The 113,684-nt window shown below is 68.3% G+C and carries 104 protein-coding genes and 3 tRNA genes (2 of these 107 only partly in view); 68 read left to right on the top strand and 39 right to left on the bottom strand.

All coding sequences use genetic code 11. The features are described from left to right. The 3 genes in view from LQZ87_RS01635 to LQZ87_RS01625 are tightly spaced (each overlapping or abutting the next) and all read right to left on the bottom strand, a layout consistent with a single transcriptional unit that may run on beyond the window. Positions 1-104, bottom strand: the beginning of a protein-coding gene (locus tag LQZ87_RS01635) for a heme ABC transporter ATP-binding protein (RefSeq protein WP_230101696.1). It extends 676 nt beyond the left edge of the window; the window shows 104 of its 780 coding nt (coding positions 1-104); its start codon is at positions 102-104; its stop codon lies off the left edge, out of view. After that, on the bottom strand, positions 95-1,168 hold the full coding sequence (locus tag LQZ87_RS01630) for an iron ABC transporter permease (RefSeq protein ID WP_230101695.1): 1,074 nt from the start codon (positions 1,166-1,168) through the stop codon (positions 95-97). Before LQZ87_RS01630 ends, LQZ87_RS01635 begins: the two co-directional genes overlap by 10 nt. Then, on the bottom strand, positions 1,165-2,289 hold the full coding sequence (locus LQZ87_RS01625) for an ABC transporter substrate-binding protein (RefSeq protein WP_230101694.1): 1,125 nt from the start codon (positions 2,287-2,289) through the stop codon (positions 1,165-1,167). The genes LQZ87_RS01630 and LQZ87_RS01625 overlap by 4 nt, the downstream gene beginning before the upstream one ends. 168 nt (positions 2,290-2,457) lie before the next feature. On the opposite strand from LQZ87_RS01625, the gene LQZ87_RS01620 reads away from it, so the two are divergent. The 3 genes from LQZ87_RS01620 to LQZ87_RS01610 are packed head-to-tail and all read left to right on the top strand — an operon-like array spanning position 2,458 to position 6,628. Next, a complete protein-coding gene (locus LQZ87_RS01620) occupies positions 2,458-5,460 on the top strand; it encodes an HtaA domain-containing protein (RefSeq protein ID WP_230101693.1) in 3,003 nt (1,000 codons plus the stop codon). Between the two features lie 3 nt (positions 5,461-5,463). Then, complete coding sequence (locus LQZ87_RS01615; protein WP_230101692.1) at positions 5,464-6,285, top strand: siderophore-interacting protein; 822 nt, start codon at positions 5,464-5,466, stop codon at positions 6,283-6,285. A gap of 28 nt (positions 6,286-6,313) precedes the next feature. Beyond that, the gene (locus LQZ87_RS01610; RefSeq protein ID WP_230101691.1) at positions 6,314-6,628 is read left to right on the top strand and encodes a potassium transporter Trk; all 315 of its coding nucleotides are present in this window, start codon (positions 6,314-6,316) and stop codon (positions 6,626-6,628) included. 87 nt (positions 6,629-6,715) lie between these two features. Here LQZ87_RS01610 and LQZ87_RS01605 read toward each other — a convergent pair whose 3' ends face one another. Then, positions 6,716-7,321 carry a zinc-binding alcohol dehydrogenase gene (locus tag LQZ87_RS01605; RefSeq protein ID WP_230101690.1) on the bottom strand — a complete coding sequence of 202 codons (606 nt, stop codon included), beginning with the start codon at positions 7,319-7,321 and terminating at the stop codon, positions 6,716-6,718. A 96-nt stretch (positions 7,322-7,417) separates the two neighbouring features. Between LQZ87_RS01605 and purM the strand changes: the two genes are divergently transcribed. Genes purM through LQZ87_RS01590 form a run of 3 tightly spaced genes read left to right on the top strand, consistent with a single transcriptional unit; the run spans position 7,418 to position 11,353 of the window. Then, positions 7,418-8,542, top strand: a complete 1,125-nt coding sequence (gene purM, locus LQZ87_RS01600) for a phosphoribosylformylglycinamidine cyclo-ligase (protein ID WP_230101689.1) — start codon at positions 7,418-7,420, stop codon at positions 8,540-8,542. A gap of 22 nt (positions 8,543-8,564) precedes the next feature. Next, positions 8,565-10,037 carry an amidophosphoribosyltransferase gene (gene purF / locus LQZ87_RS01595; protein WP_230101688.1) on the top strand — a complete coding sequence of 491 codons (1,473 nt, stop codon included), beginning with the start codon at positions 8,565-8,567 and terminating at the stop codon, positions 10,035-10,037. Next, on the top strand, positions 10,034-11,353 hold the full coding sequence (locus LQZ87_RS01590) for an MFS transporter (protein ID WP_230101687.1): 1,320 nt from the start codon (positions 10,034-10,036) through the stop codon (positions 11,351-11,353). Before purF ends, LQZ87_RS01590 begins: the two co-directional genes overlap by 4 nt. A 67-nt stretch (positions 11,354-11,420) precedes the next feature. Here LQZ87_RS01590 and LQZ87_RS01585 read toward each other — a convergent pair whose 3' ends face one another. After that, positions 11,421-11,609: a DUF3073 domain-containing protein gene (locus LQZ87_RS01585; RefSeq protein WP_230101686.1), complete on the bottom strand. Its 189-nt coding sequence runs from the start codon at positions 11,607-11,609 to the stop codon at positions 11,421-11,423. A 151-nt stretch (positions 11,610-11,760) separates the two neighbouring features. Here LQZ87_RS01585 and LQZ87_RS01580 point away from each other — a divergent pair, with 151 nt between their 5' ends. Then, entirely contained in the window at positions 11,761-12,303 is a 543-nt protein-coding gene (locus LQZ87_RS01580; RefSeq protein WP_230101685.1) for a universal stress protein, read from the top strand. 6 nt (positions 12,304-12,309) lie between these two features. Here the strand turns inward: LQZ87_RS01580 and LQZ87_RS01575 are convergent, their stop codons facing one another. Continuing rightward, positions 12,310-12,942, bottom strand: a complete 633-nt coding sequence (locus LQZ87_RS01575) for a PadR family transcriptional regulator (protein WP_230101684.1) — start codon at positions 12,940-12,942, stop codon at positions 12,310-12,312. Continuing rightward, entirely contained in the window at positions 12,939-13,778 is an 840-nt protein-coding gene (locus tag LQZ87_RS01570) for a DUF4097 family beta strand repeat-containing protein (protein WP_230101683.1), read from the bottom strand. The genes LQZ87_RS01575 and LQZ87_RS01570 overlap by 4 nt, the downstream gene beginning before the upstream one ends. 264 nt (positions 13,779-14,042) lie before the next feature. Here LQZ87_RS01570 and LQZ87_RS01565 point away from each other — a divergent pair, with 264 nt between their 5' ends. The 3 genes from LQZ87_RS01565 to LQZ87_RS01555 are packed head-to-tail and all read left to right on the top strand — an operon-like array spanning position 14,043 to position 16,064. Further along, the gene (locus LQZ87_RS01565; RefSeq protein WP_230101682.1) at positions 14,043-14,825 is read left to right on the top strand and encodes a MerR family transcriptional regulator; all 783 of its coding nucleotides are present in this window, start codon (positions 14,043-14,045) and stop codon (positions 14,823-14,825) included. Positions 14,826-14,873: 48 nt separating this feature from the next. Beyond that, positions 14,874-15,248: a hypothetical protein gene (locus LQZ87_RS01560; protein ID WP_230101681.1), complete on the top strand. Its 375-nt coding sequence runs from the start codon at positions 14,874-14,876 to the stop codon at positions 15,246-15,248. A 3-nt stretch (positions 15,249-15,251) separates the two neighbouring features. After that, positions 15,252-16,064: a nitroreductase family protein gene (locus LQZ87_RS01555; protein ID WP_230101680.1), complete on the top strand. Its 813-nt coding sequence runs from the start codon at positions 15,252-15,254 to the stop codon at positions 16,062-16,064. On the opposite strand, the gene LQZ87_RS01550 is transcribed toward LQZ87_RS01555, so the two are convergent. Beyond that, on the bottom strand, positions 16,058-17,587 hold the full coding sequence (locus LQZ87_RS01550; protein ID WP_230101679.1) for an FAD-dependent oxidoreductase: 1,530 nt from the start codon (positions 17,585-17,587) through the stop codon (positions 16,058-16,060). The genes LQZ87_RS01555 and LQZ87_RS01550 overlap by 7 nt on opposite strands. 30 nt (positions 17,588-17,617) lie before the next feature. Next, positions 17,618-18,625 carry a squalene cyclase gene (locus LQZ87_RS01545; RefSeq protein ID WP_230101678.1) on the bottom strand — a complete coding sequence of 336 codons (1,008 nt, stop codon included), beginning with the start codon at positions 18,623-18,625 and terminating at the stop codon, positions 17,618-17,620. A 62-nt stretch (positions 18,626-18,687) separates the two neighbouring features. Here LQZ87_RS01545 and LQZ87_RS01540 point away from each other — a divergent pair, with 62 nt between their 5' ends. The 4 genes from LQZ87_RS01540 (at position 18,688) to LQZ87_RS01525 (ending at position 23,275) form a co-directional block, all read left to right on the top strand. Then, positions 18,688-19,074, top strand: a complete 387-nt coding sequence (locus LQZ87_RS01540; RefSeq protein ID WP_230101677.1) for a CrcB family protein — start codon at positions 18,688-18,690, stop codon at positions 19,072-19,074. Then, the gene (locus tag LQZ87_RS01535; protein WP_230101676.1) at positions 19,071-19,430 is read left to right on the top strand and encodes a CrcB family protein; all 360 of its coding nucleotides are present in this window, start codon (positions 19,071-19,073) and stop codon (positions 19,428-19,430) included. The genes LQZ87_RS01540 and LQZ87_RS01535 overlap by 4 nt, the downstream gene beginning before the upstream one ends. A gap of 72 nt (positions 19,431-19,502) precedes the next feature. Beyond that, positions 19,503-20,096 carry a TetR family transcriptional regulator gene (locus tag LQZ87_RS01530; protein WP_230101675.1) on the top strand — a complete coding sequence of 198 codons (594 nt, stop codon included), beginning with the start codon at positions 19,503-19,505 and terminating at the stop codon, positions 20,094-20,096. Positions 20,097-20,098: 2 nt separating this feature from the next. Beyond that, positions 20,099-23,275 (top strand): efflux RND transporter permease subunit, encoded by a 3,177-nt coding sequence (locus tag LQZ87_RS01525; protein WP_230101674.1) that lies wholly within the window; start codon positions 20,099-20,101, stop codon positions 23,273-23,275. Positions 23,276-23,313: 38 nt separating this feature from the next. Here the strand turns inward: LQZ87_RS01525 and LQZ87_RS01520 are convergent, their stop codons facing one another. Next, positions 23,314-24,225 carry an aldose 1-epimerase family protein gene (locus LQZ87_RS01520; RefSeq protein ID WP_230101673.1) on the bottom strand — a complete coding sequence of 304 codons (912 nt, stop codon included), beginning with the start codon at positions 24,223-24,225 and terminating at the stop codon, positions 23,314-23,316. A 249-nt stretch (positions 24,226-24,474) separates the two neighbouring features. On the opposite strand from LQZ87_RS01520, the gene LQZ87_RS01515 reads away from it, so the two are divergent. Beyond that, positions 24,475-26,625, top strand: coding sequence for a DEAD/DEAH box helicase (locus tag LQZ87_RS01515; RefSeq protein ID WP_230101672.1), 2,151 nt, complete (start codon positions 24,475-24,477; stop codon positions 26,623-26,625). Between the two features lie 26 nt (positions 26,626-26,651). Here LQZ87_RS01515 and LQZ87_RS01510 read toward each other — a convergent pair whose 3' ends face one another. The 3 genes from LQZ87_RS01510 to LQZ87_RS01500 form a co-directional block, all read right to left on the bottom strand. After that, positions 26,652-27,191: a YaeQ family protein gene (locus tag LQZ87_RS01510; protein WP_230101671.1), complete on the bottom strand. Its 540-nt coding sequence runs from the start codon at positions 27,189-27,191 to the stop codon at positions 26,652-26,654. A 56-nt stretch (positions 27,192-27,247) separates the two neighbouring features. Further along, positions 27,248-27,694 (bottom strand): GNAT family N-acetyltransferase, encoded by a 447-nt coding sequence (locus LQZ87_RS01505; RefSeq protein ID WP_230101670.1) that lies wholly within the window; start codon positions 27,692-27,694, stop codon positions 27,248-27,250. A gap of 441 nt (positions 27,695-28,135) precedes the next feature. Next, positions 28,136-28,573 (bottom strand): Hsp20/alpha crystallin family protein, encoded by a 438-nt coding sequence (locus LQZ87_RS01500; protein ID WP_230101669.1) that lies wholly within the window; start codon positions 28,571-28,573, stop codon positions 28,136-28,138. Between the two features lie 153 nt (positions 28,574-28,726). On the opposite strand from LQZ87_RS01500, the gene LQZ87_RS01495 reads away from it, so the two are divergent. Then, positions 28,727-29,023 (top strand): MerR family transcriptional regulator, encoded by a 297-nt coding sequence (locus LQZ87_RS01495; protein ID WP_230101668.1) that lies wholly within the window; start codon positions 28,727-28,729, stop codon positions 29,021-29,023. Positions 29,024-29,027: 4 nt separating this feature from the next. On the opposite strand, the gene LQZ87_RS01490 is transcribed toward LQZ87_RS01495, so the two are convergent. Further along, positions 29,028-30,071 (bottom strand): Rv2578c family radical SAM protein, encoded by a 1,044-nt coding sequence (locus tag LQZ87_RS01490; protein ID WP_230101667.1) that lies wholly within the window; start codon positions 30,069-30,071, stop codon positions 29,028-29,030. Between the two features lie 82 nt (positions 30,072-30,153). On the opposite strand from LQZ87_RS01490, the gene LQZ87_RS01485 reads away from it, so the two are divergent. Continuing rightward, complete coding sequence (locus tag LQZ87_RS01485) at positions 30,154-31,080, top strand: M15 family metallopeptidase (RefSeq protein ID WP_230101666.1); 927 nt, start codon at positions 30,154-30,156, stop codon at positions 31,078-31,080. A 177-nt stretch (positions 31,081-31,257) separates the two neighbouring features. After that, positions 31,258-32,421 (top strand): acyl-CoA dehydrogenase family protein, encoded by a 1,164-nt coding sequence (locus LQZ87_RS01480; RefSeq protein WP_230101665.1) that lies wholly within the window; start codon positions 31,258-31,260, stop codon positions 32,419-32,421. 38 nt (positions 32,422-32,459) lie between these two features. Here the strand turns inward: LQZ87_RS01480 and LQZ87_RS01475 are convergent, their stop codons facing one another. Genes LQZ87_RS01475 through LQZ87_RS01455 form a run of 5 tightly spaced genes read right to left on the bottom strand, consistent with a single transcriptional unit; the run spans position 32,460 to position 37,018 of the window. Next, complete coding sequence (locus tag LQZ87_RS01475; RefSeq protein ID WP_230101664.1) at positions 32,460-33,011, bottom strand: ECF transporter S component; 552 nt, start codon at positions 33,009-33,011, stop codon at positions 32,460-32,462. Beyond that, entirely contained in the window at positions 33,008-33,883 is an 876-nt protein-coding gene (locus LQZ87_RS01470; RefSeq protein WP_230101663.1) for a siderophore-interacting protein, read from the bottom strand. Before LQZ87_RS01470 ends, LQZ87_RS01475 begins: the two co-directional genes overlap by 4 nt. A 44-nt stretch (positions 33,884-33,927) precedes the next feature. Then, positions 33,928-34,758: an energy-coupling factor transporter transmembrane component T gene (locus LQZ87_RS01465; protein WP_230101662.1), complete on the bottom strand. Its 831-nt coding sequence runs from the start codon at positions 34,756-34,758 to the stop codon at positions 33,928-33,930. Continuing rightward, positions 34,755-36,455, bottom strand: coding sequence for an energy-coupling factor transporter ATPase (locus LQZ87_RS01460; protein ID WP_230101661.1), 1,701 nt, complete (start codon positions 36,453-36,455; stop codon positions 34,755-34,757). Before LQZ87_RS01460 ends, LQZ87_RS01465 begins: the two co-directional genes overlap by 4 nt. 20 nt (positions 36,456-36,475) lie before the next feature. After that, positions 36,476-37,018 carry an ECF transporter S component gene (locus LQZ87_RS01455; RefSeq protein ID WP_230101660.1) on the bottom strand — a complete coding sequence of 181 codons (543 nt, stop codon included), beginning with the start codon at positions 37,016-37,018 and terminating at the stop codon, positions 36,476-36,478. A gap of 192 nt (positions 37,019-37,210) precedes the next feature. Here LQZ87_RS01455 and LQZ87_RS01450 point away from each other — a divergent pair, with 192 nt between their 5' ends. From LQZ87_RS01450 to LQZ87_RS01415, 8 genes are all read left to right on the top strand, one after another. Next, positions 37,211-39,505, top strand: coding sequence for a carbon starvation CstA family protein (locus LQZ87_RS01450; RefSeq protein WP_230101659.1), 2,295 nt, complete (start codon positions 37,211-37,213; stop codon positions 39,503-39,505). Between the two features lie 14 nt (positions 39,506-39,519). Then, positions 39,520-39,756 (top strand): YbdD/YjiX family protein, encoded by a 237-nt coding sequence (locus LQZ87_RS01445; protein ID WP_230101658.1) that lies wholly within the window; start codon positions 39,520-39,522, stop codon positions 39,754-39,756. Between the two features lie 38 nt (positions 39,757-39,794). Then, positions 39,795-40,976: a sensor histidine kinase gene (locus tag LQZ87_RS01440; protein WP_230101657.1), complete on the top strand. Its 1,182-nt coding sequence runs from the start codon at positions 39,795-39,797 to the stop codon at positions 40,974-40,976. A 20-nt stretch (positions 40,977-40,996) separates the two neighbouring features. Further along, positions 40,997-41,716: a LytTR family DNA-binding domain-containing protein gene (locus tag LQZ87_RS01435; RefSeq protein ID WP_230101656.1), complete on the top strand. Its 720-nt coding sequence runs from the start codon at positions 40,997-40,999 to the stop codon at positions 41,714-41,716. 68 nt (positions 41,717-41,784) lie between these two features. Beyond that, positions 41,785-42,135, top strand: a complete 351-nt coding sequence (locus LQZ87_RS01430; RefSeq protein ID WP_230101655.1) for a heavy metal transporter — start codon at positions 41,785-41,787, stop codon at positions 42,133-42,135. After that, a complete protein-coding gene (locus tag LQZ87_RS01425; protein WP_230101654.1) occupies positions 42,132-43,589 on the top strand; it encodes a cation acetate symporter in 1,458 nt (485 codons plus the stop codon). The genes LQZ87_RS01430 and LQZ87_RS01425 overlap by 4 nt, the downstream gene beginning before the upstream one ends. Before the next feature lie 33 nt (positions 43,590-43,622). Continuing rightward, entirely contained in the window at positions 43,623-43,982 is a 360-nt protein-coding gene (locus LQZ87_RS01420; protein WP_230101653.1) for a YciI family protein, read from the top strand. A gap of 231 nt (positions 43,983-44,213) precedes the next feature. Beyond that, positions 44,214-47,156, top strand: coding sequence for a S8 family peptidase (locus tag LQZ87_RS01415; RefSeq protein WP_230101652.1), 2,943 nt, complete (start codon positions 44,214-44,216; stop codon positions 47,154-47,156). A gap of 67 nt (positions 47,157-47,223) precedes the next feature. Here the strand turns inward: LQZ87_RS01415 and LQZ87_RS01410 are convergent, their stop codons facing one another. From LQZ87_RS01410 to LQZ87_RS01400, 3 genes are all read right to left on the bottom strand, one after another. Further along, on the bottom strand, positions 47,224-48,810 hold the full coding sequence (locus tag LQZ87_RS01410; protein ID WP_230101651.1) for an HNH endonuclease signature motif containing protein: 1,587 nt from the start codon (positions 48,808-48,810) through the stop codon (positions 47,224-47,226). A 194-nt stretch (positions 48,811-49,004) separates the two neighbouring features. Continuing rightward, on the bottom strand, positions 49,005-49,952 hold the full coding sequence (locus LQZ87_RS01405) for a pirin family protein (protein WP_230101650.1): 948 nt from the start codon (positions 49,950-49,952) through the stop codon (positions 49,005-49,007). Beyond that, complete coding sequence (locus tag LQZ87_RS01400; RefSeq protein ID WP_230101649.1) at positions 49,949-50,272, bottom strand: GNAT family N-acetyltransferase; 324 nt, start codon at positions 50,270-50,272, stop codon at positions 49,949-49,951. Before LQZ87_RS01400 ends, LQZ87_RS01405 begins: the two co-directional genes overlap by 4 nt. Positions 50,273-50,339: 67 nt before the next feature. On the opposite strand from LQZ87_RS01400, the gene recQ reads away from it, so the two are divergent. Continuing rightward, positions 50,340-52,367: a DNA helicase RecQ gene (gene recQ, locus LQZ87_RS01395; RefSeq protein ID WP_230101648.1), complete on the top strand. Its 2,028-nt coding sequence runs from the start codon at positions 50,340-50,342 to the stop codon at positions 52,365-52,367. A gap of 38 nt (positions 52,368-52,405) precedes the next feature. On the opposite strand, the gene LQZ87_RS01390 is transcribed toward recQ, so the two are convergent. Further along, positions 52,406-52,813: an OsmC family protein gene (locus tag LQZ87_RS01390; protein ID WP_230101647.1), complete on the bottom strand. Its 408-nt coding sequence runs from the start codon at positions 52,811-52,813 to the stop codon at positions 52,406-52,408. 286 nt (positions 52,814-53,099) lie between these two features. Between LQZ87_RS01390 and LQZ87_RS01385 the strand changes: the two genes are divergently transcribed. The 27 genes from LQZ87_RS01385 (at position 53,100) to LQZ87_RS01255 (ending at position 89,444) form a co-directional block, all read left to right on the top strand. Then, positions 53,100-55,154, top strand: a complete 2,055-nt coding sequence (locus LQZ87_RS01385; RefSeq protein ID WP_230101646.1) for an acyl-CoA dehydrogenase — start codon at positions 53,100-53,102, stop codon at positions 55,152-55,154. Positions 55,155-55,238: 84 nt separating this feature from the next. After that, complete coding sequence (locus LQZ87_RS01380) at positions 55,239-55,811, top strand: DNA-3-methyladenine glycosylase I (protein ID WP_230101645.1); 573 nt, start codon at positions 55,239-55,241, stop codon at positions 55,809-55,811. 118 nt (positions 55,812-55,929) lie between these two features. Then, positions 55,930-62,043 carry an Ig-like domain-containing protein gene (locus tag LQZ87_RS01375; RefSeq protein WP_230101644.1) on the top strand — a complete coding sequence of 2,038 codons (6,114 nt, stop codon included), beginning with the start codon at positions 55,930-55,932 and terminating at the stop codon, positions 62,041-62,043. 22 nt (positions 62,044-62,065) lie between these two features. After that, positions 62,066-63,037, top strand: coding sequence for a MoxR family ATPase (locus tag LQZ87_RS01370; protein ID WP_230101643.1), 972 nt, complete (start codon positions 62,066-62,068; stop codon positions 63,035-63,037). Further along, positions 63,037-64,296, top strand: coding sequence for a DUF58 domain-containing protein (locus tag LQZ87_RS01365; protein ID WP_230101642.1), 1,260 nt, complete (start codon positions 63,037-63,039; stop codon positions 64,294-64,296). The genes LQZ87_RS01370 and LQZ87_RS01365 overlap by 1 nt, the downstream gene beginning before the upstream one ends. Then, a complete protein-coding gene (locus tag LQZ87_RS01360; RefSeq protein WP_230101641.1) occupies positions 64,293-66,689 on the top strand; it encodes a transglutaminase-like domain-containing protein in 2,397 nt (798 codons plus the stop codon). Before LQZ87_RS01365 ends, LQZ87_RS01360 begins: the two co-directional genes overlap by 4 nt. Continuing rightward, on the top strand, positions 66,686-67,996 hold the full coding sequence (locus LQZ87_RS01355; RefSeq protein WP_230101640.1) for an RDD family protein: 1,311 nt from the start codon (positions 66,686-66,688) through the stop codon (positions 67,994-67,996). The genes LQZ87_RS01360 and LQZ87_RS01355 overlap by 4 nt, the downstream gene beginning before the upstream one ends. Then, on the top strand, positions 67,993-68,808 hold the full coding sequence (locus tag LQZ87_RS01350) for a protein phosphatase 2C domain-containing protein (protein WP_230101639.1): 816 nt from the start codon (positions 67,993-67,995) through the stop codon (positions 68,806-68,808). Before LQZ87_RS01355 ends, LQZ87_RS01350 begins: the two co-directional genes overlap by 4 nt. Next, positions 68,808-70,121 carry an FHA domain-containing protein gene (locus tag LQZ87_RS01345; protein WP_230101638.1) on the top strand — a complete coding sequence of 438 codons (1,314 nt, stop codon included), beginning with the start codon at positions 68,808-68,810 and terminating at the stop codon, positions 70,119-70,121. Before LQZ87_RS01350 ends, LQZ87_RS01345 begins: the two co-directional genes overlap by 1 nt. After that, positions 70,118-71,758, top strand: a complete 1,641-nt coding sequence (locus LQZ87_RS01340) for a serine/threonine-protein kinase (protein ID WP_230101637.1) — start codon at positions 70,118-70,120, stop codon at positions 71,756-71,758. The genes LQZ87_RS01345 and LQZ87_RS01340 overlap by 4 nt, the downstream gene beginning before the upstream one ends. A gap of 20 nt (positions 71,759-71,778) precedes the next feature. Then, positions 71,779-73,113 carry an RDD family protein gene (locus LQZ87_RS01335; protein WP_230101636.1) on the top strand — a complete coding sequence of 445 codons (1,335 nt, stop codon included), beginning with the start codon at positions 71,779-71,781 and terminating at the stop codon, positions 73,111-73,113. Between the two features lie 13 nt (positions 73,114-73,126). Continuing rightward, positions 73,127-77,689, top strand: coding sequence for an FtsK/SpoIIIE domain-containing protein (locus LQZ87_RS01330; protein WP_230101635.1), 4,563 nt, complete (start codon positions 73,127-73,129; stop codon positions 77,687-77,689). A gap of 79 nt (positions 77,690-77,768) precedes the next feature. Further along, the gene (locus LQZ87_RS01325) at positions 77,769-78,047 is read left to right on the top strand and encodes a WXG100 family type VII secretion target (RefSeq protein ID WP_250646152.1); all 279 of its coding nucleotides are present in this window, start codon (positions 77,769-77,771) and stop codon (positions 78,045-78,047) included. A 100-nt stretch (positions 78,048-78,147) separates the two neighbouring features. After that, a complete protein-coding gene (locus LQZ87_RS01320; RefSeq protein WP_230101634.1) occupies positions 78,148-78,372 on the top strand; it encodes a hypothetical protein in 225 nt (74 codons plus the stop codon). Positions 78,373-78,382: 10 nt separating this feature from the next. After that, complete coding sequence (locus LQZ87_RS01315; protein ID WP_230101633.1) at positions 78,383-80,059, top strand: hypothetical protein; 1,677 nt, start codon at positions 78,383-78,385, stop codon at positions 80,057-80,059. Between the two features lie 91 nt (positions 80,060-80,150). Continuing rightward, positions 80,151-80,852: a hypothetical protein gene (locus LQZ87_RS01310; RefSeq protein WP_230101632.1), complete on the top strand. Its 702-nt coding sequence runs from the start codon at positions 80,151-80,153 to the stop codon at positions 80,850-80,852. Further along, positions 80,852-81,532, top strand: a complete 681-nt coding sequence (locus LQZ87_RS01305; protein WP_230101631.1) for a hypothetical protein — start codon at positions 80,852-80,854, stop codon at positions 81,530-81,532. The genes LQZ87_RS01310 and LQZ87_RS01305 overlap by 1 nt, the downstream gene beginning before the upstream one ends. A 78-nt stretch (positions 81,533-81,610) precedes the next feature. After that, positions 81,611-82,489: a hypothetical protein gene (locus LQZ87_RS01300; protein WP_230101630.1), complete on the top strand. Its 879-nt coding sequence runs from the start codon at positions 81,611-81,613 to the stop codon at positions 82,487-82,489. A gap of 145 nt (positions 82,490-82,634) precedes the next feature. Continuing rightward, positions 82,635-83,336 (top strand): hypothetical protein, encoded by a 702-nt coding sequence (locus LQZ87_RS01295; RefSeq protein WP_230101925.1) that lies wholly within the window; start codon positions 82,635-82,637, stop codon positions 83,334-83,336. Positions 83,337-83,338: 2 nt separating this feature from the next. Beyond that, positions 83,339-83,971, top strand: a complete 633-nt coding sequence (locus tag LQZ87_RS01290) for a hypothetical protein (protein WP_230101629.1) — start codon at positions 83,339-83,341, stop codon at positions 83,969-83,971. A gap of 124 nt (positions 83,972-84,095) precedes the next feature. Beyond that, positions 84,096-84,767 carry a hypothetical protein gene (locus LQZ87_RS01285; RefSeq protein WP_230101924.1) on the top strand — a complete coding sequence of 224 codons (672 nt, stop codon included), beginning with the start codon at positions 84,096-84,098 and terminating at the stop codon, positions 84,765-84,767. Continuing rightward, complete coding sequence (locus LQZ87_RS01280; RefSeq protein ID WP_230101628.1) at positions 84,767-85,387, top strand: DNA/RNA non-specific endonuclease; 621 nt, start codon at positions 84,767-84,769, stop codon at positions 85,385-85,387. The genes LQZ87_RS01285 and LQZ87_RS01280 overlap by 1 nt, the downstream gene beginning before the upstream one ends. Before the next feature lie 20 nt (positions 85,388-85,407). Continuing rightward, positions 85,408-85,797 (top strand): hypothetical protein, encoded by a 390-nt coding sequence (locus LQZ87_RS01275; protein ID WP_230101627.1) that lies wholly within the window; start codon positions 85,408-85,410, stop codon positions 85,795-85,797. A gap of 157 nt (positions 85,798-85,954) precedes the next feature. Further along, positions 85,955-86,665 (top strand): hypothetical protein, encoded by a 711-nt coding sequence (locus LQZ87_RS01270; RefSeq protein ID WP_230101923.1) that lies wholly within the window; start codon positions 85,955-85,957, stop codon positions 86,663-86,665. Positions 86,666-86,778: 113 nt separating this feature from the next. After that, the gene (locus tag LQZ87_RS01265) at positions 86,779-87,072 is read left to right on the top strand and encodes a hypothetical protein (protein ID WP_230101626.1); all 294 of its coding nucleotides are present in this window, start codon (positions 86,779-86,781) and stop codon (positions 87,070-87,072) included. Next, entirely contained in the window at positions 87,069-88,733 is a 1,665-nt protein-coding gene (locus LQZ87_RS01260) for an alpha/beta hydrolase (RefSeq protein WP_230101625.1), read from the top strand. Before LQZ87_RS01265 ends, LQZ87_RS01260 begins: the two co-directional genes overlap by 4 nt. A 15-nt stretch (positions 88,734-88,748) precedes the next feature. After that, positions 88,749-89,444, top strand: coding sequence for a hypothetical protein (locus LQZ87_RS01255; RefSeq protein WP_230101624.1), 696 nt, complete (start codon positions 88,749-88,751; stop codon positions 89,442-89,444). A 6-nt stretch (positions 89,445-89,450) separates the two neighbouring features. Here the strand turns inward: LQZ87_RS01255 and LQZ87_RS01250 are convergent, their stop codons facing one another. Together LQZ87_RS01250 and LQZ87_RS01245 are read right to left on the bottom strand one after the other, a co-directional pair. After that, a complete protein-coding gene (locus tag LQZ87_RS01250) occupies positions 89,451-89,897 on the bottom strand; it encodes a dehydrogenase (protein ID WP_230101623.1) in 447 nt (148 codons plus the stop codon). Positions 89,898-89,938: 41 nt separating this feature from the next. Then, on the bottom strand, positions 89,939-90,928 hold the full coding sequence (locus LQZ87_RS01245; RefSeq protein WP_230101622.1) for a malate dehydrogenase: 990 nt from the start codon (positions 90,926-90,928) through the stop codon (positions 89,939-89,941). A 45-nt stretch (positions 90,929-90,973) separates the two neighbouring features. Between LQZ87_RS01245 and LQZ87_RS01240 the strand changes: the two genes are divergently transcribed. Both LQZ87_RS01240 and pip read left to right on the top strand, forming a co-directional pair. Continuing rightward, on the top strand, positions 90,974-91,843 hold the full coding sequence (locus tag LQZ87_RS01240; RefSeq protein WP_230101621.1) for a neutral zinc metallopeptidase: 870 nt from the start codon (positions 90,974-90,976) through the stop codon (positions 91,841-91,843). 117 nt (positions 91,844-91,960) lie between these two features. Further along, a complete protein-coding gene (gene pip, locus LQZ87_RS01235) occupies positions 91,961-92,926 on the top strand; it encodes a prolyl aminopeptidase (protein ID WP_230101620.1) in 966 nt (321 codons plus the stop codon). 2 nt (positions 92,927-92,928) lie between these two features. Here the strand turns inward: pip and LQZ87_RS01230 are convergent, their stop codons facing one another. From LQZ87_RS01230 to LQZ87_RS01220, 3 genes are read right to left on the bottom strand one after another with little or no spacing between them, the layout of a single operon-like run. Next, positions 92,929-94,686, bottom strand: coding sequence for an aldehyde dehydrogenase family protein (locus tag LQZ87_RS01230; protein WP_230101619.1), 1,758 nt, complete (start codon positions 94,684-94,686; stop codon positions 92,929-92,931). A 42-nt stretch (positions 94,687-94,728) separates the two neighbouring features. After that, positions 94,729-96,156: an MFS transporter gene (locus LQZ87_RS01225; protein WP_230101618.1), complete on the bottom strand. Its 1,428-nt coding sequence runs from the start codon at positions 96,154-96,156 to the stop codon at positions 94,729-94,731. 45 nt (positions 96,157-96,201) lie between these two features. Then, positions 96,202-96,465 carry a glutaredoxin family protein gene (locus LQZ87_RS01220; RefSeq protein WP_230101617.1) on the bottom strand — a complete coding sequence of 88 codons (264 nt, stop codon included), beginning with the start codon at positions 96,463-96,465 and terminating at the stop codon, positions 96,202-96,204. Positions 96,466-96,538: 73 nt separating this feature from the next. Between LQZ87_RS01220 and LQZ87_RS01215 the strand changes: the two genes are divergently transcribed. From LQZ87_RS01215 to LQZ87_RS01180, 8 genes are all read left to right on the top strand, one after another. Further along, a complete protein-coding gene (locus tag LQZ87_RS01215; RefSeq protein WP_230101616.1) occupies positions 96,539-96,940 on the top strand; it encodes an SIP domain-containing protein in 402 nt (133 codons plus the stop codon). A gap of 100 nt (positions 96,941-97,040) precedes the next feature. Then, on the top strand, positions 97,041-98,219 hold the full coding sequence (locus LQZ87_RS01210) for a glycosyltransferase (protein ID WP_230101922.1): 1,179 nt from the start codon (positions 97,041-97,043) through the stop codon (positions 98,217-98,219). Between the two features lie 126 nt (positions 98,220-98,345). Then, the gene (locus LQZ87_RS01205; RefSeq protein WP_230101615.1) at positions 98,346-99,344 is read left to right on the top strand and encodes an intradiol ring-cleavage dioxygenase; all 999 of its coding nucleotides are present in this window, start codon (positions 98,346-98,348) and stop codon (positions 99,342-99,344) included. A gap of 31 nt (positions 99,345-99,375) precedes the next feature. Next, on the top strand, positions 99,376-99,591 hold the full coding sequence (tatA, locus tag LQZ87_RS01200; protein WP_230101614.1) for a twin-arginine translocase TatA/TatE family subunit: 216 nt from the start codon (positions 99,376-99,378) through the stop codon (positions 99,589-99,591). Continuing rightward, positions 99,588-100,364 (top strand): twin-arginine translocase subunit TatC, encoded by a 777-nt coding sequence (gene tatC / locus LQZ87_RS01195; RefSeq protein WP_230101613.1) that lies wholly within the window; start codon positions 99,588-99,590, stop codon positions 100,362-100,364. Before tatA ends, tatC begins: the two co-directional genes overlap by 4 nt. Before the next feature lies 1 nt (position 100,365). Beyond that, positions 100,366-100,764, top strand: a complete 399-nt coding sequence (locus tag LQZ87_RS01190; protein WP_230101612.1) for a Sec-independent protein translocase TatB — start codon at positions 100,366-100,368, stop codon at positions 100,762-100,764. A gap of 212 nt (positions 100,765-100,976) precedes the next feature. Further along, the gene (locus LQZ87_RS01185; protein WP_230101611.1) at positions 100,977-101,246 is read left to right on the top strand and encodes a hypothetical protein; all 270 of its coding nucleotides are present in this window, start codon (positions 100,977-100,979) and stop codon (positions 101,244-101,246) included. Positions 101,247-101,370: 124 nt separating this feature from the next. Next, positions 101,371-102,483: an acyl-CoA desaturase gene (locus tag LQZ87_RS01180; RefSeq protein WP_230101921.1), complete on the top strand. Its 1,113-nt coding sequence runs from the start codon at positions 101,371-101,373 to the stop codon at positions 102,481-102,483. Between the two features lie 13 nt (positions 102,484-102,496). Here the strand turns inward: LQZ87_RS01180 and LQZ87_RS01175 are convergent, their stop codons facing one another. Next, the gene (locus LQZ87_RS01175) at positions 102,497-102,652 is read right to left on the bottom strand and encodes a hypothetical protein (RefSeq protein WP_230101610.1); all 156 of its coding nucleotides are present in this window, start codon (positions 102,650-102,652) and stop codon (positions 102,497-102,499) included. Here LQZ87_RS01175 and LQZ87_RS01170 point away from each other — a divergent pair. Beyond that, positions 102,651-104,060 (top strand): amidase, encoded by a 1,410-nt coding sequence (locus LQZ87_RS01170; protein ID WP_230101609.1) that lies wholly within the window; start codon positions 102,651-102,653, stop codon positions 104,058-104,060. The genes LQZ87_RS01175 and LQZ87_RS01170 overlap by 2 nt on opposite strands. Before the next feature lie 36 nt (positions 104,061-104,096). On the opposite strand, the gene LQZ87_RS01165 is transcribed toward LQZ87_RS01170, so the two are convergent. The 4 genes from LQZ87_RS01165 to LQZ87_RS01150 form a co-directional block, all read right to left on the bottom strand. Further along, positions 104,097-105,497, bottom strand: coding sequence for a threonine/serine exporter family protein (locus LQZ87_RS01165; RefSeq protein ID WP_230101608.1), 1,401 nt, complete (start codon positions 105,495-105,497; stop codon positions 104,097-104,099). Positions 105,498-105,556: 59 nt separating this feature from the next. Then, positions 105,557-105,973, bottom strand: a complete 417-nt coding sequence (locus LQZ87_RS01160; RefSeq protein WP_230101607.1) for a DUF1631 domain-containing protein — start codon at positions 105,971-105,973, stop codon at positions 105,557-105,559. 65 nt (positions 105,974-106,038) lie between these two features. After that, entirely contained in the window at positions 106,039-107,082 is a 1,044-nt protein-coding gene (locus tag LQZ87_RS01155; RefSeq protein ID WP_230101606.1) for a hypothetical protein, read from the bottom strand. A 98-nt stretch (positions 107,083-107,180) separates the two neighbouring features. Then, a complete protein-coding gene (locus tag LQZ87_RS01150; RefSeq protein ID WP_290368234.1) occupies positions 107,181-107,990 on the bottom strand; it encodes a class II glutamine amidotransferase in 810 nt (269 codons plus the stop codon). 128 nt (positions 107,991-108,118) lie between these two features. Between LQZ87_RS01150 and LQZ87_RS01145 the strand changes: the two genes are divergently transcribed. After that, entirely contained in the window at positions 108,119-109,303 is a 1,185-nt protein-coding gene (locus LQZ87_RS01145; protein ID WP_230101604.1) for a glutamate--cysteine ligase, read from the top strand. 78 nt (positions 109,304-109,381) lie between these two features. On the opposite strand, the gene LQZ87_RS01140 is transcribed toward LQZ87_RS01145, so the two are convergent. The 3 genes from LQZ87_RS01140 to LQZ87_RS01130 form a co-directional block, all read right to left on the bottom strand. Beyond that, a tRNA-Phe gene (locus tag LQZ87_RS01140) sits at positions 109,382-109,454 on the bottom strand. A gap of 72 nt (positions 109,455-109,526) precedes the next feature. Beyond that, positions 109,527-109,600: transfer RNA gene (locus tag LQZ87_RS01135), tRNA-Asp, on the bottom strand. A gap of 26 nt (positions 109,601-109,626) precedes the next feature. Beyond that, a tRNA-Glu gene (locus tag LQZ87_RS01130) sits at positions 109,627-109,699 on the bottom strand. Positions 109,700-109,909: 210 nt separating this feature from the next. Here LQZ87_RS01130 and LQZ87_RS01125 point away from each other — a divergent pair. Further along, positions 109,910-111,295, top strand: coding sequence for a M23 family metallopeptidase (locus LQZ87_RS01125; protein WP_230101603.1), 1,386 nt, complete (start codon positions 109,910-109,912; stop codon positions 111,293-111,295). Between the two features lie 78 nt (positions 111,296-111,373). On the opposite strand, the gene LQZ87_RS01120 is transcribed toward LQZ87_RS01125, so the two are convergent. Genes LQZ87_RS01120 through LQZ87_RS01110 form a run of 3 tightly spaced genes read right to left on the bottom strand, consistent with a single transcriptional unit; the run spans position 111,374 to position 113,530 of the window. Next, positions 111,374-111,865 (bottom strand): inorganic diphosphatase, encoded by a 492-nt coding sequence (locus LQZ87_RS01120; RefSeq protein WP_230101602.1) that lies wholly within the window; start codon positions 111,863-111,865, stop codon positions 111,374-111,376. Positions 111,866-111,907: 42 nt separating this feature from the next. Continuing rightward, the gene (locus LQZ87_RS01115; protein WP_230101601.1) at positions 111,908-112,540 is read right to left on the bottom strand and encodes a TMEM175 family protein; all 633 of its coding nucleotides are present in this window, start codon (positions 112,538-112,540) and stop codon (positions 111,908-111,910) included. Between the two features lie 9 nt (positions 112,541-112,549). After that, positions 112,550-113,530, bottom strand: coding sequence for a LysR family transcriptional regulator (locus tag LQZ87_RS01110; protein ID WP_230101600.1), 981 nt, complete (start codon positions 113,528-113,530; stop codon positions 112,550-112,552). 153 nt (positions 113,531-113,683) lie between these two features. Here LQZ87_RS01110 and LQZ87_RS01105 point away from each other — a divergent pair, with 153 nt between their 5' ends. Beyond that, position 113,684: a 1-nt sliver of an MFS transporter gene (locus tag LQZ87_RS01105; protein ID WP_230101599.1), read on the top strand. The gene runs 1,370 nt beyond the window's last position; just 1 of its 1,371 coding nucleotides falls inside the window; only part of the start codon is in view: it crosses the right edge, with 1 base visible at position 113,684; its stop codon lies beyond the right edge, outside the window.

Below are 113,684 nucleotides of genomic sequence, written 5' to 3'. Positions count from 1 at the left end.
ACCTCGCCGGCCCGCACCTCGATCGCCGCGTCCTCGAGGATCGGCTTCGCACCTGAGACGGGGCGGACCGTGATTCCGGATGCCGTCAGCACGCTCACGCCCATCCTCCTGATCGGCGTCGCGTTCGCACGAGCAGCCAGAGGAAGAACGGTCCGCCCACGAGCGAGGTGATCATGCCGATCGGCATGTCGGCCAGCGGCACCACGGTGCGCGCGACGAGATCGGCGAGCGCGATCAGCAGCGCGCCACCCGCCGTCGACGCGATGATCAGAGGCAGGTGCGCCGGGCCGATCAGCATGCGCATGAGGTGCGGGATGACGAGACCGACGAAGCCGATGATCCCCGCGAACGCGACGGCCGCGCACACGAGCACGGCGACCGTGACGATCACGATGATCCGCAGCAGTTCGACGTTGAGGCCGAGATGGCGGGCGGTGCGCTCGCCGAGGGCGAAGAGATCGAGGCGGTGAGCGACGAGCAGCGCCACCACGATCCCCACAGCGGTGAGCGGAGCGACGATCGCGATGTTCGGCCAGAGCGCGCCGTTCAGCGAACCGAGCTGCCAGAAGACGATCTGCTCGCGCGTCGACGTCGTGCCCAGGAACGTCAGGAAAGCCATGCCCGCCCCGCCGATCGCGTTGATCGCGATACCCGTGAGCAGCAGCGTCACGACTTCGGTCCGCCCGCCTGATCGGCTGATGAAGTACACCGCGAACACCGCCACGAGGCCGCCGATGAACGCCATGGCCGGCGTCGTCCACATCCCGAACGTCGCGAGCCCGAACGTGAGGCTGGCCGCGGCGCCGAGCGCTGCGCCCGACGAGACGCCCACGACGCTGGCATCCGCGAGCGGGTTGCCGAAGATCGCCTGCATCAGCACGCCCGAGACCGCAAGCGCCGCCCCCACGAGCACGCCGAGAACGAGACGGGGGAGCCGGATGCTGAGGATCACCCCGCTCGCTGAGGCATCATCCGGCGCCCACCCGGACGGGACGCCGATCTCGCGCAGCAGGATGCCGACGATCTCGGTCGGCGACAGCGAGTACTGGCCGCTCCCGAGCGACACCAGGCAGGTGATCACGAGGGCGATCACGAGAATCGTCGTGACCACGGCGAAGCGCAGCCCGCGATGCCGGGTCGGCGTCGCGGTGACGACCTCGCCCGTCATTCGGCGGTCTCGCCGGTCGCGCCAGAGGCCGGGGCGTACAGGGCGCGTGCGATCGCCCGGACGATCTCGGGCGACCGCGGCCCGAAGCTGAGGATCTCGGCATCCGCCATGTCGATCACCCACCGGTTCACGCCGGCCGGCGTCTGGGCGACGGCAGGGACTCGCTCGATGAGCCCGTCGATGCCGCCGACCGATTCCAACCCGTCGGTCATCATCACCAGTACGTCGGGCTGCGCGGCGACGAGTGCCTCGGCGGTCACCGGCTTGGTGCCCTCCCAGCCGATCTCGCCGGCGACGTCGATGCCGCCGACGGATTCGATGAGCGCGTCCGCTCCGGAGTCCTTGCCGAAGATGTAGTACACGTTGGCACTGCCGCGGACGTACAGGAAGAGCATGCGAGCACGGTCGGCCGGATCGGGCGGGATGACGGGCGCGATCTCGGAGAGGGCGGCGTCGAGATCCCCCTCGACCTGCGCGCTCAGGGCCTCGCCCCGCGATGGGATGCCGAGGGCTGAGGCGACCTCGGTGATGAGCTGATCGGTGGTCTCCAACCTCAGCTCGTCGGACACGATGACGATCGGGATGCCGGCGTCGCGCAGCTGCTGACGCACCTCCTTGGGCCCGATCGTCGTGTCGGTGAGGATGACGGTCGGCGCGAGCTCGAGGATCGCTTCGGGGTTCAGCGAGTGGCCGGTCTTGGTCACGACGGGCAGATCCTCCGTGCCGTCGAACGTCGTCGACGAGTCGCGCCCGACCACGTTGTCGCCCATCCCGAGCGCGAACACCGTCGACGCGATCGTGCCGGAGATGTCGATCGCGAGGATGCGATCGACATCCGTCACCTCGACCTCGCGACCCTCCGCGTCGGTCACGGTGACAGGGAGCTTCGGCGCGGTCGTGTCGGCGACCGGGGCGATCGCATGGTTCGGCAGGCAGGCGGTGGAGCCGCCGGTCGCTGCGCGCACGTCATCGACGAGCGGCAGATCGGACAGCTGCTGTGCGGCCGCGGGGCAGGAACCGGATGCCGCCTGCTCGGGGTTCGCGGTCGCAGCCGGGGCCGTGCAGCCGGTGAGAGCGGCGACGAGGACGGCCGCGATGAGCAGAGGGAGACGCGAGCGCATTAGGAAAGCCTGTCCTAACCTTTGACGTGGAGACGATGATCAGTCTATGGTCAGAAACGTAGGTTAGCTAAGCCTAACCACATTCACCCGCAGCAGCATCCGGCCCCTGAAGAGGGGTCCCTCGTCGCGCCCGGCATCGACAGCGCGACCGCACGCCTGGAGGCATCCGTGAATCACCCTGAGTCCCCCGCGACGAGCAGTCGCACACGAACGGCGCTGGCGGGCCTGCTCGCCGTGCTCATGACACTGTTCGGCACGTTGACCGCTCCGGCGGCCTTCGCCGCTGACGGCGCGACGGTCGCTCCGCAGGTCACGGCGGCATCCGAATCAGGTGTGACGTTCGCGGTAGCGGGGTCCGGACTCCCCGAAGGCGTGACCGGCGCGTACGCCGCCCTCATCGTGCAGGGCGAGGACGAGGCGCTCAACAGCATGCAGTACGTGGCGTTCGCCCTGCCGTTCCCGGCGGTGAGCGCCGGATCGACGACCTTCACGCTGACCGCTCCCGCCGCGAAGCTGGATCGTGCGCTGACCTACGAGGTCGTCATCTGGAAGCAGCACAGCGCGTTCACGCCGGAGAACCTCTACGGCCGCTCGGCCGTGCAGATCTCGGACGCGCAATGGGATGCCGTGTTCCCACCGGCACCAGAGCCAGAGCCGACGCCCGAGCCGACACCGGAACCGACACCGGAACCCACACCTGAGCCCGAGCCGGAGCCGGTCTTCGAGCCGGCCCTGCAGGTCTTCCTCGCCGATGGCGTGACCCCCGTCGGCGACGCCGAGCTGTACGCCGGGGACGAGATCGTCGTCCAGGGCACCGGCTACGACCCCGCCGCGAACGTGGGCGGCCGTGGCGTGCCGATCCCGAACACGCTGCCGCAGGGCACGTACGTCGTGTTCGGCGACTTCGCCGCGAACTGGCAGCCGTCGACCGGCGCAGCATCCAGCGCCCGCTCCGTCGCCTCGCAGCTGTGGGCGCTCGCCGAGGGCGTCCTCGACCAGGTCCCGTCCCAGTACCAGGGCGCGATCCGTGCCCAGTGGGTCAACATCGCTGACGACGGAACGTTCCGCGCGACGTTGACGCTGAAGAACGCTCCCGCAGCCCCGGAGGGCGGCTCGTACGGCGTGTACACGTACGGTGCCGGCGGCGTGGCGAACACCGCGCAGGAGCAGGGCATCCCGGTGAACTACTCGACCGAGCCGAAGCCCGATCCCGAACCCGAGACGACCCTGTCGAACTCGGCATCCGTCGACGGCACCGACCTCGTCGTGACCGCCTCGGGGCAGGGCTTCGTCGGCGTCCCCGGCGTCTACGCCGCGCTGATCGAGAAGGGTACAGAGGCCGAGGTGACCGCCGGCGGCGGGTTCCTCGCGATGCAGTACGTCCGCACCATCACCGGCGGCGCCTTCACGACCGAGCTCGTCGCCGCAGGCGAAACGCTCGACGCGTCGAAGACGTACGAGGTGCTCGTCTGGCAGCAGCACACGATGCCGAACATCGACACCATCCACGCACGCGGCGACGTCACGATCACCGCTGAGCAGTGGCAGAAGCTGAAGGGCGAGAAGCCGACGCCGCCAACCGAGCCCACTGGCCCGCCGAAGCCCCCGGTGACCCCGGCGAAGCCGGTCGCAGGTGGATCGCTGCGCTGGGCGATCTCGTCAGCGTTCGCGAACTACGTCACCGGCCCCATCGCGCAGGGTGAGATCTTCGTCTCGGGCGGGGCGACCCGTTCGGGCAGCCAGTTCCAGTTCGGGCAGGCTGCGGGTACCACCTACGACCGCACCACCGGTCGTGGAGCGGTCGGCTACAACGGCTCGGTTCGGTTCACCGGCCACCACGGCGTGCTGGACGTCACGGTCTCGAACCCGCGGGTCGAGATCACCTCGGCATCCGCGGCGACGCTCTACCTCACCCACGCCGGATCGCGGGTCGCTTTCGCCACGTTGAATCTCGCGGGAGGAGCGAAGACGTCGGCTGACGGCGCAGTCACCTATACCGCCGTACCGGCGATGCTCACCGCGGCGGGTCGTGACCAGGTGCTCAGCGGCTTCAGCACGGCACTGAACCCCGTCACCTTCACGATCGGAACCCCTGCCCCCGCGCCGAACGGGACGGTCGGCACGGTGGCGGCGGCATCCGTGAACCCGAAGGCCGAGATCCCTGCTGCGCCGCCCGCGACGACGGGCATCGACGCTGACGCCGACGCTCTCGATGCGCTGCAGTCCGGCGCGACGGCGACGGTCACAGCATCCGGATTCGCCTCGGGTGAGCAGGACATCCAGGTCGTCGTCTACTCGACGCCGGTGCTGCTCGGCACGGTCGAAGCGGACGCGAACGGCGTCGCCACGTGGACCGGATCGCTGCCGGCGACCCTCGAGGACGGCGAGCACACGCTGACGTTCCAGGGCTCCGTCGACCGTGGGCTCGCGTTCACCCTCGACCGTGCTGCGACCGCAGCGATCGGCGAATGCACGGTCGATGGCGCGACGCTGAACTGGGGATACAAGGAGAGCTTCCGCAACTACATCGAGGGCATCGCCCGCGGCGGATGGGATCTCACTGATGTGGCCTACGAGTTCCCCGAGTTCGTGTGGGCAGGTGGCACCGGTTCCTACGACGACGAATCCGGCGCGGGCCTCGTGGACTTCGGCGGCACGATCGCCTTCCACGGACACGACGGCGCTCTCGACACCCGGATGAGCGACGCGCGCATCGAGCTCGCCGGCGACACGGGGTACATCGTCTTCGACATCAGCGGCACCACCCAGGGCGGCGAGGCGGTGGACGCGCAGGGCGTGCGCTTCGTCGAGTTCTCGATGGCGGATGCCGCCACCGCAGACGGTGTGCTGACGCTGGACGCTGCGGCCACGACACTGACCGACGCCGGGGCCGCGGCCTTCGGAACCTATGCGGCAGGGGAGTCGTTCGACCCGGTGTCGTTCTCGATCCCGATCGGGGCGGACTGCGGTGCGGTGCCGGCGACCGACGAGGCGGAGGCCGAGGAGACCCCGGTCGTCACCGCGGCGATCGAGCCGATCTCGACGAGCGAGGGCTTCCCGGTCTGGGCGTGGATCGTCATCGGCCTGCTCGTAGTCGGCGCCGGAATCGGCACAGGGGTCGCCGTGCAGCGACGCCGTGCTGCGGCATCCGCGATCGTCAGCGAGGATTGAACCATGGCATCCACCCAGCGTCCACAGCGTCCGCAGATCGTGCTGGAGGTCATCGAGCGCATCCGGCTGACGCCGCACCTCGTGCGGATCGTCGCCGGCGGCCCCGGCATCGCGGGCGTCGAGGACAACGGCTTCACCGACGCCTACACGAAGATGCTGTTCGCGCCCGCCGAGGCGGGGATCACGCCTCCGTATGACATGGAGCAGTTGCGCCAACAGCTGCCGATCGACATGCTGCCGACGCGTCGCACCTACACGATCCGCCGCTTCGACCTCGAGGCGGGGCAGGTCTGGATCGACTTCGTCACGCACGGCGATGAGGGCGTCGCAGGCCCGTGGGCGGCGAACGCCGAACCCGGTGACCCTGTCGTGCTCGGTGGGATCGGTGGCGGATACGCCCCGGATGCCGCGGCCGACTGGCACCTGCTCGTCGGCGACGAGTCGGCGATCCCCGCCATCTCGTCCGCGCTCGAGGCGATGCCGAGCGATGCCACCGGCTTCGCTCTGCTCGAGGTGCAGAACGAGTCGGAGCAGCTCGAGCTGACGGCGCCGGCCGGCATCGAGGTCCGCTGGCTGCACCGCGGAGAGCGGGCTGCTGGCACCACCGACCTGCTGGTCGACGCGGTGCGCGGGCTGGAATGGTCAGGAGGCCGGGTGCAGGTCTTCGCGCACGGTGAGCGCGGGGCGATGAAGCGGCTCCGACCGCACCTGACCGATGACCGAGGGCTCGACCGCACACAGCTGTCGCTGTCGGCGTACTGGGCGCTCGGGCGCCGCGAGGACGCGTTCCAGGCGGAGAAGCGCGAGGCGATCGGCCAGATCTGAGGCGCGGCTCCTGTGGGAGAATGGAGGCATGTCCTCCCCCGAACCCCGTGAGACCGTCGAAGCGACCGTTCGGCGTGTGCCGCGCTACGGCGTGTTCATGGCGATCGGCGTCGTGCTCGGCATCATCGCCGCCGGCATCCTGACCATGGTGGGCAGCTACGAGCCGTCGACGACACTCGACGTCGTCTACCCGCCGGGCCAGGTCTTCGGGTTCGCGCTGCTGTGGACGGTGCCGATCGGCATCGCCCTCGGCGGAGTCGTCGCGATCGTGCTCGAGCGGATCGCTCGCCGCCACGACCGTGTCGTGCGCGTCGACCGCGAGACGGTCATCGAGCAGGACTGACTGCTGCGCTGCGCCATGCCGTATGCATTTCGTCGGTTCTGAGCGCGCGAGACCGACGAAAAGCATCCAGCATCGGGATCGGTCGCGCTAAGCCAGTTCGCCGATGATCGGCCGGATGGCCGAGTCGAAGGCCACGACGTCGCGTCGCATCCCGTCCGTGACGGCGACCGTGAGTGCGCCGATCCACCAGATACCGCGCTGCGAGAACGGCAGCACCTGCACGTTCAGCTCGAATGAGTGCGCTCGCCGCCCCACCTCGCGCTCGAACTCGGCGATCGCGCTCGCATACGCGCGGTAGGCGCCGCCGCCGGTGGCTGTCTTCATGGTGTCGAAGTATCGCTTGCGGGCCTTCTGTGCGTACAGCAGAGCGGCCGGCGCGAGCGGCGCTATCGCCGCGCGGAGCTCGTCGGCACCGGTGGCAGGCAGCGCCACCAGGGTGTCGAATCCCTCGACCAGCTCGAGCGGCACATCAGAGGGATGCGCGCGCGGTTCGACGGTCATGTCCCAGTACTCGCGCCACTGCGCTTCGAGCTCGGACGTCGCGTCGACGGCATCCGGAGCGCGCACCTGCAGATCGCGCAGCGCAGGGAGGTCGTCCGGCACGCGGATGCCGAGCATCTGCCGCAGCGCGAGCGCGATCAGCACCGGCACCCCGGCGTCTTCGCGGATCAACCACTGCGGCTTGTCGGCCATGGCCCCATCCTATGGAGGTCCATCCGTCGTCGGCGAGGCCCTCAGCCTGGACGCAATGCGAAAGTCGGGGCCTCCCGCGGCCGGTAGTCTGGTCTCGTGGCTGCCTCCTCCACCAATCCCTATTCCGAAGCCGGTGTCGACACCGCTGCCGGTGATCTCGCCGTCGAGCTGATGAAGTCGTCCGTGCGCGCGACGCACGGCCCCGAAGTGCTCGGGGGAGTCGGCGGCTTCGCCGGCCTCTTCGATGCGAGCGCGCTGCTCGGCTACACCAAGCCGCTGCTCGCGACCAGCACCGACGGCGTCGGCACGAAGGTCGCGATCGCGCAGGCCATCGACAAGCACGACACGATCGGGCAGGACCTGGTCGGCATGGTCGTCGACGACATCGTCGTGGTGGGTGCGAAGCCCCTCTTCATGACCGACTACATCGCGTGCGGCAAGGTCGTCCCCGAGCGCATCGCCGACATCGTCCGCGGCATCGCCGACGCGTGCACCGCGACCGGCACGGCGCTCGTCGGCGGCGAGACCGCGGAGCACCCCGGACTCCTCGGCCCCCGCGACTACGACGTCGCCGGCGCCGCGACGGGCGTCGTCGAGGCGGATGCCGTGCTCGGGGCAGACCGCGTCGAGGACGGCGACATCGTCCTCGCCCTGGCATCCAGCGGACTGCACTCCAACGGCTATTCGCTCGTGCGTCACATCATCACGAACGCCGGGATCGGCTACGGCGACAACGCCGCCGACTTCGGTCGGACGTGGGGCGAGGCCCTCCTCGAGCCCACCCGCCTGTACACGCTGCCGCTGCTGCGCCTGATCGACGCGCTCCCCGAGGGCAGCCTCCACTCGCTCAGCCACGTCACCGGCGGAGGCATCGCTGCGAACCTCGCCCGTGTGCTGCCGGTCGGCAGCTGGGCCGAAGTCGACCGCTCGACATGGTCACCGAGCCCGGTCTTCCGCGTGCTCAGCGACATCGCCGGCTCCACCCTGGAGTCGGCGGAGGGCACCTGGAACCTCGGCATCGGCTTCCTCGCCGTGATCGACGGAGCTCGCAAGGACGCCGCGATCGCAGCCCTCGCTGGCGAGGGCATCGACGCCTGGCAGGTCGCGACGGTCTCCACCGGCGCGCGACCGGCCGGAGACTTCGAAGAGGGCGCCAAGGGCGTCGACGGCGGTGCGGTCCGTCTGGTCGGCGCGTACTCGGACAGCGCCCGCAGTCACTGAAGAACGGATCAGACAACACCCCATGTGCGGAATCGTCGGAGCGGTCGCAGGCGGCCCGGTCAATCAGGACATCTACGACGCGCTGCTCCTCCTGCAGCACCGCGGTCAGGATGCCACGGGCATCGCGACAGCGGAGCCGAACGGCGTCATGCACACGGCCAAGGCCGAGGGGATGGTGCGCGAGGCGTTCCGCACTCGTGACATGCGCTCCCTGCTCGGCAACGTCGGCCTCGGTCACGTCCGCTACGCCACCAAGGGCACGGCATCCAGCGAGGAGGAGATGCAGCCGTTCTACGTGAACGCGCCCTACGGCATCGTCCTCATCCACAACGGCAACCTCACCAACACCCGTGAACTCACCGCCGATATGGCGCAGCGCGATCGCCGTCACCTCAACTCCTCCAGCGACACCGAGCTGCTGCTGAATGTGCTCGCCGGCGAGCTGCAGGCCACGACCTCCGATGTCGACCTCGACCCCGAGCGCATCTTCGAGGCCGTCAGCCGCACGCACGAGCGGATCGAGGGCGCCTACGCGGTGATCGCCGTGATCGCGGGCTACGGCCTGCTCGCGTTCCGCGACCCGTTCGGCATCCGTCCGCTGATCCTCGGACGTCGTGACGGCAAGGATGCCGACGGCGAGAAGCGCGACGAGTGGATCGTCGCGAGCGAGTCGCTGGTGCTCGAGAACGCCGACTACGAGGTCGTCCGCGAGGTCGCACCCGGCGAGGCGGTGTTCATCACAGAGCAGGGCGAGCTGTTCACGCAGCAGTGCGCCGCCGACCCGAGCCTGTTCCCGTGCGCGTTCGAGTACGTCTACCTCGCCCGCCCCGACTCGATCATGAACGGCATCGCCGTCTACGAGTCGCGACTGCGGATGGGGGAGCGCCTCGCCGACACGATCGCCAAGCACGTGCCGCGCGACAAGATCGACGTCGTCATGCCGATCCCGGACTCTGCGCGCCCGTCGGCCATGGAGGTCGCCCGCAAGCTCGGCATCGAGTACCGCGAGGGCTTCTACAAGAACCGCTACGTCGGACGCACCTTCATCATGCCGGGGCAGGCGGTGCGCAAGAAGAGCGTCCGCCAGAAGCTCAACGCGATGTCCAGCGAGTTCCGCGGCAAGAACGTGCTGCTGATCGACGATTCGATCGTGCGTGGAACGACGAGCAAGCAGATCATCCAGATGGCTCGGGATGCCGGCGCCCTCTCCGTCACCTTCGCATCAGCCGCTCCTCCCGTGCGGTACCCGCACGTCTACGGCATCAACATGCCCTCGAAGCACGAGCTCATCGCCCATGGGCGCACGATCCCGGAGATCGCCCAGGAGCTCGGCGTCGACCACCTCGTCTACCAGGAGGTCGAAGACCTCAAGGCGGCCATCATCGAGGGTTCGGATGTCACCGACCTCGACATGAGCTGCTTCGACGGGCGCTACGTAACCGGCACCGTCACCGAGGAATACCTCGAGTGGGTGGAGAGCTCCCAGTCTTCGTGACCGGGTCTGTGAACACCTCGAGCCCCCGGCCGCTGTGGCGAGGGCGAGCACTCGCGATTCTCGGGATCCTGCTGTGCGCGTTCTCGCTGCGCTCGGCGGTCGCTTCGCTCTCGCCCCTGCTCGACCATGTGTCGGCCGACTTCGCGCTGCCGACGGCGATCGTCGGACTCATCGGCACCGCCCCGCCGGTGTGCTTCGCGATCTTCGGCCTGTGCACGCCGCTGCTCGAGCGGCGGCTCGGCCTCGAGCGGGTCACGGTCATCGCTCTCGTCGTCATCGCGGCAGGACTCATCCTCCGCGGTCTCTCGGGAGGAGCGGTTCCGCTGCTGCTGACGTCTGCGCTGATCTTCGCCGGCGTCGGTATGGGCAACATCCTCCTTCCGCCGCTGGTGAAGAAGTACTTCCCCGACCGGCTCGGGATGATGATGACGCTCTACACGACCGCGATGGCGCTGTCGACGTTCCTTCCGCCGCTGGTGGCGGTTCCCGTCGCAGATGCCGCCGGATGGCGCGTCTCCCTCGGACTGTGGGGCGTGTTCGCGATCGCAGGCGCCGTGCCGTGGATCCTGATGCTCGTCACGGGGCGGACGGCCGGGATGCCGGGTCCCGTGTCCGCGGCATCCCGAACCGTCGCCCCGGAACGCGAGCAGGACCCAGCAGAACTCGCCACCGGACCGATCGCCGTCGCCCCGGCGAACACGCGCGCGTTCTCGCGGCTGCTACGGCTGCCGCTCGCCTGGGCCATCGCTGTGGTATTCGGGACCTCGTCGACCATGGCGTACGTGTCGTTCGCCTGGCTGCCTGCCATCGTGACGGATCTCGCCGGAGTGTCGCCGTCGGTCGCCGGCCTGCTGCTGTCGCTGTTCGCTCTCATGGGGCTTCCGGCGTCGCTGCTCGTCCCTGTGCTGGTGGTGCGATTCCAGGCCACCCGGTCGCTGTTCGCCGTGGCGGTCACGTGCGGACTCGTCGGCGCCGCGGGCCTTCTGTTCTTCTCCAACGAGGCCACCGTGTGGCTGTGGGTCGCGATCTTCGGCGTCGTCGGTGTGCTGTTCCCGCTGGCGCTGGTGCTCATCAGCATCCGCGCTCGGACTCCTGAGAGCGCCGTAGCGCTCAGCAGCTTCGTGCAGAGCACCGGCTACGTCTTCGCCGCGGTCTTCCCGCTTCTCATCGGTGTCCTGCATGAGAGCACCGGCACGTGGACGCTGCCCATCGTGACGATCGGAATCGTCCTCGTCGTCGCCATCCCGTTCGGACTCATCGCGGGGCGCCGGCGCACGATCGAGGACGAGTGGGAGGCCCGGTACGGACGCTGGTGATCAGCCGGATCGGCGGAGACGACAAAGACCCCGTTGCCGAGGCAACGGGGTCGAGCATGCCGAGAGGTCAGGCCTTCTCGAGCTCGTCTTCGTCTTCGTCCGCGTACTCGTCGGCCCACTTGTCGACGTAGGCGTTCTCGTCATCCGACGGGTGAGCCAGCTCGCGCTCGAGCGCGGAGTAGTTCACCGAAGGACTGTACGACTTGAGTTCGCGGGCGATTTTGGTGTGTTTCGCCTTCTGACGGCCACGGCCCATGCGCGAGACCCCCTAACGAGTTCAGCTGCCGGGCGATCGAGCGCCCGGGGCATTTCACGACACCGGCGTGCGGCCGGTAAGAGTAGCATTCAGAATAGCACGAGGGCCAGGTCCTCTGGCCTTCGCCGGCAGGTGAAGGGAACGATTCTCAATGACTGACGCAACCTCCTCCCCGTCCGACGAACTGGCCCAGAACGCCGCGCTTCAGAAGGCCGTCATCGTGGGGATGCAACCCGACCAGTCGTCCCACGTCCTCGACGAAGCCGCGCGGTACGCGAAGCTGCTGAGTGCGCCCCTGGTCATCGCTCACGTGGACGTCACGCGCTTCGTCACCTACGAGGATCCGGACGGTTATGTGCATTCGGCGCCGATCGACCTGAACATCGAGGCCGGCGCCGCCGAGTTCGAGGCAGTCCAGGCGGCCGCTGCCACGTCGTTGCGCGACAGCGGCCTCAACTGGACCGCCCGTCAGCTCGTCGGCGACCCCGCTCTGGCGATCAAGCAGCTGGCGAACAAGCTCGACGCTCAGCTCATCGTCGTCGGCACCCGCAAGCGGGGCCTCGGCGAGTCGATCCGCGAGTTCTTCACCGGATCGGTCGCCGCCCGCCTGGCGCACCGTCAGCACCGTTCCGTGCTCGTGGTGCCGCTGGAGGATGCCGTTCCCGACGACCAGGCCGAGATCTGGACCGAGTAGTCTCCCTCAGCGGTCGGAAGAGCTGAGCGCTCGGGTGACGGCCTTCGCCGCGGCATCCAGCGCGCCTTCGAGTTCGGTGACGACTTGCTCTGCGAGCGCTCCGCCACGGGCGACATGCGTCCGCAGATCGGTGCGCACCTGGGCGCGGAACGCGTTCACCGCGGCATCTGCCCGATGAAGGTGCTCACGGCTGGTGACCCGCTCGTCGTTCATCGGTCGTGCGGTCGACGGCCGCGCCTTGGCCGACGCGCGCTCGTCGTTCGCAGCAGCGGCGAGATCGGCCCGAAGGCTCTTCATCGCATCCTGCACGCTCTGGCGCACCTCGTTGGCGATCAGTCGCACGGAGTCGGCAAGACCCGACTCGATGCCCGCGAGGTCGCCCTCGCGGGCATCGAGTTCAGCGCGCCCGGCATCCGTGATCGCGTAGATGGTGGTGCGGCCGTCCACGGTCTTGGTGACCAGGCCCTCCTCCTCGAGCTTCGCGAGCCGAGGGTAGATCGTGCCGGCGCTCGGCGTGTAGGTGCCGCCGGTGCGATCGGTCAGAGCCTGGATGATGCCGTAGCCGTGCTGCGGCGCCTCGGCCAGTAGCGACAGCAGGTACAGACGCAGGTCGCCGTGCGAGAAGACGGCCGGGGTCATGAGTCCCACTCCTCGTCGTCTGCGACGGTGGTGAGCGCGCTGCGCAGCACCGTCGTGTCGCCCGATACCGAGTTCGAGCGGACGTCGACGAACGATCCGGCGAGCTCGCCGGTCGAACCGGTGAAGTTCGTCGGGCCGGAATTTCCGCGGTCGACGCCGTCGATCGTCACGCGCCCGCTCATGGAACGGACCACGTAGTTCGCCGGCAGCGTCTCCTCGAGACGGATCGTGCTGTTGCCGGAGACGGTGTTCAGGTTGATCGTGTTGACGGCGCCGGTGGCATCCACCCAGATGCTTCCGGAGACCGTGTCGACGGTCGCCTTGCGGACGGATCCGGTGAGCGCGACGTCGCCTGAGACGCTGTTCGCGTTCGCGGCGCCGGTCAGGCCGCGCACCTGCACGTCGCCGGAGACGGAGTTCAACGTCAGATCACCCGAGTGGGTGTCGACGATGATGTCGCCGGAGACGGTGTTGAGACGTGCGTCGTTCGCGAGGCCGGACACGAGTGCACCGGCGCTGACGACACCCAGGTTCAGGGCGATGCTGCGGGGGACGGCGACGCTGACCTCTGCGCGAGGCCCGCCGGAGCCGAAGTTGCGGAACACCTCAAGGAAGTTGTCCCAGCCCAGCTGCGGGTGGTCGATCTCGATCTGGGTGCCGTCGGATTCGATCCGGAGGTCTTTCACGGTCACGCCGCTCACTTCGATGCGGATGCCGGGTTCGTCGTGGGCGATGACGTCCACCTGTCCGCCGACCAGACCGACCTTGAGTCGGGTGGCCTGGGCGATGTCGATGACGCGTTCCTCGCCGGGGGCGATGAGCCACTTCTCGGTCATGGGGTTCTCCTTGGTCGTCACGGGGTTCGTGATCGCGATATATCGCGTTGAAGTAAGGTAACACGATATATCGCGAGTTTGTCAAGGGGGATCTGATTCCCGTGCGTCGATCGTGCGTGGGGCGGGCTTCAGCGCGTGAGATCGAGGACGCGTGCATTCGGTAGAGCTGCGATTGCGGCGCCCTCCAGGAGCAGCTTCGCCGAGCGTCTTGACCTTGACGTAGCGTCAACTTCTACGGTGGAGACATCGAGAACGGAGGAAGCCATGAGCGCACTTGACTGGTCGATCCAGGAGATCGCCCGACTGGCGGGAACCACGAGCAGGACACTGCGTCACTACGACGACATCGGACTGCTCGCCCCATCGCGCATCGCGCACAACGGCTACCGGCATTACGACCAGGCAGCCCTCGTCCGCCTCCAGCGGATCCTTCTGCTGCGTGAGCTCGGTCTCGGGCTGACGCAGATCGGAGAGGTGCTCTCCCGTGAGGGTGCACACGAAGCATCCGCTCTCGAGACGCACCTCGCGTACCTGCGCGAGGAGCAGAACCGGCTGACGCGGCAGATCGCGTCGGTCGAGACCACCATCAACGCATTGAAAGCAGGTGAATCTCTCATGGCAGAGAACATGTTCGACGGGTTCGACCACACCCAGTACAAGGAAGAGGTCGAGGAACGCTGGGGCAAGAAGGCGTACGCCGACAGCGACCGCTGGTGGCGGGGGATGACGGATGCCGAGCGCGCCGAGTGGCAGCAGCTCGTCTCCGACCTCGGCCGCGACTGGATCGCCGCCGCCGAGAGCGGTGTCGACCCGGGGTCCGATGAGGCGCAGGCGCTCGCCAAGCGGCACATTGACTGGCTGACGGGCGTGCCTGGCACCCCGGCATCCGTCCCCGGCGGCGACGTGAAGGCCTACGTCACCGGTCTCGGCGAGATGTACGTCGCCGACCCGCGCTTCGGCGCCAACTACGCCACGGCCGACGGCGGCACCCGCGGCGCGGAGTTCGTCCGCGCCGCGCTGCGCATCTACGCCGAGGCGAACCTCTGATCGCTCTTTGAACGCCCCGGCCCGGCGACCGGAGCGTATGGTCGTGACATGCGCGCGAGACCGGGAGTGGCGACAGCTGCACCGGTCTTCGCCGCCGCGGCGCTGATGTACACCGCGAACTGCGTGCTCGGGTCGGCTGTCGCGGCGAAGCTCATCGACACGAGCCGCTTTCGGTGGCTGCATCACGCGCTGTACATCGCCACCTGCACGGCCGCGGCCGCCGCACTCAGCGCGGCGTGGTGGGGCGAGCCGCGCCGCGTGAGCCGCTCCGCCGCGCTGGCTCTCGCACCTGCCGCTGTCCCCCTCACCGCAGTCGCCTTCGCGGGAACGCGCGGTCGTCGGCATCCGATCGTCGCGCTCAGTGCTGCCCCGTTCGTCATAGCGGGTCTCATTCGCGCGTACCGTCCCGATGACAGGAGCTGAACGATGGAACTACTCGATGCGATCCGCCGCCGAAAGACCACGAACGGCGCTTTCCTGCCCGACCCGGTCAGGGAGGAGGACCAGCGGATCCTGCTCGAGGCGGCCGGCCGTGCGCCGTCGCAGCTGAACAGTCAGCCCTGGCGTTTCGTGGTCATCGAGAGCCCCGAGACGATAGACGAGATCGCACGCATCTCGGGCGAGAGCATGACGGAGGCGATGTCGAACGGCACCTTCTTCGAGCGCTACAAGCCCTACTTCCGCTTCAGCCAGGCCGAGATGGACGACAAGCGCAGCGGGATGCTGTTCGACAAGCTGCCCGCGGCGCTCCGCCCCTTCACGGGGCAGGTGTTCACCAAGCGCGGGCAGAAGCTCATGAACGCGTTCGGCGTTCCTCCCACTCTCGGCGAGGAGAATCGCAAGCTCGTCGCCGGTTCGCCCCTGCTTCTCGGAGTGATGCTCGATCGCAGCGAGTACCGGCCGGGCGAGCTGTCGTCGTTCTACTCGGTGTTCAGCATGGGCGCTGCGATGGAGAACATCTGGCTCACCACCGTCGAGCTCGGCATGGGCATCCAATTCATCTCCTTCCCGATGGAGGTGCCAGGACGCTGGGACGAGATCGTCCGCCTGCTGCAGGTTCCGGACGAGCTGGAACTGATGGCGGTGTACCGGCTGGGGTATCTGCCGCCGGAGCAGCGCCGCCCCGCCATCGACTGGTCGAGCAGCCAGCGTCGGCTGGTGTCGCAGTACGTCTTCCGTGAGACGTGCGAGACGCCGCAGCAGGGCTGGGATGCTCCGCCCGCAGACGCCGGTCACTGACCGCCGTGACGCGGTCGGCTCTTCAGATCGCGTACAGCCGGTCCTTCGATGCGTGTGCCGTCCGGCGCGAAGCGCGAGGCGTGCAACGGGCAGTCCCAGGTGCATTCGGCGTCGTTCCAGTCCAGCACGCCGCCGAGGTGGGTGCACACCGCGTCGACCGCCCTGGTGACGCCGTCGACCGTGGAGACGCCCACCGGACGGCCTGACGTGTTCGCGACGACGCCGTGGCCCTCGGAGGGACGCGCGACCGGGACGGACGTCGATTCGGCATCCCTCCACCCTGATGCGAGCTCCGCGGCGACCTTGGCGCCTTCGATCGCGCCGCGCCCGAGATCGGCTGGCACGGTCAGGCGCGTGCCGATCGTCGTCATCCAGCGCGAGCGCTCATGGCGGGGCGTGCCGAGGATCTCGGCGGTGAGGCGCAGCGCTGCCGCCGGGGCGTTCGACAGTCCCCACTTCGCATAGCCGGTCGCGAATCGGATTCGCCCGAGGCTGCGGGGCATCGCTCCCACGAACGGGATCAGATTGTGCGACTCGTAGTCCTGCGCCGACCACCGGTGGGTCTCCTCCGCACCGGGGAAGAACCGCGTTGTCCATTCGATGAGATCCTCGACCGCTGCCTTCTCGCCGTCGGATCGACCGACAGGGTGGCCGTTGCCGCCCACGACGAGCTGGGCTGTTCCGGCGGGACCGTCGGAATCGGAGACCGGGCGGATCGACCGGGTCTGATCGTCGATCGAGATGAAGGTCGCCTCTGGAAGCCGGCCGGGAACGCGGAACGAGACGCAGTACGACCGCATTCCGCGGACCTTGGCGAAGTACAGACCGCGGTCGATCGTCGGAGTGCCGGTCGCGAGCACGACGTGGTCGGCGAACAGCGAACCCGCTGCCGTCTGAATCCGCGGGTGCGGCAGTGCGTGAGTGCCGATCACGCGAACGCCGGTGTGCAGCGTGCCTCCGGCTGCGAGCAGCTCGCCGACAAGCGCCTGCGCGACCCGGACGGGATCGATCGTCACCTGATCGTCCAGCGCGACGGCGCCCGCCGCCGGGAACGGCGATGTCGACAGGTCGCCCGCCGCCAGCATCCGCACGGGCAGCCCCGCCTCCCGAGCCGCATCATGGACGCGCTGCAGTGCATCCATTCCGTCGGTGCTCGCCGCATAGGAGTGGTCGGTCCGGCGCAGGTACGGGACGCCGGCCTCATCGGCGAACGACGTGAGCCACCGCATGCCGGCGCGATTGGCGTCCACGTACGCCCGGACGAGGGATGCGGGATGGTGACGGCGTATCCGAGACAGTCGATCCCCCTGGAGCACCGAGAGCTTGCCGGTGTTTCCGCCCGATGCGAGCTCGGCGATCGCCCCGGCCTCGACGACCGCGACGTCCCGGCCCTCGCGTGCGAGCATCACCGCGGTGGACAGGCCGGTGAGACCGGCGCCGACGACGATCACGTCATGGTGCGCGTCCGGTGCGAACGGTGTGCCCTGAGACGCGGAGGGGAGGGTTTTCCACAGCGGAGTCATGGCCCCAGTACACGGGGTCCCCGCTGCGACTCATACCGGCTTGACATCCGCGTTCTTCTGCGCCCCATCCCACCAGTCGAGCACCCGCGTGCCGATGAGGGTGAGCCAGCGCGACGGCTCGCCCTCCGCGACGTCGACATCGAACCACGTCCGTCCGGCGAGGGGAGTCGTCTGCAGCCAGGAGCCGGGAAGCGCAGTGCCGCCCTCCTGCCGCTTCGAGCGAACGAGTTCGACGGCATCCGCCAAGCGCTCGTCCGGCGCGGAACCCTCGAACACCGACGCCTCGCGGAAGTGGTCGAGCGCGGCCAGCGCGCTGTAGCGATGCCGATTCGGGTAGACGAATTCCGTCACGAAGTCACCGACGATCTCACCCGTGGATGCTCGTCGCATGAGCCCGCGCTCGAGCAGATACTCCTCGCCGCCGTGCCGCGCGTCTCTCATCGACAGGTCTCCTGTGATCCGTTCGTAGGCGAGGATGCCGCGCACCGCGTTCAGCGTCGAGTGGAACGACGACCGCACGGAGTCGCCCTCCTCCGCCTCGCAGTTCCACCCGCCGTCGGCGAGGCGGTGTTCGGGGAACCACGCCACCAGCCTCGACACGTCAGCTCCCAGCCACGCGCCTGAGGCGAGAGTGAACGCATTGATGCAGACGTCGACCTCGCCGCCCCAGAAGGGCATGTCGTCGTATTCCCAGTGACAGTTCGCCGCGAGCTTCTCGGCCGTGCCGGCGAGGGCCGCGGCATCCACACCCCATTCGCGCAGGTCCCTGAGCGACCAGCTCGTCGCGACCCACGGCTGGCCGGTGTCCTCACGTTCTGGGCTGTCGAAGAACCCGGCCGGGAAGTGCGCGCCGCCGGCCCACTGGCCGTCCGGGTCCTGCTTCGCGAGCAGCGCAGCGCCGAAACCCTCGGTCGCCACGCGCTCGCGCGTCGCCTGCCACACCTCCTCGGGGGCTCCGACCACGTCGCGTTCGACCTGCCATCGGATCGCGGGGTCGGAGTCGAGCAGCCATTCGAGTGTGCGCGCGTCGGTGACCATGCCCGGAACGATACGCCGCCGACTGCCGAAAGCGGAGGTGAGGCCCGGACTAGAGTTGCCGAGTGACCCTCCGCCGTCTGCTCCTCGTCATCGCGGGCGGGATGCTGGGCACCGCGGCCCGCCTCGGCATCGGGCTGCTGATTCCGAACGCGGGTCTGCTCCCGGTCGCCACGCTCGTCGCCAACGTCGCCGGAGCTCTGCTCATCGGCGTGCTCGCCGCGCGCCTTCCCTTCGACAGGCTCAGGGATCGAGGGGGCGACATCCGAGTGTTCCTCGGCACCGGCATCCTCGGCGGATTCACCACCTACAGCGCGTTCGCCGTCGGATCGGTTCAGCTGTGGACTGATGCCCCGCTCCTCGCCGTCCTCTACGTCGTGATGACTCTGGGAATCGGCCTGGCCGCAGCAGTGCTCGGCATGCGCTGGGGCAAGACGAAGCGCCGCGCATGACGCCGCTGATCTTCCTCCTGGCATCGATCGCCGGCGGCGTGGGCGCCGGCCTCCGCTACCTCGTCGACATCGGAGTCATGTCGCTGACCAGGGGCCGGTTCCCGTGGGGGATCGTCGTCGTGAACATCACGGGTGCCTTCGCGCTCGGAGTGGTGACGGCATCCATCCCCGACGCGGCGCTCGTGATCGGCGCCGGCCTCCTCGGCGGGTACACGACCTTCAGCACGGCGATGCTCGACGCCCTCGCGCTGTGGCGTGACGGCGAGAGGCCGGCCTCGATCGCGCACCTGTTCGGGACCTTCGCAGCATCCGTCGCCGCGGCACTCGCCGGGCTCGGCGTCGGCACGCTGGTCTGAGAGCGGCCGCACTCAGTCCGTCCACAGCAACCGTTCTGTACAAAAGTACATGTACAGACGTCCAGGAGGACCATGCCCGACTCGCCCCGTCGCAGACGCGACCCGGAGGCCCGCCGCAACGCCATCGTGCTCGCGGCCGCCGAGCTGATCGTCGAGGTCGGGGTCGACGCCATCACGCACCGCAAGGTCGCCGCACGCGCGGACGTCCCCCTCGGCGCCACGACCCAGTACTTCGCCACACTGGACGACCTCCGCGAGGCCGCGCTGCAACTTCTGGTCGCGCACGTCGAGGAGCAACTGCAGAGGATGCGCGATGCGCTCGCCGTCGACGGCTCGACACCCGCGGCGATCGCAGCCTTCCTGTCCGCGGCGATGGCGGACGCACCGGCGGTGCGCGCCGATCGCGCCGTCGTCACGGCCGCTGTGCACGACCCGAAGCTGCGCGAACTCGCCCGCACCCTGTCGCTCGAGCTCGTCGCGATCCTCGAGCCGGTCCACGGATCCGAGCGGGCCATGGCCGCGGCCGTCTTCCTCGACGGCGTACTGTGGCACTCGCAGATCAACGACGTTCCGCTGCCTCGTCACATCATCGAAACCGCACTCGCCGGCATCCTCGGCGACGACAGCCGCACCACTGATCGCACAACTGATCCGAGAGAGAACTAGCCGTGTCGAACCTCGCCGTCCTGAGCCTGCGCAACCGCGCGCTGATCGCGCTCATCACGATCGTCGCCGCCGTGTTCGGCGGTCTCGCGCTGACCAACCTCAAGCAGGAGCTCATCCCCTCGCTCGAGCTCCCATCGCTGGTCGTCATGACCACCTACCCCGGCGCCTCGCCCGAGGTCGTCGAGAACGACGTGTCCACGCCGATCGAGACGGCGATCCAGGGTGTGCCCGGTCTCGAGTCGACCAGTGCCACGAGCACGACGAACGCGTCGATCATCCAGGCCACGTTCACCTACGGTGAGAACCTCGCCACGGCAGAGCAGAAGATGCAGCAGGCGATCAACCGCATCTCCTCCCAGCTGCCTGAGGACGTCGAGCCGCAGGTGCTGTCGGTGTCGATCGACGATTTCCCGGTGATCCAGATCGCCGTGACCGGATTCGCCGACGCCGAGACAGCGCAGGCCGACCTCGAGAACGTCGCGATCCCCGCCCTCGAGGACGTGGACGGCGTCAACGCCGCCGAGATCGTCGGCGGGCTCGGTCAGCAGATCACCATCACCCCCGATCAGGCGAAGCTCGCCGCCGTCGGCGTCAGCAGCCAGGCGATCCGCGACGCGCTGCAGCAGAACGGCACCCTGTTCCCCGGCGGGGACATCACCGAGGACGGCCAGACCCTCACCGTCCAGACCGGCGCCAAGATCGCCTCGGTCGATGAGATCGCAGCCCTTCCGCTCGTCGGGACGCGTATTTCAGGCACGGATGTCGCAGGTGCGCCTGCGACGATCGCCGATGTTGCGACCGTCGAACTCGGCACAGAGCCCGTCAGCTCGATCTCGCGCGTCAACGGCGAGGACGCCCTGTCGATCTCGATCACCAAGCTGCCGGCCGCCAACACCGTCGAGGTCTCCGACGGCGTGATCTCCGCGATCGACGACCTCAAGGCGAGCTTCCCCGACGCGAAGTTCACGGTCGTCTTCGATCAGGCGCCGTTCATCGTCCAGTCGATCGACACACTGGCCACCGAGGGTCTGCTCGGACTCGTTTTCGCCGTCATCGTCATCCTCGTGTTCCTGCTGTCGATCCGTTCGACGATCGTCACCGCGATCTCGATCCCGACGAGCGTGCTCATCACATTCATCGGCCTGCAGGCGTTCGGATATTCGCTGAACGTGCTCACCCTCGGCGCACTGACGATCGCGATCGGCCGCGTGGTCGACGACTCGATCGTCGTGATCGAGAACATCAAGAGGCACTACGTCGGCGATGCCGACAAGGGCGATGCGATCCGGCTCGCGGTGCGCGAGGTGGCTGCGGCCATCACGGCATCCACCATCACGACCGTCGCCGTCTTCCTGCCGATCGTGTTCGTCGGCGACATGGTCGGCGAGCTGTTCCGGCCGTTCGCGATGACCGTCACGATCGCGATGGTCGCCTCGCTCCTGGTCGCGCTGACGATCGTGCCGGTGCTCGCCTACTGGTTCCTGCGGCCCGGCAAGGAGCTCAAGGACGAGAGCGGCGAGGTCATCGATCCAGAGCATCCGGATGCTCCGCCCACAGCCCTTCAGCGCGGATACCGTCCGATCCTCACCTGGACGCTCAAGCACTCCGGTCTCACCGTGATCATCGCCGTGGTCGTGCTCGGCGCTACGCTCGCCGCGGCCCCGCTGATGAAGATCAACTTCCTCAGCGACACCGGCCAGAACACCATGACCGTCACGCAGGACCTCGGCCCGACCGCGAGCCTGGCGGCCAAGGACGAGGCCGCAGCGGTCGTCGAGGACGCGCTCGAGGGCATCGACGGCATCGAGAACGTGCAGGTGTCGATCGGTTCGAGCGGCTCGGCGCTGCGCGATGCGTTCTCCGGCGGGGCCGGCGTGACGTACTCGATCATGACCTCGTCAGGCGCCGATCAGGAGAAGCTCCGCGCTGACGTCCTGGACGCCGTGGAAGACCTCGAGGGCGTCGGCGAGATCAGCGTCGCGGCCTCGGCCGGGTTCGGCTCCACCGACATCGAGGTCGACATCACCGCCCCGAACGGCGAGGCGCTCGCCGAGGCGACGGATGCCGTGATGGCAGAGCTCGACGGACGCGACGGCATCGGCCAGGTCACGGACAACCTCGCGGCATCCCTGCCGTACATCGCCGTCGTGGTCGATCGTGAAGCAGCAGCCGAGCGCGGTCTGTCGGAGGTCGCGGTGGGTTCGCTCGTCTCGAGCACGATGCGTCCGCAGCAGATCGGCAGCGTCGAGCTCGACGACACCGCGCTCACGGTCTACCTCGCGGCATCCGAGCCTCCGGCGACGATCGACGACCTCCGCACTCTGACGATCCCGACGGCGACCGGGCTCATCGAGTTGCAGGACGTCGCATCTGTCGATCAGGCCGAGGGGCCGACGTCGATCACCACGGAGCAGGGGCGCCGCACGGCCACCATCACGGTGCCGCCGTCGTCGGACAACCTCGCCACCGCGACGGCATCCGTGAACGCGGCTCTCGAGGCCGTGGATCTGCCGGACGGAGCCTCCGCCGAGGTCGGCGGTGTGGCCTCGCAGCAGGCCGACTCGTTCTCGCAGCTGGGGCTCGCGATGCTCGCGGCGATCCTGATCGTCTATGTCGTGATGGTCGCGACCTTCAAGTCGCTGCGCCAGCCGCTGCTGCTGCTCGTCTCGGTTCCGTTCGCGGCGACCGGTGCGATCCTGCTGCAGATCGTCACGGGTGTGCCGCTCGGTGTCGCATCCCTGATCGGCGTGCTCATGCTGATCGGCATCGTGGTCACGAACGCGATCGTGCTCGTCGACCTCGTGAACCAGTATCGCGAGAAGGGTCTGTCGACCGCTGAGGCCGTGATGGCCGGCGGCGAGAAGCGCCTGCGGCCGATCCTCATGACGGCGCTCGCGACGATCTTCGCGCTGACGCCGATGGCGCTCGGGATCACCGGTCACGGCGGATTCATCTCGCAGCCGCTCGCGATCGTCGTCATCGGCGGCCTGGTGTCCTCGACCGTGCTGACGCTGATCGTGCTGCCGACGCTCTACAACCTCGTCGAGGGTGCGCGTGAGCGTCGCAGGGCGCGGAAGGCGGGACCGGATGCCGGTACCGCAGAGTCCGGCGACGACCCGGCGCCGGAGGACCCCGAGCACCCGCTCACGCGTCGCGAGTTGCGCGAGCACCACGCGTAGCGGGAGGCGCCTTCGACTCGTCGCCTCCGGCTCCTCGCTCAGCCGAGCTCGATGCCCCATTCGAGCGTCCACGTCTCGCCAGGCGCGAGGCGCCGGACGCCGAGTCCGCTGTTGAACGCATCGGCCGGAGCCGTCATCGGCTCGATCGCGACGGCGAGCTCCTGCCCGGGGTAACCCGTGCTCGTGTACACCTGCACGTAGTCGAATCCTTCGCCCTGCCACAGCGTCAGACGGCGGCCGTCCGGCGCGGTGAGGGTGTGCCGCGCGCGGCCGTCGGCGTCGCGGGAGAGCTCGGTGAACCCGGTGTCGAGTGCGACGTCTCCGAGGCGCACACCCTCGCGCAGGGACTCCGGCGCGGGCGAGGTGCCGGTCGGCAGCATCCGCTCGTCGGTGTCGAATCGGGTCGCAGCCGGAACACGCAGCACGAGGTCGTGCGGATCGGCATCGCCGATCGTGACGAACGGGTGCGTCCCGAGTGCGACCGGCGCGCTCTCGCCGGAGCGGTTCGTGAGCGAGTGCGTGACGTGGATGCCGGCATCCGTCAGCGCGTAGTGCACCGTGGTCTCGACGAGGTACGGATAGCCGGTCTGCGGAACGACCGCTGCCGCGAGCGTGATCGCGTCGTCATCCTGTGCGGCGATCTCGTAGGCCGTGAACCGGAGCAGCCCGTGGCTGGCGTTGTTCAGCTTCGGCTCGGTGATCGCGAGCTGCCGCACGTCCGCGCCGTCCTGCCAGACGCCGTCGCGGACGCGGTTCGGCCATGGCGCGAGCACGATGCCGGACGCCATCGGCGTCGGCCGATCCGCGGGGTACGGCGGCACGAGATCGACGTCATCGATGGTGAGATGCCGCAGCGACGCGCCGACCTGCGCGATCTGCGCGGTCACGGTCCCGTGTCGCAGGTGAAGCTGGATGCCGGTGGGGGAGGTGACAGCACGATCGACGGACATGGGGCAATCGTATGACCAGGCGAGGGCAGGGGGATTCCCAGGAGCGGCCTGTAGACTCCTCATGTCGGCTTCGGGCACCCGCGATCTCGCGGGAAGTTCTGAATCAAGTGTGAGCCCAGGGGCCGATGGTTCATAAACCATCACATGAATGGCCCCGGCCGATGGATGCTCGGGTATGTCCGCCGTGCGCTGATCTCTGTGCGCCGCCTGCGGATGCTGTTCTCGTGTCAGAGACAGTCAGGAAACACCATGCCCAAGAATGGCAAGCCCAAGGGCGGTCGCCCGTCCCGCAACTTCGAGCCGCGCTTCGCGAAGAAGACGTCGTTCCACGACCGTCACGCTGGTGGCCGGCCGGCAGCAGGTCGTCCGGATCGCGACGCTCGCGACGGCCGCGACGCACGCACGGATGCCGGCGACCGCGGCTTCTCCTCCGACCGCAGCCGCACGTCCGATCGCGGTTTCGACCGCCGCCCCGGCAGCAAGAGCCCCAGCCACCGCGGCTACCGCCCTGCCGATTCCGAGAGCGGCGCTCCGAAGCGCCGCTGGTCGGATCAGGACCGCGCCGGGCGCGACGAGGCCCGCGGCATCCGCGGTCGCGCCGTGTCCGGACGCCGTGAGGCACCGCACCATCGCGACGAGCGGTCGCAGGATTCGCGTGGCTCCTACGGCGAGCGTCCGCGCTACAACAACGACCGTCCGGCGGGCGAGCGTCGCTACGACGACCGTCCCCGTCGCGACGAACGCGGCGGCGACCGTCCGCGTTTCCAGGGGGATCGCCCGCGCTTCAACAGCGAACGGAACGAGCGCCCTCGCTACAACGACGATCGTGGTGGCGACCGTCGTCCGTTCAACCGGGATGAGCGTCCGGCTCGCGACGACCGTCGTCCTTTCAACGATCGCAACGATCGTGGTGGCGACCGTCGTCCGTTCAACCGCGATGAGCGTCCGGCCCGTGACGACCGTCGTCCATTCACGAGCGACCGCGACGAGCGCCCGCGTCAGAACGGCGAGCGTCCTCGCTTCAACCGCGACGACCGTCCCCGTCGTGACGACCGCGGCTCGAACGACCGCCCCCGCCGCGACGACCGCGCGCAGCGCCCGAGCCGCGACGACTGGAACAAGCAGGCTCCTGCCAAGCGCTTCGAGCCGACCGAGGACGTCGTCCATGAGCGTCTGAAGGCGAACGTCGTCGCAGCGCCCGAGGTCGAAGGAACCACGTTCGCCGATCTCGGACTCGGTTCGAACATCGTCGAGACGCTGAAGAACATGGGCGCAGAGTCCCCGTTCCCGATCCAGGCCGCGACGATCCCGTCGATCCTCGAGGCGCGCGACGTGCTCGGCCGTGGACGCACCGGCTCCGGCAAGACCATCGCCTTCGGCGCCCCGCTCGTCGAGAGCATCCTGAAGGCGCAGGCGGGCAAGCGCCGCGAGTTCGGTCGCAACCCGCAGGCGATCATCCTGGCTCCGACGCGTGAGCTCGCGCTGCAGATCGACCGCACTGTGCAGCCGATCGCCCGCAGCGTCGGCCTGTTCACCACGCAGATCTACGGCGGCGTTCCGCAGGCCCGTCAGGTCGGTGCGCTGAAGAAGGGCGTCGACATCGTGATCGGCACCCCCGGCCGCATCGAGGACCTCATCAACCAGGGCAAGCTCGACCTGTCGGACTGCCGCATCGCCGTCCTCGACGAGGCCGACCACATGTGCGAGCTCGGATTCGTCGAGCCGGTGCAGCGCATCCTGCGCCACACCCGGGAGGGCAGCCAGAAGCTGCTGTTCTCGGCGACGCTCGACCGCGAGGTCGCAGCGCTCGTCGACGAGTTCCTCGTCGACCCGGCGGTGTACGAGGTCGCGGGTGAGGACCAGGACTCCAGCACCATCGACCACCGCGTGCTCGTGATCGACCACCGCGACAAGGCCGAGATCCTCACCTCGATGGTCGACCGCGATGGCAAGACGCTCGTCTTCGCGCGCACCCGCGCATTCGCCGAGATGCTCGCAGAGCAGTTCGAGGATGCCGGCATCCCGGCCGTCTCGCTGCACGGTGACCTGAATCAGGCCAAGCGCACACGCAACCTGCAGAAGATGACCTCGGGTCGAGTAAACGTGCTCGTGGCGACAGATGTCGCGGCACGCGGCATCCACGTCGACGACATCGATCTGGTGATCCAGGCCGATGCTCCGGACGAGTACAAGACATACATGCACCGCTCCGGCCGTACCGGTCGCGCGGGCCGCACCGGCCGCGTCGTCACGCTCATCACCCGTCAGCGCGAGCGTCGCATGAGCGAGCTGCTCAGCCGTGCGGAGATCGATGCACCGTTCGAGCAGGCGCGTCTCGGCGACGACATCCTCGAAGAGGTCGCAGGACGGATGCCGAGCTCGGCCGAGCTCACGGCCTGATCGCCGTCAGCACGCGCACCCCGCTCTCACACGGCGGAGTGCGCGTGCACGGCCGAGCTCAGCGTCGTGCCGTTGAGGTCGAGGTACAGCTGCCGCTCGGTGACGGTCAGGGTGACGGTGCTGCGCCGCTCGAGCAGGCGAACCGCGTCGTCGATGAAACCGGGGTCGAAGCTGAACACCTCGATGGCCTCGGCGTTGTGGATCCGCTTGCCGGCCCACGGGGCGATGACCTTCGCCGGATCGCGATGCGTGTAGACGGCGACGCGATCAGCGAGCCTGCTGCCGTGATGCAGCCGTTCGGCGTCGGGTGCTCCGACCTCGATCCACGCCGTGACCGCGCCGGTGAGGTCGCGGACGATCACCGCCGGCTCATCGGCCTGTGAGATGCCCTCGCCGAAGGCGATCCCCTCGGTGTACTCGAGGCAGTACGCGAGCAGACGCGTCACCATGTACGCGTCGGTCTCGGACGGATGCCGCGCCACGCGCAGCGTCAGGTCGTCGTAGACCCCGCGGTCCATGTCGGCCAGCTGCACCGCGAACGTGTAGATCGTCGAACCGATTGCCATGATCATCGAGCCTACGCGCCGCCGGGCTTCGACGCCCCGTCTTGTCATCGAGGAATCTAGACGCGAACCTGGGCGATGACTTCGCCGAATTCCGTCTCTCCGACCGGTTCAAATCCCATGTTGCGGAAGAAAGCGTCCGGGCCGGGCTCGCCGGCTTCGTACATGACGTTGACGTGGTCGAACCCGCGTTTGCGCGCTTCCTCTTTCAGTTTTTCCACAGCGAAGCGGCCGATCCCCCGGCGCTGTTCCTCGGCGTCGACGTTGATGCGCCAGAGTACGGAGCGGAAGTGCTCGTAGGGGGCGTCGGTTTCGAAGTTCGCGCTGAGAAAGCCGACGACTTGGTCGCCGTCGAGTACGACCCGCTGCCATGACGTGAGCGGGTTCACTACCGTGGCGGCGATGCCGTAGCTCACAGGGGAGAGAAACTCCTCTTGCCCGGGCTTCAGCGACATGTTGTTTACATCGACGATTGTCGAGGGGGAAAGCTCGACAAGTTGGAGCATCCTCCTCATCTCCTCTCTGCGTTGATCGGCGGACATTCAGCTCTCCGCGGGAGCGTGCCAGGCGCGGCCCGGAGCCCTCCGGTGGGGCTCCGGGCGCTTGATGAAGGTCATGACCGGTCCGGGGGTGATCGAACTCTCGATATGACCCTCGCAATCGCGAGTCGATCGAGGGAACGCCATCGGGGGTTCCTGTCGCGGACCCGGGAAACGTGATCGTATGGCGGGTCGGGGAGAGTTCCAAGGATGACGCGATCACCGAAGCCGGAGGCGGTCATGATCGCCGCGAACTGGGCCTGCACCCACTCTCGGTCCTGCAGCAGTAACTCGAGGGTGGCCTGTTGGGTAGCCGCGGTGGTATCGGCGGCCGTTGCGGTGGTGTCGGGGATCATGTATTCACCTCCCGTCGGGACTGGAGAGTGCGATTCGGAGAGTGCGCTCCGGTCACGCGTTGATGCTCTTGGCCTCCTTCCTCTGGATGGCGTCCCGGCTGTTGACGTTGATCTTGCGAGGCTTGGCCTGTTCCGCAATGGGGATCCGCAGCCGCAGCACGCCGGCGGTGTAGTCCGCGTCGACCTTCTCGGTATCCAGCGCATCCCCGAGCACCAGCTGGCGACTGAAGACGCCCCATGGGCGCTCCGCCGCCACGGTATTGGCTGCGTCGGGGATGTGGCTGAGTCGCTCCGCCGTGATCGTGAGGACATTGCGCTCCACATCGATATCCAGCTTCTCCGAATCGATACCGGGGAGGTCGAGCTCAACTACGAACTCATCTCCCTCGCGCCACGCGTCCAGGGGCATACCGGATGGCCGGGCGACCGTTCCGAACACCTGCTGTGTGAGCCGGTCGAGGTCACGGAATGGGTCATGTTGCAACAGCATTTCTGTATCTCCTCCATTTCACTGTGGTGTTGTGGACCACTCGATAATCTGTGTTGAGTGGTATAGGTTTTATACCTCCAGGCACACAGGTAATGCAAGCCGGAAGGACGAGATACTTTGGATGACGCATCGGAGACGTTGAGCGCGCGTGGCGTGTACGGCATCACCGTCGCCGCAGAGCTCGTCGGCGTCGGCGAACAAACCTTGCGACTGTATGAACGCAAAGGCCTGCTCGAGCCCAGCCGCACCCCCGGCGGAACCCGCCGTTACAGCGAAGATGACCTGTCCATCCTTCGACGAGTGATCGAGTTGCTCGACGCCGGCGTGAACCTCGTCGGCGCCCGCCACGTGCTCGCACTAGAGGCTGCCAATCGCCTTCTACGCGCCCAGCTGGACGAGGCCGAAGAGCGAGCCGACGACGATTCTCAACGCGCCGAGACAGTCGAATGACGGGTCAGAACAGCATCGGCTGCGCCGGCGGAGCGGTGGGCGTCAGTACAGCCGGTCTCGTCAACTGCCTCGTCGGGTAGGCGTCATCGGAGTGCCGTGCTTCGAGCCCATGGGCGCGGATCAGCGGCCGGATCCGCTTCGCCAGCCACTGCCGGTACGCCTTGGGAGCATCGGCGGCGGCGCCGGGGTAGAGCCCGCCATACGAGGACATCAGCTCGGGATGCTCGCGCTCCAGCCACTGCATGAACCAGGGCTTCACCCCGGCACGGAGGTGCAGAGCGCCGTAGATCACGTGGTCGGCGCCGGAGTCCTTGATCCGCCGGAGCGCGTGGTCGATGTGTTCGACCGAGTCGGTCAGATGCGGCAGGACCGGCATGAGGAACACGCTGACGCGGAATCCGGCACCAGCCAGCGCGCGAACGGTGTCCAGGCGCGCCTGGGTCGACGGGGTCCCCGGTTCGATGGAGTGCTGCAGCTCGTCGTCGTACATCGCGATCGACATCGAGATGTCGACGGGTACGGACCTGGCGGCTTCCACCAGCAGCGGGATGTCTCGCCGGATCAGCGTGCCCTTGGTGAGGATGGACATCGGGGTGCCGGACTCGGCCAGGGCGCGGATTATGTCCGGCATGAGCCGGTAGCGGCCCTCTGCCCGCTGATACGGGTCGGTGTTCGTCCCCAGTGCCACCGTCTCGTGGTTCCAGGAGCCCCGCCGCAGCTCGCGCTGCAGCACCTCCGCCACGTTCGTCTTCACGACGATCTGCGAGTCGAAGTCCGTGCCGCCGTCGAGGTCGAGGTACTGATGCGTTCCGCGGGCGAAGCAATAGGTGCAGGCATGAGAGCATCCGCGGTACGGGTTGATCGTCCAGCTGAACGGCATCCGCGATCCGCCAGGAACATGATTCAGCGCCGACTTCGCAAGCACTTCGTGGAAGGTCATGTCCGCGAACTCGGGTGTCGTCACGGAGCGCACGATGCCGGTGCGATTCTCGAGGCCGGGCAGCGCCGCGGCATCCGCATCGTCGATCGTCTGTCCCTGCCACCGCATACGGCCATTCGAACAAAACGGCGAGATAAAGTCAATCAGGTTTAAGAAATATGTTCGATTCGAGTTAAGCAAGAATGGAAGCATGAGCGACGCCCGGTACCCGCGGCACGCGTCGCGTCCACGCCGTGCGCTCTCGGTCGCCCTACCGATCGGGCTCGCGGTCACCGCGTTGGGTGCGATGTGGGCGCTGGCGGACGTGCCCGCGCCCGTCGACGCGTCCGTGCCTCCGGTTCCGGCTGCGGCCGCTCAGCTCCCCGGGGTGCACGTCGCGGCCGTGCCGGCTGCCGATCCGTGCGCTGAATCGGCGGTCGCCGACGCCATCGCGGCGGGGGACGATGAGGCGGTGATCGCCGCCTTCGGCGGAGGCGCGGCGTTCCGCGATGCTGTCGTCGTCGGCAACGCGCCCTGCATCTCTCTGATGGACCCTGCCCGCATCTGGGTCGTCGTGAACAAGACCCATGAGCTGAACCCCACTGACTACGTTCCCGTCGACCTGATCGAGTCGCCCATCCAGCAGACGACGTCGTCGCGCATGATCCACCAGGGTGCCGCAGCCGCTCTCGGCGACATGGCCGCAGACCTCGAGCGGTCGGGATCGGGCGTGCTCGGAATGAACAACGCCTACCGTTCGTACCTGCTGCAGGTCTCGAACTACACCGGTCTGGTGAGTGCAGAGGGGCAGCGCACGGCAGACCTGGGATCGGCGCGCCCTGGGTTCAGCGAGCATCAGACCGGCCTCGCGGTCGACGTCGTCGCGTGCAGCCGCGGCTGCGGTGAGATCGCGAACTTCGGCGGAACCCCGGAGAGCGACTGGGTCGCCGCCCATGCGTGGGAGTACGGGTTCGTCGTCCGCTACGAGGCCGGTGCGACTCCGACCACCGGGTATGAACCCGAACCGTGGCATCTGCGCTACATCGGTCCCGCGCTCGCCGAGACCTACCACGAGGGCGGGTACCGGACTCTCGAGGAGTTCTTCGGCCTGCCGGCCGCTCCCGACTACGCGCACTGACGCACGCCGTCGGGCGGCCGCATCCCGGGGGTGGATGCACGGATCTGTGGCATCCCACAAACGCGGAACCCAGTGTCACGCATCGTGGGATGCATTCTCACAATGCCCGGCCTCGGCATCCGCTCTCCGGCATAGACTCGGCGGAGCAAAGACGCCAGACACGTTCGGGAGGACGGCATGGAACGCGACATCTACGACGAGGACCACGAGGCATTCCGCGACCTGGTCAAGGACTTCGTCAAGCGGCACGTGAGCACCGAGAGCATCGAGAAGTGGGATGCCGCGGGCGAGATCGACCGCGAGACCATGCTCGCCGCCGGCGAGGCCGGTCTCATCGGACTCTCCGTCCCCGAAGAGTTCGGCGGCGCGGGCATGCTGCAGGACTACCGCTTCCGCACCATCGTGATGGAAGAGGTCATCGCCTCAGGAGCCGGTTCCCTGGCCGGGGCCTTCGGCATCCAGGACGACCTGGCTGTGCCCTACCTCGTGCACATGGGCACGCAGGAGCAGAAGGAGAAGTGGCTGCCTCGCATGGCCACCGGCGAGGTGCTCGGCGCGCTCGCCATGACCGACCCCGGTGCGGGCTCGGACCTCCGCGGCATCAAGACCAACGCGAAGAAGGTCGACGGCGGCTACATCGTGAACGGTGCCAAGACCTTCATCTCCTCCGGTACGACGGCCGACATCGTCGTCACGTTCGTGAAGACCGGTGAGGGCAACCGCCCCGATGCGTTCAGCCTGCTCATCCTCGAGAAGGGCATGGAAGGGTTCGACCAGGGCAAGAAGCTGCGCAAGATGGGCTTCCACGGCTGGGACACCGCTGAACTCAGCTTCACCGACGTGTTCGTCCCCGACGAGAACCTCATCAGCGGTAAGGAGGGCCAGGGCTTCATCCAGCTGATGATGAACCTGCCGCTGGAGCGCCTCTCGATCGGCGTCGCGGCAGCAGCGGCGGCACAGGCTGCGACCGACTGGACCATCACCTACACCAAGGACCGCGAGGCGTTCGGCGAGCGGATCGCGGATTTCCAGAACACGCGCTTCCAGCTCGCCGACATGGTCACCACGACCGAGGTCATGTGGGCTTACATCGACCGCGCGCTGCTGGCCTACAAGGACCAGAAGCTCACCGCAGAGGATGCCGCGAAGGTCAAGTACTGGGCGACCGAGCGCGAGTGGGAGGTGCTCGACACCGGCGTTCAGCTGCACGGCGGCTACGGCTACATCATGGAGTACCCGATCGCCCGCGCGTTCACCGACGCCCGAGTGCACCGCATCTACGGCGGCACCAACGAGATCATGCGCGATCTCGTCGGTCGCCAGATCGTCGGCAAGCGCTGATACGCCATCGCTGAGTGCTGCAACCTGAGGTGCAGCGCTCAGCGGCGTCCGACGCCTGCGGCGCGCAGCTTGTCGGCGATGAGGATGCCGAGCGCCGTCGCCCCAACGCAACTTGCGAAGGTCACCGCGAAGAAGAGGATCTGCGACCACAGCGGCTGCGATCCCATGTGGAAGAACTCCCAGGAGAACAGCGGGTAGACCACGCCGAGCACGGCCGCCCCGGCATAGTGCATCCAGGTCTTCCAGAAGCGCCACAGCACGATCATGAACGGCAACTCGGCCGGCAGCGCCCAGGACGCGTTGGTGATCACGCTGTAGAAGCCGTATCCGGAGAACGGCGCGATCACGAGCCCGGCGATCACGCCGACGAGCAGCCCGACCAGCGGCCGGCGGAGCAGCCGCAGTGCGATCACCGACGGCAGCACCCACAGCCCGGTGATCGCCACGGACAGCACCGGATTGCCCAGCGTCAGGAGCACGGTGGACAGCCAGTTCGCTGGGGCCAGCAGCAGACCTCCGGCGACGCCGAGTGCTGCGCAGGTCAGCAGCAGGGTCGTCGAGATCCGCGGCATGCGTCGTGCCTCGCTCATGCCAGCGGCTCCGCCGCCAGGTCGCGAGCGGCCTTCGAGGTCGGCGAGGCCGCGCCGATCTTCCAGTAGCCGCAGAAGCTGACGGTGTTCTTGTCGACACCGCGGTCGGTGACGAGCTGCTTGCGCACTCCGGACGCGAGAGCCTGCTCTCCTGCCGCATACGCATGGAACGGAGCATTCGGCAGCGCGGCATCGCGCAGCGCGGTCAGCGCGAGCGATCCGGGGTCGACGGCGTGCGGACGCACGATCCATTCCACGGAGATGCCCTCCGGATGCGCGAACTCGAGGATGTCGTCCTCGGACGGCGCCTCGATGATCGCCATGCCGGATGCGGCCTCCGGCAGCGACGCGCAGATCGAGGCGATCGCCGGCAGGGCGGTCTCGTCGCCGACGAGCACCACGCGGTCGACGCCGCGCTCGGGGTTGAACGTGAGTCCCTCGTCGATGATCAGCACGCGATCGCCTTGGCGGCACGTCTCCGCCCAGCGGGATGCCGGGCCGGCGGTGCCGTCGGCCGCAGAGCCGTGCAGCACGAAATCGACGTCGATCTCCGCGCCGTGGTCGCCCGTGGCCGGTCGGTACTCGCGAACGCTGTAGTTGCGCATCACCGGTCGCTCCCCGTCGGGTATCCGCAGGAACTTCAGATACCCGAAGAGCTTGTGCGCCTTCGCCGGAACGCGCTCGAGCCCGGCGTCGCCGGTGACGGGGATGAAGAGCCGGAACCACTGGTCGTAGCCCCTCGTCCGGAACTTCGAGATCTCGCCGCCGCCGAGGGTCACGCGCATCCAGTGCGGTGCGAGCCGCTCGGTGCGCAGCACTTCGAGCGGAAGGAGCTCGGTGGTCTCGGGCTTGACCATCTTGCTGAATGCCATCGGTCGCCTTTCAGATGTCGGGCTCGGGCTGCTCGGTGCGGGAGTCAGAGCTGCCAGGGGAACGTGAGCGCGAAGATCGTCGCGGATGCCGTGATGAACAGCACGATGAACACGACGTCGCGCGTGCGGAAGGGCACCAGGTGCCGCTCTGTCCTCGTCGGGTGGGCGCCGAAGGCGCGAGCATCCATCGCCAGCGCCACGCGCTCTGCGTGCCGGATCGCGCCGGCCAGCAGCGGGACGATGTATCCCCAACCGCGGGCGATGCGCGCGAACGGACCGCGGCCTCCGTGCTGACCGCGCACCCGGTGCGCGGCGCGGATCACGCTGAGCTCGTATCCGAACCGCGGCACGAAGCGATACGCCGCGAGTGCCGTGTACCCGATCCGGTACGGCACGCGGAGATGCTGGATGCCGGCGCGGACGAGGTCGGGTCCGGTCGTCGTGAGCCCGCCGATCAACGCGAGCGCGAGGATGGAAGCCAGCCGCAGCGCGGTCGCGAATCCGATCTGCACGGCTCCGCTGAACAGGGTCCAGCCGCCGATCTGCAGGAACGGCGCCGTGTCGTCGACGCCGGAGGCATCGACCCAGAGTGAGAAGCCGAAGCCGATCGCGATCACGCCGAGGGGAACGGCGAGGAACAGCAGCGCAGCCGTCCGCGCGGTGAGGCGGGCGCCGATCACGATCAGTGCGTAGGCGATCGCGGTGAACCACAGCGGCGTCGCGAGATCGCGCACGAAGATCAGCAGCACCATCGCCGGGAGGACGGCGCCGACCTTGGCGAGGGGATTGAGGTGATTCAGGAACCGCCTGGCCGGTGCCGGCGCCCCGGGGGCGTACGGGTCGACCGTGGCGGTGGGGGAGGTGATGGCGGTCATCGCGTGGTCTCGGTGAGGAGTCCGCGCAACTGCGGGTTCAGCGCCCGGTGCAGTGCCGGCAGCCGGAGGCCTGCGGTCTCGAAGAGCCGTTCGGTCGCGAACAGCTCGTCCGTCGGTCCTGCGGCGTGCACGCGGCCGTCGGCCAGAACGACCGTGTGGGTGGTGTGGTCGGCGACGAGCTGCAGATCGTGCGTGACGATGACGATCGTCGTGCCCTCCGATCTCAGGCCCTTCAGCAGCCGCAGCAGTTCGTCGGCGCGGGCACGATCCTGGCCGAAGGTCGGCTCGTCGAGTGCGAGGACGGCGGGACGCGTGATGAGCGCGGTGCCGACGGACAGCCGTCGCTTCTCTCCGCCGGAGAGCAGGAAGGGATGCACGTCCGCCTTGTGCTCGAGCCCGAACCGGCTCAGCATCTCGCCGACGCGGTCGGAGATCTCGGCATCCGAGGCGCCGCGGAGGCGCAGGCCGTGCGCGAGCTCGTCGAAGACGGTGTGCGCGATGAACTGGTGCTCGGGGTTCTGGAACACGAAGCCGACGCGGGCGGCGAGGTCGCGAGGGGAAGCGCGGCCGGGGTCGATGCCGTCGATCGTGATCCGGTTCCGCGGCGGAGGCACGACGCCGGCGAGGGCCTGGATGAGCGTGGTCTTGCCGGCGCCGTTCGCGCCCACGATCGCGGTGAGGGACCCTGCGGAGATGTCGAGGTCGATGCCGTGCAGCACCTCCGCGCGTCCGCGCTTCACGCTGAGGTTCCTCGACCGGACGATCATCGGTGACGATTTCGACCCGCCTTCGGCTCGCTCAATCCGTGTCGTCTCGCTGCGCTCGCTCAACGTCCCGAAGCCGTTCACCACCCCCGCCAACTCCTCCGGCGTCAGTGGGAGAGGTGTCTCGGCATCCAGGACGCCGCGTTCGCGCAGCATCCGTCCGGCGAGGGTCGCGGCCGGCAGCCACACGCCCATGGCGATGAGCTCCTCGGTGTGCTCGCGCAGGATCTCGGCGACGGGGCCGTCGAAGGCGAGCCGGCCCTGCTGGTCGAGCACGATCGCGCGGGTCGCGAAGCGCATCGCGGCATCCAGATTGTGCTCGACGAGGATGACGGCACGATCACCGGATGCCACGAGATCGGTCAGGGCGTCGTAGACGTCGTCGATGCCCTGCGGGTCGAGGTTCGCGGTGGGCTCGTCCAGAACGATCAGGGGGGACCCCATCGCGACGGCGCAGGCGATCGCCAGACGCTGGCGTCCGCCGCCGGACAGGCGATCGGGGTTCCAGGCGCGGCGCTCCCAGAGGCCGACCCGGCGCAGCGCCTGCTCCGATCGCGAGAGCACCTCGGCGACGGGAAGCAGCAGGTTCTCGAGGGCGAACGCCACCTCGTCGAGGAGCGTGCCGGTGACCAGCTGCGCGTCCGGATCCTGGAACACCATCGCCACGTCCGAGCTGAGTTCGGCCACCGGGGTGTCCACGGTGCTCCGTCCTCGGACCTCTACGGTGCCTGCGACGTCGGCGGGGACCGACTGCGGGATGAGCCCGTTCAGCGCGAGCGTCAACGTCGACTTGCCCGATCCGCTCGGTCCGAGCACGAGGACGACCTCGCCAGGCTGCACGTCGAAGCTCACGTCGCTGGGCGACGGGTGCGTTGCGCCTGCGTGTGTGAGCGAGAGGTCGCGCACGCGAAGCAGGGGCACGGATGGGAGCACGTACCCAGGTTAGCCGACCCTTACCTGGTTGCGACGCCCGCTCGTCGCAGCGATGCGCCGATGCGCGCGCCGATGAAGGTCCACGCGACGGGCCCGACGATGAACATCACGAGGTACAGCACTCTGGCCCAGGGCTCGAACCGGTCGAGATCGACGGCCAGTCCGATCGGCACGGCGAGGATGATTCCGACGATCACCGCCGAGATCATGAACCGACCGAGGCCCCAGTAGCGGTACCGGCCGATCGCGGTGATGCCCTCCTGGATGAGACCGATCAGCAGTGCAGTGCCGATGTAGCGCAGTACCCAGGCCGGAGCGAAGGCACTCGAGACCAGGGCTGCGAGCACGTGCGCGACCAGCGCGACACCGGGTACGCGCAGCAATGACTGGGCGACGATGCCGGGCAGGACATGCGAGCCGAGGATGAGCCCGTACAGCACCGGCACGGCCGCGGAGACCGGCACGCTGAGGTAGCCGGCGCCCGCCGAGACGAGGCCCGTGGCGACACCGACAGCGGCGCAGATGAGCAGCACGCGGGTCGTCAGGACACGGGTCTTGGGCACCTGATCAGCCTAGTCGCGCGGCGGGCGCACGGTCCCCTCCGAGACCGGGGAAAACCATGCTCGAGCAGCGCGATCGCACCGTTCGTCGCCCCGGCGGTGCCGCTCGTCGCATCCGTCGATCAGGCGACGGGTGCGCGCGGTCACGAGTTCCTAGCGTTGGGACACGCAATGACGCGCACACAAGGAGCATCCATGTCATCACCTTCGTCGCGCCGCTCGCAGTCCCGAGCAGGCGCTGTCATCGACGGCGAGCCCGTACTCGTCAGCGATCCGAATCTCCCACCCACATCTCTCACTCCGGAGCAGGACGCCAAGGCCGGCCGCTGGACCTGGCCGAAGATCGCGCTCTGGGCCGCGATCGCGCTCCTCGGAGCCGTGGCCTGGACGATGCTCGCCATCGTCCGCGGCGAGACGGTCAACGCGATCTGGTTCGTGTTCGCCGCGGTCTGCACGTACCTGATCGGCTACCGCTTCTACTCCAAGGTCATCGAGCGGTACCTCCTTCGACCGAACGACAAGCGCGCGACGCCGGCCGAGGTCAAGCAGGACGGCAAGGACTACGTCCCCACCGACCGCCGCGTGCTCTACGGCCACCACTTCGCCGCCATCGCCGGCGCCGGCCCGCTCGTCGGGCCAGTGCTCGCAGCGCAGATGGGCTACCTCCCCGGCACGATCTGGATCATCGTCGGCGTCGTGCTCGCCGGTGCCGTTCAGGACTACACCGTGCTGTTCTTCTCGATGCGCCGCGGTGGCCGCACCATCGGTCAGATGGCCCGCCAGGAACTCGGCAGGATCGGCGGCACGGCCGCGATCATCGCCGCGCTCCTCATCATGATCATCATCGTGGCGATCCTCGCCCTGGTCGTCGTCAATGCACTCGGCGAGAGCCCGTGGGGCGTCTTCTCGGTCGCGATGACCATCCCGATCGCGCTGTTCATGGGCGTCTACCTGCGCTTCCTCCGCCCCGGCAAGGTCACCGAGGTCTCGATCATCGGCTTCGTGCTGCTCATGGCCGCGATCGTCGGAGGCGGCTGGGTCGCCGGCACCGAGTGGGGTGCAGAGGTGTTCCACCTCGACCGCGGCGTGATCGCCTGGGGCATCATCATCTACGGCTTCATCGCCGCGATCCTCCCCGTCTGGCTGCTGCTCGCACCGCGCGACTACCTGTCGACGTTCATGAAGATCGGCGTGATCGTGATGCTCGCCGGCGCGATCGTCATCGTGCGCCCTGAGATCTCGGTTCCCGCGGTCACGATCTTCGGCGAGAACGGCATGGGGCCGGTGTTCTCCGGCTCGCTGTTCCCGTTCCTGTTCGTCACGATCGCCTGCGGGGCGCTCTCCGGATTCCACGCGCTGATCTCCTCCGGCACGACGCCGAAGCTCGTCGAGAAGGAGCGGCAGACGCGCTTCATCGGATACGGCGGAATGCTCATGGAGTCCTTCGTCGCGATCATGGCCCTCGTCGCCGCGATCTCGATCGACCAGGGGATCTACTTCGCGATGAACTCGCCGACGGCTCTGACCGGAGGAACGGTCGAGGGCGCGGTGGCGTTCGTGAACTCGCTGGGTCTGACCGGCGTGAACATCACTCCGGAGATGCTGACCGGCACTGCGGCGGATGTCGGAGAGCCGTCGATCGTGTCGCGCACCGGCGGTGCGCCGACGCTCGCGCTCGGCCTCGCGCACATCATGCAGCAGGCTCTCGGCGGTCAGGCGCTCATGGCGTTCTGGTACCACTTCGCGATCATGTTCGAGGCGCTGTTCATCCTCACCGCGGTGGATGCCGGAACCCGCGTCGCCCGCTTCATGCTGCAGGACACGATCGGCACCTGGTTCCCGAAGTTCCGTGACGTCTCGTGGCGCCCGGGTGTGTGGATCTGCACGGCGATCATGGTCGCCGGCTGGGGCTACATCCTGATCCTCGGAGTCACCGACCCGCTCGGCGGCATCAACACGTTCTTCCCGCTGTTCGGCATCGCCAACCAGCTGCTCGCCGCGATCGCGCTCGCCGTGGTCATGGCGATCGTCGCCAAGCGCGGCAAGAACTACCTGCGCTGGCTCTGGATCGTGGCGGCTCCGCTCGCGTTCACCGCCGTCATCACGATCACCGCCTCGATGTACAAGATCTTCTCGCCGGTGCCGGCTGTCGGCTACTGGGCGAACAACTTCAAGTACCAGGAGGCGCTGGCCACGGGAGACACGAGTCTCGGAGAGCCGGCGGTCGTCGAGGCGGTCATCCGCAACACCGCGGTGCAGGGCAGCCTGTCGATCATCTTCGTCGTCCTCGCGATCATCGTGATGATCGTCGCGGTCGTCGTGACGATCAAGGCGATCCGCAACGGCGGCGGCGAGAACACCGAGGACGAGCCGATCGCGTCGAACCGCTATGCGCCCTCGGGGTTCATCCCGACTCGCGCCGAACGCGAACTCGAGAAGGAATGGGAGCCGATCGTGGAAGAGGAGCGCCGGACGACGGCGCACCACTGAGCGGATCGCCTGTCATGACGAATCAGACGGATGCCGTGACCGACCCGCTCCGCGCGCTCGCCGCGTGGGTGGCCAGGGCCGGCCGCGGCATCCGCTGGTACATGCGCAACCTCATGGGCGACAGCGCCTATGAGACCTACCTCGCGCACCACCGGCGCCGGCATCCGGACGAGGAACCCATGACGGAGCGTCAGTTCTGGCGGGACCGCATGGACGAGCAGGACCGCAATCCTGGCGCGCGTTGCTGTTGAGAATACGTGCTGTTGAGGGTGTCTTCTAGGCTGACTGCATGACCGATCCCGTCGTGCTCGCCGCAGTCCTGGGCGTGCTCGGCGGGATCGCCGTCACAGTGCTGCTGCTCCTCGCGCGCAGGCTCGCGCGCGGTTCGGCAGACCTCGGGAGCGCGGCCGAGCACGCGTCCTACGAGGTCATGCACCACGCGAGCCTCGCCGCGCGAGATCTTCGGGGCGGGCTGAGCAGTCCCGACGTCGTCCGCGCCGCTCGGCACTTCCGGGCTCTGCTCGGCAGCGCGGCCGTCGCGATCGTCGGTGACGGAGACACCGTCGCGATCGACGGGGCGGCCGACGGGCTGGAGGCATCCGCCGTGCGCATCGCCGGGCTGATCCGCGAATCGGGGCGGCGGCAGGTCTTCCCGCACCCCGACGGCGAGGAGCTGGAGGCGGTCGGCGCTCCGATCGTCGTCGACGGCCAGGTCGCCGGGGTGGTCGTCGCGTTCGCCGCGCCGGTGCGCGCCGCGCTCGTCCGCGCTGCCGGCGAGGTCGCCGACTGGTGCGCTGCGCAGGTCGAGCTCGGAGAGCTGGATGCTTCGCGTACGGCCCTCGCCGAGGCCGAACTGCGGTCGTTGCGCGCGCAGATCTCGCCGCACTTCATCTACAACGCGCTCACGGCGATCGCGTCGTTCATCCACGCCGACCCCGAACGCGCGCGCGACCTCGTTCTCGAGTTCGCGGACTTCACCCGCTACTCCTTCCGCCGGCAGGGCGATTTCACGACGCTTGCGGAGGAGCTGCAGAGCATCCATGCGTATCTGACCCTCGAGCGCGCGCGGTTCGGCGACCGGCTCGAGGTGACTCTGCGGATCGCGCCGGAGACGCTTGCGACCGTCATCCCCTTCCTGTCCGTGCAGCCGCTGGTCGAGAACGCGGTGCGGCACGGTCTCGAGCCGGGGGAGCGCGGCGGAACGATCAGGATCGATTCGGCCGATGACGGCACGCACACCGAGATCACGATCGAGGACGACGGCGTCGGCATGGACCCTGAGATCCTGCGCACGCTGCTGACCTCGGCGGTCGACGGCGCGCACGTGGGGCTGCGCAACGTCGACACCCGGTTGCGTCAGCTGTACGGAAGCGATGGCGGACTGGTCGTGGAGACGAACACCGGCGCCGGTACCCTGGTGCGGATGCGGATCCCGAAGTCGCAGCCGTTGCACGATCCGCAACGGGGCTGACACATCTGAGGAAGGGTGCGATGATCGACGTCCTGGTGGCGGATGACGAGCAGCCGGCGCGCGACGAGCTCGCACACCTGCTGCGCCGTGACGCGCGCATCGGCGAGATCGTCCTGGCGGGCTCCGGCGCTCAGGCGCTGCGCGCGCTCACCGAGCGCGCCGTCGCGATCGCCTTCCTCGACATCCACATGCCGGGGCTCGGCGGCATGGAGCTCGCGCGTGCGCTGACGGGGCTCGCGGAGCCGCCGGCCGTCGTGTTCGTCACCGCAGACGACGCGCGTGCGGTCGACGCCTTCGAGCTGCGCGCAGCCGACTACCTGCTCAAACCCGTGCGCACCGACCGACTCCGCCGTGCCATCGACCGCGTCGTCGAGCTCGGCGGAGCGGCGACGGATACCGAGGACGAAGTGCTCTCGGTCACGGTCGGGTCGAGTGTGCGTTTCGTTCGGCGGAGCGAGGTGCAGTGGGTGCAGGCGCAGGGCGACTACTCGCGGCTGCACACGGGTGACGCGATCGGCCACCTGGTGCGAATCCCGATCTCGGAGCTCGAACTGCGGTGGGCGGATGCCGGGTTCGTGCGCGTGCACCGCTCGTACCTCGCCGCGGCGGCCGCCATCGGCGAGGCCAAGCTGTCCGGCAGCGAGCCGTCGGTCACGGTCGGCGCGGTCGTGCTGCCGGTGAGCCGCCGCCTGCTGCCCGCTGTTCGGGAGGCGCTCGTGCGCCGGGAGAGCGCACGGTGACCCAGCATCCGCCAGGGCAGAATCCACCCCGGCGCGTGCGCGTGACCGGGGCGCCGACGACCCGCTCCGTGACGCTTCGTCCGGGCCAGGGATCGAGCGGTGCGGGGGCGACCAGAGGCATCGCGCTGCCCGGCTCACCGGTCGATGACGCGGATGCCGTCTACGCGCGCGCCCTGCGTCGCAGTCAGCTCCGGCTCGCGCTCGGCACCGTCGCCGGATTCATCGTGATCGCCGCGACGCTGACCCTGGTGATCTCACTGATCCCCGAGATCGACCAGGTCGTGATCGCCGGGCTTCCACTGTCGTGGATCCTGCATGCGTTCGCGTTCTACCCGGTGATCGTGGGCTTCGCGCTGCTCTACGTGCGCGGGGCGGCCCGCAACGAGCGCCGGTACCGAGCCCTCGAGGAGCGCGGATGAACCCGGTCTTCGATCTGGTCGGCATCGCGCTCGTGATCGTCGCGACGCTTCTCATCGGCGTCTACGGACTGCGGGTCTCACGCACCACCGGCGACTTCTTCGTGGCCTCCCGCACCGTGCGTCCGGTGTGGAACGCGTCGGCGATCAGCGGCGAGTACCTGTCGGCCGGCACGTTCCTCGGTCTCTCCGGGCTCGTGCTGCTCGAGGGCGCTCGAGGGTTCTGGTTCCCGATCGGATACGCCGCGGGCTATCTGCTCGTGCTCGTGTTCGTGGCGGCGCCGCTCCGGCGCAGCGGCGCGTACACGATCCCCGACTTCATCGAGGCGCGACTGGAGTCGGTGCGTGCGCGGCGGATCACGAGTCTGGCGGTGCTCGTGATCGGCTGGCTGTACATCGTGCCGCAACTGCACGGCGCCGGCCTCACGCTGACCGTCGTCGCCGGGTTCCCGCCGTGGGTCGGCGAGGTCGCGATCGCCGTTCTCGTCGCCGGGTCGGTCGCCGCCGGAGGCATGCGGGCGATCACCTACGTGCAGGCGTTCCAGTACTGGCTGAAGCTGTTCGCGCTGCTCGTACCGCTCGTCTGCATCGTGTTCGCACTCACCGGCGGGCCGCACGACATCGACCCTGTGACGATCTTCCCCGCCGAGGCGGGGCCCGCCGGCTTCGGACTGTACGAAACGGTGTCGCTCATGCTCGCGCTGCTGCTCGGGACCATGGGGCTGCCGCACGTGCTCGTGCGGTTCTACACCAGCCCGACCGGCGTCTCCGCCCGGCAGACGACGGTGCTCGTGATCGTCATGGTGAGCGCCTTCTACGCGGTATCGAGCGGGATGGGCCTGGTCTCGCGCATCGTCGCACCTGACCTCGCCGATCCCGCTGTCGCCGACACTGCGGCGCTGGTGCTGCCGTCGCGCGTGTTCCCCGGGCTGTTCGGCGAACTGCTCACCGCGCTGGTCGTCTCCGGTGCGTTCGCCGCGTTCCTGGCCACGTCGGCCGGGCTCATCGTGTCGCTGGCAGGCGTCGTCAGTCAGGACGTCTTCTCCGGATCGGTGCGCTCGTTCCGCCTCTCCGCTGTGCTGTGCGCGGCGGTGCCGCTCGCTGTCGCGCTGCTCACGACGCCCGCCGGGCTCGGCTCGAGCGTCGGCATGGTGTTCGTGTTCGCGGCATCCATGCTCTCTCCCGTCGTCCTGCTCGGGGTGTGGTGGGCAGGACTCACGGCCCGAGGGGCGGTCGCCGGGATGGTGACCGGCGGGGTCGCCTGCACGCTGTCGTTGATCGTGTACGCGGCCGTCGACGGGGTGGGTCTCGCGGCTCCGTTCCTCGCCCAGCCGGCGGCGTGGACGATCCCGCTCGCGACCGCCACGACGATCGGCGTCTCGCTGCTCGACACCCGCGGCACGCCGACGCGCGTCGACCGCTATCTCGCCCGGCTGCACACTCCGGAGCGGGTATAGGCTCTGATCCCGATCGACCGAATGGATGCTCCGATGCCGCAGTATGCAGTCCTGATCTACTCCGACGACTCCGCCCACGCGCTGGACGCCACGGACGAGGATCTGGCCGAGCCCAACGGACACGGCGATGAGCTCTCCGCCGCCGGCGTGATGACCGCCGCTTGGGCTTTCACGCCTCGAGACCTGGCCCGCTCGATCAGGGCCGACGGGGTCGCGGAGGGGACGTTCGTCGACAGCGCGCAGGTCGTCGCGGGTGTCTACATCATCGAGGCGGAAGGCTGGGATGCCGCGCTCGCCATCGCCGGCATCAACCCGGCGATTCGCGGATCCGGTGGCGTCGAAGTGCGCCTGGTGCACAGCGGGGGTTTCGTCGATCCGTCCCGCACCAATTGATCGATCAGGAGCGGATCGACCGGCCATAGGTCGGATCTCCTCTGGCGGAACGGCCAATGGTGCCCCTGTGCGATCCGGCGTTAGGTTGAGCGACGGCGCGGCAACGAGGCCGTGCACGATCATCGGAGCAGATACATGGGTCGATCACCCCTCCGGTTGACAGTGGGCGTCACACTCGCCGCACTCGTCATCGGGACTTCGGCAACCGCAGGCTACGCAGGCGTCGAGGAGGTGACACATCCCGCACCCGTCGAGGGAACGCCCGGCCACTACATCGTCGTCATGAAGGCCGATCCGCTGGCGACCTACGAGGGCGACACGAAGGGCCTTCGGCGCACGAAGCCGAACCCGGGCAAGCCGCTCGATGCGCACTCCGCCGACTCGCAGAAGTACGTCGCGCACCTGGAGAACGAGCAGCGCAAGCTCGCTCAGGCCGAGGGCGTCACGCCGGATGTCACCTACCAGGTGACGCTCAACGGCTTCAGCGCCGACCTCAGCGGCGATCAGGTCGACGCGCTGCGATCGTCGAAGGACGTGCTCGGGGTGTTCCCCGACGAGATCCGGCACCCCGATGCGCAGTCCTCGACCGACTTCCTCGGGCTCGGCGACGACAAGCGCGGCAAGGGCGGCGTGTGGGAGGCAACCGGCGGCGTGAAGAAGGCCGGCGAGGGCGTCGTGGTCGGTGTGATCGACACCGGGATCGCCCCCGAGCATCCCTCGTTCGACGGCGACAAGCTGAAGAAAAAGCCGAAGAAGAGCAAGGGGGAACCGTACAGCGACGGCTCCTACGTCTACTTCGACAAGTCGGACGGAACGCAGTTCCGCAGCGCCATCGTCGGCGGTCAGGACTGGGACAAGCACGACTACACGACCAAGCTCGTGGGCGGGCAGTACTTCTCGACTGGGGCCGCGGCGGCCGGTTTCGACTTCCAGTACGACTACCTCTCGCCGCGTGACGGCGACGGCCACGGCTCGCATACCGCGAGCACCGCCGCCGGAGTCTTCGGAATCAAGGCGCAGGTCGAGGGCGTGAAGCTGGGGACGATCTCCGGGGTGGCCCCGGCCGCCAAGATCTCCGCGTACAAGGCCTGCTACGTCGGGCCCGACCCGCTCGTGACGACCGATGACATCTGCGCGCTGAGCGACCTGATCGCGGCGATCGACCAGTCCGTGGCCGACGGCGTCGACGTCATCAACTACTCGATCGGCGGAGGCGCAGCCACATCGGTTCTGCAGCCGGACGACATCGCGTTCCTGAACGCGGCGGCCGCGGGCGTTTTCGTGTCCGTCAGCGCCGGCAACGACGGTCCGGATGCCGTCACGGCCGACCACGCGTCGCCCTGGTACACGACGGTTGCGGCATCCACGATCCCGACGTGGGAGGGAACCGTCAGCTTCGACGGGTTCGCGCAGGCCGGAGCATCCGTCTCGGTTCCGTTCGGCAAGACCGTCACCGGTCCGTCGATCTATGCGGGTGACGCGACGGCCGCAGGTGCAGTCGACGCGCGACTCTGCATGCCGGGAACGCTCGACCCCGCGAAAGTCTCGGGGCACATCGTGGTCTGCGACCGTGGCGTCAACGCGCGTGTGGAGAAGTCGCAGGTCGTGAAGGATGCCGGCGGTGCGGGCATGGTGCTGGTCAACGTGCCGGGCGAAGCCGATTCGCTCGACAACGACTTCCACGTCGTGCCGACCGTGCACCTGTCGTCCGCGTACCGCGAGGCCGTCCTCGCGTATGTGCAGGGTGGAGCAGATCGACCGATCACGCTCACCGGCGAGAACACGACTGATGAGACGACGCCGGTGCCGCAGATCGCGGGTTTCTCGAGCCGCGGTCCCATGCACGCCGACGGCAGCGACGTCATGAAGCCCGACATCGCTGCTCCTGGCGTGGCGATCCTCGCCGCGACCAACAACGCTCGCAAGGACAAGCCGACCTTCGGCATCCTGTCGGGCACGTCGATGGCGTCACCGCACATCGCCGGTCTCGGCGCGCTGTACCTCGGCGAGCGGCCGACCGCGTCGCCGGCTGAAGTGAAGTCCGCGATGATGACCACCGCGTACGACACCGTGAACGCGGACGGGTCGAAGAACACCGACCCGTTCGCGCAGGGTGCAGGTCAGGTCGATCCGACCAGGTTCTTCGAGCCGGGTCTGCTGTACCTCAACGGCGTGGCCGACTGGGCGGCGTTCCTCGAGGGCAAGGGGCTGGCGGAGTTCGACGGCGTCGAGCCGATCGACGGCAGCGATCTCAACCAGGCATCGATCTCCATCGGCACCCTGGCCAGCGCTCAGACGGTCACCCGTACGGTGACGTCCACTGCTGCAGGCACGTACACCGCGAGTGCTGATGTGCCTGGGGTGAACGTCACGGTCGAGCCGTCGACGCTGTCGTTCGGCGCAGCGGGTGAGACGGCCACGTACACGGTCACGTTCGACAACGCGTCGGCGCCGGTCGAGCAGTGGGCGACCGGCTCGCTCACCTGGACCGGTGAGGCCGGCGAGGTGCGCTCGCCGATCGCGGTCTTCCCGGTGACGGCGGATGCTCCGGCCGAGGTCGCAGGAACAGGCGTCGACGGTTCGACCACGGTCGAGGTCACTCCGGGTGTCGACGGCGAACTGCCGCTGAACCTGTCGGGTCTGACGCCGTTCACGCTGCTCACCGATCCGGACCACCCGGTGCCAGGTCACTCCGGCGATGAGAACTCGGGCGATGCGAACAAGGACGTCGCGTGGATCGTGGACGTGCCGGAGGGCACGACGCTGTCGCGCTTCGATCTCGATTCGTCTGACGACGAGGGCAGCGACCTCGACCTGACCGTCTACCGCGTGGTCGCACCGGATGATCTGCGGTACTACGAGATGTGGCAGTCGGCGACCGCATCCGCTGACGAGCAGGTCACTGTTCCGACCCCGGCGCAGGGCACGTATCTCGTCGTCGCGAACGTGTACTCGACGAGTGCGCCGATGACGTGGGACATGACCTACGCCAACGTCGGTTCGTCCAGTGAGGGCGCGTTCACGGCGACCCCGAACCCGCTGGCTGCGGTTCAGGGTCAACAGACGAGTTATGACCTCAGCTGGTCGGGTCTCACCGCGGGTACGCGCTACCTCGGTGTCGTGCAGTACGGCGACTCCGACGTGCGGACGATCGTCTCGGTGGACGCGGAGTAGCTGTCACGGGGGCGCCTCGTGCTTCGGCGCGGGGCGCCCTCTCAGTGTCTTCAGGCGAACGGTGCAGTCAGACGAACATCACGCGCAGCGGAGGCTCGTCGGTGTAGGTGCGTCCGAGTGGGCTGGTCCAGAGGATGACGCCGTCATCGAGCTGTTTCGCGGACCATCGATCACGATCATCCACATCGGGATGCTTGAGCGGATGGTGGCTGGTGCAGAACAGGGCGAGGTTGTCCAGTGCTGTCGGTCCGCCTTTGGCGTGGTCGTGGTTGTGGTCGTTCTGGCAGCGGTGCACGGGCGCGCGGCATCCGGGGAAGCGACAGTGCTGATCCCTGGCGCGCAGATATCGTTTCATCCCCGCCGTCGGGACGTAGTTGTCCGTCTCCACCACCATGCCGCGGGGGTCGACGAAGACGCGGTCCCAACTGGTGGCGTGGCCGGCGAGGATCCGGGCGGCGTCTGTGGTCATGGGGCCGTGGCCGTCGAGGAGCGCGAGGCTGTCGTCGCTTGCGTCCTCCCTGCTGCTGAGGGCTGAGGCGGGGATCGTGACTTGCACGGTTGCCTTGATCGCTTCGAGCGACGTCTCCGTGACGCTGGAGGGGGTTGTGGTGAGAAGGATGTCGGCGAGGAGGTCGGCGCGCAGCTGATCGAGGGTGCGGGTGTCGTGTTCGAGCGGGCCGTACCCGTCGTGCGTCGGCGTGGACTCGTAGAAAGCTGTGATGTCGTCGTCATCGCCGGTCGGGCAGGACTGGTCGAAGCGGTCGATGTAGGCGTCGTCGATGTGGGTCGGCGGAATGGACGCGGCGACGGTGGCGGCCGCGTCACCGCTGTCCTCCCACGGCGGGGTCTCGTCGAACTCGCGTTCCAACCTGCGCAGGAGCTCGTCTTCGAGGGCGTCAGACGGGGGAGGGCCGGAGGGTTCCTGCTGCGCGAGCGCGGTCTCGCGTTCGGCGCGGATCTTCTCGAGTGTGGAGCGTCGGGGGCGGCGCTGGCCCTTCGGGCGTGACTGGATGACCTCGTTGCCCATTGTCGTGAGCCGGTCGTGGATCGCGTAGGCGAGGACTTCGGGGAGGATCGCGATGAGCACCGCCATCCCTTCGCCGTCGGGCTTGACGGTCACGGCGCGGTCGCCTCTGGCCCGCCGGTGCTGCTCGACGGTGCCCTCGGGGAAGACGGCTGCGGCGACCTCGCGCGCTGCAGCCCGGGTGCGGGCCGGGGTCTCCCGCTCGGCGAACGGGACGACCCGATCCTCGTACTCCGCCCGGATGCGGTCGGCGTCGGCATCCCCGGACACTTTCGGAGCTGCGGCCACGATGACATCGGCGTGACGCTTGCTGATCGTTCCGGCGCGGAGGGCCTCGAACGTCGCGGGGAGTGTACGCGCCAGCATCCACGCTGCGGTGATGTGGGCGGCGAACGTCGACGGGGAGAGATGCCCGGCCGCGGCGTATTCGGCGCACATCGACCGGAACGCCATCTCGTCACCGGCCAACCGGTCCTGCGCGAGCAGATCCAGGCGTCGCGCCAGCAGTTCTACGCGCTCCGCTTCCAGCGCTCCGATCCGGGCGCCGACGCCGACCCACTCGTCGAGCAGCTCGCCCTGAAGCACGAGGGAATCCTCGATTGCTTGAGTAGTCGGGCTGAGCGTTGCCATGTACTCAGTTTAGAACATACGTACGAGATTGACAAGAGGAAAATGTGATCGTTTCGGCGCGAAAAGGCCTGGTCTCCGTGCAATCTGCCCTCGGTCGGATGTCGCGCTGGGCTTGTGTGAGTTGAACGCCGACGCGTTGCCGCAGCGAGATGCAGCGTGGACATTCCGTTGAGTCAGAAGAACGAGCGACCTCGTCAGATATGCCGCCGCCGCGGCTTCAGGGTCACGTGGGGCAACTCGGGCGCTGGGATGCGCTCGTCGCCGTGATTCACGACGCGGCCGAATCGTGCGGCCGAAGCATCCGGCGTCTCCCAGTCCGAGCGCGCCTGCGCGATCTCATCATGCGTGCGGGCGGCGAAGTTCCACCACATCACTAGGTCCTCCTCGAACGGCTCCCCGCCGAGGACGAAGATCAGCGCGCCGGCCTCGCTCGACACCGTCACGGACGTGCGGGAGTCGCCGAGATAGAGCATGTCGTTGTGCGACAGCATCCGCTCGTCGTCTTCAGCGTCCACAGCGACCGCCACGTCGCCGTCGACCAGGACGACGGCGTGCTCCCACGCCGCATCGAGCGGCAGAGTGACCCGACTGCCGGCGGCGAGAGCGATCTCTGCGCCAACGATCGGCGTGTACACCGTCGCGGGCGAGCGCACGCCGGCGAACTCGCCGAGCACGACGGTCGCGGTGGCGTCCTCTCCCGAAGCCGCCGGCAGAGTCACCGCAGGCAGCGACGTATGCTGCTCGAACCCGGGCCCGCCGTGCCGCGCCGACTCGGGCAGCACCACCCAGAACTGCAGGGCATCCAGCGGCGCCGGACCGTCGCCCAGCGAGTACTCCGAATGCGAGATGCCGTCGCCGGCGGTCATCAGGTTCAGCTGGCCGCGCCTGAGCGTGACGTCGTTTTCCTCCGAGTCGCGGTGGCGCTGCTCGCCGACCAGCGGCCACGTGACCGTCTGCAGGCCGATGTGCGGATGCGGCTCGACGCGCATGCGCACCTCATCCGGCCCGAACCGGTCGAGGAAGCACCACGCACCGACGGTCGGGATGTCGCGGTTGGGAAGTGTGCGCAGCACGTTCATCGCCCGGACGCCGCCGAGGGGCACCTCGCGCGGTTCGAGCAGGATGCTGCGCCGGCCGATCATTCCGCCGCCGCGGTCGGGTCGTCCGGAAGCTGGGGCCAGCGGATCGTCGCGCCTTCGACCTCGTTGCGCTTCAGATAGCGGGCGATGTACGGGCAGTACGGGACGATCGTCGCACCGGAGCTGACGGCATCCGCCAGCGCCTGCGCGGCGAGGATCGGCGCCAGGCCCTTGCCCTGGAAAGCCGGATCGAGCTCGGTGTGCACGAACAGGATCTCGCCCGGACGCTCCTTGTACTCGGCGAACCCGGCGAGGACGTCGCCGATGTGGATCTCGTAACGAGAGTTGTCTGCGTTGCGGGTGACAGTGGGCTCGTCGGTCATGGCTGCTCCCTTGCTCTATCCCCACCCTAGATCCGCCTGTGTCGGCGCGGGTCGTTACGCTGGAGGGATGCCCCAGAACCCCGATGGCCGGTCACCCGGTGACCCGTACGAGGATCTGCCCTGGCCGGATGCTCCGTGGGACGACGCCCCACCACCCGAAGACATGGACTGGGAGCCGCAGGGCGCCGGCTACGAGCCGCCCCTCGACTGGGGCGACGGCCCGTCGACTCCGGTGACGGCTGCCGTGCCGGCATCCGCCCAGAAGGAAGCGACGCCGTCGCGCTACGCGACCGCCGCCGAGGCGCTGCACACGGTCTTCGGCTACGACGCGTTCCGCGGTGACCAGGCCGCGATCGTCGAGCAGGTGATCGGCGGCGGGGATGCCGTCGTCCTCATGCCGACCGGTGGCGGAAAGAGCATCACCTACCAAGTGCCGGCGCTCGTCAGAGAGGGCACGGGGCTCGTGATCAGCCCGCTCATCGCGCTGATGCACGACCAGGTCGACGCGCTGCGCGCCAACGGCGTGAACGCCGCGTACCTGAACTCGACGCAGGCGGCCTCCGAGCGCGCCGAAGTCGAGCGCGCGTATCTCGCCGGCGAACTCGACCTCATCTACGTCGCGCCGGAGCGGCTGTCTTCGCCGGCCACCACCCGCCTGCTGCAGCGCGGCATCCTCAGCGTCATCGCGATCGACGAGGCGCACTGCGTGTCGCAGTGGGGTCACGACTTCCGCCCCGATTACCTCGCGCTCGGCGACCTCGGCGAGCGGTTCCCCGGCGTGCCGCGCATGGCGTTGACCGCCACGGCGACCCGCGCCACGCACAAGGAGCTCACCGAGCGTCTGAACCTGGACGACGCCCAGCACTTCGTGGCGAGCTTCGACCGCCCCAACATCCAGTACCGGATCGTGCCGAAGGTCGATCCGCGCAAACAGCTGGTGTCCTTCATCCGCTCGATGCCCGAGGGCGCAGCCGGTATCGTCTACGCCCTCAGCCGCAAGTCCGTCGAGCAGACCGCGAGCTATCTCGCCGCTCAGGGCTTCGACGCGCTCCCGTATCACGCTGGCCTTCCCGCCGAGGTGCGAGCGACGAACCAGTCGCGGTTCCTTCGTGAGGACGGCGTCGTCATGGTCGCCACGATCGCGTTCGGCATGGGAATCGACAAGCCGGACGTCCGCTTCGTCGCCCACATCGACCTGCCGAAGTCCGTCGAGGGGTACTACCAGGAGACCGGTCGCGCCGGCCGTGACGGCGAGCCGTCAGTGGCGTGGATGGCGTACGGGCTCGGCGATGTCGTGCAGCAGCGCCGTCTGATCGATCAGAGCCCCGGCGATCGCACGTTCAAGATGCGGATGGGGCAGCATCTCGACGCCATGCTCGCCTTGTGCGAGACAGTCGAGTGCCGCCGCCAGAACCTGCTGAACTACTTCGGCCAGAATTCCGGCGCGTGCGGCAACTGCGACACCTGCCTCGAGAAGCCGGAGACGTTCGACGGCCTCGTCCCGGCGCAGAAGCTGCTCTCGACGATCGTCCGGCTCAAGCGCGAGCGCAACCAGGCCTTCGGCGCCGGGCACCTCATCGACATCCTGCGCGGCTCCTCGAATGACCGCATCCGCCAACAGAAGCACGACGGGCTCGCGACCTACGGCATCGGCGCCGACCTCTCCGATCAGGACTGGCGCAGCGTCGTGCGGCAGCTGCTCGCACGCGGCATCCTCGTCGCCCAGGGCGACTACGGCACCCTCGCTCCCGGTGAGGCGTCGGGCGGCGTGCTGAAGGGCGAGACCCCGGTGCCGCTGCGCAAGGACACCATGGGGCGGGTCAGCGGGGGCAGTCGCGCTCGTAAGACGTCGGCCGCATCGGATGCCGTGGCAGAAGGCGACCGCTCGCTGTTCGAGGCGCTGCGGGCGTGGCGAGCCGAGACAGCCCGCGAGATCGGCAAACCGGCGTACATCGTGTTCGGCGATGCGACCCTGCGGGCGCTCGCCGAGCTGCGCCCGGCATCCATGGGGGATCTCGACGGAATCACCGGCATCGGTGAGAAGAAGCGCGAGGCGTACGGCGACGCCGTCCTCTCGGTGGTCGCCGCGAACTGAGCTGTGGCGGGGACGCGGAGGTTTCGACCCGCGGGATGTCAACCCGAGTACGGCTCCGCGTGCACGGCGACGGTCGCGGCATCCTTCAGCAGCTTCGAGACGGGGCAGCGGGCGTGTGCCTGGGCGAGCACGTGCTCGGTCTCCGCGGCATCCGCCCCCTCCACCGACAAGTACGCGTCGACGTGGAACTCGTAGCCGGGCCCATCGGACGCATCGTGCAACTCGACCTCGACGCGCACGGCGGTGCGCTGCTTGCGCGTGACGAACACCCGCGCTGTGGCGTTCAGGCACGTCGCCCACGCGAGGGCGAGCAGCTGTTCCGGGTTGCTCGCCTCCGGATCGCGATCCGGGTTCAGCGGTGACGCCACCGCGACACTCATGCCGCCCGCGACGCTGCTGACGCCGACTCCGCCGTCACGGTTGCTCGCCTGTGTCCGGTATCTCATGCCCACCCCTCCACCGTACGCCGCGGTCTCGGCCCTCCGGGCCGCGGCCGGATCGATGGAAGAAGGAGTTCGCCGGCTCCGCGGCGTGAGCAGCCGCGAAACTCTTCTCCCATCGCGAAGTCCGCACCGCGCAAGCACGCCCCGAACGCCCGCAACCTGTCGGCTCGCGACAACCCACCTGTGCCGCGCCCGCAAGAACGGTTGGAGGGACCATACAGGCGCGTTGGATGCTGGTTGGAGGAGTCCTACGGTTGAAGCATCCTTACTTCTCTCTGAGAGGAACACCATGGTCGACGCCGCCGTCCGCACTTCGCAGAAGACCGAAGGCACCAGCCCGCGCATCGATGTGAAGCGCGTCGAAGACCTGCTGCTCGGAACCTGGGCCGACACGCGTCGGACGGCGCGAGAGATGATCAAGGACTCCGCGTTCTGGCGCGATGACTCCCTCGGCAAGGACGATCACCGAGAGCGCGTCCTCAGCCAGCTGCACCTGCTCGTGCAGAACAAGGCCGTGCACCGCGCGTTCCCGAAGCGGTTCGGCGGCGAGGAGAACAACGGCGCCAACATCTCCGGATTCGAAGAGCTCGTCGCCGCCGACCCGAGCCTGCAGATCAAGGCCGGTGTGCAGTGGGGTCTGTTCGGCTCTGCCGTGCTGCAGCTCGGCACGCAGGAGCATCACGACAAGTGGCTCCCCGGCATCATGGATCTGTCGATCACCGGCGCCTTCGCGATGACCGAGATCGGCCACGGCTCCGACGTCGCAGCCGTCGGCACCACCGCGACGTTCGACGCAGAGACCGACGAGTTCATCATCAACACCCCGTTCCGCGGCGCGACCAAGGAGTACCTCGGCAACGCCGCTCTGCACGGCATCGCAGCCACCGTCTTCGCGCAGCTGATCACCAACGGCGTGAACCACGGCGTGCACTGCTTCTACGTGCCGCTGCGCGGCGAGGACGGCAACGACCTCCCAGGCATCGGCCGTGAGGACGACGGGCTGAAGGGCGGACTCAACGGCATCGACAACGGCCGTCTCTCCTTCGATCACGTCCGCGTCCCCCGCACCAACCTGCTGAACAAGTACGGTGACGTCGACGAGAACGGCGTCTACACCAGCTCGATCGACAGCCCCGGTCGGCGGTTCTTCACGATGCTCGGCACTCTCGTCCAGGGGCGCGTGTCCCTCGACGGCGCGGCATCGTGGGGTTCCGCACTCGGCCTCTACATCGCGATCACCTACGCGACGCAGCGCCGCCAGTTCGACGGTGCCGACGGGCAGGAGGTCGTGCTCCTCGACTACGGCAAGCATCAGCGCCGACTTCTGCCGCGACTGGCGACCACCTACGCACAGATCTTCGCGCACGACGAATTCCTGCAGAAGTTCGACGGCGTCTTCTCCGGTCGCACGGACACCCCGGATGACCGCGAGGACCTCGAGACGCTCGCCGCGGCCCTCAAGCCGCTGTCGACCTGGCACGCGCTCGACACCCTGCAGGAGGCCCGAGAGGCCTGCGGCGGCGCCGGCTTCATGTTCGAGAACCGTCTGGTCGGGCTCCGCCAGGACCTCGACATCTACGTCACCTTCGAGGGCGACAACAACGTCCTGCTGCAGCTGGTCGGCAAGCGCCTGCTCACCGACTTCGCGAAGCAGTTCAAGGACAAGGATGCCGCGGCCCTCGCGAAGTACGCCGTCGGCCAGACCGCCGGAAAGGTGTTCCACGGTGCTGGCCTGCGCCGCTTCGGTCAGAACATCGCCGACTTCGGTTCGACCGCCCGTTCGGTCGAGAACGGTCTGCGTGCCGAGCAGCAGCACGAGCTGCTCGCCGACCGCGTGCAGCAGATGGTGGCCGACATCGCCGGCCGCCTGCGCCCGGCGGGCAAGGACAAGGTGCTGGGCGAGAAGCTCTTCAACGAGAACCAGGCAGACCTCATCGAGGCCGCGCGTGCTCACGGCGAGCTGCTGCAGTGGGAGGCGTTCACCGACGCTGTCAACAGCATCCCCGACGAGGACACCCGTCAGGTGCTCACCTGGCTCCGGGACCTGTTCGGCCTGCAGCTCATCGAGAAGCACCTCGCCTGGCACATCATCAACGGACGCCTCTCGACGCAGCGTGCGGCAGCGGTGTCCAGCTACATCGACCGGCTGTGCCTGCGTCTGCGCCCGCACGCGCTCGACCTGGTGAACGCGTTCGGATACGAGCCCGAGCACGTCCGCGCCCCCATCGCCAGCGGCATCGAGCAGCAGCGCCAGGACGAGGCCCGTGCCTACTACGCCGACCTCGAGGCATCCGGCGAGGCGCCCGTCTCGGAGAAGGCGCTCAAGAAGGCCGCCAAGAAGTAGTGAGACACCATGTGCGGCGCGAGACACCATGACTGAGGTGATGTCTCGCGCTCCAGGTGATTTCTCGGGACGTACGCTGGGGGAATGACCTCCCTCCTCACCGGCGCTGACGGACGTGCGCGCTGCGCGTGGGTCGGGGCGGATGCCGAATACCAGCGCTACCACGACGAGGAGTGGGGCGTCGCGCTGCACGGCGATCGCGCGCTGTTCGAGAAGATGGCGCTGGAGGGCTTCCAGGCCGGGCTCAGCTGGATCACGATCCTGCGCAAGCGCCCGCGGTTCCGCGAGGTCTTCGAGCGGTTCGAGCCCGAGAAGGTCGCGGTCTTCGACGACGACGATGTCGAACGCCTGATGCTGGATGCCGGCATCATCCGCAACCGTGCCAAGATCCTCGCCACGATCGGCAACGCCCGCCTCGTGACAGAGATGGCGGATGGCGAGCTCGACGAGCTGATGTGGTCGTTCGCGCCGACGGCATCCAGAGCGCGGCCCACCGCGTTCGCCGACGTGCCCGCCGTGACGGCGGAGTCGACGGCCATGAGCAAGGAGCTGCGTCGTCGCGGATTCCGATTCGTCGGGGCGACCACGATGTACGCGCTCATGCAGTCCGCCGGCATGATCGACGATCACATCGATGGATGCTGGCGCGCGGCCTGATCAGATGGGTAATTCTGCCCGTCGTACGGTTCAGAACTGGCGGTTAGGATGTACCGGTGCGCCCGGGTCGTGACAGATCCGTCATGCACCTACGAAGTACACCGGGGGGATACCGAGGATGAAGGCGCTGTCGTGGTTGCGCGCGAAACCGAAGACGGCTGCATCCATTGCGGCCGTGACGGCGGGGTTCCTCGCCATCGGCACCCTCGCATTCGCCTATGAGGGCAATCCGACCACCAAGGTCGACCTGAACGACGGCGGCGTCTGGATCACGAAGTCCTCATCCCTGATGGTCGGCCACTTCAACAACGAGTCGACGCTGCTCGACGGCGGGCTGCGCACGACGGGCGAGAGCTTCGACATCGTGCAGGACGAGTCGACCATCCTCGTCACCGATCGCTCGAACGCGACCCTCACTGCCGTCGACCCTGCGCGCGTACTGCTCGGTGACAGCACCACGATTCCCGGCGACGCCAAGGTCGCGCTCGGTGAGCAGACCACCGCGATCCTCGACACGCAATCCGGAAACCTGTTCGTCGTCCCGGTCAAGGGCATCTCCGGATTCGAGCTCGAGGGCGCAGAGCCGACCGTCGAGCTCGGCAAGAACTCCGATGTCACCGTCGGCCAGGACGGCACCGTGTACGCGGTCTCGGGCGAGAAGGGCGAGGTCGTCACGATCCCCGTCGACAACCAGGGCGAAGCGCTCGAACCGTCGACGTCGTCCCTGGGCGAGCTGGATGATTCGGTGGCGCCGAGCATCACGGCGGTGGGCGCGACGCCCGTCGTGCTCTCGCCAGCCGACAGCGCGGTCATGACCCCTGGGGGGTTCCGCACCGAGATCACCGAGGCCGACTCGGCCGTTCTGCAGTTCGCGTCAGCCGAGACGGATGCCGTGACCGTGGCGACCGCGTCGCAGTTCATCGAGGTTCCGCTCGACGGCAGCGAGCCGAAGTCGACGGATGCCGGCGGTCAGGGAACACCTGCCGCCCCCGTTTCGCTGCTCGGCTGCACGTACGGCGCCTGGGCCGGCTCGGGCCAGTTCCTGCGCGACTGCCCCGGCGACGGGGACGACGTGCACGAGAAGATCCCTGGCATCGACGCCTCGGCGTCCCTGACGTTCCGCGTCAACCGCGATGTCATCATCCTCAACGACACCGTCGGCGGCGCCGCCTGGCTCACCGATGAGAGCCTGCAGCAGGTCGACAACTGGGACGACCTCACCCCTCCGGAGGGCGAGACCGAAGACGAAGAGGACACCACGGAGGAGACGGTCGAGACCACTCTCCCGGTGCGCACGGACGTCAACACGCCCCCGGTCGCCGAAGACGACACCTACGGGGTGCGCCCGGGCCAGACGACGGCGCTGCCGGTCCTCGACAACGACAACGACGCGGACGGCGACGTCCTGGTCGCAGCCCTGGCTGGCAACCAGCCCTCGATCGGCGAGGTGCAGCCGATCTACGACGGTGGGTCGCTGCAGATCGCCGTCGGCGAGGACGCCTCTGGGTCGGCATCCTTCACCTATGAGGCCACCGACGGCCGCCCGAACGGCAAGGACACCGCAACCGTCTCGCTGACGGTGAAGGACTGGGACACCAACACGGCGCCCAAGCCGAAGCGCACCACGACGCTGGCGATCGAGACCGGTGGCACGATCTCGTACAACATCCTCCCGGATTGGATCGACCCCGAGGGCGACGACATCTACCTCCGTGAGGTCACCGCTGCCCCGGGCGACGAGGTCGAATTCACGACCGACGGCCAGATCACCTACCGCGCGACGGCCAGCCTGCAGGGTCGAAAGGAAGTGCAGGTCGTGGTGGCGGACGCCCTGGGCGAGGCCGCCGCTGGGACGCTCGTGCTCGACGTGCGTCCGGCGGGATCGACGCTGCCGAAGACCAACGCCGACCACGTCACGACCCGCGCCGGCGAGCAGGTCACGGTCTCGCCGCTCGCGAACGACTCGAGCTCCGGGCGCGAACCGCTGCGCCTGACCCGCGTCAACGGCGCCGAGTCGCCGAGCGCCACGATCGACCCCGACTACTCCAACGCGACGTTCACGTTCAGCGCCCCGACCCCCGGCACCTACTACGTGCTGTACGAGGTCGCGGCCGGCCCCAACGGCGTGCCGGGCATCGTGCGCGTCGACGTCGAGGATGCCACGGCCGAGGATCGTCCGCCGATCGCCGTCCGCGATGTCGCGCTGCTGCCCACGGGCGGCGAAGTGCTGCTGGGCGTGCTCAACAACGACACCGATCCGTCCGGTGGAATCCTCGTCATCCAGTCGGTCAGCGTCGAGCCGGGCAGCGGGATCTCGGTCTCGGTGCTGAACCACGAGTCCCTCCGCATCGGCGACCAGGGTGCGCTCGATGAGCAGGTGCGCATCAGCTATCGGATCTCGAACGGGTCGAAGACGGCTGAGGGCGAGGTGATCGTCATCCCGATCCCGGCGCCTGACAAGATCCTGCCGCCGATCGCGAATCCCGACAAAGCGGTCGTCCGCGTGAATGACGTCGTTACGATCCCCGTTCTGGCGAACGACTCCAGCCCGGTGGGCGACGCTCTGACTCTCGAGTCGGACCTGATCGAACCGCTCGTCGACCCCGAGGACGGCGAGATCTTCGTCTCGCAGGATGCCGTGCGCTTCAAGGCGGGCCCGGAGGCGAAGACCGTCTACGCGACGTACGAGGTCTCCGACACCCGCGGCAACAAGGTGGGCGGGTACATCACGATCCAGATCGTCCCGGAGCAGGACGAGAACGCCGCCCCGCGCCCGAAGGACATCACGACCCGCGTGCTCAGCGGGAACAAGATCAACATCGCCGTGCCACTGGACGGCATCGATGAGGACGGCGACTCCGTCGAGCTGATCGGTCCTGCCACGAGCCCCGTCAAGGGTCGGATCCTCGAGGTCGCCCAGAACTACTTCGTCTACGAGGCGTACGCCGACTCGTCAGGCGTCGACACGTTCTCGTACCGCGTGCGCGACCGCCTCGGCAAGGAGGGCACCGCGACGGTGCGCGTCGGCATCGCAGCGCCGGAGGACGTGAACCAGGCGCCGTATGCGGTGAAGGATGCCGTCGTCGTGAGGCCCGGTCGTGAGATCGCCGTGCCCGTCATGCTGAACGACTCCGATCCTGAGGGCGATGAGATCGCGCTCGTCAAGGACGACGGACTGGTCGTGCCGGATCTCGACGGGCTGGGTGCGCGTGTGTCGGGTGACCGTGTGCTCGTGCAGGCGCCGAACCGCCCGGTCGAGACATCGCTGCAGTACACGATCAGAGATGCACGCGGCGCCTCGGCACAGGCCGTGCTGCAGATCACGGTCGACGAGGACGTCCCGCTGCTGGCGCCCATCGCCCGCGACGACCGCGTGCTCCCCGCAGACCTCACGGACGGCGGACTCACCACCGACGTCGACATCCTGGCCAACGACGAGGATCCAGACGGAACGACCGATGGGCTCGACATCGCGGTCGCGAACGGTGGAACGCTGCTCGAAGACGGCAAGGTGCGGGTCACCGTCAGCGAGAAGATGCAACTCATCCGCTACACGCTCACCGACCGCGACGACCTGTCGACCTCGGCGTTCATCTTCGTTCCGGCGGTGAAGGACCTGCGCCCTGCACTCACCTCGACCAAGCCGGTCGAAGTGATCAGCGGCGAGACCAAGGAGCTCCCGCTCGACGAGTACGTCACGGTCGCCGGCGGCGGCACCGTGACCATCACCGAGCACGCCAAGGTCAGCGCATCGCACGCCGACGGCGCCGACCTGGTCAAGGACGGCAGCACCCTCGTCTACACGTCGGCCGCCGGATACTTCGGCGAGGACGGCATCTCGTTCGAGGTAACAGACGGCTCGGGACCGGACGACCCTGAGGGCCGGAAGTCCGTTCTGACGATCCCGATCACGGTGCTGCCACCAGACAACCAGCAGCCGACTTTCACTGGCGGTGAGGTGAACGTCGCGCCGGGTGAGGATGCGAGCACCCTCGACCTGGCTGCATTGACGACCGATCCGGATCCCGAGGATCAGGGTGAGCACTCCTACGACTTGATCGGCAGCGCCGACGGAGGCGTGAGTGCGCGCGTCGAAGGCTCCACGCTGTCCGTCGAAGCCGCGTCGAACGCGAAGAAAGGTACGTCGCAGACCCTCACGATTCGGGTCTCGGACGGCGAGACCGACCCGATCGAGGGCACGGTCGTCGTCAACGTGACCGCGTCGACGCGTGAGCTCGCCACCGCGAACACTGACACGATCGACCAGGCCGATCAGGGCGAGACCATCATGGTTCCGGTGCTGGCGAACGACTTCAACCCGTTCCCCGACACCCCGCTGGATGTCCTCACGGTCAACACCGAGACGGGTGTGGGCACAGCCGAAGTCGTGGGCGATCAGGTGCAGGTGACGCCGGGTGCGAAGTTCGTGGGAACCCTCGTGCTCCGTTACACGATCGAGGATGCCACGGAGGACTCCGACCGCCACGTCGATGGCCGTATCGTCCTGACCGTGCAGGGCGTGCCAGAGGCGCCGGGGCGACCGCAGGTCACGAGTGTTCAGGACCGCACAGTCGTGGTGTCGTTCTCGGCGCCGTCCAACAACGGCGCCGAGATCACCCGGTACACGGTCTCGAGCACGTCGGGCAGCGCTTACAGCAAGGAGTGCGCATCGACCACGTGCACGCTCGACGGACTGACCAACAACGTGGAGTACACGTTCCAGGTGGTCGCGACCAACCGCGTCGGCGACTCCGAGCCGTCCGGGGCCTCGGAAGTCGCTCGTCCTGACGCGCGCCCCGACACTCCTGTCGCGCCGACGCTGGTCTTCGGCGACAAGAGCCTCGCTGTCGCATGGACGACTCCGACGACGCCCGGTTCGCCCGTGGAGTCGTACAACCTGCAGATCTCGCCGGCGCCGCCGTCGGGTGTCACCGAGAAGACTGGTGTGACCGGCAACTCGCTCACCTGGGAGGGCCTCGAGAACGGCACCTCGTACCAGGTGCGGGTGCAGGCCGTGAACCGTGCCCCGGAGCCGTCGACCTACAGCGGCTGGTCTCTGGCCGAGATCCCGGCGGGTCCGCCCATGCAGCCCGGCGCGCCGACGACCGCCGAGCTCGCCCCGGTGGGGGACCAGGCCCAGATGCAGGTGAACTGGGTTGCTCCGGACAACAACGGCGCACCGATCTCGGGCTATCAGTTGCAGGTTCTCGAGGGTGGAACGACGGTACGGACCGTCTCGGTACCGGCAGGGCAGACGAGTCAGGCCGTGGTCGTGCCGACCTCTGAGTCCGGGTACTCGTACATCGTGCGCGCACAGAACAAGGCCGACTGGGGTCAGTGGAGCCCGGCGTCCGCCGAGCGCCGCGGCGCGATCCGCCCTGATGCCCCGAACACTCCGAAGATCGCCGTGGGCGACCGCCAGCTCACGATCACCTCGTCGTACGAGCTGTCGGCCGAGCAGCGCAACGGTGCCAAAGCATCCGAACTGACCTACCAGTACAGCCTGAACAGCGGCGGCTGGCAGAACCTCACCAGCACTACGATCGGTGGACTGAACAACGGCACACCGTACACGCTGCAGTTGCGCGCTCTGTCGAACACCGGCACCGGCAGCTACACCGGCGCCGAGTCCGCCAGGTCGAACTCGGTGACCCCGTACGGCGTCCCGCCGCAGCCGAGCGCCGGTGCGCGGAACAACGGCTCGAACGTCACCGTTTCGTGGGGCAACAACGGCAACAACGGCAAGGCACTCACCGACACGCAGATCAGGGTCAGCGGCCCAGGGGCTTCGGGCAACTGGGAGGGCGTCAGCAACACCGGTTCGCGAACCGTCGGCGCCCCGTACTCGCAGAAGTTCACGATCGACGTGCGGGTGAGCAACGACAACGGGAAGAATTGGTCGTCGGTCGCGAGCGACAGCGCGACGACCGATAAGAAGCCCGAGCCCACGGCTAAGACTGTCAAGGGGACGCCCGGCAGCTGGCCTCCCGGCTGGGGCGGGTCCGGCGCCTGCAACACGTCATCGTGCGCCTATGTGGCGCTGCAGGTCACGAACTTCCCTGCGGGCAACTACCGGTTGTTCTGCAACGACGGCGGCGAGTTCGGCGGAAGCAGCAAATACGTCCCGGCCAACGGCAAGGTCGAGCTCTCGTGCTTCTACGGAAGCCCTGGGCACTCGATTCGAGTCCGCATCGAGGGCTGGGGCTACGCAGACGCGATGACCTGGTACTAGCGAGAGAAAGAAACAGCACACAATGACAATGACTCCTGAGCAGGCGACCTGGTTCCAGGGCACCTTCACGCGCCTCGTCGAGAACATCGACAAGGCCGTGCAGGGAAAGCACGAGGTCGTCAGCCTGGTTCTGGCATCCATGCTCGCCGAAGGCCATGTCCTTCTCGAGGACGCGCCAGGCACTGGCAAGACCAGCCTCGCGAAGGCGCTCGCGGCCACTGTGCAGGGCACCAGTTCGCGCATCCAGTTCACGCCCGACCTGCTGCCCTCCGACGTCACCGGTGTGACGATCTACGACCAGCAGGCGCACAAGTTCGAGTTCCACAAGGGCCCGATCTTCGCCTCGATCGTGCTCGCCGATGAGATCAACCGCGCGTCTCCCAAGACGCAGTCGGCGCTGCTCGAGGTCATGGAAGAGTCACGCGTGACCATCGACGGTGTCACGCATGAGGCCGGCCGCCCGTTCCTCGTGATCGCGACGCAGAACCCCGTCGAGCAGGCGGGTACGTACAAGCTCCCGGAGGCGCAGCTCGACCGCTTCCTCATCAAGACGTCGATCGGCTACCCCGACCTGGCGATCACCGAGAGCATCCTGGCCGGAGCATCCGACCGCAACCCGTCGGCGCACCTGACGCCGATCATCACGACCGGAGCCGTCGCCGACATGGCAGACCTCGCGGCGACCACGCACGTCGAGCCCGCCGTGCTGCGCTACGTCGCAGAACTGGCCGAGGCGACCCGCGATGACAGCGGCGTCCGGCTCGGGGTCTCGGTGCGTGGAGCCATCGCAATGGTCCGTCTCGCCAAGGTGTGGGCTGCCTCCCGCGGACGCCACTACGTGCTGCCGGACGACATCAAGGCGCTCATCGCTCCCGCATGGCAGCACCGCCTGATGCTGGACCCGGAGGCCGAGTTCTCGGGAACCACCGCTGACGCGGTGATCACCCGCGTGCTCGAGCGGGTTGCTGCACCCCAGGCCCGAACGGCGGCTTGATGACCGCAGAGACGCTGCCGGCGACGTCGCAGAGCGCCCGTGACGCCGGTTGGCGTGACATCGTGGCGCTCATCGGCGTGCGCATCGGAAGCCGTCTCCGCAAGGTCGCCGCCGTCATCCGCCCCCTCGCCTGGGTGCTCATCGCACTCGCCGTGGTGTTCTGGATCGCAGGCCTCACCCTCGGCTGGCGCGAGCTCACGGTCACGGCCGTGATCGTGACGATCACCCTGTTGGTGTGCGCGGTGTTCCTGGTCGGACGCACCGAGTACGACGTGAACCTCGACCTCGCCCGCACCCGGGTCGTCGTCGGCGAACGCGCGGTCGGCGCACTGACCCTCGCCAATCCCGGCGGTCGGGCGATCCTCCCATCGCGGGTCGTGCTGCCCGTCGGCGCAGGCCGCGGAGAGTTCGGCATCCAGCGACTCGCGCCCGGAGAGAAGGCCGAGGAGCTCTTCGCGATCCCCACGCAGCGGCGCGGTGTCGTCAAGGTCGGGCCGGTCAGCGTCGTCCGCGGCGACCCACTCGGTCTGTTCGAGCGCGCGCACCGCCGTGACGACCCCGTCGATCTGTTCGTCCACCCGCAGACCGTGCTCTTCGACGGTCAGTCCCTCGGCTTCCTGCGCGACCTCGAAGGTCTGCCGGCTGCAGACCTGTCTCGTGACGACGTCTCATTCCACGCGCTCAACGAGTACCAGCCGGGCGATGACCTGCGCCACGTGCACTGGCGATCCACTGCCCGCACCGGCGTGATGATGGTTCGTCAGTACGAAGAGACCCGTCGCTCGCACTTCGTCATCGGCCTCTCTCGATCGACCGGCGACTACGCCAATGACACCGACTTCGAGTTGGGCATCTCGGTGGCCGGGTCCATCGGACTCCGCGCACTGCGCGACTCGCAGCGCGTCGAGGTGCGGGTGCAGGGGCGCGAGCTGCGCTCGGGCACGGGGAAGCAGCTGCTCGACTCGCTCGCCGCGGTCGAGGGCAGCAAGCCGCGCGACGGCGGCATCGCCGAGCTCAGCGGCGTGATCGCGGCGACGATGCCGCTCGCCAGTGTCGTGGTGCTCGTGTGCGGCTCGAAGGTGTCGGGCGAGAACCTCCGGGTGGCCTGCGCACGCCTGCCGTTCGGAGCGCGAGTCATCGCGATCGTCGCCGACACCTCTGTCGAGGTCCCGGCTCTCCGCCGCATCGGCGATGCCGATGTCGTCAGCGTCGGCACCCTGCAGCAGATCCCCCTCGCACTTCAGAAGGTCCTCGCATGAGCGCGCCCGCCCTCTCGTCGGTCGCAGCGCTTCCTCTGCGTCGCTGGGGACTCGACGTAGCAGCCGTCATCGTCCTGCTCGTCGCCTCAGCAATCGGGTTCTGGCCCACGTTCGCCGGGGGCAGCTTCCTCGGAGCGGCGATCGGAGGCGCCCTCATCGGCATCGCGATCGCGGTCGTCGCGGCCTGGCGTCGCTGGGGGATCCTCATCATCGCCGGGCTCACCGTGGCGGCCTACTTCGTCTTCGGCGGCGCGCTTGCTCTGCCGCACACCGCGATCGGCGGCTTCATCCCTTCGCTGGAGACGCTGCAGCAGCTTGCAGTCGGCGTGGTCACGTCGTGGAAGCAGATGCTGACGACCGTCGCTCCGGTCTCCGGCTCAGATGGGCACTTCCTCGTGCCGTTCCTGCTCCTCCTCGTGGCGTCGGTGGTGACGGCATCCCTCGCCCTCCGCCTCACCCAGCCCGCATGGGCCCTGCTTCCCGCAGGTGCGCTGCTCGCCGCTGTGATCGCGCTCGGCACGCCGGAGACGGCCATGCCCCTCGTCCAGGGTGCGGTGTTCGCCCTCGCGAGCATCGCCTGGCTCGCGGTGCGGCAGATCTGGGCGCCGCAGAACGCGGCCGTGTCGGTCAGTGAGATCGACCCGTCGCGCGCCAACCACATGCGGATGCGACGCCTGCTCGCCGGCGGCGCCGTGCTCGCGGTGGCCGCAGGCGCAGGAATCGCGACCAGCGCGTTCACCGCACCCACCGAGGTGCGTCACGTCCTGCGCGACACGATCATCCCGCCGTTCAACGTGCGCGACTACCCGAGCGCCCTGCAGTCGTTCCGCGGCCACGTCCGCGACAACAAGGAGGCGACGCTGTTCACGGTCCGCGGGCTCCCCGAGGGGGCTCGCGTCCGGATCGCAGCCATGGACGAGTTCGACGGCCAGGTGATCAACGTCGTCGACGGGGGCTCTGGTACCTCCAGCGCGTTCTCACCGATCCGCTCCAACATGTCGCCGAATGCGGAAGGGCTGCCGGTGACGCTGGAGTTCGACATCGGCGACTACAGCGACGTGTGGGTTCCGCAGGCCGGCCTCGTCTCGGAGTTCCGGTTCGCTGGAGGCGACGCCGAGGCGCTTCGACGGGGAACGTACTACAGCAGCGGGTCATCGACCGCGGTCGCGACGACGGGGCTGCGCAAGGGCGACAGCTACGCGGTGCAGACCACCATCCCCGCCGAGGTGACGGACGAGCAGCTCGCCGACGCCGATTTCGGCGCCGTGCGCATGCCGAAGAACGACAACGTTCCCGAAGAGCTGTCGACCCTCGCCGGTGAGATCACCGCGGAAGCCGAGACGCCGGTCGAGCAGACGCAGGCGATCGCCGACTACCTGTCCGAGGAAGGCTTCTTCAGCCACGGGCTCGAGGGCGAGGTCATCTCGCGTGCCGGCCACACCTCGGAGCGCATCTCCACGCTCATCGGCGGCGATCAGATGATCGGCGACGACGAGCAGTACGCCGTCGCGATGACGCTGCTCGCCGGAGAGCTGGGGATCCCCGCACGCGTGGTCATGGGGTTCTATCCCGACGAGAAGGATGCCGGCGCGGCGTCGTTCGCGGCGACGGGCGACGCCCTCCACGCGTGGGTCGAGGTGAACTTCGACGGGTTCGGGTGGGTTCCGTTCGACCCGACGCCGCCAGAGGACCAGGTTCCCAACGACCAGAACACCAAGCCCCGCGCCGATCCGAAGCCGCAGGTGCTGCAGCCGCCGCCCCCGCCCCAGGAGCCGGTCGATCTGCCGCCGACGCTGCCAGACGATCGCGAAGCAGAGGACGAGTCGCTGAACATCGCGGCGATCATCGGTGCGATCCTGGCCATCGGCGGAATCTCGCTCGCGATCATCGCGCTGATCGCCTCGCCGTTCATCGTCATCGGCGCGTGGAAGGCATCGCGTCGCCGCTCGCGGCGGATGGCCGACCACACGGCCGACCGGATCGCCGGCGGCTGGGACGAGCTCACCGACCGCGCGGTCGACTACGGCGCGCGGCTGACGCCCGGCGCGACCCGCGGCGAGGAAGCGGTGCTCGTCTCAGACTCGCTCGCGGTTCCGACCGTGACGGCGATCGCCGACCGGGCCGACGCCGAGGTGTTCGGCCCGCACGACCCGAGTCAGGAAGACGTCGACGCCTTCTGGAAGGAGGTCGACGAGATCGTGGTCGGCCTCGGCTCCGAGGCCGGATTCTGGAAGCGGATGAAGGCGCGGCTCAGCCTGCGCTCGCTGCTGGGAGGATCCGCGATCCAGTCCGGTTTCCAGGGGCTGAAGGATGCCGCGACCGCGCGCGTTCGCCGAGAACCTGGCACGATCGACACAGGCACGACAGAAGCACCCGAGAGCGAGACATCATGACGCAACCGTCGTTCGGCACCGTCGCCCCGACCTCACGACGAGCGGTGGCCTACATCATCGATGCCGCGATCGCGGCCGGAATCGGCATCGTCCTGTCGATCCTGCTCGTGGTTTTCGCGGTCATGGCCGGTCCGGAGGGGATGCTGGGCGTCATCGGCATCGGAGCCCCCGTGGTGTCGCTGATCCTCATCGGCTGGTTCGTGTTCTACACGTTCATGCAGTCCCGCGACGGTTCGATCGGCATGCGCACTCAGCGACTCCGCCTCGTGCGCGAGGACGACGGTGCACCCCTCGGGTTCGGCAAGGCGCTGCTGCGCAACATCATCTTCGGGCTCGCCGCCGGCATCGTCGTCGGATACTTCACTCCGCTCTTCGACGGATCGGGGCGGTTCCAGGGGTGGCACGACAAGGTCGCACGCTCGCTGATGATGGATGCCGGCGCTCGCGCCAGTGCAGCGCCGCCGACCATGGCATTGCACGTCCCGCCGCGCCCGTCGATGCCGAACGGCGCCCGGCAGGCGACCAGCGCTGCTCCGTCGATGCCCAACGGCGCCCCGCCGATCCCGGGCCTGGCCACACCGACGATGCCGCAGTCGTTCACTCCTCCTTCGCTGTCGACGCCGACCGGCCCCGCTGCGCCCTCTGCTCCTGTCGCTCCGGCGATGCCCGCTGCTCCCGCGTTCCCTTCGCCGTCCACCCCTGCGCTCGATGAGACCGTGCGGGGTCCGGAACCGGCTCGCTCCGCGCAGCCGATCGCCCACCCCACGGCTCCCGCCGCCGACTCCCTGATCGCCTTCGTGCCGGGGATCACCCAGGACGGTCCGCCTGAGCGGAACACGCCTGCGCCGCCGGCCCCGGCGGCTCCCGCGGCTCCCGCGGCTCCCGCCGTGACGACTCCGTCCGACGACGCCCCGAACGGAGCTGCTCTGAACGGCGGCTCCGGCGACGTCGGCGACATCGAGGACACCCGCATCAGCATCCCCGGGCACCGCCTGGTGTTCACCTGGGATGACGGCACCCGCGTGACGGTCTCGCGCCGCACACTCTTCGGGCGCAACCCGGCGCCGGAGGAAGGTGCCGCGGTCGTCTCCGTCCGCGACGAGACGCTGTCGCTGTCGAAGACGCACTTCGAGGCGGCGGCCGAACCGTCCGGCGGGTGGATCATGGACCGTCATTCAACCAACGGCACGGCGATCGTCCGCGACGGCCACCGCATCGTGTGCGCGCCGGGTGAGCAGGTGCGCATCCGCCTGGGCGACGCCGTCGAGATCGGCGACCGCATCGTCACCATCGGGGGCTACGCATGACCGCGCCGCTGATCGTGACGGCCGGCTGCTCGACGCACGCCGGGCTCCGTCGCACTCTGAACGAGGACGCGCTGCTCGCCAGCGCTCCGGTGTTCGTCGTCGCCGACGGCATGGGAGGCCACGAGGCGGGCGAGCGGGCGAGCGCCGCCGTCGTCGCCGAGTTCTCCCGCTATATCGGCAGGCAGAGCCTCGAGTTGGACGACGTGCTCGACGCGCTCGCCCGTTCGCGCGAGGCCGTCGATGCGCTCTCGGTGTCGGCAATGGGCCGCGCAGGAACGACCCTCAGCGGGCTCGTGCTCGCCGAGGTCGACGGCATGGGCTATTGGCTCAGCTTCAACATCGGCGACTCGCGCACGTACCGCCTGTCGGGTACTGAGCTCGAGCAGATCAGCGTCGACCACTCGGTCGTGCAGGAGCTCATCGAGTCGGGCGAGCTCAGCATCGCCGAAGCCGCGTCGGATCATCGTCGCAACATCATCACGAGGGCGATCGGCGCCGGCAGCACCGGCGATGCGGACTTCTGGATGTTCCCCGCCGAACTCGGCGATCGGATGCTGATCTGCTCCGACGGCCTCTCGTCAGAGGTCCCGGATTCGTTGATCCGCGAGATCCTGACGACGGAGTCAGACCCGCAGACCGCCGCCGCAGCACTGGTCAGCGAGGCCGTCGCCGCCGGGGGCAGGGACAACATCACCGTCGTGGTGGTGGATGCCGTCTCCGTGGCATCCCGCCCCGGCGTGCAGATGCGCGCCGACGACGACATCGATGAGAACACCCGGCCGCGTGCGGCCGCGGCAGGAGGGATGAGCTGATGCAGACCACATACCGCCCAGGTCAGTGGAACGTGCTGGTGACCCCCGGTGCTCTGATCGCGCTGTCTCCGGATGCTCCGGCCGAACTGCTCACGCGACTCTGGGAGCGCGAGCGCACCGCCGGCGACCTCGCCGCGGTCATCGACGTGCTCACCGAGCACGCGTCCGGTTCGTTCGCGGACATGCTGGGTTTCGCGGCGGTGGTCCTCGAAGGGGCTGACGCGCGCATCGCCGTTCGCGGCGCAGCGATGGTCGAGGTGACAGGATCCGAGGGGCGCGAGAGCTTCAGCGGCGCGAACGTCACTACCTGGAGCGAGCGCTTCGTCGCCGGTGCGAGCCGTATCGAGATCACGACGGATGGCGACGAGGATGCCGTGAGCCTGCCGGTCTCAGCCGGCATCGTACGTGCCTCCCACGCCGCCGCCGACATCGAACCGGCGGACGTCACGATTCCGGATGCGGCTGCCGCGGTGGTCCATGACGCCGACGAATCCGAGCGGATCGAGGACGCGCCCGTCGAGGAAGTTCCTGTTGAGGAAGTGCCGGTCGCGGACGTGCCGGTCGAGGAGGCGCCCGTCGAAGAGCCGGTCTCCGAAGAGCCGGTGATCGACGAGCAGGCCGCAGACGAGCCCGTCGCCGACGAGCCGAGCACCGACGAGCCGAGCACCGACGAGCCGGTCACCGAGCAGATCGAGACACCGGCCGAGGCGGTGGCGGACGAGGTCGACGGCAACACGCTGATGCCGAACGATGAGACGTTCGCGAGCGACGCGGACGAGTTCGATCAGCTGTTCGGCGCGACGATCGCGTCGCCGAACGCGGTCACTCCGCCGGTGCCGCCCGCTCCGGCTCCACTCGACGGCGACCACGACGGAGCGACGATCTCGGTCGCCGAGGCACGTGCGCTCCGGCAGAGCGCGCCGACCGCTGCACCCGATGCTCCCACGGCCGTTCTGCCCGTCGTCTCCAGCGGCTCGGGTCGCGTCCGCGTCTCCACCGGTCAGGTCGTGGCACTCGACCGCACTGTGATCATCGGGCGCCGCCCGCGGTCCACGCGGGCCAGCGGAGCCGACCTGCCCCACTTGATCGCGGTCGAGAGCCCGCAGCAGGACATCTCGCGCAGCCACCTAGAGATCCGCCCCGAGGGCGACACGGTCGTCGTCATCGACCTGCACACCACGAACGGCTCGACGCTGCTGCGCCCCGGTGCAGACCCGTTGCGCCTGCACCCCGGTGAGCCGACGCTCGTGCTCTCGAGCGATGTCGTCGACCTGGGCGACGGCGTGACGGTCGTGTTCGAGGATCTGCCGTGAGCAGACCCCCCTCACCTCCTCCCGAGCTCCCCGGTTTCACCTTCGTGGAGCCGCTGGGCACGGGTGGATTCGCCGATGTGTTCCTGTACGAGCAGCAGATGCCCCGGCGCCGCGTCGCCGTGAAGGTGCTGCTCGCCGACCGGATCTCGAGCGGCGCGGCGAAGGAATTCGCCGACGAGGCGAACGTGATGGCGATGCTGTCGACGCATCCGGCCATCGTCACGATCTACCAGGCGGGCATGGCCGGCGACGGCAGACCATACCTCGTGATGGAGTACTGCCCCCGTCCGAACCTGCAGATCCGTGCCCGCAAGGAGCCGTTCTCGGTCGCCGAGGCGCTGCGCGTCGGCATCCAGGTCGCCGGTGCCGTCGAGACCGCGCACCGCGCCGGGGTCCTGCATCGCGACATCAAGCCGGCGAACATCCTCGTCACGGAGTACAACCGGCCGGCCCTCACCGACTTCGGCATCGCCTCGACGACGGGCGCCGTGAGCGAGGCGACCGGCATGTCGATCCCCTGGTCGCCGCCGGAGTTCTTCGCGGATCCGCCGCAGAGCGGGCAGCGCTCGGACGTGTTCGCGCTCGGTGCCACGCTGTACACGCTTCTCGCCGGCCGGTCGCCGTTCGAGCGACCGGGAGAGCGCAACACGAGCGCCGACCTCATCGAACGCATCGAGCGATCACCGCTGCCGTCTCTGTCGCGACCCGATTCGCCCGGAAGCCTTCAGCAGGTGCTCGAGCGGGCCATGGCGAAGAACCCGGATGCCCGGTACCCGAGCGCTGTCGCCTTCGCGCGTGCGCTGCAGAAGGTTCAGATCGAGCTCGCGCACTCGGTCACGCCGATCGACATCGTCGACGACCATCCGCTGCCAGAGGATCTGGAGGACGAGGACGAGGGCCTCACCCGCGTCCGCGACATCGTCAGCATCGAACCGGATGCCGGGAACACCCGCCCGTCCGCCACGACCCGTCCGTTCGGCACGCCGCAGCCGCAGCGCGCTCCCGCGGGGGATCCGGGCCCGCGCTTCGACCCAGCGGCATCCACGTCCGCATCCGCGGTCGAGGACACGGTCATGCGCCCCGGCGCGGCGTCCGCGGCCGCACCTGTCGACGAGGACCGGACGGTTCTGCGCGGCCCGCGCGCCCTCTCGCCCGAGGCTCCCGCGGTGCCGTTCCCGCCGTCCGCTGAGCCCGCACAGGCACCCGACCAGGCAACGGCGAAGCCGAAGCCGCGGGTGGGCATGTGGATCGGCGTCGCGGCTGCGGCGGTCGTCCTCGTCGGCGGCACGATCGCCGGCGTGAGCCTGCTCCAGGGCGGCGGAGCGCCCGACCCTGTAGCCACGCAGGAGGGGGCGGCCCCGAAGGATCCCATCTCCGACGCGGTGCCAGCGGTCGACGACCTCACCGGCACGCGCGAAGGCTCGACCATCACGTTCACCTGGACGAACCCGGCCGAGGAGGACGGCGACCTGTATCTGTGGAACACCGTCAGTCTCGATGGCGCCGGGGTTCCCGAGCCCACCGACGAGCCGACCGTGACGTTCGAGGGAGCCGCCACAGGGCAGGTGTGCATCGATGTGCTGCTGCGCCGCGAGGACGGCCGCGCGTCGGAGCAGGTGCGGGGGTGCGTGGAGTGAGCTCACGCGGTGATCGGTCGATGTCCTCCGAGCGCATGATCTGGGAGATCGAGGACGAGAAGGACGAGATCGAGGGCCTCGACGAGAACGGGCGCCCCGACCCGGCATACGCGGCAGCACTCGGCATGCTGTCGGCGCCCCTCGGTCGGCGTGCTCTCGCGCTGGTCATCGATGTCGCGGTCTGGCTCGTGCTGCAGCTGCCGTTGTGGCTGGGCACTGTTCCGCTGCTGCTCAAACTCGCCACCGGCTCGATCTCGCCGTACGGGCTCGTCAATCACCCCTCGTTCATCCTCGCGATCGTCACAGCGGCGGCGACGGTCGTCCTCACCCTCGTGGTCAGCATCGTCCAGCTCGTGATGCACGGACGGGGAGGCCGCACCATCGGCAAGGGGAGCCTCGGCATCCGCTCGGTCAACGTGCGCACCCTGGGACGCCCTGGTGTCGGCTGGGTGCTGCTGCGCTACCTGCTGATGGGCGCCTCGGGGATCGTGCCGCTGATCGGGCCGGTCCTGCTGCTCGCGTCCCCGACCTTCGATCCCGAGCGCCGAGGTCGCGGCCTGCACGACAAGGCGACGCATGTCTGGCTCGTCGACGTGCGCAAGGGGCTGAACCCCTACGATGACAAGCGCATGCGCGTGGCCCGCAAGCTCGTCAAGGCCGAACCCGCCCCCGAGCGGTCCTCGCTGCCGTCGCTCGCGACGCCGCAGGATCCGGCGGTGGCGCCCCAGTACCGGCCGGGCAGTCGGGTGAGCGCCGGTGTCATCGGCATCGCCCGTCCGCACACGCCCGACTCCCGCCCTGAGATCGGCGCGCCCGCGGCCGCCGCTCCGGCCGCGTCGGTGCCGGTCGAGGCCGGCAAACCGGTCATGGGCGGATATCGCCCAGCCGGTGAGAGCCCGACTGCGCCGGAACCCGGCCCGCAGCCGACTCCGGCTGCGCAGGAAGCCCGGGCGGCCGCGCAGGTCCCGAACCCGCAGCCGACCCCGCAGGCCGCTCGGCCGCAGCAGCCCGTGGCTGCAGCACCGCAGTCGGTCGTGTTCGGTCTGCGGCTGGACACCGGCGAGAGCATTCCGGTCGCGGCGCCCGTGCTGCTCGGACGCAATCCGGATGCCGCCGGGCACCCCGGCGCCCACACGGTCGCCCTCGAGGACGAGAGCAAGTCGCTGTCGAAGACCCATCTGCTCGTCCGCCCCGTGGAGGGCGGACTCGAGATCATGGACTGCGGATCGACGAACGGATCCGGTCTGGTCCGCGGCGGCACGGAGTACGAGGTCGTGGCCGGAGCACCGGTCGTGACGATCGAGGGCGACACGGTGCGGCTGGGCGACAGGCTCGCCGCGGTGATCCGGGTGTGATCGAGGGAGAACCATGAGACTGAAACTGACCCTGCACCGCCCGGTCGGCGATCCTGTCGACATCGTGATCACCACGGATTCCACGGCGACCGCCGCCGACGTCGCCCGCCACGTCGCCGAGGCCGATCCCACCCGTTCGGTCCCGGTCTCCGAGGGCGACGTGCTCACCCTCGCGGTCGCGCCGCCCACCGGTGAGCGACTCGTTCCGCTGCATCCGGAGATCCCGATCGGCGAGGCTCCGATCGGCTCCGGGTTCGCGGCATCCATCCTCAACCACGGCCCGGACTACACCGGAGCCGGCAAGCGCGAGATCGTCGGTGTTCTGCGGGCGACCGCCGGACCCCTGGCCGGACAGGAGTTCCCGATCTCATCGGGCCAGATGGTCATCGGACGAGATGCCGCCGGCGACGTCGTCCTGGCGGACCCGATGGTCTCCAAGCGCCACGCGCGACTCGAGGTCGGCCAGCATATCGAGGTCATCGACCTCAACTCCGCCAACGGCGTCCTCGTCGACGGCGTCGCCGTGCAGCGCATCCGGCTGGAGGACGGCACCCCGTTCGTCATCGGCGCCACGACGCTCGTTCCGCACCTGGCGCGCTCGTTCGACGGCACCGCCGCGGAGGAGCCCATCATCGAGCGCGGCGGCGGACTGCTGTTCAATCGCAGCCCGCGCGTCGAGGTGCGCTACCCCGGTACGGGTTTCAAGGCGCCGCGCATCCCGACCGAGAAGCTCGGCAAGATCTTCCCCTGGCCGATCCTCGTCGCGCCGATCCTCATGGGCATGGCGCTGTACGTGCTCAACGGCAACCCGCGCTCCCTGCTGATGATCGTCATGACGCCGCTGATGGCGCTCGGCAACATCATCAACCAGTCGCGCTCGGAGAAGAAGAGCTCGAACCACGAGTACATGCTCTTCGAACGCCAGTACGAGCAGCTCGAGGAGGACTTCTTCCGCGGCAAGCCGGAGGAGGAGGAAGCGCGCAACGCCGAGGCGCCGCCGGTCGCCGAGGTGTTCGATCACGCCATGCGGCTCGGGCCGATGCTGTGGACCAGGCGCCCCGAGCACTGGAACTTCCTGGGGGTGCGACTGGGCAGCTGCACGCTCCCGGCGCGCAACACGATCGCCGAGATGGACACCCCGGAGGGACTCCCGGAATTCCTCGAGCGGGTCGACCGGCTTCAGGAGCGCTACTCGGAGGTCGACGACGTGCCGGTCTTCGAACTGCTGGCGGATGCCGGATCCATCGGCATCGCCGGCCCCCAGGGGCTCGCCGCGGACGCCATGCGCGGCATCGCCGTTCAGCTGTTCGGCCTGCACGCCCCGAACGACGTCGTGGCCGTCGCCTTCGCGGACTCGGCATGGACGGCCGAGTTGGACTGGCTCAAGTGGATGCCGCATACCTCCAGCGAGAAGAGCCCGTTCCGCGACGTCGCCCTCGCCGACTCGGCCCCGACGGGAGCAGCGCTGCTGAGCATGCTGGAGGACTACGTCCAGCGCGAGGCGTCCGGCGGCGCGGAGAGCCGGGAGCCGCGCGGGCCGTTCAAGGACGAGTGGAACCCGCTGCTCTACGGCACCGATGTGTCGAGGGCGGCCGGCGACCACAAGAGGACCCCCGCAGTATCGGTCATCGTCTTCGTCAGCAGCGATGCGCCCGTTGACCGAGGGCGTCTCACCGACGTGCTCGACCGCGGCGCGGACCACGGCGTGCACGCCGTGTTCGTCTCGCCGACCGTGGAATCGCTCCCGGCCGTGTGCCGCAGCTACATCGACGTGACGAACGGACTGGAGTCCGCTCGGGTGGGGCTCGTCCGCACCGGCGACACGTTCGACGACACCAGGGTCGAGGGCGTCTCCAACGCCTACATGCACATGCTCGCGCGGCGCATGGCCCCCGTCGTCGACGCCAGCACCGTGGTGCACGACGCGTCCGACATCCCCAGCACAGTGGGATTCCTGCAGCTCGTGGATCCGGCGATCGCCGAGGACCCGAAGGTCGTCGTCGAACGCTGGCGGCAGAACAACACGATCGTCGACCGGTCCCCGACACCTCGCCCGCGGCTGAAGAAGGCCGGCAACCTGCGCGCGATCATCGGACAGGGCGCCAGCGACGCGATGGCCCTCGACCTGCGCACGCACGGTCCGCACGCCCTCGTCGGCGGAACGACCGGCGCCGGAAAGTCCGAGTTCCTGCAGGCGTGGGTGCTCGGAATGGCCGCAGCGCACAGTCCGGACCGGGTGACGTTCCTGTTCGTCGACTACAAGGGCGGATCCGCGTTCGCCGACTGCGTCGAGCTGCCGCACTGCGTGGGTCTGGTCACCGACCTGAGCCCGCACCTCGTGCGCCGCGCGCTCACCAGTCTGCGAGCCGAACTGCAGCACCGGGAGCACCTGCTCAACCGCAAGAAGGCGAAAGACCTGCTCGAGCTGGAGAAGCGCCAGGATCCGGAGTGCCCTCCGGCCCTCGTCCTGGTCATCGACGAGTTCGCGGCCCTCGCCTCCGAGATGCCCGAGTTCGTCGACGGGGTCGTCGACATCGCACAGCGCGGCCGCTCGCTCGGCATCCACCTCATCATGGCGACGCAGCGTCCAGCCGGCGTCATCAAGGACAACCTGCGCGCGAACACCAACCTGCGCATCGCTCTGCGCATGGCCGATGAAGCCGACTCCCGCGACGTCGTCGACGATCCGGTGGCATCGACCTTCCCGGCGTCGATCCCCGGCCGGGCGATCGCGAAGACCGGGCCCGGACGGCTCGTGCCGTTCCAGTCCGCATACGCGGGCGGATGGACGACGGAGGACGAAGGCGCTGCCGTCGAGGTCCGCGTGTCCGAGTTGCGCTTCGGGGCCAGTGCGGAGTGGGAGCCAGAGCGGCCCGCCGAGGCGGAGACGCATGAAGAGGACCTCGGGCCCAACGATCAGAAGCGGATCGTCTCGACGCTCATCCGGGCCAGCGACGTCGCGGGGCTCCAGGCGCCGCGACGGCCATGGCTCGACGATCTCGCCCCGGTCGTGGAGCTCGCGGACCTGCCCAACGACGGCGACACCCGCATCCCTCTCGCCCTCATGGATGTGCCAGAGAAGCAGATGCAGGAGCCCGCGGTGTTCGTACCGGACCGCGACGGCTCGCTGGTGGTCTACGGCACCTCCGGCTCGGGCAAGTCCACGGTGCTGAAGACCATCGCGACCGCAGCCGGGATGCAGCCGGATCGCGGCCGCGTCCAGGTGTACTGCCTGGACTTCGCATCCGGAGCCCTAGGATCGCTCGCCGACCTGCCGCATGTCGGCTCCGTCGTCGACGGCGCGGATGCCGAGCGCATCCAGCGCCTGTTCCGGACCCTCGATCGCGAGATGGACCGCCGCGCGGCCTCGTTCTCGGCGGCGAGCGCGGCGACCGTGCAGGAGTACCGGGAGATCGCGGACCCGAACATGCCGCGCATCCTGCTGCTCATGGACAACTTCCCCGAGTTCAAGAAGGACTGGGAGTACGCACCAGGACGTGCGCCGTTCTACCGGACCTTCATGCGCATCCTCGGCGAGGGGCGAACGCTCGGCGTGCACATGGTCATCACGGCCGATCGCGGCAACGCGGTCCCCAGCGCCGTCGCCTCCAACATCTCCCGCCGAGTGGTGCTGCGCCTGGGCGACCCCGGCCAGTACATGCTGCTCAACGCCCCGCGCGACATCCTCGACGAGCAGTCGGCGCCGGGACGCGCCATCATCGACGGCCACGAAGCGCAGATCGCGGTCCTCGGCGGCACGCCGAACGTGGTGGAGCAGACGAAGGCGCTCACCGCCCTGGCCAAGACCCTCCGAGCGGAGGGCGCGCGCGACCTCCCGGAGATCGGCGCCCTGCCGACCATGGTGCCCGTCACGGACATGCCGGCGATGGTCGACGGGATGCCCGTCTTCGGCATCGCCGACGACACGCTCGCTCCGCGCGGCTTCGAGCCCATCGGTTCGTTCGTCATCTCCGGACCGCCTGCATCCGGGCGCACGAACGCGCTCAAGGCGCTGGTCGTGGCGATGGAGCGGTTCGATCCGAATGTGCGGATGTACCACTTCGGCAACCGTCGCTCGCAGCTGAAGGACTTCCGCCCGTGGGTGCGCAGCGCGATCAAGCCGGAGGAGGAGAAGGAACTCGCCGAGCAGTTGACCGAGCTGGTCACCAGCGACACGACCGAGGGTCGCATCATGATCGTCATCGAGGACATCCCGCACCTCGCCGACGGCCCTGCCGACCGGCAGATGCGGACGCTGCTGCAGGCGATGAACAACAGCGACCACCTGCTGATCGCCGACGCCGAGATCAGCCGTGCCAGCGGAAGCATCGGTGTGCTCGGCGAATGGAAGACGGGGCGTCAGGGCATCATCCTCAAGCCGGACACGTACGACGGCGAATCGATCTTCAAGACGGCCTTCAGCCGGATCAAGAGAAGCGACTTCCCGGTGGGGCGCGGCATCTTCGTGCAGGCGGGCCGCCTGGTCACGATGCAGATGCCGTTCGTCCCCGACGCGCCGCCGGTGGGCAGGACTGACATGGGTACCGCTCCCCGTTTGCGTGAGCGGGTTCGTTGACTAACCTCATTCAGGAGGCCGCAGGGGCCTGACGAGGGCCACACCGGCCGGAATACCACGAACGCGGAGGGCAGTTCTCATGGCACATGACTTTGGTGCAACATACAGCGAGATGGAAGACGCGGCACAGCGTCTGCGCGACGGACGCACGTCGATCGGTGACGCGCTGAAGGACCTCCAGGGAGTCATCGACGACCTGGTCCAGGACGGCTTCAAGACCGAGAACGCGTCGGAGCAGTACTCCACCGCATACAACGACCTGACCACCTCGCTGGACGACGCCACCGAGGCCGTCAACGACATGGCGACGGCGCTGGACCAGATGGCGGACAAGATCCGCGACACCGACCAGCTCTGATCGGTCGCACCGAAGGCCGTGGGGCCAGTTCGACAGGACTGACTCCACGGCCTTCGTCGTTCCCCCAGACCGCGCAGACGCTACGAATAGAATCGGGATCATGACCGGACAGCAGAGCTACTGGTACAACCTGTCGACCCAGACCGTGGTGCGCGCCGACGAGCGCCCCTCCGAGGACACGATCGGCCCGTTCGCCACGGCCGCCGAGGCCGAGGACTCGCCTGCGGTGCTGCTCGAGCACGCGCGGGCGTGGCTCGAGAGCGAGGAGAGCGAACCGTTCCGGGCGATGGCCGAGGAGAGCGGCGAAGACACCGACTACGCGTGACGGCCGGGGAATGAGGGGGAGACGCCGCGTCGCGGCACTGACTGCGCTCGCGCTCGCCGCGGGGCTGACGGCCTGCGCGCCGGCCATGCCGGAGTCGGTGATCCCCGGAACGGAGGTCGTCGTCGGGTGGACGGGGTCGTTGACCTCGACCAATGCGGCCGCATCCCCGACGAGCGGCAACACCGACATCGCCGCGCTGACGCGAGCGCGTTTCGGCGACGTGATCGACGGCGACTTCGTCGCGGATGAGAGCTTCGGCACCGTGACGATCCTCGAGGAGGAGCCGTTCACCGTGCGCTACGATCTCGCCGAGCCGGCGTGGTCGGACAGCATCCCGCTCGATGCCGCGGACCTGCTGCTGGGCTGGGCGGGAGCCGCGGGGTACTTCCTGCCCGATGAGGCATCGGTCCCGGATGTCCCGATCCCGGTCGCGGATGAGTTCGCACGGTCGATCGACGTGACCTATGCGCAGCCGGTGAGCGACTGGCAGAGCTTCGTGACTGTTCCGGTGCCCGCCCATGTGCTGGGCGAGCGCGCATTGGGCATCGACGATCCGATGGAGGCCAAGCAGGCGGTCATCACCGCGATCCGCACGGGCGATGACAGCGCCCTCGAGAAGTTGCGGTCCGCCTGGAACGAGGGGTTCGAGATCGGCGAGGGCGCCGTCGCCAGCGAACTCCTCCTCTCGAGCGGACCGTTCGTCGTCGCCGCTGATGGTGCGGATGCCGACGGAGCAGTCGAGCTCGTCCCGAACTCCGAGTTCCGCGGAGCGGTCACCCCCCAGGTCGCGCGCATCGAGCTGACGCCGCCCGGTGAGGATCCGCTCGCCGCTGTCGGCGAGCAGGTGGATGCCGTTCAGGTGCGTCCGGTCGCCGCGAACCGCGATGCCATCCGCGAGCTCGAACGCAAGGACTTCACCGTGCAGACGACGAACGACGGCACGCTCTGGTCGATGCTCCTTCGGCCGAACGGCGTGTTCAGCGACGTGCGTGCGCGGACGTCGTTCATGCACTCCGCCCCGGCACGCGACCTCATGGACGCCGGTGCAGGGGTGTGGGCGACCGCATACGCCCCGAGCACGTCGATGACCGCGATACCGAACTCGCGCGCCTACGACATCGTCAACGAGGACTCCGGATTCGCCCAGACGCTCGGCGCGACCAACGCTGATCCGGTGGCGGAGCGGGCGGCGGCTGGCCTCCCCTCCGGCACGCGCGTGTGCGTGCTCTACGACCGGGGCAGCGAGTTCGCGAGAGGCGCCTTCAGCGCGCTGCGGACGGCCGCGGGGGAGGCAGGGTGGCGCGTTGCGGACTGCGGCAGCGACGACCTGCAAGCAGCACTCGAGAAGCGCGACTGGGATGCGGTGATCATGCGGGTGCCGATCCCGCAGTCGCCGGCGGATATCGCGGCTCAGTGGAGCACCGGGGGTGCCGCGTCGATCACCGGGCAGACCGACCCCGCGCGGGATGAACTGATCGCGCAGTTCGCACAGACCACGGATGTCTACGAGGCGCGTGAGATCCATGCGCAGATCGAGGCGACGATCGTGCGCGCAGCGGTCGCTCTGCCGATCGCTGCGAACCCCGTCGTCACGATCACGGACCGCAACCTGTCCGGTGTCTCGGTTCGTGGCGGGGCGACGGCGCCGTTGATGTCGGATGCTGCCCAATGGGCGGTCGTGCCGTGAGTGCTCCTCAGGTCGATCCGTGGGGTGTTCTCCCCATCGCGAGGGTATCCGCGGGGCCTCTAATCTCTTCAATGGAGGTTGTGCCGTGGGAATGATGTTGCCGAATGAGCTGATCTGGGTCATGGAGAAGCTCGGGTTCGATTGGCCCGATATCGATGAGGACGAAGTCCGCAAGGGCGCGGTTCTCGTGCGCAATCTCGGGACGGATCTGGAGTCTGTGGTGCAGTCGGTGGACCGGAAGATGAACGGCGATCTCGCGGCGGCGATGCGGGGGCAGACCGGCCCGGCGACGGTGAGCGCCTGGAACACGAACCGTTCGTCGAATCTGCAGAAGCTCATCGACATCATGCCTCCGGCGGCGACGGCGATGGATGTCGGCGCTGAGGCGATTCTGGCGCTGAAGATGAAGGTGATCTTCGACGTCACCACCACGATGATCACGTTGGTGGCGATGCTGACGAATCCGATCAGCGCACTCGGTGCCGGCCCGATGCTCATCATCAAGAAGAAGCTGCTCAACGCGGCGGTGGACATCGCCGTGGAGCAACTGCTCGAGCAGCTTCTGCCGATGGCGATCGAGCCGATGTCGGAGCAGCTGCCCGCGGTGATCGACGCGATCCTGGACGCTCCGATGGTCGAGGCCGCTGCGGGTGACTCAGACGAGTTCTATGCGGACCTGCAGGCTCTGGAGGACGCCCAGTCGGCAATGAAGATTCACGGGGCGGATATCTCGACGCTGACGTCGAATTTCTTCATGGAGTTCTCCGCTCTGGACTTCGGGGGGGACGACTGATGAGTTCTATCAAGCCGGTGATCCGTGAGCTCAAGCAGGCTGTCCTGAACGGTATGGGAAAGACCAAGGACAACCTCCATCACTTGGCGGACAACATCGTCCGTCACGTCGATGACTTCGCGTTGCGGGTCAGGGGGATCGACAAATACGAGCCCAAGCACAAGAGCCCGGTCCAGCGTGACTGGCGAGGCAACTGGAACATCGATCGAAACGCGCAACAGGATCTCATCGATCGCAAGGCCAACGGCGAGACGTTGCCTGATCCTGACCGCATGCTGCCGGAGCGCTATCGCAGCGAACATCTGGCCCAGTTCGACAACGGCGGATCCCGCATCCAGTCGAAGTCGGGATACGACGCATATGGTCCATTCCGATCCGACGGCGACAACCAGACCTTCCTCATGCCGACCGACCAGGTTCAGCACGTTCTCGACAACGCGAACGGCGACATCAGTCTCATCGAATCCCAGCTCGGGTTGAACCCGGGAGACCTGCAGGCCCCGCTCGTGCACGTGGAATTCCCGACGCTCACGTCCGCCGATGTGCACATGCCGAGCGGTAACGAGACCGGGGCGAACAGCAGCTGGCTTCCGTTCGGGCATCTCCCGACGGGAGTATCAGAGGCCGTGCATGCCGACAGCGGACTCCCTCAGGTCGTCCATGACATCCCGCTCAAGTGATGTCGGGGCGCACGACTACTCTGAAAGGGCTGGCGGCGCGGCATCGCCGCGTGCCAGCGTTCTGAAAGGCATGACACCATGACTGAACCGTCTGATTTCGCCGCTGTGCGCGAGCGGCTGCGGCTGCAGGTATTCGACGCCACTGAATTGGGCATCCTCGAGCTGTCGATTCCGGCCGAGGAGAGGCCGCGGGTCCAGTTCGTGGCCGCGGAGCTCTACGTCGGTCTTCGGAACGGTGACGAAGGATTCGTGACTGTCGAACAGGCAGACGCGTGGAACGTGCCGTTCACCGATGCGCTGAAGGCGGCGTTCGACTCGGTGCCTCCGCTCGAGATCGGTGACGCCCGTGAGGTGATGGAGGTCACTGACGAACAGCAGGTCGCGGCGCTCTTCCTCGATCCGTCGCGCGCTGCGCCGCTGGCGGTCATCGGCGACCTGGCGATCGTGCCGCTGGCTCAGACACGAATGATCCTCACTGGTACGGACGACGAACGCGGATTCGCGCAGGCTCTCACCGTGGCCGACGAACTGCTGGCAGACGGAAGCCGTCTGGCGAGTATCCACCCGGTCGGGGACAAGAACGGTCAATGGTTCCCCTTCCCGTGGCGCGATCGATTCCCGGCGCTGGCGGATGCGATCAGTCGCATCACACGCGAGTTCGGCGTGCGCGGATACAAAGAGCAGGCCGGTGCGCTCAACGCCGGTGACGTGCGAGTGCTCGAGCCGAAGCTCGACAAACTCGAGTCGGGCGTCACCGTGACATTCGCCACCTGGCTCAGCGGCACCGCAGCGTTGCTGCCGGTTGTCGACAACGTGTTCGTCGTCAGCGCCGAGGGAAAGATCGGTGTGATGGGTTTCGCACAGTTCATCGAGCAGGCCGGGAGCGCCGTGGTCCGCACGGAGCTGGCACCCATCCGGTACTACATACCCGAGACTCTCCGGCTCGACGCGGCGTGATTTTCCGACGGAACCAGCCGGCGTGACGCGACGATGTGCGAGGTGCTCTCAGCGCGGATGAGGCCATCGCCTGATGGGGAGATCACCCCATCGCGTGCGGCACGATGCTGTCAGTAGCGTCGCTGACGGAGGTGCCGACGTGGGAATGATGCTGCCGAACGAGCTGATCTGGGTCATGGACAAGCTCGGACTGGAATGGCCCGATATCGATGAGGACGAGGTCCGGAAGGCCGCACAGCTGGTGCGCACGTATCGCGACGACATGGAGACGCTCGTCCAGGCGGCCGATCGCCGCATCAACGGCGACATCGCAGCGTCGATGAGAGGGAACATCGGCACCGGCCACGTCGCCGCGTGGAATCGCAACCGTTCCGGGAACGTCCAGCAGCTGCTCGATATCCTGGGCCCGGCGTCGACCGGCATCGACATCGCCGCAGACATCGTCCTCGCGCTCAAGGTCAAGGTGATCGTCGAGGTCACGCTCACGCTCGCCCAGCTCGTCCCCCTTCTCGCGGCCGGGCCGTTCGGCGCCGGCGGAGCGGCCCTTCTGATCCTCGCCCGTAAGAAGCTGTTCTCGATGGCGATGGAGGCCACTCTCGAGCAGGTGATCAACCAGGTGCTGCCGCTGGCGCTCGACCCGCTGGCCGAGCAGGTGCCCGGGCTCGTGCTCCGACTGCTCGAGGCGCCGGTGGTGGAAGACAACATCGGCGACGTCGACGAGTTCTACGCCGACCTCCAGGCGCTCGACCAGGCCGCCGACGACATGGACGCGCACGCCGCGGACGTCGAGGACCTGACCGACCGCCTTCTCGCCGACCTAGCCAACCTGCAGATCTCAGGAGACTGATCATGCAACTGAAAAGGCTGATGAAGGACCTCGTCGATGCCGTCGACGGAGCGGGGCGCGAGTTCAAGACAGGTTTCGCCGGAGCTTTCCGCAAGCGCGGCGGCCGGCATCGTGCGGATGCCGATCGCGTGCGCGGCACGGACCGCAGCGGTGCGGCCAGCGTGCCTCGTCATCGTGCTGAGAAGCCGACTTCGCACGCGAAGAAGTACGACATCCTCACCGACGTCTCCCGCGGCATCGAGACACATGGACACGTGCCCCGTCACGCCGAGCCGGACTACAACCTCGTACAGGACCTTGGCCGGTCGGTGGGCAAGAGCATCCGCGACATCCCCGGAGACATCGTCGACGAGGTCAAGGGCGTACCGAAGAAGGTGCCGGGTCAGCTCGTCGAGGAGCTCTACGAGGATGCCATCGGGCAGGACGACCCCGACAAGTACGGCCGGCAGGACGGCGACATGCGCTTCCTCGCGCCGGCGAGCGAGGCGAGCGACCTGAGCCGACTCGGCCAGAGCGACCTCGAGACGCGATTCGGGCTGGAATCGGGAGCACTCGACGGCGCCACCGTGGAGATCGAGGAGATCCCGGACTCGCGCTTCGTCAGCGTGAAGGTCGACCACCCCGGGCGCGACTGAAGCCTTCGGGCAGATCCACCCGGGAAGCAGTACCCATCGTCATCTCGGTGATCGTTGCCTACAGTCGTGTGCAGGAGGGGGTGCCACCGTGGGAATGATGTTGCCGAATGAGCTTGTCTGGGTGATGGAGAAGCTGGGATTCGACTGGCCGGATATCGATGAGGATGAGGTTCGCAAGGGCGCGACTCTGGTCCGCAATCTCGGGACCGATCTGGAGTCGGTCGTCCAGGCGGTCGACCGCAAGATCAACGGTGATCTGGGTGCGGCGATGCGAGGGCAGACCGGACCCGCGACGCTGAGCGCCTGGAACACCAATCGTTCGCAGAACCTGCAGAAGCTGATCGACATCATGCCGCCCGCGTCGACGGCGATGGATGTGGGTGCCGAGGTGATCCTCGGGTTGAAGATGAAGGTGATCTTCGATGTCACGACGACGATGATCGCCCTGGTGGGAATGCTGACGAATCCGATCACCGCGATGGGCGCGGGGCCGATGCTCCTGATCAAGAAGAAGCTCCTGAACGCTGCGGTCGACATCGTGGTGGAGCAGTTGATCGAGCAGCTCGCGCCGATGGTGATCGAGCCGATGGCCGAGCAGCTGCCGGCGGTCATCGACGCGATCCTGGATGCGCCGATGGTGGAGAGCGCGGTCGGCGACACAGATGAGTTCTACGCGGATCTGCAGGCGCTCGAGGATGCGCAGACGGAGATGAAGCTTCACGGCGCGGACATCTCGACGCTGACATCGAACTTCTTCACGGAGTTCTCCGCTCTCGACTTCGGAGGAGACGACTGATGAGCAAGGCCGCACGCGAGGTCATGCGCAAGGTGAAGAACTCGGTCGACGACGCCGGTGGCGATCTCAACCGCAGGCTCGCACAGCTCACCGACCGGATCAACGAGCATCTCGACAGCGTCGTGAAGAAGGTGCGCGACACCGACAACTTCGACAGCATCGACACGACGCGTGGCAGGAACTCGAAGACGACGCACTTCGATCCCGACAGCAGGCGGCCGGTGCAGGAGAACGGCACCATCCTCGACGACTTCGGCAGCAGCGACCGCGGCGACAACGCGACCGCGATCGGGCAGCTCGGCCGGGACGGCGATGACGGCGGTCATCTCGGTGGTCATCGCTTCTTCGGGGACACGCCCGACGAGGGAATCGTGCCACAGGCCGCGAACCTCAATCGCGGGGCGTGGAAGAAGATGGAGAACGAGTGGGCGGACTGGACGGCAGAGGGCTGCCGGGTCGACTACCGCATCTCCGTCGACCCTCCGGGCGCCGTGCGGCCTGATAGGTTTCAGGTGGCGTACGTGGTGTCAGATCCTTCGACCGGTGAGATTCTCGAGACGCGCAGCCCGTCCTTCGATAACATCTCCGGCGAGACGTTCGACCGCATCAACCGCCGCTGAACCCCGTCGAAAGGAACCTCGTGTCAGAGAACGTGACCGCCGATCTTCTCCACGCCCTGGTGGACAACCTGGACGGACCGGACATCGATCGGGAGGGCTGGGCGTCGATGTCCATGATCCTCGAGTTCCCCGAAGGCGCATTCAACGAGGCGCACGGGTACCTGTACTCCCCGGACGGCACGATCTCCGCAGTGGCGGCGGACGCGTGGGCGGTCAAGCCGGCGGTGGACGCGTACCTGGCGAGCTACTTCAAGGATGGAGACGCGTTGCCGGTGCAGGTGCTCGTGCAACTGGACCGCACCAACGGGAAGTACAACGTGACGTTCGAGGACACCGATGAGACGCGGTGGAAGATGACCCCGCGGAACCGCAAGGTTTTCCGCGAGGAACTCCGACCGAAGTTCGACTGACGGCCTCCGCTCTCCTGCGCCCGAACCGGGCTTGACGCGCATCCGGCTCTCCCCGTGGCAAGATATTCGCCGAGGGGGTCGACACGTGACCGAGCTGAATCCTGCCTTGACGGTGGAAGAGGGCCACAGGCCGAAGACGAAGGAAGCTGCGCCACCGTTGCGCCTCGAGTTCGCGGGGGAGTGGCACGAGCTGCCGTCGGACAGGCCGTTCATCATCGGACGCGAGGGCGACCTCGAGATCGACGACAACCCGTACCTGCACCGGCACTTCCTCGAGCTGCAGCATCATGACGGGCTGTGGTGGCTGGCCAACGTCGGGGTGCGCCTTGCGGCGACGGTATCCAGTGCGGGTGGTGCCGTGCAGTCGTGGCTCTCGCCCGGTGCGCGCATGCCGCTCGTGTTCGAGCGCAACGTGATCGTGTTCACAGCCGGACCCGTCACCTACGAGCTCAGCCTGCACACCGAAGAGGCGCCCTACGAGGTCTCCAGCCAGGTCGAGGCGTCGATGAGCGGCGAGACGACCGTGATGCCCGTGAGCTTCACCACCATGCAGAAGCAGCTGATCGTCGCTCTCGCCGAACCGATGCTGCGCCGGGAGGGCGTCAGCATGAACGAGCTGCCGTCGTCGAGCGATGCGGCGAAGCGCCTCGGCTGGAGCATGAGCAAGTTCAACCGCAAGCTCGACAACGTGTGCGACAAGCTCGACCGCATGGGAGTGCAGGGCCTGCGCGGCGGGCCCGGCAAGCTCGCCACCAACCGACGCGCCCGTCTCGTCGAGTACGCCGTCACGTCGCAGGTCGTCACGCGCGCCGATTTGCCGCTCCTCGACGACGAGGCGCTGCGGAGTCAGAGCGACGCGGACGACTGATCGGAACGTTTGGGTTGTGCTGCGGGCATGGGCACTCATGCCCATGCCCGCGCGTGCGTGACCGCCCTAGTCTGTGAGCGACAGTGAGCGGTGTGTGATCACGGGAGGGCAGCATGGCCGATGTCGAGATCTTCCGCGCAGAGCTGACGGCGGCCTCCCAAGCTGCTCAGACTGCCACCGGAGACTTGACGATGCAGGCGGCCGATCTGCAGTCGGAGGATGCCGGCGTCGAGAACCCCGACTCGCGGGCGACTCTGCGTTTGGAGCTGCACCGACGACTGAGCGCATTGCACACGGAGGCGCTGAAGCGCGCGATCTCCGGGGCGGAGCTGTCCGCGACGACGCGCGCCATAGCGGACAGTTTCACGCAACTCGATGAAGAGTTGACGGGACCTGAGACGCCGTGACGAGCGCGGGTTCGGGCCGGCTCTCGGTGCCTGTGCGCATCGAGGGCGACGCGGGGACGATGTCGTGGTGGGGCATGCAGCTGACACGGGTCGCCGATCGCCTCGACGACCTGCACACAGCCGCAGTGCTCGCGAAGAACCTGCCGGGCGCGGGAGTGCGGGTGACCTCGGCGCGCGGCGACGCTGAGGCGCTGCTCGACGCACTCACCGCAGACATCAGTGAGGCGACGCTGCTCGGGATGGTTCTGCAGGAGTACGCCGATGCATACGAGCGGTACGCGCAACCGGCGAACGCTCTGATCGACGACATCGAGGTCGCCCATGGCGAATGGGCGCAGAGCAGCGCAGCCGCCGACGACGCCGCGACCCTCGCTCTGTCGACCGTCGGCAGCGAGTGGGACGGTCTCGCCGCGCTGACGCAGAACAACGCGACCGAGGCGGCCCAGACCCGCGACCTCGCCTGGCAGCGGCTGTCGAGCCTCATCGCCGAGCACGGGGAGTACTTCGCCCAGTGGTCGTCTGCGTACGACGCCGCGCTCGCCGCGCTCGCCTCCGCGGGCTCGGCCGGAATGACTCCCGAGGCGCGTGCCGTCTTCGAGCGTCTCATCGGTACCACTGACCCCGCCCACGTACGCGCACTGTGGAACGAGCATCCGGAGATGCATCCCGAGTTGATCGCGGCGCATCCCGACCTCCTCGGCAATCTCGACGGCATCCCCTACGACGTTCGGAGCACGCTGAACCGTGGTCGTCTCGACGCGATGCTCGCCACAGAGCCGGACGGCGACAGGCGCGAGGAGCTCGAGGCCATCAGGCGGGCACTCGAGACGGAGGGATCTCCGCCCCCGAGCCTGATCTCGTTCGACCCCGACGGCTCGGAACAGGTCACCGCCGCGATCGCGCACGGCGACCTCGCGACGGCTTCCGAGATCAACACGCTCGTCCCCGGCATGAACGGGAACGTCGGCGACATGCATGCATGGGGCGAGTCGGCCAGAGCGCTCAACCGCGCTGCGGGCGATGGAACGGCCACCGTGGTCTGGTTCGGATACGACACCCCGAACCTCCTCGAGGAGCCGGGCATGGGGCGTGCGCAGGATGGCGCCGCCGCGTTGGGCTCCTACCTGCGAGGGCTGAGCGCGCTGTCGCCGGCAGCCGACATCAACGTGATCGCCCACTCCTACGGCAGCACGACCGCCGCTCTCGCGATCGGTTCATCGTCCGACGGACTCGGCGTCACCAGCCTCATCGCCGTCGGCTCGGCCGGCTTCCCGAACGACGACGCGGTGATCGCGAACCTCACCGACGGCGACCCTCCTCGCGTCTACGCGACCGTTTCCGAGGACGACGCGGTCGCCCGCATCGGGCGGGGAACCGCCATCGGCCACTCGGTGTCGCCCGAGCGGCTGACCGACGTGACCGTTTTCGACAGCGACGGCGGCGTTGACAGCGACGGGCGGCCGCTTCCTGCCGCCACCGGGCACGGTGCGCTCGGCGCCGGCGCGTACCTCGAGCCAGGAAGCGAGTCGTTCTACAACGTGGCTGAGATCGTCCGGACGGGCGAGCCGGGTACGGAGCGCGACGGCGAGGGAAGCGAGCGCGGCTTCTGGGACGAGGGCAACTGGTGGATCAGCGATGAGTATGCTTTCGTGGACCTCTGAGCGGACGGTGGACAGATGCGCGGTGCATTCCGAGGCGGAGTGATTGCGGCCCTGGTCGCAGGAATGGCGGTTGTGATGACGGGCTGCGGGTCTGCGGCGCCGACGGGTGACGCCCTGTACCGGGATGGCGAGGCACGTTACGTCGAGTATGCGACGGTGATGCACTCGGTGATCATGGCGATCCACGAGGGGGAGTGGACGGTGGAGTCCTACGGCGCATCGCCGATCGCCTGCCGGATCGACGGAGGCGCCGACCGCGGGTACGCGTTCTCCTGGGTGCGCACGCTCGCCATGGACGGGGTCGATGCGGATGCCGTCGCAGCGGACGCCTCATCCGCTTTCGAGAGCGCGGGGATGGAGCCCTCGACGACCGTTCTCGGCGAGGGCGAGAACCGTGAGATCAACGTCATCGCCACCGACGCGACGGTCGGTCGCGGCGTGGTGACCGTGCGGCCGGCGCGCGGCCTGGTGGAGGTATCGGCGACAACCGGATGCTTCCCCGGCGATGCGGGTGACCTGTCCGACATGGTGTTCGATGGTCTTATCTACACGGGTGCCGCGCAGCGGTTCCCGGCGTTCGAAGGGCCGGACTGGCAACCGCGGTTCTACTTCCCGCAGGACGGCAGCCCGATCTACCGCAACGAGGACGGCACGCCGGTGACGCCGCAGCCGGCCGACACCGATCTCCCGGTCGCGCCGTACGACGCCTGAGTCGGCTCAGCGCGCGGCGTCGGCGAGGTGCCGTGCGTGGTGGCCGAGCACCTTCACCATGATGCCGCGGCTGCGGAGGGCCGCAGCGGTGCGGGTCTCCTCGTCGCGGTCGCGTCCGAGCGCGTGCACGTTCGCGACGACGACTACGTCACCGCGCTGGAGGGTGTCGAGCAGACGGGTGACGCGGTCCTCCCAGCTTTCGAGGATGTCGGGGGCCGGGTGCCGGAATCCCTCGATCGGCACCCCGAAGCGGGTGAGGTCGTCGCGCTGCTCGGTGACGGACGGCATCCCGTCACGGGCCACCACCAGGCCGACCAGGCGCGTTCCCTCCGGGCGTGCTGACCACCAGCCGTGGTCGTCGTTCGCCAGGCACTTGGGACACTCCGCCGCCGCGTGCGGAAGGTGCAGCGGGCTCGTCAGTGCAGCATCCACTGTCTCGTTCACATCGCTCATCGCCGAACCTCCAGGATCCATTCTGCCCTGATTCCGCGGCGTCAGAGCACCCCGAGTGCGCGCACCGTGTCGCGCTCGTCCACGAGCTCCGCCACGGACGCGTCGATGCGCCCACGGGCCCACTCATCCAACTCGAGGCCCTCGACGATCTGCCACTGACCGTCGACCGATCGAACGGGGAAGGACGACACCAGCCCCTCGGGGACGCCGTATTCGCCGCGGGAGACGACGCCGGCACTGGTCCAATCGGAAGTGCCGGCCACCCAGTCGCGCGTGTGCTCGATCGTCGCGTTCGCGGCGGATGCCACCGACGACGAGCCGCGCACCTCGATGATCTCCGCGCCCCGCTTCGCGACCCGCGGGATGAACGTCCCTTCCAGCCAGGTCCGCACGTCGCCTACTCGCTCGGCGAGCGCGTCGAGGACGGGCCGCCCCTCGACGGTCGCGTGGGTCACGTCGGGGAACTGGGTCGCCGAGTGATTGCCCCAGATCGGGACGCGCCGGATGCTGGCGACCGGAGCATCCAGAACTGCGGCGAGTTGCGCGCGCGCCCGGTTCTCGTCGAGGCGGGTCAGGGCCGAGAATCGGTCGGCCGGCACTCCGTCGGCGGATGCCGCGGCGATCAGCGCATTGGTGTTGGCGGGGTTCCCCACCACCGTCACGCGCACGTCCGAGGCGGCACGGTCGGCGATCGCCCTCCCCTGCGGGCCGAAGATCCCGGCGTTGGCGGCGAGGAGGTCGCCTCGTTCCATCCCCGGGCCCCGCGGCCGAGCGCCGACCAGCAGGGCGACGTTGCAGCCGTCGAACCCGGTCGCCGCGTCATCGGTCACCTCGACGCTCTCGAGCAGATCGAACGCGCCGTCCTGCAGTTCGAGAGCCGCGCCCTCGGCGCCCTTGAGTCCCTGCGGGATCTCGAGCAGCCGCAGCCGCACCTTCTCGCCGTGGCCGAGCATGTCGCCGGCGGCGATGCGGAACAGCAGCGCGTATCCGATCTGTCCGCCAGCACCCGTGATCGTGATCGTGGTAGCCATACGCCGAGCCTACGTCCGCGCGCATCCGCGGAGTACTCTCATCCCATGACGTTCAACCCTGATGCGGACATCTCCAGCACCCGCACGCGTCGCCCCGGTCGCACAGCGGCGATCGCGGGTGGAGGCGTCGGCCTGCTCGGCATCGTCGCGCTCATCGCCAGCCAGCTCCTCGGCGTCGACCTCACCGGTCTCGTCGGCGACGGCCAGTCGAGCGGCGGCGAGCCCGGCGCCGGCAGCACGGTGCTGTCCTGCCAGACCGGCGAGGACGCGAACACGCAGGACGAGTGCCGCATGGCCGGGGCGCAGGTGCTGCTCGACGAGTACTGGGAGACGCACGTCGACGGGTACATCCCACCGCAGCTGTACGTGTTCGACGGGCAGACGTCCACGCAGTGCGGCACGGCATCCAACTCGGTCGGCCCCTTCTACTGCCCGCCGGAGCAGAGCGTCTACATCGATCCGGCGTTCTTCCAGATCATGCGTCAGCAGTTCGACGCCTCGGCAGGCGAGCTCGCGCAGCTGTACATCGTCGGTCACGAGTGGGGCCATCACATCCAGAACATCACGGGGATCATGGCCGATCACCCGAACAACGGCTCCGGGCCCGACAGCAACAGTGTCCGCACCGAGCTGCAGGCCGACTGCTATGCGGGTGCCTGGCTGAAGGACGCGGCCACGCTCACCGACGACAACGGCGAGCGCTACCTCGAGACGCCGACCGAAGCGCAGATCGAAGACGCCCTCAACGCCGCGTTCGCCGTCGGCGACGACCATATCCAGGAGCAGGCCGGATTCAACAACCCCGAGTCGTGGACGCACGGGTCGAGCGAACAGCGTCAGTTCTGGTTCGCGAGCGGGTATCAGAACGGTTTGGGCAGCTGCGACACCTTCTCGGTCGACGGCAGCAGACTCTGACCGGACGGCGCGTTCGTCGCCTTCTGAACGCCGTGGTTGCGCGGATGCAGCGGACCTGCACGGTACGGTGAGATGGCCGCCTGACCAGGCGGGATTCGCATTCACCGGGGGAAGAGCATGAACACGGATGCACTGTATCCGCCGATCGAACCGCACGAGCGCGGCATGCTGCTCGTCGGCGACGGCCAGCGCATCGCCTGGGAGGTCAGCGGCAACCCAGAGGGCAAGCCGGTCGTCTTCCTGCACGGTGGTCCAGGCGGCGGAACAGCGCCGTGGCATCGGCGCTTCTTCGACCCGGAGAAGTACCGCATCGTGCTGTTCGATCAGCGCGGCTGCGGACGCAGCACGCCGCACGCCAGCGCCCCCGACGCCGATCTGCGGTTCAACACCACGGCGCACCTGATCGCCGACATCGAACTGCTGCGCAAGAACCTCGGCATCGAGAAGTGGCAGGTCTTCGGCGGATCCTGGGGAAGTGCGCTCGCCCTCGCGTACGCGCAGGCGCACCCGGATGCGGTGACCGAGCTCGTCCTGCGCGGCATCTTCACCCTGCGCCGTGAAGAGCTCGAATGGTTCTACGAGGGTGGCGCCGGCGCGCTGTTCCCCGATCTCTGGGAGGGGTTCATCGCCCCCATCCCCGTCCTCGAGCGCAATCGCATGATCGACGCGTACCACCGCCGGCTGTTCGACCAGGACCCTGCCGTGCATGTCCCGGCCGCACGGGCGTGGTCCAAGTGGGAGGGATCGACGATCACGCTCCTGCCGGACGAGGACACCATCGAGCGGATGACCGAGGATGCCACCGCCGTGGCCTTCGCGCGCATCGAGAACCACTTCTTCGTCAATCGCGGCTGGTGGGCCGAGGGCCAGCTGATCGCGGGGGTCGACGCCATCCGCCACATTCCCGCCGTGATCGTGCAGGGACGCTACGACGTCTGCACGCCGATGATGACGGCGTGGGATCTGCACAGGGCCTGGCCCGAGGCCGAGTTCGTCGTGGTCGACGACGCCGGGCACGCCGCGTCGGAGCCGGGGATCCAGCAGGCTCTCCGCGACGCGACCGACCTCTTCGCCGACGACTGAGCTCAGGCGCGCAGCGCCTGCAGCAGCGTCTTCGCCAGGCCCACGACGCCGCCGTTCGCGCGGAAGCGGGTGAGCCCCTCGCTGACGACAGCCCCGGTCCGTGCGCTCACGAACCACGGCGGCTTCGGCAGGATCGTGAATCGACCGCCGCCGCTGACGACGGGGAGCGACCGCGGGAACGGCCGGAACGGTCCGTGCAGCACCGAGCGCTCGACGCGGTCGAGCAGCAGCGCGTTGTGGACGACGCCGATGCCGCTGCCGACGTCCTGCAGCGTGTTCCCGGGAAAAGCGCCCCAGGTGAGTGTCGGCGTGATGAACCCGAACGCGGTCCAGGCGTTGATCGCGATCGACCCGTAGCGCAGCTCAGCGACAGCGCGCTCGAACCCGGTGCCCAGCGATCTCTGGGTCGCCGGGTCGATCAGCAGGTTCGCGCCGAGCGTCCCCTGCAACTTGTCGTTCGCATGGGCGACCGCGGCATCGAGGAACTGCTGCCCGGTGCCGGGGATCGCGATGACGCCGAGCACCGGCGCGAAGTACTCGGTATTCTGCAGCGCCGTGGGGTCCTCCTCCTCGCCGATCTCGACGAGCAGCCGGTCGCCGAGCACGAGGGCGTCGGGGTAGTCGTCGTTCGCCTGCTGCATCCGGTCGTCGGAGTGCGGATACCAGATCGGGCGCTCCGGAGCCTTCGCGTAGGCGCGACGCAGTGCGGCTCGGAACTCATCGGCCTGCGCCCAATCGGACGATATGATCACGACCTGGCCGGCGATGCAGTTGTGCCCGCAGTTCTGCAGGCGCATCGTCGCGATGTGCTCGGCCTGGAAGGTGAGGTCGGCTTGTGTCCATTCGCCGGGGACGACGATGATCGGCGAGACGCCGCCGAGCTCAGCGGTGATCGGCTTCAACAGCTGCGGCCGGTTCTCGCGTCGTCTGCGGGTGGTCGCGCTCCCTGGTGCGCCCCAGGTGATCGCGTCGAACGTCGCAGCAGACCCGGTGATGTGCACATGGACGAGTCGCTGGTGGCCGGTGAGGTACGCACCAACGTCGCCGCCGCCGCGGACGATGCGCAGGAATCCGGGCTCGATCAACGCTGCGAAGGCGTGCTCGTACACCGCCACGAGCGCATCCTGCGTCGGGTTGACCTTCAGCAGCACCGTGCGATTGTGCGCGAGCAGTTCGTACAGCACGTCCAGCACCGGGATCGAGGTGACGTTGCCTGCGCCGAGCACCAGGCCGATGCCGCCGGACTCGGCTGGCGTGCGCTGCCCGAGACCGGCCGTCGCGCGGGCGATCCGCGGGGTGGTTCCCGGCTCGAGCCACACCTCACCGGTGAAGCCGGACAGGAGCGCCTTGTCGAGCCCGGTCAGCGGGAACGCGTGCACGCGTGCGCGCCCGCCAGGTGCCCTGTCGATCCGGATGCCCTCGAGCGGATTGCGCCCGTCGGCCAGGCGCGAGAGCGTCTCGACGTACGCGTCCAGCGCGCCGAGGACGCTGTACGGCCCAGCCAGCCACTCCTCGCCGCGGAGCGGATGGCTGCCGTTCAGGCCCTTGGATGCCGCCGCCGTGTGCGCCCACTCCTCGGCGGTCGCCGCGACCGCAGTGCGCACCGCGCGCAGAAGCGTCGCGCGCTGCCCGACGCTGAGCGCCGACCAGGTGCGAGCCCCGGCGTCGAGGTCGTCGATCGCGGCATCCAGGCTCGCGCGCCGATCGTCGTCGAGACCGGAGGGGGTGGAGGTCGCGGTCGTGGTGGCAGCTGACGTCATCGGCATCTCCTCATGTGAAGCACGCTCACGGGTGCGTCCAGCCTATGCGGCGTGCTCGGGCATCGCATCGATGTCACTGCGGCGCAGGCGGTATCGAGACAGGGGCAGGATGCTGAGCGCCATGAGAACGGCCGGCAGGATGCTGAAGCTCAGCACGATGCCGGTGACAGCGGCGTCGGGCTGCACTGTCTCGATGGTGGACGTGGTCTCCACACCGGCGACTGTCGACACATAGCCGGTCGCAGCCAGCACGAGGGACACCGCCGTCGCGCCGAGCGCGAAGCCGACGGTCTCGCCGGCGGTCCAGATGCCGGTGAAGGTCCCGGCCCGGCCGTGCCGGTCCGGATCGCCGCCGCCCACGCGTGCGTCGTGCGAGATGACATCCGGCAGCATCGCCATCGGCAGGGACTGCAGTCCGGCATAGGCGACCCCGGCGACGGCGACGGCCGCGTAGAGCCAGGCTCCGGGTTCCCACACGGCGAGCGTGATGCTCGCCGATGCGAGCAGGAACAGGATGCTGGCGCCGAGGAATGCCCGCTCCTTGCCGACGCGCTTCGAGATCGCCGTCCATGCCGGAGTGGCGATCAGGGCGGGGCCGACGAGTGCGACGAAGAGGATCTCCACTGCGGCCTCGTCGCCGAGCACCCAGCGTGCGACGTATTGAGCGCCGGCGAGCATCGTTCCGGTGGCGAGGGCCTGCAGCACGAAGGTGCCGAGCAGGGCGCGGAACGGCGCGCTGCGCCGCAGCGCACGGAATCCGGAGAGATACTCCGCCCTCAGCCCGCGGGGGCCGTCGACGGCGGGGGAGGGCTCGCCGATCCGGCGGACGGTCGAGCGTGCGGTGCGGCTGGCGATCAGCATCCCGACTCCGATCGCGACGCCGGCGACCACGCCCATCAGCAGGTATCCGCTGACCTGCTCTCCTGTCGCGCGGCGCAGCATCGGCCCGCCGGCGCCGAACAGCAGGATCGCTGCGGTCAGAACGACGACACGCCATCCGAGCAACCGCGTCCGCTCGTCGTAGCCGCCGGTGAGCTCTGCCGGCAGCGCGACGTACGGCACCTGGAACAGGCTGAACGCCGTGGCGGTGCCGAGGAACGCGAGCAGAACGCAGATCGCGCTCGCCGCAGGCCCCCAGGACGGCGGCACGGCGAACGTCGACGCGAAGAAGACCGGCAGCGTCAGGGCGCCGATCACCATGAACCCGCGACGCGATCCGGTGCGGGCCAGCTGCCGGTCCGATGCGGTGCCGATCAGCGGGTCGATGATGACGTCCCACACCTTCGCGGCGGTGACGATCAGCCCGGCGGCGAGGGCCGCGACGCCGAGATTGTCCGTGAGGTAGTAGGTGAGGACGAGACCGGGGAGGGTTGCGTACCCGCCGGTGCCGACGGAGCCGACCGCATACGTGACGATCGTGCGCGCCGGCAGGCGGGAAGAGGCTCGTTCGGGTCGAGCACCGTTGCTCATCGCGCCAGTGTATCGGCGTCCAGCGATGGGCTCGGGGACTGGACGTCAGATCAGCGACAGCTCGCGCAGCTTCGCGGCGACGTCGTCGTTCGACGGCTCCACGTGGTGGGTGGCATCCGGGTAGACCACGACGGGGATGTTCGTGCGGCCCGAGATCTCCTTCGCCACATCGGCGGCGGCCGGCTCCTCGACGAGGTTGATGTAGGTGTACTCGATGCCGAGTTCGTCCAGCTGCTTCTTCGTGCGGAGGCAGTCGCGGCACCAGTCGGCGCCGAACATCGTGATGGTGTCGGGAGCGGTTGAAGTCATGCATCCAGGATATTCGTCCCCAGCTGGACGGGCTCCGTTGCTTAGTAAGGTAAGCCTTACCTATAGTGGAATCGTGACCTCTGCGTTTGAACATCTGCACGATCCGGATTGGCCCGACCTCGATGGCCCCGTGCTCATCGCGGGTGATGCGCGTGACGTTCCCGCGATCATCGAGGTGTGCCGGCAACTGCCGTGGGATGCGATGGGCACGGTGCTCCTCGAGGCGGTGGCGCCGATCCAGATGTGCCGCATCGATGCTCCGGACGGGGTGTCGGTGCGGTGGCTCTTCCGAGGGGATGGTGTTCAGGCGCGTGTGCGAGGCGAGCGTCTGGGGCTGGCCGTCCATGCGTGGTGCCTGGAGTGGGCGTGCGCCGAACCCCACGTGCAATGGACGGTCTGGCTCGGCGCCCATACCCCGCCCCGTGTCGCCCAGTCGGCGCGCAGCCTCCTCGGCGTGCACGGCCCGCCTTCCTGATCCGTCCCGTATCGCCGGGATCCGGCGCGCGTGAACACAGCTGAGCATGGGACGATGGATGCCGTCATTTCAGCGTGTACGGAAGGGGACGCACGTGGGCATCGCCGTCACGGTCATCGTCCCCACCTTCAACGAGCGGGGCAACGTCGCCGAGCTCGTCGAGCGCACCGCCGCCGCGCTCGCCGGACGCGATGCCGAGATCCTCTTCGTGGATGACAGCGCCGATGACACGGCAGCCGAGGTCGAGCGCGTCGCGGTCGGAGCGACGCTGCCCGTGCGAGCCATCCACCGCACGGCGAACACCGGTGGTCTCGGGGGAGCCGTGGTCGTCGGGCTCGCGGCGGCCCAGGGAGACATCTGCGTGGTCATGGACGGCGATCTGCAGCATCCGCCCGAACTCATCCCTGCCATGCTCGACCGCTTCGCGCAGGGCGACGCGGATGTCGTCGCGGCATCCCGCTATGTCGGCGGCGGCGACTCGGCCGGCCTCGGAACCACGCTGCGGTTCGGCGTCTCGCGCGGGTCGACCTGGCTGACCAAGGCCATGTTCCCTCGGCGCCTCGCGGGGGCCACCGACCCGATGACCGGCTTCTTCCTCGTCGACCGCACCCGTCTCGACCTCGCGGCGCTGCGCCCGCAGGGGTTCAAGATCCTGCTCGAGATCCTCGCCCGCACCGACATCCGGATCGCCGAGGTGCCGATGGAGTTCTCCGAGCGTCGCAGCGGCACCTCGAAGGCGTCGCTGCGGCAGGGGGCGACCTTCATCGCCCACCTCACCCGGCTGCGATTCGGCAAGATGTCGCTGTTCGCACTGATCGGCGCGATCGGCGCCCTGGCGAACCTCGGCATCATGTGGCTGCTGACGACCGCCGGGATGCCGTACGTGTGGGCGGCGATCATCGGCGCCGAGGTCACGATCATCGGGAACTTCCTGCTGCAGGAGCGGTTCGTCTTCGGCGACATGCGTCGGGATGCCCGGGGGGTCTGGGCGCGGTTCGCGGCCTCCTTCACGTTCAACAACGTCGAGGCCGCCCTGCGCATCCCGATCATGGTGCTCATGGTGGAGAGCTGGCACATCTCGAGTGTGCTCGCGACGGCCATCTCGCTCGTGGTCGCGTTCTTCGCACGGTTCCTGTTCCATTCGCTGTTCGTCTACGCCCCGCGCGGTGATCGACGGCGCGCAGGTGTGCGGGATGCTGCCGAACCGAAGGCGGATACGACGGCCGGGCGCATCATCCGTGCGATCGACGCCGAGGCGATGCGGCCGGGCGAGCTCTGAGTGTCGACGGTCATAGAGAGTCGATAGCTGCTCGACAGCAACGCCATCGAGTAGGCACAGGTTCCACTCGAACCCGCCGGTCATTCTGGGTTCACCACCGAACCAGATCGACCGAAGGGCCAGAGCATGAGCCGCATTCCCGAACCCCAGATCACCCCCGACGGTCCCGCGTACGAGGGCCGCCTGCTCGACCGACCCGAGGAGGAGGTCGTCGACCAGGGCGCGCCGTTCGACATCGGCACGCTCTTCACCCGCCGCGGCGTCATCAGCATCGCCGCGCTCGGCGTCGGTGCCGCCGTCCTCGCCGCCTGCGCACCGGCCACGAGCTCCGACGGCACGAGTACCGGAGGCTCCGGAACCAGTGGCGGCGAGACCTCCGGATCATCCGACGGCGGATCCGCCACCGCGACTGCGGGTGGCGAGATCCCCGACGAGACGGCGGGGCCGTACCCCGGCGACGGCTCGAACGGGCCGGACGTGCTGGAGGAGTCGGGCATCGTACGACAGGACATCCGCTCGTCCATCGACGGCTCGGCGACGGCCGACGGCGTCCCGCTCACGTTCCGGCTCGAGGTGCTCGACATGGCGAACGGCGATGCACCCTTCGCGGGCGTCGCCGTGTACGCCTGGCACTGCACCGCCGACGGCGAGTACTCGATGTACTCGTCGGGGCTCGAAGACGTCACGTACCTGCGGGGCGTCCAGATCGCGGATGCCGACGGCTCGGTGTCGTTCACCTCGATCTTCCCCGGATGCTATTCGGGCCGCTGGCCGCACATCCACTTCGAGGTGTACCCCGATGAGGGCTCCATCAGCGACTCGGCGAACACCATCGCCACCTCACAGATCGCTCTGCCCGAGGACGTCTGCAGTGCCGTCTACGCGGACTCCCGCTACAGCGGATCGACGAAGAACCTCGCCGGGGTGAGTCTCGACAGCGACAACGTCTTCGGCGACGACGCAGGCTCCCTGCAACTGGCGACCGTCACGGGCGATGCGACCAACGGCTACACGGCCACGCTTCAAGTGCGCATCGACACGACCACCACGCCGTCCGCCGGCTCCTCGCCCTCGGGCGACGGACCGGGCGACGGCGGAGGGCCCGGCGACCGCCCCGGCTCCTGAACCCACATCCTCGACAAGGAAGAGACCGATCATGTTCCAGAACCTCACCGGATGGCATGCGCTGATCATCCTCGGCGTCATCCTGCTCATCTTCGGGGCGGCCAAGCTGCCCGCCCTCGCCCGCAGCGTCGGCCAGTCCATGCGCATCCTCAAGGCGGAGGCCCGAACCGTCGAGTCGGAGGCGGCGCAGTCCGTCGACGCGGTCGCACCCCGCACTGTCGCATCCGAAGCAAGGGCTGACACGTGACCACCGCGGCTGTCGCTCCGCGCGCAGCTCCCATGCCGCTGTCCTCGCACCTGCGAGAGGCGCGGCGGCGGGCCGCCAGGGCGATGGTCGCGGCCATCGTCGCCCTCGTCTTCGGGTACATCGCGGCACCGCAGGTGCTCGACGTCCTGCGTGCTCCCATCGAGGAGCTCGCGGCCTCGCGAGACGCGAGCCTGAACTACGACAGCATCACCGGCGCGTTCGATCTGCGGCTGAAAGTCGCGCTCTATGCCGGGATCGTGCTGTCGAGCCCGGTCTGGCTGTACGAGGTCTTCGCGTACCTCGCACCCGGCCTCACCGGCCGTGAGAAGAAGCATGTGTTCGGGTTCCTCGGCGCAGCCGTGCCGCTGTTCGCGGCGGGGTGCGCGGCCGGGGCGCTGCTGTTCCCGCGCATGGTGGAACTGCTGGTGGGTTTCGCCGACGCCGAGGACAGCACGTTGCTGCAGGCATCCGACTACGTCGACTTCGTGCTCAAGATCGTCGTGGCGACCGGCATCGCCTTCGTCCTCCCCGTGCTCCTGGTGGCACTGAACATGCTCGGAGCTCTTCCCGCCGCGACCATCGCACGCAGCTGGCGGATCGTCCTCGTCGCGATCGTCGTGTTCAGCGCCGTGGTGACGCCCGCGGCGGATGTACTCTCCATGTTCCTCATCGCAGTGCCGATGGCGCTGCTGTTCGCTGCGGCCCTGGCCGTCGCCTGGCTGCGCGAGCGGTCGATGCGACGACGTGAGCGGGCGCTGGACGAAGAGGTGTGACATGCTCGGCCTGAGCATCGAGAAGCTCGTCCTGGTGGCGATCTGCGCCGCCGTGATCATCGGTCCGCACCGGCTGCCGGATTATGCGCAGCGGTTGTCCGCCGCCGTTCGCCGCCTGACGCTCGCGGCGTCGGAGGCGCGCAGGCGCACGGTGGACGAAACAGGGGTCGCGCTCATGCGCGAGGACTGGCGTACGCTCGATCCCCGGCAGTACGACCCGCGGCGGATCATCCGGGACGCGCTGCGCGATGCGGATGCCGATGCCGGAGCAACGGTCTCCGAGCAGGAGACCCCGGCGTTCACGCCGTCTGCAGGGCGCTGGGTGCTGTCAGGATCCTCCGCTCATCCGCGACGCGTCTGGGTGCCTGACGAGGAGACGATCGCAGCGGCCTCGAGCTGACTATCGAGCCGATGTCGCCATCACTGCTACAATGGGTGATGCAACGTGAATGATTCGCCGCGATTTCGGCGCGCACGATGCCACTGATCAGGGCCCATCCAAGGACCGCGCACACCGACGCGCGCGGCATCCGCTCTCGATCTCCAGAAATTCTGGATGCGCTTCGAGCGCGTCCGCACAGCAATGTGTGACACCAGGCAATGAGCATGACCATGAGCAACACCACCACCACCCATCCATCAGTACCCCTTACCTGGAAGCAGGCCGACGACGACGTTCACGTCGCAACGCGAGCCGGCGAATACGCCGGATTCGTCGAGCTCGACGTCGAAGGTCACGTCGTCCGTGACAACCACGGCACCGAGCTCGGATCGTTCGCGACCCTCGCCGACGCGCGCCGCGCTCTCGAGGGATCGACCCAGCGTCGCACCCGTTCGTTCGTGCAGACCGTGCGCCGGCACCTGAGCATGGTGCGCGGCTGACCATCGACTGAGCATCCTCGATGTATACGTTGTCTCGTATACGGCCGGGGTTAGCCTGGGACGAAGCGATCGGCAACTGCCCTTGGCTTCACAGCTCAAGGGCTCCGATCGACAGGAGAGCACCATCTCCATTGCACAGGTCGAACAGACCACAAGCACTCTCGGCCGCGTACGTCAGACCTACGCCGGCAACGCCGACTTCCCTCCGATGGCCAAGGCGTATCAGAACGTCTCGCAGGTCGTCCGCGAGATGGGGTTGCTGCAGCGCGCGCCCCGTTTCTACAGCTTCGTCGCCGCCGGAATCGCCCTCGCCCTCGGCGGGGCGATCACCGGCTTCATCCTGCTCGGAGACAGTTGGTTCCAGCTGCTCATCGCGGGCGCGCTCGGGCTCATCTTCACGCAGATCGCCTTCCTCGCTCACGAGGCGGCGCATCGCCAGATCCTGTCGTCCGGGCCCGCGAACTTCCGCCTCGCCCGGATCCTCGCCGGTTCGATCGGCATGAGCTATTCCTGGTGGGACTCCAAGCACACCAAGCATCACGGCAACCCGAACATGGTGGGCCGCGACCCCGACATCGAGGTCGACACCATCTCGTTCCTCGAAGAGGATGCGGCCAAGTCGCGCGGAATCATCCGCCTGATCACCCGCAAGCAGGGCTGGCTGTTCTTCCCGCTGCTCACGCTCGAGGGCCTCAACCTCCACTACCTCAGCATCAAGTACCTCCTCACCGAGAAGAAGGTCAAGGGTCGCTGGATCGAGCTCGGCATCATCGCGCTGCGCTTCGCTCTGCTGCTGACCCCGATCTTCCTGTTCCTTCCGCTGGGGATGGCTTTCGCCTTCGTAGGCGTGCAGATGGCCGTCTTCGGCGTCTACATGGGCGCCTCGTTCGCCCCCAACCACAAGGGCATGCCGATCATCGAGCCCGGCGCACGGCTGGACTTCTTCACGAAGCAGGTGCGCACCTCGCGCAACATCTCCGGCGGATGGTGGGCGACCTGGCTGATGGGCGGCCTGAATTACCAGGTCGAGCACCACCTGTTCCCGAGCATGCCTCGCCTGCACCTGTCGCAGGCCCGCGGCATCGTCCGCGACTACTGCGCGGCGAACGACGTGCCGTACACCGAGACCTCGCTCATCCGCTCCTACGGAATCGTCATCGAGTACCTCAACAGGGTGGGACTCGCCGCCGGCGATCCGTTCGACTGCCCTGCGGTCGCGCAGTTCCAGCGGGCCTGACGCGCGCTTCTGGTCAGTCGTAGAGATCGTCCGGCCAGACCGCGGGGTAGCCGCCGTCCTCAGCGGGAAGCACCTGCTGCCACGGCGTGATGCCCTCCCACCCGTCGTCGCACCCGCCAGCGGTCTGCGGGCGGATCGTTACCGCAAAGCGGCCATAGGCTCGAAGCATGCCCGAACTGCATGAGCTCACCGCGATCGACCAACTCGCCGCTCTCCGCAGCCGCGAGATCAGCCCGGTCGAGCTGACCCGGCACTACCTCGACCGGATCGCGCGCATCGATGACGCGCTCGGCGCCTTCGTCGAGGTGACGGCGGATGCTGCGCTCGCACACGCAACCGCGCTTGAGGATGCAGAGCCGACCGGAGTGCTGTGGGGACTGCCGTTCGGCGACAAGGACCTCGTGCCGCGCGCCGGGGTGCCGACCAGGTTCGGCTCGCGGCTGCATCAGGGTTTCATTCCGGATACCACGGCCGATCAGGCCGCCGTGCTCGATGAGGCCGGGGGCATCAGCCTCGGCAAGACGAACACCCCGGAGTTCGGACTCACCGGCTATACCGAGACGCAGATCGGTCCCCCGGCCCGTGACCCGTGGAATCCCGCGAACGGCGCAGGCGGATCGAGCGGCGGGGCCGCCGTTGCCGTCGCCGCCGGGCTCCTGCCTCTTGCCCCGGCATCCGACGGCGGAGGGTCGATCCGCATCCCGGCCGCGACCGTCGGGGTCGTCGGCATCAAGCCGTCCCGCGGGCGCGTGCCCTTCGCATCAGGACTCGACAGCCCTGGCGGGCTTCCCGTCGCAGGCCCCATCGCCCGCACCGTCGCGGACGCGGCGCTGCTGCTCGATGTGCAGGTCGCCGGTCGCCCGCATCCGTACGCGACGACCGCGCTGGGTTCCGGCCCGTTCCTCGACGCCGCGACGACGACCGGCCCGGCATCCGCCCGCGTCGGCGTGACGACGGTCTCGCCGTGGGATGACGCCGACGACATCCGGCTCGATCCGGAGGCGGCGCGCGCCGTGCGCGTCGCAGCGGATCTGCTCGCGGATGCGGGCGCGGCCGTCGACGCGTTCGACTGGCGCCCTCGTGGCTACGCCGAGCTTTTCAGGACGATCTGGCGCACGAGCGCTGCACGCATGGCGCTCACGGATGCCGACCTCGAGCTGGTCGAGCCCATCACGGCGTGGCTGGTGCGCGAGGGCCGTCGGCTCACGGGAGCACAGGTGCTCGAGGCTCTCGCCGCGGCGACGGTGTTCGAGCGCGAGACGATCACGGCGTTCGCGCCGTTCGATGCGGTGCTGACACCGGCACTGGCGCTGCCGCCGCAGCCGATCGGCTGGTTCGATGCCGAGGATGCGGCGCGGAACTTCTCGCAGCAGGTGCAGTACGCGCCGTACTCGAGCTTCGTGAATGTCGCCGGGCTGCCCGCGATCGTCGTGCCGGTGACGCGGGATGCCTCCGGCCACCCGGTGAGCGTGCAGCTGATCGGGCGGCCGGGCGGAGAGGCGGCGATCATCGCGCTCGCCGCGATGTTGGAGCAGCGGGCCGGGCCTCTGCCGCACCCGTCCGCCTGGCGCGCTTAGCCCGCTCACTCCCTCCCGGCGTGGTCGGCGCGGGGCTCAGCGCCTGAGGCGGGCGCGCGACTTCGAGACGCTCGTGAGCGTGGCACGCAGCGGCGTGCCGAGGTAGAGGCCGAGCGAGGCGCCGGCGGCGAGACCGATGCCGATCGAGCCTGCGAGCACGAGCGGGCCGATGCCGTCCAGCATCCCCTGGGCCGTTCCGTCCGAGTCGACCACGCCGAGCAGGCCACGGAAGACCGCGGTACCAGGGACGAGGGGAACGATCGCGGCCGTCGTGACCGCGACGGACGGCACGTGCACCCCGCGGGCGGTGAGGATTCCGACGAAGCTCGCCAGCAGCGCGCCGATCGCGCTGGCGGCGCCGGCCTGGATGCCGAGCGTGAGGCTGAAGCTGTAGAAGACGATGGCGATCGTGCTGAGGACGGCGCTGACGAGGATGATGCGGAGTCCTGCGCCGTTGAACAGCGCGACGGCGACCGAGATGATGATCGCGCCGCCGATCTGGGCCGGCAGCGATCCGAACGGGATGGCATCGGTGGGCAGCGGGATGCTGACACCGACGAGACGCGAGAGCTCGAGGCCGATGAGGATTCCGAGCACGACGCCGAGCGTCTGCATCGTCAGGTCGAGGATGCGTCCGCCGGCGGTCAGTGCGAACCCGTCGATCGCATCCTGCGCTGCACCGACGACGGTGAGCCCCGAGAGCATGAGGACGATTCCGGATGCCACGATGATGGAGGGCTCGACATCGATGAACGGCGCGATGCCTGCGGCGCCGAGCGCCGAGACCCCGGTCGTGACCGCGGTGATGACGAATCCTCCGGCGATCTGGCTGAAGAACAGCGGCACCTGCAGGCGGGCGAGCCCCGCCTGGGTGTAGGCGGCACCGAGGGCCGCGAGGAAGCTCAGCAGGATGATCAGGGGCGACGCGTCGTAGAGGATCGCGACGCCGACGGCCAGCAGTGCCCTGGCGAAGATCGTGACGGTGGGCCGGTAGAGGAACGGTGTGCGGCGGATGACGCGGAACGCCAGACGGGCCTCGTCGAGGTCCATGCCGTCGCTGATGTCGACGAGCAGCGCTTGAAGTCGCTGCAGCTTGGCGTGATCGGGCGACACCGCACGAACGACGCGGATCATCGTGGTCGGCCAGTCCTCTTCGCCGCGGTGGTACGAGACGCTGATGGCGTTGAAGGTGACGTCGACGTGCACGCCGGTGAGGCCGTATACCTTGGCCACGCGGATGATCGCGAACGTGGCGTCGTGAGCCGAGGCTCCGACTGCGAACATCGACTCGCCGATGCGCAGAGCGAGGTCGAGGATCTTGACGACGACCGTCTCGTTCAGGACGGTGTACGCCTCGGTGAGGGCGATCTGGCCCGGGTCGGTCCGGATCACCCGGCGCACGGAGTTCAGCAGTCGTGAGCGTCGTTCGGTGGCCATGTCTCCATTGTCTCGAGTCGTGGCGGCGGGGCCGGCATCCGATCGGGGGAGGCCGCGGATCAGGGCGTCAGGCGGCCGATCAGGGCCTGGATCTCGTCGACGTTCGCGGCGAGGACGGCGACCAGAGGGTGCGCGTCCTCGTCTTCGGGGTCTTCGATGTGGATGAGGCGCAGAAGGTGCGACGCGAGGAGCTCGTTCGCCTTCGCGATCGCGGCATCCAGGTCGTCGACGTCGCCGACCTCGTCAAGTTCGACATCGGCGCGGAAGACGCGGGGCAGTGCCGCCAGGGCATCGACGAGCTCGACGCCCGTGTCGCCGCGGTCGAGGTAGGCGAGGGCGCCGGCGTCATCGAGTGCGTCGATGAGAGCATCCCAGGGGTCGTCGCCGTGTTCGATGGCGTCGCGGACGGCGGGCGCGAGTTCCGGGTCGTCATCCAGCAGGTCGCAGAGGCGGGTCCAGTCTTCGATCGTGCTCATCGCGTTGCTCCTTCGGGAATCACGGATGGGGAGTGGCCAGCGTATCGCGGGTCGCCTCCGCCGCGTCAGACGCGGGGGCGGTTCGCGGCGGTCGTGACACCGCCGTTCGAGCCGTCCTGGCGGGTCCATTCGTCGGCGTTCTGCGGCCGAGCCCAATGCTGGCGCGGCTCATCCCATTCCCGGGCGCCGTCGGTGAGCCAGATGGTCGAGTCGGGCGCCCAGCCGCCGATCACGGAGGCGTACTCGTCGTCGATCTCGATCAGGGTCGTGGCGCAGCGCAGGTACGCGAGCGTGCTCAGGTGCACGGCATCCCAGCCCCCGGCCACGCGGGCCCAGTCGGGGATCAGCCAGCGTCCGTCGCGTCCCGTGACGCGGAACCAGTCGTGGCGAGTGGATGCCGTCACCTCCAGCGGATACGTGCGGCACAGCTGCGCCCAGTCCTCGTCCGTACGGATCTCGAGAGTGCGGCCGGATCCGCGTACCGGGATGATCGTCGCCTCCTCCCATCCCATGGAGTCCTCGACGAGCTCCAGGGCGTCGGCGATGACGCCGCGGGTGAGGAGGAGCTCCGTCGGCACGGACCACCAGGTGCCGGACCATCTCGCGTACGGATCGGCGGGGCGCTCGAGCCCGGCTCGAACCTCTTCGGCGCGTCGCTGCTCGCTCCATGCGGTGAGGAGCGCGCGGGAGTCAGAGGGGAGCGGCGCGCGGTCGTCGGGAGAGCGCCAGTCGACGGCCCACTGCTCAGCCCCTCGCGGGGCGTCCCATCCGCGGGTGGCCTCGGATGCCATGATCAGCTCGGCGATGGGGCCAAGGGCGGCGATGACGTCGGGGTGGGATGCGATGACATCTGTGCCGTCTGGCTCCTGCCAGTACATGGCGGTGTCGACGGAAGCCTGAAGCGCTGCGCGGAGCGCTGCCGCGTCGATCGTGGCCGTGTCGACGGTGCGAAGCCGCGCGACGAGGTCGGCTGTCGAAGGATCGGGGTCTTCGTACTCGGCATCCTCATCGCCCTCATCGCCGTCCGAAGTGAACCGTATGAGCGTGCCCGGACTCGGATCGGCGCGGTGGGCGAGCCAGAACAGCGGCTCATGGACGTCCGACGACATCTGTCGCGCGTATTCAAGACACAGCCGTCGGCCACGCGGACCGACGAGAAGCGGACTCGCAGCATCGTCGGTCATACGTCCATCATGCCTGCCGGACGTCACCGCGCGAGCGGCACCGGATGCAATCGTGTGATCTCACGAGTCGCGAGGTCGATCATCACCGCGGTGTCCTCTGGGATCCGGGTCCAGCCATCAGCGTCGACGCCGCTCGACATGACATGCACCGCATCGTCGGTGATGCGGTAATCCATGGCGTAGTACTCGGTCGCATGGCTCGCCGGCATCGCCTCCTCCGATTCGAAGAGCTCGCGCAGGGACTCGACAGGGGAATCCACTCGGCTGTTGATGTGGACGGCGAACATCTTGCCGGGCGTCAGGAGCAGAGCATTCAGGCTCGAGTTCGGGAACTCGCGCACGAGGATCTCGAGCGCGCGCGTGACGCCTGCTGCCTCGTCGCCGGCAGCATCCTCGATGCACTGCATGATCAGGCGGAAGTAGCGCTCGCTGTCGGTGTCGCCGACGAGTTTCGCTCGCGAGGAAGCGCTGAGCTGAGCGTCGAGGTGGTCGATCGGCGCGATGTGGCCGTTGTGAGCGAACGCGTACCCCGCATCGGTGAACGGGTGGGTGTTCGCCGGCGACACCGGCAGGCCGCCGGTCGCCCAGCGCAGGTGCACGAGCCCGCAGCATCCGAGCGCCTGTTCCGACAGTTCGACGTACAGCGGATCGATCGACGCGTTTCGCGGTGACGAGATCGCCTCGGTCTCGTCACCGAGCGACCGGTGCCACGCCATGCCCCATCCGTCACTGTGCACCTCGGTGAGCGCTGTGAACGTATCGAAGTCGTCGCGTCCGAGTACGTCGACGACCGAGGTCGGGCGGGTGGTCACATAGCCAAGCAAGCGGCACACTGGGTGGTCTCCTCTCGTTGTCACCACGAGCCTTCTCTCTTCGGCGCGCGCGGGCAACCTCCTACGCGAGCTTGCGCTCTGCGCGCAATCCCTTTCTCCGGTTTCGCGACGACTGACACACTGGGCGCATGCGTACCGTCGGTGTGGAAGAAGAACTCCTGCTCGTGGATGCCGAGAGCGGACGACCGCGATCGGTGGCTGCGCGGACGCTCCGATACGCGGCGGAGATCGCGACGCCGGCCGAGTCAGGCGGCGACAGCGCGTCCGTCTCCTCCGTGGAGAAACGTGCGGAGACGCCGCAGTCCGACGCAGGCGATGACGTGCCGGGCGGATCGCTCGAGCATGAACTGCAACAGCAGCAGATCGAGACCGACACTGTTCCGCACACCGACATGGTCGCGCTCGGCGAGGGCGTGCGCGCGTGGCGCGATCACGCGATCACGGCTGCCCGCCGTGCAGGAGCCCGGGTCATCGCGTCGGGAACATCGCCGCTGCCGGTCGGCTCGGCGATCGTCGGCAAACCCCGATACCTGCGGATGGTCGAGCACTTCGGGCTGACCACCACAGAACAGCTCACCGGGGCGTGCCATGTGCACGTCTCGGTGGAATCCGATGATGAGGGCGTCGGCGTCCTCGATCGCATTCGTGGCTGGTTGTCGGTTCTTCTCGCGCTGAGCGCGAACTCCCCGTTCTGGCAGGGGGAGGACACGAAGTACGCGAGCTTCCGCTCTCAGGCCCTCGTGCGATGGCCGACGGCCGGGCCGACCGAGGCCTTCGGAACCGCTGAGGGCTATCGCTCGACCGTCGCCGCGATGATCGCCTCCGGCGCCATCCTCGACGAGGGAATGGTCTATTTCGATGCCCGCCTGTCGCACCACTACCCGACTGTCGAGATCCGTGTCGCCGATGTCTGCGCGGATGCCGCGGACACCGTGCTGATCGCAGCGCTCTGCCGTGCGCTCGTGGATACGGCTGCCGCTGAGTGGCGCGCAGGGGATGAGCCGTCGCCCGTCTCGGTTTCGATGCTTCGGCTCATGAACTGGCAGGCCGGCCGGTTCGGCATCGAGGGCGATCTCATCGACCCGCGAACCCTCAAACCACGTGCTGCGCGCGAGATCGTCGCTGAGCTCGTCGACCATGTTCGAGCGGCACTGCGTGAGAACCGCGACGAGGCGCTGGTCGACGAGCAGATCGAGCTGATCTTCGATCGGGGCAACGGCGCGATGCGTCAGCGAGCGACGCTCGAGAAGACCGGGCAGCTGAGCGATGTCGTCGCAGACCTGGCCGCGGTGACTGCTGGGCTCGAGGGCTGACGCGGGAAGCCGTGACTGAGGGGGCTGATCACGGGCATAAAGAAACCCCCGTGAGTAGAAGCCTCACGAGGGTCTCAGTGGCTCCGACGGGCGTCGATCCCGTGACCTCACGATTTTCAGTCGTGCGCTCTACCAACTGAGCTACAGAGCCATGCGGCACATCGTAAATCCGCCGCATCCTAGACGAAAGGCCCTCTTCGAAAAAAGGGCCCGTCGCATAGAGCGACCCTGACGGGACTTGAACCCGCGACCTCCGCCGTGACAGGGCGGCACGCTAACCAACTGCGCTACAGGGCCATACTTTTAAATTGTATCGGATGGAGTGACCCCAACGGGATTCGAACCCGTGCTACCGCCGTGAAAGGGCGGCGTCCTAGGCCGCTAAACGATGGGGCCGAAGGGCGTCCTGCGGGACTTCCTTGCCGACGCTCAAGCATAAGGGATGATCTGGCGAAAACACCAATCGAGGGCGAGCCTGCCGGCAGCCCGGGCGTTTCGGGGTGACGATGGAGCGCACGTGATCGAAGCAGGCAACCGAGTCCGACCTGGTGCGGATGTTAAAGATGTTGTTAGTGTGTCATGTGTGAATCCGGCGGAAGGGGCCGTGTGAACGTCGAGCAGTCCCCGATGGATGCTGCGCTGGAAGCAGGCGACTCCTGCAACTGTGCACCCAGCATCGCCGAGCAGCGCACCCTCTGGAGTAAGAGCGCGCTCACCCGCCGCAACGCCCTGGGGCTCGGCGCCATCGGTGCCGTCGCGCTCAGTGCCTTCGGCGTCGGCGCGGGCGTGAGCGCCGCATACGCCGCGTCGTACCCGAGCTGGGACGATGTTCAGCGCGCGAAGAAGAGCGAAGCGGCCAAGGCCGCCGAAGTCTCCCGCATCCAGAACCTCATCCAGTCGCTCACCCAGCGCGTCGCCGAGACGCAGGCGGCCGCCGAAGCGGCAGGCAACGAGTTCTATGAGGCCCAGCAGGCGTACTTCGGCGCGATCGCTGAGGCTGAGGCGCTGCAGGCGCAGGCCGATGAGCAGGCGAAGATCGCCGACGACTCCGTGCGCAAGGCGGGACAGGTCGCGGCGCAGATGTATCGCAACGGCGGCGACGACACGGCCCTCGAGCTGTTCTTCACCGACTCCGCCGCCAACGCCGACGAGCTCCTCTCGCGGCTGGGCACGATGGACAAGCTCTTCAGCTACAACCAGTCGGTCTACGACAAGGCCGTCGCGGCACGCAACTCCGCGCAGCTGCTGAGCGACCAGGCCGTCGTCGCTCGCACCGAGCGCGACCGGCTGCAAAAGATCGCCGAGCAGAAGATGATCGCGGCCCAGCAGGCGGCGGAAGCCGCCCAAGCCGCTCTGGACGAGCAGACGGAGAATCTCGGAACCCTGCAGGCTCAGCTCGCCGCCCTCAAGGACACGACGGCCAAGACCGTTGCCGATTACCAAGAGGGAGAACGCGTCCGCAAGGCTGCGGAGGAAGCGCGCAGGCGCGCCGCCGCAGAGGCTGCGCGCAAGGCCGCCGAGGAAGCCGCCAAGAACAACGGCGGCGGTGGAGGCGGCGGTGGCGGCGGGGGATCTGCCGGAACCGGCGGCTGGGTGCGCCCGCACGGCGGGTTCCGCAGCGCCGGCTTCGGCTGGCGTCCCAGGCCCTGCCCGAACTGCTCGAATTACCACTACGGCGTCGACCTCGCCAACGGCTGCGGGTCGCCGATCTTCGCCGCCCACGCGGGAACCGTCGACTACGCGGGCCCCAACGGCAACTACGGCAACTACATCCGCATCCAGCACGGCGGGGGCGTGGCAACGGGCTACGCGCACATCGTGAACGGCGGGTTCGCGGTGCGCAGCGGCTCCAGGGTCGGTGCCGGCCAGGTCATCGCGTACGCCGGTAACACCGGCGCATCCGTCGGCTGCCACCTGCACTTCGAGGTCTACATCAACGGCGGCTACACGAACCCGATCAGCTTCATGGCCGCTCGAGGCATCTCGGTCTGACGCTGACGCTGACGCTGAACACGAAGAAACCCCCGGCCGCGCGGCCGGGGGTTTCTGACGTTGTCGAGGATCGACGGCTCAGTGACCGTTCTCGCCGAAACGAGCGATCGCCTCGTCGAGGATGCGCTGCGCCTCTGCGGCGTCGCCCCACTCGTCGACCTTGACCCACTTGTTCGGCTCGAGGTCCTTGTAGTGCTCGAAGAAGTGTGCGATCTCCTTCTTCGTGTACTCGGCGATGTCGCCGATGTCCTGGATGTGCGACCAGCGAGGGTCCTTGCTCAGCACGGCGACGAGCTTGTCGTCTCCGCCGGCCTCATCGCTCATCTTCAGGACGGCGACCGGACGCACCTCGACGACGACGCCGGGATAGATGGCGTGGTCGAGCAGCACGAGCACGTCGAGCGGGTCACCGTCCTCGCCGAGCGTGTTGTCGAAGTAGCCGTAGTCGGCCGGGTAGCCGAAGGTCGTGTACAGAACGCGATCCAGGTGGACGCGCCCGGTCTCGTGGTCGACCTCGTACTTGACGCGGCTGCCGCGCGGAATCTCGATGACGGCGTCGTGTGCGCCCATGCGTGTGCTCCTCAGGAAAGACGGTTGGATGCCGGAGCAAGCTTACCCGCGCGCTCCGAACAGCTTGTTCAGCGGCCGCGCGAGCACGCCGGTCAACGCGAGCAGGAACAGCGCGTAGTACCCCTGTGAGCCGAAGAGGATCACGATCAGCAGCGCGATCCCGAACAGCACGGCCGAAGCGATGTCGGCTGCCGCGCCGAAGCGGAGCTCCGCCGGCCCTGCGGTCGTGTAGCTCGGGTTCCGCAACAGGTACAGACGCCCGGCGAGAGTCGTGATCTGCGTGAGGATGAGAGTGCCGATGTAGAGGACGGCCTGCAGCGGGTCGCCCTCCATCTGCCCGAGCATCGCCGTCGGAACCGGAAGCCACACGATCGTGACCATCCACGCGACATTGATCCACAGCAGCGGCCGAGTGATGACGTCGACGTCGTTGTACTGCCGGTGATGGCCGATCCACGAGTTCGCGATCAGAACGAAGCTCAGCAGGAAGCTGACGATCTGACCGCCGTGCTCGGTCAGGAACTCCGCCGTGGTGAGCTCGCCCGAGGCGGCATCCGACACCGACTCCATGAGCGGCAGGATCAGCAATGTCATCGCGATCGCCACGACCGCGTCGACGAACGCCTTGAAGCGTTCGCTGGAGAACTGCCGGGTCGCGTCCGTCTGCTCCGTCACGCGCCCAGACTACGACCGTGACGGATGCCGGTGGGGGACGCGCGCGGCATCCGCACTGTCAGCGCCGGGGAGGCCGAGCAACTCGCTCTGCACGGCGGCCGTCCGACGACGCAGCGCATCCGCCACCGCTGCGACGGCCGGTTGACGCAGCGAATCCGGCCGCAGAACCAGCCAGTACGGCAAACGTTCGGCGAACTCCTCCGGCAGCAGGCGCACCAGGTCGGGATGCCGGTCGGCCAGGAAGCACGGCAGGAACCCGATGCCCGCCCCGGCGCGCGTGGCCTCGACATGGACGAACACGTTCGTCGAGCTCAGCGAATCCTGCATACCGGGGACGAGTCGGCGTGGAGCATCGAGATCGTCGACCTGCAGCATCGAATCCACGAAGTACACGAGCGGGTGCGAGCGCATCTCGGCGATGCCGACCGGCTCGCCGAACTCAGCCATGTAATCACGTGAGGCGTACATCCCGAGCGTGTAGTGCCCGAGCCTGATCGCCTCGGCGCGATGCACCTGCGGTTCGCCGACCACGACCTCCATGTCCAATCCCGATCGGTATTGGAGCGCGCGTCGGGTGACGTTGACGATCTCGACGCTGAGCTGGGGATGCTCGCGCCGCAGCTCGGCGACGGCCGGGGCTATGACGAACGCGCTGAACCCATCGGTCGCAGAGATGCGCACGACCCCGGCGATCTGATCGATCCGTCCAGCGCTCTCGCGGATCGTCGACATCGCCGCCTCCACGTCCTCGGCTGCGCGTACGGCGCGACGGCCGAGATCCGTGAGCTCCCATCCGCCCTCGCCCTTGGCCAGCGTCCGGCCGCCGAGGACGGTCTCGAGCGCTGCGATCCGGCGTGACACCGTCGTGTGGTTCAGCCCGAGCGTCTCGCCGGCGGCCGTGAAGCGCCCGGTGCGCGATACGGCGAGCAGGACGAGCAGGTCGTCGGGGCTCGGCCTTGCAGCGGGGCCGTCCGTGATCTCTGCACTCATATCTGCAATTCTGCACAGGTTGTCTGCTCCCCTGGTCATTGCTGCACAGGGAGTGTCGTGCCCATACTTGGCGAGGCCCCGGCGCGCGCATGAGCGGCGCTGGACGCGGTGGATGTCGACGTGGACGTCCCCGAGACACGAAGGAGTGCATGCA

Origin of the sequence: Microbacterium sp. Bi121 (assembly GCF_918698005.1) — a bacterium.
GTDB lineage: Bacteria > Actinomycetota > Actinomycetes > Actinomycetales > Microbacteriaceae > Microbacterium.
This window is presented reverse-complemented; position numbering and strand designations above follow the sequence as displayed.

What these genes read in the sequence shown, in the direction of transcription:
- LQZ87_RS01630 (WP_230101695.1), bottom strand. Translation starts at nt 1,168, where the DNA reads ATGACGGGCGAGGTCGTCACCGCGACGCCGACCCGGCATCGCGGGCTG.
- LQZ87_RS01625 (WP_230101694.1), bottom strand. Translation starts at nt 2,289, where the DNA reads ATGCGCTCGCGTCTCCCTCTGCTCATCGCGGCCGTCCTCGTCGCCGCT.
- LQZ87_RS01615 (WP_230101692.1), top strand. Translation starts at nt 5,464, where the DNA reads ATGGCATCCACCCAGCGTCCACAGCGTCCGCAGATCGTGCTGGAGGTC.
- LQZ87_RS01610 (WP_230101691.1), top strand. Translation starts at nt 6,314, where the DNA reads ATGTCCTCCCCCGAACCCCGTGAGACCGTCGAAGCGACCGTTCGGCGT.
- LQZ87_RS01605 (WP_230101690.1), bottom strand. Translation starts at nt 7,321, where the DNA reads ATGGCCGACAAGCCGCAGTGGTTGATCCGCGAAGACGCCGGGGTGCCG.
- purF (WP_230101688.1), top strand. Translation starts at nt 8,565, where the DNA reads ATGTGCGGAATCGTCGGAGCGGTCGCAGGCGGCCCGGTCAATCAGGAC.
- LQZ87_RS01585 (WP_230101686.1), bottom strand. Translation starts at nt 11,609, where the DNA reads ATGGGCCGTGGCCGTCAGAAGGCGAAACACACCAAAATCGCCCGCGAA.
- LQZ87_RS01580 (WP_230101685.1), top strand. Translation starts at nt 11,761, where the DNA reads ATGACTGACGCAACCTCCTCCCCGTCCGACGAACTGGCCCAGAACGCC.
- LQZ87_RS01575 (WP_230101684.1), bottom strand. Translation starts at nt 12,942, where the DNA reads ATGACCCCGGCCGTCTTCTCGCACGGCGACCTGCGTCTGTACCTGCTG.
- LQZ87_RS01570 (WP_230101683.1), bottom strand. Translation starts at nt 13,778, where the DNA reads ATGACCGAGAAGTGGCTCATCGCCCCCGGCGAGGAACGCGTCATCGAC.
- LQZ87_RS01565 (WP_230101682.1), top strand. Translation starts at nt 14,043, where the DNA reads ATGAGCGCACTTGACTGGTCGATCCAGGAGATCGCCCGACTGGCGGGA.
- LQZ87_RS01560 (WP_230101681.1), top strand. Translation starts at nt 14,874, where the DNA reads ATGCGCGCGAGACCGGGAGTGGCGACAGCTGCACCGGTCTTCGCCGCC.
- LQZ87_RS01555 (WP_230101680.1), top strand. Translation starts at nt 15,252, where the DNA reads ATGGAACTACTCGATGCGATCCGCCGCCGAAAGACCACGAACGGCGCT.
- LQZ87_RS01550 (WP_230101679.1), bottom strand. Translation starts at nt 17,587, where the DNA reads ATGACTCCGCTGTGGAAAACCCTCCCCTCCGCGTCTCAGGGCACACCG.
- LQZ87_RS01545 (WP_230101678.1), bottom strand. Translation starts at nt 18,625, where the DNA reads ATGGTCACCGACGCGCGCACACTCGAATGGCTGCTCGACTCCGACCCC.
- LQZ87_RS01535 (WP_230101676.1), top strand. Translation starts at nt 19,071, where the DNA reads ATGACGCCGCTGATCTTCCTCCTGGCATCGATCGCCGGCGGCGTGGGC.
- LQZ87_RS01530 (WP_230101675.1), top strand. Translation starts at nt 19,503, where the DNA reads ATGCCCGACTCGCCCCGTCGCAGACGCGACCCGGAGGCCCGCCGCAAC.
- LQZ87_RS01520 (WP_230101673.1), bottom strand. Translation starts at nt 24,225, where the DNA reads ATGTCCGTCGATCGTGCTGTCACCTCCCCCACCGGCATCCAGCTTCAC.
- LQZ87_RS01515 (WP_230101672.1), top strand. Translation starts at nt 24,475, where the DNA reads ATGCCCAAGAATGGCAAGCCCAAGGGCGGTCGCCCGTCCCGCAACTTC.
- LQZ87_RS01510 (WP_230101671.1), bottom strand. Translation starts at nt 27,191, where the DNA reads ATGGCAATCGGTTCGACGATCTACACGTTCGCGGTGCAGCTGGCCGAC.
- LQZ87_RS01505 (WP_230101670.1), bottom strand. Translation starts at nt 27,694, where the DNA reads ATGCTCCAACTTGTCGAGCTTTCCCCCTCGACAATCGTCGATGTAAAC.
- LQZ87_RS01500 (WP_230101669.1), bottom strand. Translation starts at nt 28,573, where the DNA reads ATGCTGTTGCAACATGACCCATTCCGTGACCTCGACCGGCTCACACAG.
- LQZ87_RS01490 (WP_230101667.1), bottom strand. Translation starts at nt 30,071, where the DNA reads ATGCGGTGGCAGGGACAGACGATCGACGATGCGGATGCCGCGGCGCTG.
- LQZ87_RS01485 (WP_230101666.1), top strand. Translation starts at nt 30,154, where the DNA reads ATGAGCGACGCCCGGTACCCGCGGCACGCGTCGCGTCCACGCCGTGCG.
- LQZ87_RS01480 (WP_230101665.1), top strand. Translation starts at nt 31,258, where the DNA reads ATGGAACGCGACATCTACGACGAGGACCACGAGGCATTCCGCGACCTG.
- LQZ87_RS01475 (WP_230101664.1), bottom strand. Translation starts at nt 33,011, where the DNA reads ATGAGCGAGGCACGACGCATGCCGCGGATCTCGACGACCCTGCTGCTG.
- LQZ87_RS01470 (WP_230101663.1), bottom strand. Translation starts at nt 33,883, where the DNA reads ATGGCATTCAGCAAGATGGTCAAGCCCGAGACCACCGAGCTCCTTCCG.
- LQZ87_RS01465 (WP_230101662.1), bottom strand. Translation starts at nt 34,758, where the DNA reads ATGACCGCCATCACCTCCCCCACCGCCACGGTCGACCCGTACGCCCCC.
- LQZ87_RS01450 (WP_230101659.1), top strand. Translation starts at nt 37,211, where the DNA reads ATGTCATCACCTTCGTCGCGCCGCTCGCAGTCCCGAGCAGGCGCTGTC.
- LQZ87_RS01445 (WP_230101658.1), top strand. Translation starts at nt 39,520, where the DNA reads ATGACGAATCAGACGGATGCCGTGACCGACCCGCTCCGCGCGCTCGCC.
- LQZ87_RS01440 (WP_230101657.1), top strand. Translation starts at nt 39,795, where the DNA reads ATGACCGATCCCGTCGTGCTCGCCGCAGTCCTGGGCGTGCTCGGCGGG.
- LQZ87_RS01435 (WP_230101656.1), top strand. Translation starts at nt 40,997, where the DNA reads ATGATCGACGTCCTGGTGGCGGATGACGAGCAGCCGGCGCGCGACGAG.
- LQZ87_RS01425 (WP_230101654.1), top strand. Translation starts at nt 42,132, where the DNA reads ATGAACCCGGTCTTCGATCTGGTCGGCATCGCGCTCGTGATCGTCGCG.
- LQZ87_RS01420 (WP_230101653.1), top strand. Translation starts at nt 43,623, where the DNA reads ATGCCGCAGTATGCAGTCCTGATCTACTCCGACGACTCCGCCCACGCG.
- LQZ87_RS01410 (WP_230101651.1), bottom strand. Translation starts at nt 48,810, where the DNA reads ATGGCAACGCTCAGCCCGACTACTCAAGCAATCGAGGATTCCCTCGTG.
- LQZ87_RS01405 (WP_230101650.1), bottom strand. Translation starts at nt 49,952, where the DNA reads ATGATCGGCCGGCGCAGCATCCTGCTCGAACCGCGCGAGGTGCCCCTC.
- LQZ87_RS01400 (WP_230101649.1), bottom strand. Translation starts at nt 50,272, where the DNA reads ATGACCGACGAGCCCACTGTCACCCGCAACGCAGACAACTCTCGTTAC.
- recQ (WP_230101648.1), top strand. Translation starts at nt 50,340, where the DNA reads ATGCCCCAGAACCCCGATGGCCGGTCACCCGGTGACCCGTACGAGGAT.
- LQZ87_RS01390 (WP_230101647.1), bottom strand. Translation starts at nt 52,813, where the DNA reads ATGAGATACCGGACACAGGCGAGCAACCGTGACGGCGGAGTCGGCGTC.
- LQZ87_RS01385 (WP_230101646.1), top strand. Translation starts at nt 53,100, where the DNA reads ATGGTCGACGCCGCCGTCCGCACTTCGCAGAAGACCGAAGGCACCAGC.
- LQZ87_RS01380 (WP_230101645.1), top strand. Translation starts at nt 55,239, where the DNA reads ATGACCTCCCTCCTCACCGGCGCTGACGGACGTGCGCGCTGCGCGTGG.
- LQZ87_RS01375 (WP_230101644.1), top strand. Translation starts at nt 55,930, where the DNA reads ATGAAGGCGCTGTCGTGGTTGCGCGCGAAACCGAAGACGGCTGCATCC.
- LQZ87_RS01370 (WP_230101643.1), top strand. Translation starts at nt 62,066, where the DNA reads ATGACAATGACTCCTGAGCAGGCGACCTGGTTCCAGGGCACCTTCACG.
- LQZ87_RS01365 (WP_230101642.1), top strand. Translation starts at nt 63,037, where the DNA reads ATGACCGCAGAGACGCTGCCGGCGACGTCGCAGAGCGCCCGTGACGCC.
- LQZ87_RS01360 (WP_230101641.1), top strand. Translation starts at nt 64,293, where the DNA reads ATGAGCGCGCCCGCCCTCTCGTCGGTCGCAGCGCTTCCTCTGCGTCGC.
- LQZ87_RS01355 (WP_230101640.1), top strand. Translation starts at nt 66,686, where the DNA reads ATGACGCAACCGTCGTTCGGCACCGTCGCCCCGACCTCACGACGAGCG.
- LQZ87_RS01350 (WP_230101639.1), top strand. Translation starts at nt 67,993, where the DNA reads ATGACCGCGCCGCTGATCGTGACGGCCGGCTGCTCGACGCACGCCGGG.
- LQZ87_RS01345 (WP_230101638.1), top strand. Translation starts at nt 68,808, where the DNA reads ATGCAGACCACATACCGCCCAGGTCAGTGGAACGTGCTGGTGACCCCC.
- LQZ87_RS01335 (WP_230101636.1), top strand. Translation starts at nt 71,779, where the DNA reads ATGTCCTCCGAGCGCATGATCTGGGAGATCGAGGACGAGAAGGACGAG.
- LQZ87_RS01330 (WP_230101635.1), top strand. Translation starts at nt 73,127, where the DNA reads ATGAGACTGAAACTGACCCTGCACCGCCCGGTCGGCGATCCTGTCGAC.
- LQZ87_RS01325 (WP_250646152.1), top strand. Translation starts at nt 77,769, where the DNA reads ATGGCACATGACTTTGGTGCAACATACAGCGAGATGGAAGACGCGGCA.
- LQZ87_RS01320 (WP_230101634.1), top strand. Translation starts at nt 78,148, where the DNA reads ATGACCGGACAGCAGAGCTACTGGTACAACCTGTCGACCCAGACCGTG.
- LQZ87_RS01315 (WP_230101633.1), top strand. Translation starts at nt 78,383, where the DNA reads ATGAGGGGGAGACGCCGCGTCGCGGCACTGACTGCGCTCGCGCTCGCC.
- LQZ87_RS01310 (WP_230101632.1), top strand. Translation starts at nt 80,151, where the DNA reads ATGATGTTGCCGAATGAGCTGATCTGGGTCATGGAGAAGCTCGGGTTC.
- LQZ87_RS01305 (WP_230101631.1), top strand. Translation starts at nt 80,852, where the DNA reads ATGAGTTCTATCAAGCCGGTGATCCGTGAGCTCAAGCAGGCTGTCCTG.
- LQZ87_RS01300 (WP_230101630.1), top strand. Translation starts at nt 81,611, where the DNA reads ATGACTGAACCGTCTGATTTCGCCGCTGTGCGCGAGCGGCTGCGGCTG.
- LQZ87_RS01295 (WP_230101925.1), top strand. Translation starts at nt 82,635, where the DNA reads ATGATGCTGCCGAACGAGCTGATCTGGGTCATGGACAAGCTCGGACTG.
- LQZ87_RS01290 (WP_230101629.1), top strand. Translation starts at nt 83,339, where the DNA reads ATGCAACTGAAAAGGCTGATGAAGGACCTCGTCGATGCCGTCGACGGA.
- LQZ87_RS01285 (WP_230101924.1), top strand. Translation starts at nt 84,096, where the DNA reads ATGGAGAAGCTGGGATTCGACTGGCCGGATATCGATGAGGATGAGGTT.
- LQZ87_RS01280 (WP_230101628.1), top strand. Translation starts at nt 84,767, where the DNA reads ATGAGCAAGGCCGCACGCGAGGTCATGCGCAAGGTGAAGAACTCGGTC.
- LQZ87_RS01265 (WP_230101626.1), top strand. Translation starts at nt 86,779, where the DNA reads ATGGCCGATGTCGAGATCTTCCGCGCAGAGCTGACGGCGGCCTCCCAA.
- LQZ87_RS01255 (WP_230101624.1), top strand. Translation starts at nt 88,749, where the DNA reads ATGCGCGGTGCATTCCGAGGCGGAGTGATTGCGGCCCTGGTCGCAGGA.
- LQZ87_RS01250 (WP_230101623.1), bottom strand. Translation starts at nt 89,897, where the DNA reads ATGAGCGATGTGAACGAGACAGTGGATGCTGCACTGACGAGCCCGCTG.
- LQZ87_RS01245 (WP_230101622.1), bottom strand. Translation starts at nt 90,928, where the DNA reads ATGGCTACCACGATCACGATCACGGGTGCTGGCGGACAGATCGGATAC.
- LQZ87_RS01240 (WP_230101621.1), top strand. Translation starts at nt 90,974, where the DNA reads ATGACGTTCAACCCTGATGCGGACATCTCCAGCACCCGCACGCGTCGC.
- pip (WP_230101620.1), top strand. Translation starts at nt 91,961, where the DNA reads ATGAACACGGATGCACTGTATCCGCCGATCGAACCGCACGAGCGCGGC.
- LQZ87_RS01230 (WP_230101619.1), bottom strand. Translation starts at nt 94,686, where the DNA reads ATGACGTCAGCTGCCACCACGACCGCGACCTCCACCCCCTCCGGTCTC.
- LQZ87_RS01225 (WP_230101618.1), bottom strand. Translation starts at nt 96,156, where the DNA reads ATGAGCAACGGTGCTCGACCCGAACGAGCCTCTTCCCGCCTGCCGGCG.
- LQZ87_RS01220 (WP_230101617.1), bottom strand. Translation starts at nt 96,465, where the DNA reads ATGACTTCAACCGCTCCCGACACCATCACGATGTTCGGCGCCGACTGG.
- LQZ87_RS01205 (WP_230101615.1), top strand. Translation starts at nt 98,346, where the DNA reads ATGAGCCGCATTCCCGAACCCCAGATCACCCCCGACGGTCCCGCGTAC.
- tatA (WP_230101614.1), top strand. Translation starts at nt 99,376, where the DNA reads ATGTTCCAGAACCTCACCGGATGGCATGCGCTGATCATCCTCGGCGTC.
- LQZ87_RS01190 (WP_230101612.1), top strand. Translation starts at nt 100,366, where the DNA reads ATGCTCGGCCTGAGCATCGAGAAGCTCGTCCTGGTGGCGATCTGCGCC.
- LQZ87_RS01185 (WP_230101611.1), top strand. Translation starts at nt 100,977, where the DNA reads ATGAGCAACACCACCACCACCCATCCATCAGTACCCCTTACCTGGAAG.
- LQZ87_RS01170 (WP_230101609.1), top strand. Translation starts at nt 102,651, where the DNA reads ATGCCCGAACTGCATGAGCTCACCGCGATCGACCAACTCGCCGCTCTC.
- LQZ87_RS01175 (WP_230101610.1), bottom strand. Translation starts at nt 102,652, where the DNA reads ATGCTTCGAGCCTATGGCCGCTTTGCGGTAACGATCCGCCCGCAGACC.
- LQZ87_RS01165 (WP_230101608.1), bottom strand. Translation starts at nt 105,497, where the DNA reads ATGGCCACCGAACGACGCTCACGACTGCTGAACTCCGTGCGCCGGGTG.
- LQZ87_RS01160 (WP_230101607.1), bottom strand. Translation starts at nt 105,973, where the DNA reads ATGAGCACGATCGAAGACTGGACCCGCCTCTGCGACCTGCTGGATGAC.
- LQZ87_RS01155 (WP_230101606.1), bottom strand. Translation starts at nt 107,082, where the DNA reads ATGTCGTCGGACGTCCATGAGCCGCTGTTCTGGCTCGCCCACCGCGCC.
- LQZ87_RS01145 (WP_230101604.1), top strand. Translation starts at nt 108,119, where the DNA reads ATGCGTACCGTCGGTGTGGAAGAAGAACTCCTGCTCGTGGATGCCGAG.
- LQZ87_RS01120 (WP_230101602.1), bottom strand. Translation starts at nt 111,865, where the DNA reads ATGGGCGCACACGACGCCGTCATCGAGATTCCGCGCGGCAGCCGCGTC.
- LQZ87_RS01110 (WP_230101600.1), bottom strand. Translation starts at nt 113,530, where the DNA reads ATGAGTGCAGAGATCACGGACGGCCCCGCTGCAAGGCCGAGCCCCGAC.